The organism is Clostridium akagii DSM 12554 (genome assembly GCF_000686725.1).
In the GTDB taxonomy this organism is placed as follows: Bacteria; Bacillota; Clostridia; order Clostridiales; family Clostridiaceae; genus Clostridium_I; species Clostridium_I akagii.
Genome location: NZ_JMLK01000017.1, coordinates 1 through 103,384, shown reverse-complemented (window position 1 = coordinate 103,384; position 103,384 = coordinate 1). Strand labels below are relative to the sequence as shown.

General features: G+C 29.8%; 94 protein-coding genes, 1 tRNA gene, 1 rRNA gene and 2 riboswitches. Of the genes, 13 read left to right on the top strand and 83 right to left on the bottom strand.

Annotation, left to right across the window (positions count from 1 at the left end; all coding sequences use genetic code 11):
• The 14 genes from BR66_RS0110555 to BR66_RS0110490 all read right to left on the bottom strand — a co-directional run.
• The coding region (locus BR66_RS0110555; RefSeq protein ID WP_026882916.1) for a sigma 54-interacting transcriptional regulator at window positions 1–1,147 on the bottom strand (1,147 nt) is incomplete at its 3' end.
• A gap of 133 nt (window positions 1,148–1,280) precedes the next feature.
• A complete protein-coding gene (locus BR66_RS0110550; protein WP_026882915.1) occupies window positions 1,281–2,126 on the bottom strand; it encodes a Cof-type HAD-IIB family hydrolase in 846 nt (281 codons plus the stop codon).
• A gap of 109 nt (window positions 2,127–2,235) precedes the next feature.
• Complete coding sequence (locus BR66_RS0110545; RefSeq protein ID WP_026882914.1) at window positions 2,236–2,730, bottom strand: TspO/MBR family protein; 495 nt, start codon at window positions 2,728–2,730, stop codon at window positions 2,236–2,238.
• 91 nt (window positions 2,731–2,821) lie between these two features.
• A complete protein-coding gene (locus BR66_RS0110540; protein ID WP_026882913.1) occupies window positions 2,822–4,945 on the bottom strand; it encodes a HelD family protein in 2,124 nt (707 codons plus the stop codon).
• A gap of 94 nt (window positions 4,946–5,039) precedes the next feature.
• On the bottom strand, window positions 5,040–7,268 hold the full coding sequence (locus BR66_RS0110535; RefSeq protein WP_026882912.1) for a HelD family protein: 2,229 nt from the start codon (window positions 7,266–7,268) through the stop codon (window positions 5,040–5,042).
• A gap of 315 nt (window positions 7,269–7,583) precedes the next feature.
• Window positions 7,584–8,132, bottom strand: coding sequence for a carbonic anhydrase (locus tag BR66_RS0110530; RefSeq protein ID WP_026882911.1), 549 nt, complete (start codon window positions 8,130–8,132; stop codon window positions 7,584–7,586).
• Between the two features lie 108 nt (window positions 8,133–8,240).
• Complete coding sequence (locus BR66_RS0110525) at window positions 8,241–9,377, bottom strand: trans-sulfuration enzyme family protein (RefSeq protein ID WP_026882910.1); 1,137 nt, start codon at window positions 9,375–9,377, stop codon at window positions 8,241–8,243.
• Window positions 9,378–9,396: 19 nt separating this feature from the next.
• The gene (locus BR66_RS0110520; protein ID WP_051624189.1) at window positions 9,397–10,515 is read right to left on the bottom strand and encodes a trans-sulfuration enzyme family protein; all 1,119 of its coding nucleotides are present in this window, start codon (window positions 10,513–10,515) and stop codon (window positions 9,397–9,399) included.
• 117 nt (window positions 10,516–10,632) lie between these two features.
• Window positions 10,633–10,748: riboswitch (SAM riboswitch) on the bottom strand.
• Window positions 10,749–10,896: 148 nt separating this feature from the next.
• On the bottom strand, window positions 10,897–11,679 hold the full coding sequence (kduD, locus tag BR66_RS0110515) for a 2-dehydro-3-deoxy-D-gluconate 5-dehydrogenase KduD (protein ID WP_026882908.1): 783 nt from the start codon (window positions 11,677–11,679) through the stop codon (window positions 10,897–10,899).
• Between the two features lie 21 nt (window positions 11,680–11,700).
• Complete coding sequence (gene kduI, locus BR66_RS0110510; protein WP_026882907.1) at window positions 11,701–12,531, bottom strand: 5-dehydro-4-deoxy-D-glucuronate isomerase; 831 nt, start codon at window positions 12,529–12,531, stop codon at window positions 11,701–11,703.
• Window positions 12,532–12,625: 94 nt separating this feature from the next.
• Complete coding sequence (locus BR66_RS0110505; RefSeq protein ID WP_026882906.1) at window positions 12,626–13,615, bottom strand: LacI family DNA-binding transcriptional regulator; 990 nt, start codon at window positions 13,613–13,615, stop codon at window positions 12,626–12,628.
• A 43-nt stretch (window positions 13,616–13,658) separates the two neighbouring features.
• On the bottom strand, window positions 13,659–14,324 hold the full coding sequence (locus tag BR66_RS0110500; RefSeq protein ID WP_035795991.1) for a SanA/YdcF family protein: 666 nt from the start codon (window positions 14,322–14,324) through the stop codon (window positions 13,659–13,661).
• A 44-nt stretch (window positions 14,325–14,368) separates the two neighbouring features.
• Window positions 14,369–14,902 (bottom strand): GNAT family N-acetyltransferase, encoded by a 534-nt coding sequence (locus BR66_RS0110495; RefSeq protein WP_026882904.1) that lies wholly within the window; start codon window positions 14,900–14,902, stop codon window positions 14,369–14,371.
• Window positions 14,903–15,047: 145 nt separating this feature from the next.
• Window positions 15,048–15,416 carry a VOC family protein gene (locus BR66_RS0110490; protein ID WP_026882903.1) on the bottom strand — a complete coding sequence of 123 codons (369 nt, stop codon included), beginning with the start codon at window positions 15,414–15,416 and terminating at the stop codon, window positions 15,048–15,050.
• A 104-nt stretch (window positions 15,417–15,520) separates the two neighbouring features.
• Here BR66_RS0110490 and BR66_RS0110485 point away from each other — a divergent pair, with 104 nt between their 5' ends.
• Window positions 15,521–16,258, top strand: a complete 738-nt coding sequence (locus BR66_RS0110485; RefSeq protein ID WP_026882902.1) for an MBL fold metallo-hydrolase — start codon at window positions 15,521–15,523, stop codon at window positions 16,256–16,258.
• Window positions 16,259–16,431: 173 nt separating this feature from the next.
• Here BR66_RS0110485 and BR66_RS26240 read toward each other — a convergent pair whose 3' ends face one another.
• Both BR66_RS26240 and BR66_RS0110475 read right to left on the bottom strand, forming a co-directional pair.
• Complete coding sequence (locus BR66_RS26240; protein WP_051624184.1) at window positions 16,432–17,376, bottom strand: DUF4062 domain-containing protein; 945 nt, start codon at window positions 17,374–17,376, stop codon at window positions 16,432–16,434.
• Window positions 17,377–17,582: 206 nt separating this feature from the next.
• Window positions 17,583–17,999, bottom strand: coding sequence for a bis(5'-nucleosyl)-tetraphosphatase (locus BR66_RS0110475; protein WP_026882901.1), 417 nt, complete (start codon window positions 17,997–17,999; stop codon window positions 17,583–17,585).
• Window positions 18,000–18,091: 92 nt separating this feature from the next.
• Here BR66_RS0110475 and BR66_RS23595 point away from each other — a divergent pair, with 92 nt between their 5' ends.
• The gene (locus BR66_RS23595; protein WP_035795988.1) at window positions 18,092–18,799 is read left to right on the top strand and encodes a DUF3298 and DUF4163 domain-containing protein; all 708 of its coding nucleotides are present in this window, start codon (window positions 18,092–18,094) and stop codon (window positions 18,797–18,799) included.
• Between the two features lie 70 nt (window positions 18,800–18,869).
• Here BR66_RS23595 and BR66_RS0110465 read toward each other — a convergent pair whose 3' ends face one another.
• The 7 genes from BR66_RS0110465 to BR66_RS0110435 all read right to left on the bottom strand — a co-directional run bounded on the left by BR66_RS0110465 (window position 18,870) and on the right by BR66_RS0110435 (window position 25,307).
• A complete protein-coding gene (locus BR66_RS0110465; RefSeq protein ID WP_026882900.1) occupies window positions 18,870–19,544 on the bottom strand; it encodes an HAD family hydrolase in 675 nt (224 codons plus the stop codon).
• Between the two features lie 85 nt (window positions 19,545–19,629).
• Complete coding sequence (locus BR66_RS0110460; protein WP_026882899.1) at window positions 19,630–21,297, bottom strand: B12-binding domain-containing radical SAM protein; 1,668 nt, start codon at window positions 21,295–21,297, stop codon at window positions 19,630–19,632.
• Entirely contained in the window at window positions 21,272–21,808 is a 537-nt protein-coding gene (locus BR66_RS0110455; protein WP_026882898.1) for a hypothetical protein, read from the bottom strand. Before BR66_RS0110455 ends, BR66_RS0110460 begins: the two co-directional genes overlap by 26 nt.
• Window positions 21,809–21,889: 81 nt before the next feature.
• Window positions 21,890–22,627: a zinc dependent phospholipase C family protein gene (locus BR66_RS0110450; RefSeq protein ID WP_026882897.1), complete on the bottom strand. Its 738-nt coding sequence runs from the start codon at window positions 22,625–22,627 to the stop codon at window positions 21,890–21,892.
• Window positions 22,628–22,644: 17 nt separating this feature from the next.
• Entirely contained in the window at window positions 22,645–23,949 is a 1,305-nt protein-coding gene (locus tag BR66_RS0110445; RefSeq protein WP_026882896.1) for a PQQ-dependent sugar dehydrogenase family protein, read from the bottom strand.
• 66 nt (window positions 23,950–24,015) lie between these two features.
• Window positions 24,016–24,573, bottom strand: coding sequence for a ferritin family protein (locus BR66_RS0110440; protein WP_026882895.1), 558 nt, complete (start codon window positions 24,571–24,573; stop codon window positions 24,016–24,018).
• Between the two features lie 209 nt (window positions 24,574–24,782).
• Window positions 24,783–25,307: a hypothetical protein gene (locus BR66_RS0110435; protein WP_026882894.1), complete on the bottom strand. Its 525-nt coding sequence runs from the start codon at window positions 25,305–25,307 to the stop codon at window positions 24,783–24,785.
• Window positions 25,308–25,545: 238 nt separating this feature from the next.
• Here BR66_RS0110435 and spoVB point away from each other — a divergent pair, with 238 nt between their 5' ends.
• Window positions 25,546–27,051, top strand: coding sequence for a stage V sporulation protein B (gene spoVB, locus BR66_RS0110430; protein ID WP_026882893.1), 1,506 nt, complete (start codon window positions 25,546–25,548; stop codon window positions 27,049–27,051).
• 90 nt (window positions 27,052–27,141) lie between these two features.
• On the opposite strand, the gene BR66_RS0110425 is transcribed toward spoVB, so the two are convergent.
• The 5 genes from BR66_RS0110425 to BR66_RS0110405 all read right to left on the bottom strand — a co-directional run bounded on the left by BR66_RS0110425 (window position 27,142) and on the right by BR66_RS0110405 (window position 34,125).
• Entirely contained in the window at window positions 27,142–28,743 is a 1,602-nt protein-coding gene (locus BR66_RS0110425; protein ID WP_026882892.1) for a putative polysaccharide biosynthesis protein, read from the bottom strand.
• A 26-nt stretch (window positions 28,744–28,769) separates the two neighbouring features.
• Window positions 28,770–29,723 carry an RluA family pseudouridine synthase gene (locus BR66_RS0110420; RefSeq protein WP_026882891.1) on the bottom strand — a complete coding sequence of 318 codons (954 nt, stop codon included), beginning with the start codon at window positions 29,721–29,723 and terminating at the stop codon, window positions 28,770–28,772.
• Window positions 29,724–29,859: 136 nt separating this feature from the next.
• The gene (locus BR66_RS0110415; RefSeq protein WP_026882890.1) at window positions 29,860–31,053 is read right to left on the bottom strand and encodes a M20 metallopeptidase family protein; all 1,194 of its coding nucleotides are present in this window, start codon (window positions 31,051–31,053) and stop codon (window positions 29,860–29,862) included.
• Window positions 31,054–31,086: 33 nt separating this feature from the next.
• Window positions 31,087–33,135, bottom strand: a complete 2,049-nt coding sequence (locus BR66_RS0110410; RefSeq protein WP_026882889.1) for a cell division protein FtsA — start codon at window positions 33,133–33,135, stop codon at window positions 31,087–31,089.
• 96 nt (window positions 33,136–33,231) lie between these two features.
• Entirely contained in the window at window positions 33,232–34,125 is an 894-nt protein-coding gene (locus tag BR66_RS0110405) for a fumarylacetoacetate hydrolase family protein (RefSeq protein ID WP_026882888.1), read from the bottom strand.
• A gap of 172 nt (window positions 34,126–34,297) precedes the next feature.
• Here BR66_RS0110405 and BR66_RS0110400 point away from each other — a divergent pair, with 172 nt between their 5' ends.
• Entirely contained in the window at window positions 34,298–34,732 is a 435-nt protein-coding gene (locus BR66_RS0110400; protein ID WP_026882887.1) for a MarR family winged helix-turn-helix transcriptional regulator, read from the top strand.
• Window positions 34,733–34,798: 66 nt separating this feature from the next.
• Entirely contained in the window at window positions 34,799–36,004 is a 1,206-nt protein-coding gene (locus BR66_RS0110395) for an MFS transporter (RefSeq protein ID WP_026882886.1), read from the top strand.
• A gap of 20 nt (window positions 36,005–36,024) precedes the next feature.
• Here the strand turns inward: BR66_RS0110395 and BR66_RS0110390 are convergent, their stop codons facing one another.
• The 5 genes from BR66_RS0110390 to BR66_RS0110370 form a co-directional block, all read right to left on the bottom strand.
• Window positions 36,025–37,311: a helix-turn-helix domain-containing protein gene (locus BR66_RS0110390; protein ID WP_026882885.1), complete on the bottom strand. Its 1,287-nt coding sequence runs from the start codon at window positions 37,309–37,311 to the stop codon at window positions 36,025–36,027.
• Between the two features lie 245 nt (window positions 37,312–37,556).
• Complete coding sequence (locus BR66_RS0110385; protein ID WP_026882884.1) at window positions 37,557–37,781, bottom strand: hypothetical protein; 225 nt, start codon at window positions 37,779–37,781, stop codon at window positions 37,557–37,559.
• A 193-nt stretch (window positions 37,782–37,974) separates the two neighbouring features.
• Window positions 37,975–38,358, bottom strand: a complete 384-nt coding sequence (locus BR66_RS0110380) for a hypothetical protein (RefSeq protein WP_026882883.1) — start codon at window positions 38,356–38,358, stop codon at window positions 37,975–37,977.
• 52 nt (window positions 38,359–38,410) lie between these two features.
• On the bottom strand, window positions 38,411–40,603 hold the full coding sequence (locus tag BR66_RS0110375) for an ATP-dependent helicase (RefSeq protein WP_026882882.1): 2,193 nt from the start codon (window positions 40,601–40,603) through the stop codon (window positions 38,411–38,413).
• 117 nt (window positions 40,604–40,720) lie between these two features.
• Window positions 40,721–41,644, bottom strand: a complete 924-nt coding sequence (locus tag BR66_RS0110370) for an AEC family transporter (RefSeq protein WP_242841142.1) — start codon at window positions 41,642–41,644, stop codon at window positions 40,721–40,723.
• A gap of 142 nt (window positions 41,645–41,786) precedes the next feature.
• On the opposite strand from BR66_RS0110370, the gene BR66_RS0110365 reads away from it, so the two are divergent.
• Together BR66_RS0110365 and BR66_RS0110360 are read left to right on the top strand one after the other, a co-directional pair.
• Entirely contained in the window at window positions 41,787–43,265 is a 1,479-nt protein-coding gene (locus BR66_RS0110365; protein ID WP_026882880.1) for a nicotinate phosphoribosyltransferase, read from the top strand.
• Between the two features lie 10 nt (window positions 43,266–43,275).
• Complete coding sequence (locus tag BR66_RS0110360; protein ID WP_051624183.1) at window positions 43,276–43,626, top strand: hypothetical protein; 351 nt, start codon at window positions 43,276–43,278, stop codon at window positions 43,624–43,626.
• A gap of 323 nt (window positions 43,627–43,949) precedes the next feature.
• Here BR66_RS0110360 and BR66_RS0110355 read toward each other — a convergent pair whose 3' ends face one another.
• The 12 genes from BR66_RS0110355 to BR66_RS23585 form a co-directional block, all read right to left on the bottom strand.
• Window positions 43,950–44,636, bottom strand: coding sequence for a response regulator transcription factor (locus BR66_RS0110355; RefSeq protein ID WP_026882878.1), 687 nt, complete (start codon window positions 44,634–44,636; stop codon window positions 43,950–43,952).
• On the bottom strand, window positions 44,614–46,095 hold the full coding sequence (locus BR66_RS0110350) for a sensor histidine kinase (protein ID WP_035795985.1): 1,482 nt from the start codon (window positions 46,093–46,095) through the stop codon (window positions 44,614–44,616). The genes BR66_RS0110355 and BR66_RS0110350 overlap by 23 nt, the downstream gene beginning before the upstream one ends.
• A 120-nt stretch (window positions 46,096–46,215) precedes the next feature.
• Window positions 46,216–47,421 (bottom strand): ABC transporter permease, encoded by a 1,206-nt coding sequence (locus tag BR66_RS0110345; RefSeq protein ID WP_026882876.1) that lies wholly within the window; start codon window positions 47,419–47,421, stop codon window positions 46,216–46,218.
• A gap of 44 nt (window positions 47,422–47,465) precedes the next feature.
• Window positions 47,466–48,158 carry an ABC transporter ATP-binding protein gene (locus BR66_RS0110340; protein ID WP_026882875.1) on the bottom strand — a complete coding sequence of 231 codons (693 nt, stop codon included), beginning with the start codon at window positions 48,156–48,158 and terminating at the stop codon, window positions 47,466–47,468.
• A 15-nt stretch (window positions 48,159–48,173) separates the two neighbouring features.
• Complete coding sequence (locus BR66_RS0110335; protein ID WP_026882874.1) at window positions 48,174–49,406, bottom strand: efflux RND transporter periplasmic adaptor subunit; 1,233 nt, start codon at window positions 49,404–49,406, stop codon at window positions 48,174–48,176.
• A gap of 223 nt (window positions 49,407–49,629) precedes the next feature.
• A complete protein-coding gene (locus tag BR66_RS26235) occupies window positions 49,630–50,442 on the bottom strand; it encodes a hypothetical protein (protein WP_026882873.1) in 813 nt (270 codons plus the stop codon).
• 109 nt (window positions 50,443–50,551) lie between these two features.
• Window positions 50,552–51,469: a patatin-like phospholipase family protein gene (locus BR66_RS0110325; protein WP_026882872.1), complete on the bottom strand. Its 918-nt coding sequence runs from the start codon at window positions 51,467–51,469 to the stop codon at window positions 50,552–50,554.
• A gap of 14 nt (window positions 51,470–51,483) precedes the next feature.
• A complete protein-coding gene (locus tag BR66_RS0110320; protein ID WP_026882871.1) occupies window positions 51,484–52,281 on the bottom strand; it encodes an ABC transporter permease in 798 nt (265 codons plus the stop codon).
• A complete protein-coding gene (locus BR66_RS0110315; protein WP_026882870.1) occupies window positions 52,274–53,038 on the bottom strand; it encodes an ABC transporter ATP-binding protein in 765 nt (254 codons plus the stop codon). Before BR66_RS0110315 ends, BR66_RS0110320 begins: the two co-directional genes overlap by 8 nt.
• Window positions 53,039–53,187: 149 nt before the next feature.
• Window positions 53,188–54,201, bottom strand: coding sequence for an ABC transporter substrate-binding protein (locus tag BR66_RS0110305; RefSeq protein ID WP_026882869.1), 1,014 nt, complete (start codon window positions 54,199–54,201; stop codon window positions 53,188–53,190).
• A gap of 122 nt (window positions 54,202–54,323) precedes the next feature.
• Window positions 54,324–54,734 carry a nucleoside-diphosphate kinase gene (gene ndk, locus BR66_RS0110300; protein ID WP_026882868.1) on the bottom strand — a complete coding sequence of 137 codons (411 nt, stop codon included), beginning with the start codon at window positions 54,732–54,734 and terminating at the stop codon, window positions 54,324–54,326.
• Between the two features lie 28 nt (window positions 54,735–54,762).
• A complete protein-coding gene (locus BR66_RS23585) occupies window positions 54,763–55,041 on the bottom strand; it encodes a hypothetical protein (RefSeq protein WP_035795981.1) in 279 nt (92 codons plus the stop codon).
• Between the two features lie 239 nt (window positions 55,042–55,280).
• Between BR66_RS23585 and BR66_RS0110290 the strand changes: the two genes are divergently transcribed.
• Entirely contained in the window at window positions 55,281–55,775 is a 495-nt protein-coding gene (locus BR66_RS0110290) for a hypothetical protein (RefSeq protein WP_026882867.1), read from the top strand.
• Between the two features lie 136 nt (window positions 55,776–55,911).
• On the top strand, window positions 55,912–57,198 hold the full coding sequence (locus BR66_RS0110285) for a D-alanyl-D-alanine carboxypeptidase family protein (protein ID WP_026882866.1): 1,287 nt from the start codon (window positions 55,912–55,914) through the stop codon (window positions 57,196–57,198).
• Between the two features lies 1 nt (window position 57,199).
• On the opposite strand, the gene BR66_RS0110280 is transcribed toward BR66_RS0110285, so the two are convergent.
• The 7 genes from BR66_RS0110280 to BR66_RS0110250 all read right to left on the bottom strand — a co-directional run bounded on the left by BR66_RS0110280 (window position 57,200) and on the right by BR66_RS0110250 (window position 64,381).
• A complete protein-coding gene (locus tag BR66_RS0110280) occupies window positions 57,200–58,015 on the bottom strand; it encodes a CPBP family intramembrane glutamic endopeptidase (protein WP_026882865.1) in 816 nt (271 codons plus the stop codon).
• A complete protein-coding gene (locus BR66_RS0110275) occupies window positions 58,012–60,819 on the bottom strand; it encodes an AAA family ATPase (RefSeq protein ID WP_026882864.1) in 2,808 nt (935 codons plus the stop codon). Before BR66_RS0110275 ends, BR66_RS0110280 begins: the two co-directional genes overlap by 4 nt.
• The gene (locus BR66_RS0110270) at window positions 60,820–62,169 is read right to left on the bottom strand and encodes a metallophosphoesterase family protein (RefSeq protein ID WP_026882863.1); all 1,350 of its coding nucleotides are present in this window, start codon (window positions 62,167–62,169) and stop codon (window positions 60,820–60,822) included.
• A gap of 28 nt (window positions 62,170–62,197) precedes the next feature.
• Window positions 62,198–62,575 carry a hypothetical protein gene (locus BR66_RS0110265; RefSeq protein WP_026882862.1) on the bottom strand — a complete coding sequence of 126 codons (378 nt, stop codon included), beginning with the start codon at window positions 62,573–62,575 and terminating at the stop codon, window positions 62,198–62,200.
• 85 nt (window positions 62,576–62,660) lie between these two features.
• Window positions 62,661–63,152 carry a dienelactone hydrolase family protein gene (locus BR66_RS0110260; protein ID WP_026882861.1) on the bottom strand — a complete coding sequence of 164 codons (492 nt, stop codon included), beginning with the start codon at window positions 63,150–63,152 and terminating at the stop codon, window positions 62,661–62,663.
• 38 nt (window positions 63,153–63,190) lie between these two features.
• A complete protein-coding gene (locus BR66_RS0110255; RefSeq protein ID WP_026882860.1) occupies window positions 63,191–63,802 on the bottom strand; it encodes a hypothetical protein in 612 nt (203 codons plus the stop codon).
• Window positions 63,803–63,838: 36 nt separating this feature from the next.
• Window positions 63,839–64,381, bottom strand: a complete 543-nt coding sequence (locus tag BR66_RS0110250) for a DJ-1/PfpI/YhbO family deglycase/protease (protein WP_026882859.1) — start codon at window positions 64,379–64,381, stop codon at window positions 63,839–63,841.
• Window positions 64,382–65,109: 728 nt separating this feature from the next.
• On the opposite strand from BR66_RS0110250, the gene BR66_RS0110245 reads away from it, so the two are divergent.
• A complete protein-coding gene (locus tag BR66_RS0110245) occupies window positions 65,110–65,757 on the top strand; it encodes a DUF4397 domain-containing protein (RefSeq protein ID WP_026882858.1) in 648 nt (215 codons plus the stop codon).
• Between the two features lie 183 nt (window positions 65,758–65,940).
• On the top strand, window positions 65,941–67,407 hold the full coding sequence (gene gltX, locus BR66_RS0110240) for a glutamate--tRNA ligase (RefSeq protein ID WP_026882857.1): 1,467 nt from the start codon (window positions 65,941–65,943) through the stop codon (window positions 67,405–67,407).
• Between the two features lie 45 nt (window positions 67,408–67,452).
• Here gltX and BR66_RS0110235 read toward each other — a convergent pair whose 3' ends face one another.
• From BR66_RS0110235 to BR66_RS0110145, 19 genes are all read right to left on the bottom strand, one after another.
• On the bottom strand, window positions 67,453–68,217 hold the full coding sequence (locus tag BR66_RS0110235) for a prepilin peptidase (protein WP_026882856.1): 765 nt from the start codon (window positions 68,215–68,217) through the stop codon (window positions 67,453–67,455).
• Window positions 68,218–68,388: 171 nt separating this feature from the next.
• Window positions 68,389–68,817, bottom strand: a complete 429-nt coding sequence (locus BR66_RS0110230) for a type II secretion system protein (protein ID WP_051624182.1) — start codon at window positions 68,815–68,817, stop codon at window positions 68,389–68,391.
• A gap of 75 nt (window positions 68,818–68,892) precedes the next feature.
• Entirely contained in the window at window positions 68,893–69,612 is a 720-nt protein-coding gene (locus BR66_RS23580) for a ribonuclease H-like domain-containing protein (protein ID WP_242841143.1), read from the bottom strand.
• 91 nt (window positions 69,613–69,703) lie between these two features.
• On the bottom strand, window positions 69,704–71,182 hold the full coding sequence (locus tag BR66_RS0110220; RefSeq protein ID WP_026882854.1) for a hypothetical protein: 1,479 nt from the start codon (window positions 71,180–71,182) through the stop codon (window positions 69,704–69,706).
• A gap of 90 nt (window positions 71,183–71,272) precedes the next feature.
• Entirely contained in the window at window positions 71,273–72,871 is a 1,599-nt protein-coding gene (locus BR66_RS0110215; RefSeq protein ID WP_026882853.1) for a hypothetical protein, read from the bottom strand.
• Window positions 72,872–72,980: 109 nt separating this feature from the next.
• Window positions 72,981–75,407, bottom strand: a complete 2,427-nt coding sequence (locus tag BR66_RS23575; protein WP_084156466.1) for a cyclic di-GMP-binding domain-containing protein, MshE-related — start codon at window positions 75,405–75,407, stop codon at window positions 72,981–72,983.
• A 177-nt stretch (window positions 75,408–75,584) separates the two neighbouring features.
• A complete protein-coding gene (locus BR66_RS0110205) occupies window positions 75,585–77,792 on the bottom strand; it encodes a vWA domain-containing protein (RefSeq protein WP_026882852.1) in 2,208 nt (735 codons plus the stop codon).
• A 137-nt stretch (window positions 77,793–77,929) separates the two neighbouring features.
• Window positions 77,930–79,309 carry a hypothetical protein gene (locus BR66_RS0110200; RefSeq protein ID WP_026882851.1) on the bottom strand — a complete coding sequence of 460 codons (1,380 nt, stop codon included), beginning with the start codon at window positions 79,307–79,309 and terminating at the stop codon, window positions 77,930–77,932.
• Complete coding sequence (locus tag BR66_RS0110195) at window positions 79,296–80,213, bottom strand: type II secretion system protein (protein WP_026882850.1); 918 nt, start codon at window positions 80,211–80,213, stop codon at window positions 79,296–79,298. Before BR66_RS0110195 ends, BR66_RS0110200 begins: the two co-directional genes overlap by 14 nt.
• A 7-nt stretch (window positions 80,214–80,220) precedes the next feature.
• Window positions 80,221–80,841 carry a type II secretion system protein gene (locus tag BR66_RS0110190; RefSeq protein ID WP_026882849.1) on the bottom strand — a complete coding sequence of 207 codons (621 nt, stop codon included), beginning with the start codon at window positions 80,839–80,841 and terminating at the stop codon, window positions 80,221–80,223.
• 45 nt (window positions 80,842–80,886) lie between these two features.
• Window positions 80,887–81,513 (bottom strand): hypothetical protein, encoded by a 627-nt coding sequence (locus BR66_RS0110185; protein WP_026882848.1) that lies wholly within the window; start codon window positions 81,511–81,513, stop codon window positions 80,887–80,889.
• Complete coding sequence (gene pilM, locus BR66_RS23570) at window positions 81,510–83,069, bottom strand: pilus assembly protein PilM (protein WP_051624180.1); 1,560 nt, start codon at window positions 83,067–83,069, stop codon at window positions 81,510–81,512. Before pilM ends, BR66_RS0110185 begins: the two co-directional genes overlap by 4 nt.
• 166 nt (window positions 83,070–83,235) lie before the next feature.
• Window positions 83,236–83,670 carry a type II secretion system protein gene (locus BR66_RS26635; RefSeq protein WP_084156450.1) on the bottom strand — a complete coding sequence of 145 codons (435 nt, stop codon included), beginning with the start codon at window positions 83,668–83,670 and terminating at the stop codon, window positions 83,236–83,238.
• A gap of 77 nt (window positions 83,671–83,747) precedes the next feature.
• Complete coding sequence (locus BR66_RS0110170; RefSeq protein WP_026882847.1) at window positions 83,748–84,959, bottom strand: type II secretion system F family protein; 1,212 nt, start codon at window positions 84,957–84,959, stop codon at window positions 83,748–83,750.
• Between the two features lie 35 nt (window positions 84,960–84,994).
• A complete protein-coding gene (locus BR66_RS0110165; RefSeq protein WP_026882846.1) occupies window positions 84,995–86,683 on the bottom strand; it encodes a GspE/PulE family protein in 1,689 nt (562 codons plus the stop codon).
• A 211-nt stretch (window positions 86,684–86,894) separates the two neighbouring features.
• The gene (locus BR66_RS0110160; RefSeq protein ID WP_026882845.1) at window positions 86,895–88,256 is read right to left on the bottom strand and encodes an O-antigen ligase family protein; all 1,362 of its coding nucleotides are present in this window, start codon (window positions 88,254–88,256) and stop codon (window positions 86,895–86,897) included.
• Between the two features lie 284 nt (window positions 88,257–88,540).
• The gene (locus BR66_RS0110155; protein WP_026882844.1) at window positions 88,541–89,350 is read right to left on the bottom strand and encodes a MetQ/NlpA family ABC transporter substrate-binding protein; all 810 of its coding nucleotides are present in this window, start codon (window positions 89,348–89,350) and stop codon (window positions 88,541–88,543) included.
• 124 nt (window positions 89,351–89,474) lie between these two features.
• A riboswitch (SAM riboswitch) is annotated at window positions 89,475–89,584 on the bottom strand.
• Window positions 89,585–89,894: 310 nt separating this feature from the next.
• Window positions 89,895–90,275 (bottom strand): CBS domain-containing protein, encoded by a 381-nt coding sequence (locus tag BR66_RS0110150; RefSeq protein ID WP_026882843.1) that lies wholly within the window; start codon window positions 90,273–90,275, stop codon window positions 89,895–89,897.
• Window positions 90,276–90,339: 64 nt separating this feature from the next.
• Complete coding sequence (locus tag BR66_RS0110145; RefSeq protein WP_026882842.1) at window positions 90,340–91,140, bottom strand: ribonuclease H-like domain-containing protein; 801 nt, start codon at window positions 91,138–91,140, stop codon at window positions 90,340–90,342.
• 276 nt (window positions 91,141–91,416) lie between these two features.
• Between BR66_RS0110145 and BR66_RS0110140 the strand changes: the two genes are divergently transcribed.
• Together BR66_RS0110140 and BR66_RS0110135 are read left to right on the top strand one after the other, a co-directional pair.
• Window positions 91,417–91,881 carry an Lrp/AsnC ligand binding domain-containing protein gene (locus BR66_RS0110140; RefSeq protein WP_026882841.1) on the top strand — a complete coding sequence of 155 codons (465 nt, stop codon included), beginning with the start codon at window positions 91,417–91,419 and terminating at the stop codon, window positions 91,879–91,881.
• Window positions 91,882–91,965: 84 nt separating this feature from the next.
• The gene (locus tag BR66_RS0110135; RefSeq protein WP_026882840.1) at window positions 91,966–92,181 is read left to right on the top strand and encodes a DUF378 domain-containing protein; all 216 of its coding nucleotides are present in this window, start codon (window positions 91,966–91,968) and stop codon (window positions 92,179–92,181) included.
• A gap of 51 nt (window positions 92,182–92,232) precedes the next feature.
• Here BR66_RS0110135 and BR66_RS0110130 read toward each other — a convergent pair whose 3' ends face one another.
• From BR66_RS0110130 to rrf, 12 genes are all read right to left on the bottom strand, one after another.
• Window positions 92,233–93,969, bottom strand: a complete 1,737-nt coding sequence (locus BR66_RS0110130) for a phosphoenolpyruvate carboxykinase (ATP) (protein ID WP_026882839.1) — start codon at window positions 93,967–93,969, stop codon at window positions 92,233–92,235.
• 192 nt (window positions 93,970–94,161) lie between these two features.
• Window positions 94,162–95,478, bottom strand: coding sequence for an argininosuccinate lyase (gene argH, locus BR66_RS0110125; protein ID WP_026882838.1), 1,317 nt, complete (start codon window positions 95,476–95,478; stop codon window positions 94,162–94,164).
• 2 nt (window positions 95,479–95,480) lie between these two features.
• Window positions 95,481–96,689, bottom strand: a complete 1,209-nt coding sequence (locus tag BR66_RS0110120) for an argininosuccinate synthase (protein ID WP_026882837.1) — start codon at window positions 96,687–96,689, stop codon at window positions 95,481–95,483.
• A gap of 252 nt (window positions 96,690–96,941) precedes the next feature.
• Complete coding sequence (locus BR66_RS0110115) at window positions 96,942–97,949, bottom strand: isocitrate dehydrogenase (NAD(+)) (RefSeq protein WP_026882836.1); 1,008 nt, start codon at window positions 97,947–97,949, stop codon at window positions 96,942–96,944.
• A 27-nt stretch (window positions 97,950–97,976) separates the two neighbouring features.
• The gene (locus tag BR66_RS0110110) at window positions 97,977–99,365 is read right to left on the bottom strand and encodes a beta/alpha barrel domain-containing protein (protein WP_035795973.1); all 1,389 of its coding nucleotides are present in this window, start codon (window positions 99,363–99,365) and stop codon (window positions 97,977–97,979) included.
• A 367-nt stretch (window positions 99,366–99,732) separates the two neighbouring features.
• A complete protein-coding gene (locus BR66_RS0110105; protein ID WP_026882834.1) occupies window positions 99,733–100,449 on the bottom strand; it encodes a lysophospholipid acyltransferase family protein in 717 nt (238 codons plus the stop codon).
• 90 nt (window positions 100,450–100,539) lie between these two features.
• Complete coding sequence (locus tag BR66_RS0110100; protein WP_026882833.1) at window positions 100,540–101,007, bottom strand: hypothetical protein; 468 nt, start codon at window positions 101,005–101,007, stop codon at window positions 100,540–100,542.
• The gene (locus BR66_RS0110095) at window positions 101,008–101,340 is read right to left on the bottom strand and encodes a hypothetical protein (RefSeq protein ID WP_051624179.1); all 333 of its coding nucleotides are present in this window, start codon (window positions 101,338–101,340) and stop codon (window positions 101,008–101,010) included.
• Window positions 101,312–101,854 (bottom strand): RNA polymerase sigma factor, encoded by a 543-nt coding sequence (locus BR66_RS0110090; RefSeq protein WP_026882831.1) that lies wholly within the window; start codon window positions 101,852–101,854, stop codon window positions 101,312–101,314. Before BR66_RS0110090 ends, BR66_RS0110095 begins: the two co-directional genes overlap by 29 nt.
• Before the next feature lie 5 nt (window positions 101,855–101,859).
• Complete coding sequence (locus BR66_RS0110085; protein ID WP_026882830.1) at window positions 101,860–102,918, bottom strand: LiaF transmembrane domain-containing protein; 1,059 nt, start codon at window positions 102,916–102,918, stop codon at window positions 101,860–101,862.
• Window positions 102,919–103,061: 143 nt separating this feature from the next.
• A tRNA-Asn gene (locus BR66_RS0110080) sits at window positions 103,062–103,136 on the bottom strand.
• 5 nt (window positions 103,137–103,141) lie between these two features.
• Window positions 103,142–103,258: ribosomal RNA gene (rrf, locus tag BR66_RS0110075) — 5S ribosomal RNA — on the bottom strand.
• Window positions 103,259–103,384 lie beyond the last annotated feature (126 nt).

The following is a 103,384-nucleotide window of genomic DNA, read 5'->3' as shown; positions in this document are numbered from 1 at the left end:
CTTTACGTTTACCACTTAGATAAAACAATCCACTTTTAATATCTGAAGGCAATGATTTAAAATCTATTTCTATAAAATCCTTATTATTAATACTATCCAAAAAACCCTTAGCACAAATAAGTTGAATATTGGATTTCATCTGACCAATATTTCCATAGGATGTGCTTCCAATAATTGCTTTTACCGCCTCATCCTCAATTTTTATTATTTTATTCACTCTATGTGCCTCATTTTCGAGTAAAAATTTGATAAAATCCACCTTATCTTTTGATGTTCTTTTATCAAAATTGGGAATAGTTATAATTATTGGTATTCTTCTTACAAATGTCTTTAAAAGTGATGAATTAGGGTCCTCTGTTGTTGCTCCAATTATTAAAACACAAGATTTCCTGTCTCTCTCTGTCTCTCCTAATCTATTGAATTTTCCTGTATCCATAAAATAGAACAACATTTCCTGTCCTTCTGGTGGTAATCTGTGTATTTCATCTAGAAATAATATACCGTTATCTGCTTTTTCAACAATTCCAGCCTTTTCACTATCAGCACCTGTGTATGCTCCTTTAGTATGTCCAAACAGATGTGAGATTAGAAGTTGGGGATTGTTATAGTAATCAGCACAATTAAATACTATAAATGGTGATTTTTCATCAAGCTTTTTCACATACTTTGCTTGATTGTACATCATATTTGCAAACAAAGTTTTACCAACTCCGGTTTGACCAACAATCAATGTATGTAAACCATTAGGTGGATAAAGTATAGCTGCTTTTGCCTGGTCAATTTGATTTTTAAGACTAGTTTGCGCTCCTATAAGCTTATCAAAAGGACATTTTTCCTGGATAATTTCTTTTTTTCCTATAAATAGCTCATTTAAATTTTTTACTTCTATTGGACCAACTGGCAATTTTTTATTCAAAATTCTTTCTAAACAAGCATTATCAAGGTATAACACAGGTCTAGATTTTATTTTTATTATTCTGTTCTGTCTAAGCAATTCATTTAATTCCATACTTACATTATTTCTTAAAATATTTAAACTCTGAGATATTTCAGCTGCGCTAAACCCGGTCTTTTCTTCTAAGCTTTCACGATTAAATTTTTCTGTTTTTTCAGCAATATAGTCATAGATTTTTTCGCTTCTCTTCAAATTATCACTCCCAAAGATTAATACACTTAATACACTTCCTTCATTATAAACTGTATTGAAATAAATATTCAAGTTTTAAGTATAAAAAAAAAGCTTCTTAGCATCAATTTTTAAATTTCAATGCTAAAAAGTTTCAATTTAAATTATTAAGTATAAATTTGTTTATGGCTTTAGCCACTCCATCATTGTCATTGGTATCAGTAATATAATTTGCTTTACTCTTTACAAGTTCTGTTCCATTTCCCATAGCAATGCCAAGACCTGCGTATTCTATCATTGATAAATCATTTTGGCTATCACCTATAGTTATTATTTCTTCTGCTTTTAAATTATAATACTTTGCAAGTTCTTTAACTGCTTGTCCTTTTGATACACTTTTTGAAGTAATCTCAATATTATTTTTACTTGAACTTACAATCTCTAAATTAACTATTTTCTTAAAATCTTTTTTTGCTATTTCTAGCCTACGTGGGCTTGTATCTAATATTTCACATTTAATTATATCCTTACTATTTTCTTTTATTATTTTAAACAAATTAGGCTTTGATACATAGCTTATGTTTAACTTTCCATTTTCAGAATTCATCATAGATTTAAGAAATAGATATTTTGTAATAACATATATAAGTCTACTGGAGCTAATTATACTGTTATGAGTATTTAAATTTAACTTTAATTTATGTTTATTGCAAACCTCTATAATTTTAGCCAAATTTTCAATACCTAACTCATTTTTATAAATAACTTTGTCTGCTAACTTTTCCTTTATAATAGCACCATTTGATGCTATAACTGGTGACTTTACACCTATTAAATTTGAATAAAAAGCCGCATTGCTATAAACTCTACCAGTAGCAATAACAATTTGTACTCCTAAATCATGTGCTTTTTTAATCGCATTTTTATTAGCATCACTTACTACTCGTTTACTGTTTAAAAGTGTCCCATCCATATCAATACACATTAACTTATATTTCATATATTATCACCTGCATAATTTATTGAACTTTTGTTTTTATCTAATAATTAAGATTATATCATAAAGTAATGTGTTTATCTTTAAGTTTATATTAAATTCCCATTGATTTTTAGCTATTCAAAAACCAAATTGCAAAATTAAGAATCCCAGCAAAAGAAACCCACACAATATAAGGTATCATTAGATATCCTGCTACCTTGTCAATTCTAAAAAATTCGAAAGTTGTGATCAAAATAAAAATTAATAATATCAATAGCTCCACAAAAGCAAGTCCATATAATCTGAATCTAAAAAATATAATGGACCATAAAAAATTCAGAAATAATTGTATAGCATATAGTACAAGTGCTTTTTTCACATTCTCCCCTTGTTTTCCATGTTCCCATATTCTATATGCCGCAATGCCCATTAATATGTAGAGAACTGTCCATACAATTGGAAACACCCACCCTGGAGGTGAAAACACAGGTTTTGTAAATCCCTCATAATCCTTCATATTATCCATGCTTAAAAATCCACTGAGACCGCCAACGCCAAGTGCTATAATAATACTTATAATAGCAGCACCTATTTTAGTTTTATCCCCCACCTTCAAAATATTCAATTTACCACACGCCCCCCCATTATTCAGTGACAAGTTAATGTAACTTTATCTTATACAGTATTATATACTCATTGAAGCTGGACTATACCTATTATAAGAAAGTGGTTTTTTCTCCTGTATAAAGAATTGCTAGCCTGTGAAGTGGTCTTGTACATTCTATATAAAGAAGTTTTTTATCTAGTTCTGTATTATAATTATTTTTTGATGCATCATAAATTATTACAGCATCAAACTCCAAACCTTTAGCCATATATGAAGACACTACAACTGTGCCACCTTTGATTTCTCTTTTATCTTCGCTTAGCATATTTACCTTTATTATATTTTTTAATTTTTTATAAACCTTTATTTTTTGCTTTTCAGTTTTGCATATGATTCCAATAGATTTCAGCCCCTGCATATAGTAATTGTTTGTTATCTTTTTTATCTCCCTATCCATTTCATCCAAATTATCCATATGTGAAATCAGTGGTTCTTCCTCATGCCTTTCAAAAAATTCTATACCTATATTGGCACTAAGAAGTTTCATCGAAAATGAATTTATCTCAAAGGAAGACCTATAACTTTTTTTTAGATCTAATTTAACTGATTTTTTCTTATTTAATATATTATTAATATCATTATATATTTTATCCGTCTTATCTCTTTCAATTATTTGATTATAGTCACCTAACACTGTGAATTTTGCATTTTTAAATAAAATACTAAATATTTTATACTGAATGGGATAATAATCTTGAGCTTCATCTATAACTACTTGCCTTATCTCGTCATAATTTTTACTCTCTTCAACTATTAATTTAATGTACAAAACAGCAGTGTCATCTTCAAAGCTCCTAAATCCACTATTTAAATTTTTAGCAGTAGTTGCTAACAGTTCATCAATGTTTCCAGGCAGTTCAATTCCCTCTGATATTTGTTTTAAAAGCCCTTGTTTATTGAATAGCTGTTTATAGATTTCAAAACAATTCACATGGGTAAAACCAGGTATGTAATTTAAATTACTTTTGGTCTTAAGTAATAACCTTCTTTCAATCCTTGTAAGTCTTGCTGAAATAGACATTTTTATTTTATTATTGAGGAATTCCTTCTTTATATTTTCTTTTGTCTCCACTAGTATTCCATTATAGTACACATCTTGAAACTGTATCATATAATTTTCATAATATTCTATAAATCCATCTAAAATTTCAACAAAATCCAAAGATCCTTTAAATTTAATATTATCCAGTTTGTTTCTACCAATACCTGAATATTGCTTTTCAATTAAATATTCTAGTGCTGAACTTCTACTTTCTCCATGAAATTTATTTCCAAGATATTTTTTTGTTATTTCCTCATATGTAACCTCCTTCACATTTTCTTCTCCAAGTTCTGGCAATACGTCTGAAATATAATCGCTAAATATAGAATTTGGTGAAATTATAATTATGTTATTTGACCGTAATTTTAGTCCTAGTCCAACATAGAGTAAAAATGCAATTCTATGTAATGCTATTGAAGTCTTGCCACTCCCAGCTGAGCCTTGAACAATCAAAAGATCACTATCAATATCTCTTATGATTATGTCTTGTTCCTTTTGAATCGTCTCCACTATATTTTGCATTTTACTTGAAGAATTATTACCTAATGCTTCTTGGAGAATTTCATCATTTATACCAGTGCTACTGTCAAAATAATAATTAAGTTTTGAATTTTCTATTTTATATTGCCTTTTTAATTCTATTTTTCCTTTAATTATACAATTCGGGGCATCATAAGAAGCTTCGCCTCCTACTTCACATCTATAGAACATACTTGAAACAGGAGCCCTCCAATCATGAACATAAATATCATCGGTTTTGTCATCCATTATGCTAAACCGCCCTATGTATATCTGATCTTTATCCTCTTCAAAATCATCCTCCACAAAGTCAAATCTTCCAAAATAGGGAGACTTAATTGCTGTTTCATATTTATTAAGTTCATTTTTATTATTGTGATAATTTCTATCTGCAGTTCTAAATTCCATAAGACTACTAGTCATTTCTGCAATTTTGTCAAAATCATTTGAAGAATGTGAACTATTTTCCCACATTTCTTTTCCTGCGTTCCTAAATTCTGTGAGCCTTTTGTCTGATTTATTTCTTAGCTTAATCAAATTTTGCCCTATGTATTCTATTGTTTTGTCCAAATATTCCTGCTCCAATATTTTATCTTCATTTGTTTCTGACATATTATCACTCTCCAAAAAATTTAAAAAAATCTAAAAATGTTTTACTATAACTTGTATTATACATTATTACATAGTCATCCAAGTTGAACTATGCCTATATAAATCGGCTTTTTTCCCCTGTGTAAAAAATCGCCAACCTGTGAAGTGGTCTTGTACATTCTATATAAAGAAGTTTTTTATCCAGCTCTGTATTATAATTTTCATCTGATACATCATAAATTATCACAGCATCAAATTCCAAACCTTTAGCCATATAGGAAGAAATCAGTACCGTTCCACCTTTATTCTCCTTTTTTTCTTCACTTAGCATATCTACCTTTATAAGATTTTTTAATTTCTTATAAACATTTATTTTTTGTTCCTCTGTTTTGCATATAATTCCAATAGATTGGAGCCCCTGTGCATAGTACTTGCCTGTTAGCTTTTTAATATTCCCATTCATTTCATCTAAATTATTCATATTAGAAAGCATCGGTTCTTCCTCATGCCTTTCAAAAGCTTCTATAATCTCACTAGAACAAAGAAATTGCTTTGCGAATGAACTTATCTCAAAAGAAGACCTGTAACTCTTTTTTAGGGTTAGCTTAATGGCTTTTTCCTTATTTAATATACTGTATATTTCTTTATAAATTTCATCTGTCTTTTCCCTTTCGATTACTTGATTATAATCTCCCAAAACTGTATATCTAGCATTTTTGAATAGAATACTGAATATTTTATATTGAATAGGGTAATAATCTTGAGCCTCATCTATAACTACCTGCCTTATCTCATCATAATTTTCATCGCCTTCAACGATTAATTTAATATACAAAAGGCAAGCCGAGTCTTCAAATGTAATAGCTCCATTATTTAAATTTTTAGCAGTTACTTCTATTATATCATCTATATTATCAGGTAGTTCTATTCCAACTGATAGTTTTTTTAATAAGTTCTTTTTATTGAAAAAACATTTATAAATTTCAAAACAATCTACATTAGTAAAACTTCTTATAGTATTTATTGTACTTTTAGATTTTTTAATTGATATCAGCCTGCTAAATGACTTTATTTGAAATTCATGCCAAGGATGTTGTCTTACTATCTCATAAATTTTAGCAAGTCTTGCTTCTCTCATAGGATGAGTTTTATATAACACCCTTCTTTCTATCCTTTTTAGTCGTTTTGCCATGGGCATTTTGATTTCATTATTGAGAAACTCATTTTTTAATATCTGTTTTGTTACTACCACTGTTCCATCATAATACACATCTTGAAAATGTATCATGTGATGTTCATAATATTCTATGAATCTATCCAAAATTGTTATAAAATCCAAAGATCCTTTAAATTTAATATTATTCAACCTATTTTTACCCTGAGTTACACTTTGATTGCCAATCAAAGATTCAAGAGCGGAACTTCTATTTTCTATACAAAATTCATTGCCTAAATATTTTTTAATTATTTCATCATATGTAATTTCTTTCACATTTTCTTCTCCAAGCTCTGGAAGTACATCTGAGATATAGTTACTGAAAATAGAATTTGGTGAAATTATAATTATATTATTTGACTTTAATTTTAGGCCTAATCCAACATAAAGTAAAAACGCAATTCTGTGCAATGCTATTGACGTTTTACCACTTCCTGCGGAGCCTTGAACAATCAAGAGGTCACTATCTATATCTCTTATTATTATATCTTGCTCTCTTTGAATAGTCTCAACTATGTTTTTCATTTTGCTAGAAGAATTGTGACCTAACACCTCTTGGAGAATTTCATCATTTATACCAGTACTACTGTCAAAATAATAATTAAGCTTTGAATCTTCTATTTTATACTGCCTTTTTAGTTTTACTTCTCCATTAATTGTGGAATTTGGCGCAGCATATGATGCTTTTCCTACTTCACATCTATAAAACATGCTTGAAACAGGTGCTCTCCAATCATAAACATAAATGTCATCAGTTTTCTTATTCATTATATTAAAACGACCTATATATATTTGTTCTTGATCATCATATCCTTCCTCAACAAAATCAAATCTACCAAAGTAAGGTGATTTTATTGCTCGGTTATATTTATTTAGTTCGCTTTTGCTATTGTGAAAATTTCTATCCGCAGTTCTAAATTCCATAAGACTACTATTCATTTCCGGAATCTTATCCTCATCATTTGAAGAATGTGAACTATTTTCCCACATTTCTTTCCCTGAAGCTCTAAACTTACTTAGCCTCTCATCTAAATTATTTTGAAGATTAAACAAACTCTCACCTATGAATTTCAGGGTTTTATCTAGATAGTCCTGTTCCAATATTTTTTCTTTACTTACCTCTGACATCTTATCACTCTCCAAAAAGTTTTAAAAAATCTATTGACATTTCCTGTTGTTTTATGCTAAGATATAATTGTGTTTTTAATAAGATTTTTTAGTAGTATTCAACTATTTATTATAAAGTAAAGTTGAGCTTATGTAAAGCATAAGCTCAACTTTTTTAGTTAAAAGTGGCAAGTGAAGTACCTTCATAACTGTCAAAATAGAATGGGAATAGATTTGTTTACACAAATTTATTCCCATTCTATTCTTATTGTTTTTTTACATTAGTAGAAAATCCTCCTTAACTGTCCATTGTTACCTGTCACCTAACAACTGCTTCTATGCCTGTTCATCATCAATCAAGTATAAAAGATCATCTTCCACATTATAAAGAAGTGGCGCTATTAAAACAGTCGGATAAATCTCTCTAAGCCTTTTAACCTCACTTATTGCAAAAGTCACTTCATTTACAATTTCACATATAGGTGCATAACTTTTAAAATAGTCTTCAGCATAAATTTTTTTCCAACCTGTAACTTTAATTATTCCATTAACTATCTTTTCTTTTCTACCGCCAAGATTAACCATACCACAATCACTATGTACAATTAGAGCTATTGTTTTAACTCCGCTAGCTGAAAGAGCATAAGAAACATAAAAACTACTATTATGCAGATTACTTCCTCCAGTTCTAATTACATATGCAAAGTTTTTAGGAATATTTAGTTGAACTCTGTTATCCATGCATGTCCCTATAATAAGCTCTGCGTCATTTATTCCATCTTTGGTCTCACCAAAATTATGGTACTCCAAAAGTTTACTTATGGGAGTATTTTTATATATATTAAAAATATCATCTTTATTTTTTACTTTTACTAATCTATTCATAATCCCTCCATAATAATCCCTTAATTTTTAATAAATATTATACCATATTATTATGGACAGAAATACTAAAATTCAGTAAATATGTTTTAAGTATTGTAAATTATATATTTAAACTTCTAAGGCTCTTCCAAAATCTTCAATCAAATCATCAATATTTTCTAGTCCTAGAGAAACTCTTATTAGATTATCCTTTATACCAAGTTTTTCTCTTTCTTCCTTTGGTATTTCTGCATGAGACATCTTTACAGGATATGAAACTATGGTCTCAACACCGCCGAGACTTACTGCTACAGCTGCTAGTTTTACACTCTTCATAAAATGTATTGCTATATCCGTATCTTTTGTTTCAAAAGATAGCACTGCACCACCGCCCCTTGCCTGAGAAAAATGAACATAACTTCCTGGATGATCTGCAAGACCGGGGTAATAAACCTTATTTACATTTTTATTTTTATTTAAAAAGCTTGCTAGTTTAGCCGCGCTTTTTTGCTGTTCATCTAATCTTACCTTAAGTGTTTTTAGTCCTCTAAGTAGTAACCAAGAATCTTGAGGTCCGAGTATTGCTCCAAATGCATTTTGTACAAAATAGACTCTATCCGCTAGTTCTTTTCCCTTTACTACTACAAGTCCACCAATAACATCACTGTGACCACCAATAAATTTAGTTGCACTATGTACTACAATATCAGCACCAAGTTTTATTGGATTTTGCAAATATGGTGACATAAATGTATTATCTACAATTACTATAAGATTATGTTGTTTTGCTATTTTAATAACTGCTCTTAAATCTGTTATCTTTAAAAGAGGATTTGATGGAGATTCTAAAAATATGGCCTTTGTATTTGGCCTTATACTTTCCCTTACTTCGTCAAGGCTAGACGTATCTACAAAACTTGTTTCCACATTGAATTTGCTTAAAAATTCAGTAGTTATTCTATAAGTTCCTCCATATACATCCTTACAGGCTATCAAGTGATCTCCTGATGCAAATATTGATAAAACCGATGAAATCCCGGCCATTCCAGAGGAAAATGCAAAACCTTTATCTCCGCCTTCTAATATAGCTATTGTATTTTCAAGTGCTTCTCGAGTTGGATTACCTGATCTTGAATAATCATATTTTCCCATATTTTCTATATCAAATTGATGAAAAGTAGAAGTTTGGTATATTGGTATGCTAATTGCCCCTGTATTTTCATCTACTTCATTTCCGTTGTGAATAAGTTTAGTTCCAAATTTCATGTTTATAGCCCCCTAGTTATTAATAATTCAAACTTTTGTTAAGATCATTTATAATATCATTTACATTTTCTATGCCTACTGAAAGTCTTAAAAGCTTATCAGTAACACCTATTCTATTTCTCATTTCCTCAGGAATAGACGCATGGGTCTGAACATATGGATAAGTTATAAGACTTTCTACACCACCAAGACTTTCAGCAAAAGTTATGATTTCAACTTTTTCAAGTACTTTCTCTACAATATTTTTTTCCTTAACTGTAAATGAAATCATTGATCCAAATCCACTTGTCTGCTTTAATGACACTTCATAACCTTCATGATCCTTAAATCCTGGATAATACACTTTATCCAGGAAATCACAGTTTTTAAGCCATAGTGCTATTTTTTTTGCATTTTCCTGCTGTTTTTCAAGTCTTATAGCAAGAGTTTTTATACCACGAAGTATGAGCCAACTATCAAAAGGCGAAAGACTAGCCCCAATGGAAACCTGGGTAAATCTCAGTTTTTCTATTAACTCATCGTTACTTGCTACCAGTAACCCTGCCATAGTATCATTGTGGCCACCCAAAAATTTTGTTCCGCTATGAACTACTATATCAGCCCCATGATCCAGTGGCCTTTGAAAATATGGCGTAAGGAAAGTATTATCCACTATTGTGATAATACCATTCTGTTTTGCTAAAGCAGATATTTTTCCTATATCACTAACTTTCATCATAGGATTAGAAGGTGTTTCCATGTAAATAGCTTTTGTATTAGCCTTTAACGCTAATCTGATTTTTTCCAAGTTTGTTGTGTCAACATAAGTTGCTTCAATGCCATAAACCTTATAGACATCTTCAAAAATCCTATATGTTCCACCATATAAATCATCTGATATTATTATATGCTCTCCTGGTTTTAATAGTCTGGCAACACTGTCTATTGCTGCCATTCCAGTGGAAAAGGCTATACCTTCTTTTCCACCTTCAAGCTTTGCAATAGTTTTTTCAAGTTCTTCTCTTGTAGGATTTTGAAGCCTTGAATAATCATAACCTGTGCTTTTGTTTAATCCCTTATGTTTAAAAGTTGCACTTTGATATATTGGAACACTTATGCAACCTGTTTGATCTTCCCATTCACCGCTTCCATGAACCATTATTGTCTCTAAATTACTACAGTCTGTTTTCAAAATTAACGCCTCCTAATCTTTTCTAGACAAACAAAAAAGCCGCTCTTCAAAAGAAAAGCAGCGCACAAATAGAATCCGCGTCTTTTCTTATCTTCCAGAAATATATTTCATTTCTGCAGGAATTAACACCGTTACATTCGAATGAGAATGCCGGTTGTTGGGTTTCATAGGGCCAGTCCCTCCACCTCTCTTGATAAGAACAAGATTGTTATTAATATTTAATTAACTTATTTAGATTTTAACCACTAAACATGATTATGTCAATACTTTTTTATCTTTTTAAATAAAATTAAAAATCACTCTGCTAATTTCTACTCCTGCCTAATACAAAATCGCCCTAACTTGTCACTATCTAACCAGCCATCCCCCATCAACAGCAAGTATGTGACCATTTACGTAATCAGATGCTCTTCCTGATAAAAATACAACTGTTCCCATTACATCAATTGGATAACCCCATCTTGCCGCAGGAATCCTTTCTAATATTTCTTCACTTCTATTTTCATCAGATCTAATTTTTGCTGTGTTATTTGTTACTATGTAACCCGGAGCAATTGCATTAACCTGTATATTTTTACATGCAAGTTCATTTGCAAAAGCCTTTGTTATTCCTGCAACTCCATGTTTCGCTGCAGTATATGCAGGAACAAATTTACCACCCTGGAAGGATAACATAGATGCTATGTTAATAATTTTACCACTACCTTGATTTGCCATAATAATAGCAACTTTTTGGCTCAAATAATATACGGCATCCAAATTTACACTTATCACTTGTTTCCAGTCTTCATCCTTGTACTCCAGAATTGGAGCTCTTTTTATCATTCCAGCATTGTTCACCAATATATCAATTTTACCAAAAACCTTGATACATTTATCAATCAAATTTTTTATGTCTTCCTTCTGAGATAAATCTCCTCTAAAAAATTCAACTTTCCTTCCTTCCTTCTCCACTAATTTTCTTGTTTCTTCACCATCATCACCGTGAGTAACTATAAAAATATCTGCACCTGCTTTTGCAAGTGCTACTGCAAAGCCTTGTCCAAGTCCCGTATTGCCACCTGTTACTATGGCAACTTTGTTGTCCAGCCTAAAAAAATCCATTGAAAAATCTGATACTGAATGTTCCATACTTAAAAACACCTCTTTTTTCTATTTTAAATCCTTTGATTTTATATCATCCATATCCGTAAAAGTCTTATTTTCACCAACCATTCCCCAAATGAATGTATAGTTTTTAGTCCCTACTCCAGAGTGAATAGACCAACTTGGAGAAATAACTGCCTGCTCATTTTTCACAACTATATGTCTTGTTTCATCTGGCCTTCCCATAAAATGAAATACAACATTTTCTTCATCCATATCAAAATATAAATACACTTCCATTCTTCTGTCATGAGTGTGACAAGGCATGGTATTCCAAATACTTCCTTGGTCAAGTACAGTCATTCCCATAACTAACTGACAACTCTCGCAAACTGCTGGATGCACATATTGATTTATTGTTCTCTTGTTACATTCCTCATCACTACCAGCCTTAACCTTATTTGCTTTTTCTAAGTCTATCCTTACCGTTGGATATGTTTTATGCGCTGTAGCACTATTTAAATAAAATTTAGCGGGCTTATTTATATCTTTGCTTTCAAAACTTACCGTTTTTACTCCCATTCCAACATAAAGACCATCTTTTGCCTGCATCTCATACTTTTCCCCATCTAGTGTTATTGTACCTATTCCACCTATATTAATAATTCCCAATTCTCTTCTTTCAAGAAAATAATCACAACCAAGTTCTTTACTCCCCTCAAGAATCAATGGTTTAGTAGTTGGAACCACACCTGCCACAATTATCCTATCATAGTGACTATAAACCATAGTTATTTGCCCTGGTTCAAAAACCTTTTCAATAAAAAAGTGATCTCTAAGTTCCTTTGTATCATATTTCTTCACGTCATCATAATGACTCGCATACCTAGTATCCATTTTACATACCTCGCAATTATTATATTTTGTTCCCGTTAACGTTAACAATTTGATTATATTATACACTTTGCTTTTCCTAAGGTCAACAATACCTTTATTTTTCACCACAAGATTTTCTAATTACTAGCTTTGGTTCAAGTATATTAATTTTACTCTTTATAGGGATTCCTCTTATTTCACATAATAATAACTCTGAAGCTAAGTTACCAATTTCTTTATTATTTTGATCTACCGTAGTAAGCGGTATTGTAAGCATTGACGATTGTTCAATATTATCATATCCAGCAAGCCCTAAATCTCTTGGAATTTTTATATTATTTACAAAACAGTATTTAAGCACCCCCATTGCAACAGTATCATTAATAGCAAAAATACTGTCCACGCCTTGGGAAATTAATATTCCAGCTAAATTATATCCATCCTCAAATGTAGAATTACTGTTAACAACAATCTTTGAGTTTAGCTCTATACTATTTTTTATAAGCAAATCTTTATAAGCTCTAAACCTTTCATTAGAAGCAGTAGATTTTTTGTCTCCGAGTATTACGCCTATTTTTTTATAACCTTGCATAATCATATGTTCTATTATTTTTGTACCACCATAATAATTATCATTTCCTACAAAAGTTATATCTAAGCCTTCCACATAATTATCTGCTATAATCACGGGAACGTGTTTAATAAACTCCTCATAATCTTCCGTCTTAGGATTTACGGGTAAAATAATTATCCCATCAACTCTACCTTCAACAAGGAAATTTAGGTACTTATTTTCATTTGTTTTTTTTCTATCGCTATTACATAATATTAAACCATACCCTTGCTTCTCGAGGTATGTACTTACTCCCTTGCTGATATTAGCATAATATTGATTTGCAATATCAGGTATTATTAATCCTACCATCTTTGTTTTTTTAGTTATAAGGCTTATAGCTGCAGAATTAGGCTTGTAATTTAAGTCTTTACATGCTCTCAAAATTCTTTCTCTAGTATCTTTAGATATTTCTTTGCTATCATTTAGTGCTCTTGATACCGTCATAGCGGACACTTTACAGTATTTTGCAACATCTTTTATATTAATCATATGTTCTTTCACCTACCTTTTATGTTTGCTTATCAATTTAATATTAATGTGTCATCATACCATCACTGCTATCTACCGGTATAGCTTTTCCTAGATATTTAGGATCTGGTTTGAAAACATTAACAAAGAAAAAGTCCTTAGTTCTTGCCATATATTCCCTTATCTTATACACTACTATCCCAGGATAAGTATGCTTGTCTGCTGCAACTCCGTAAGCTTCAATTCCAATTTGTCTCGCCATATATACAGCTCTTTTAAGGTGATAGTCTTGAGTGGCAATTATAGCACTTTTTACTTTAAATATAGCCTTCGCACGATACACTGTTTCATAGGTACTAAATCCTGCATGGTCCATAAATATAACGTGAGTATCTACACCTTTTTTCTCTAAATATATTCTCATAGCATCCACTTCGTTATACGCTACTGTTCCATTGTCACCGGAAACTATTATCTTTGCATCTTTATTATTTTTATATATCTCTAGCGCCGTATCAAGACGATCTTGAAGCATTTCACTTACTCGCCCATTTGGATATACATATGCTCCAGGAACTATAATTGCCTCTACCTTAGGTATTTTTGATTTCTTATCCAATTGATATTTATTAGCTTTTTCAACAACTATAATGTTTATTATTACAAATATAAAAATAATAATTACTATAAAGATGATTATATACTTAGCAATATGCTTTATTCTATTCATTTATTTATTTTCTTCTCCTTTTTTTGCTTCATTTGCGTTTAAATCTAATCTATTTCAAGTCCCATAGTCATTGAATCAAAAAAAATACCATTAATACAAAAGTCTCTACTGAGATTACCTTCTTCTTTAAATCCATATTTCCTATATAATTTTATTCCATTAATATTATCTGTCCTAACTCTTAAATTAATTTTGCGTATAATATTTGTACTCTTTGCCCAAGTTATAATTTCTTCTAAAAGTACGCTTCCAACACCTAAATTCCAATAAGATTTTCTAACTGTAATTCCAAGTTCACCTACATGCTGAGTTCGACTTCTACCACCAGCTGAAAATGAAGCTGAGCCTGCAATTTCTCCATTTGCCACAGCTACAAGCATTACTGAATTCTCGGTATTAATATTCTCTATAAAAGTTAATTCATTTTCAAATGAAACATCCCACTCCCCAGCTCCAAATGTTAGGTTGTCCGATTCACCACCAATAACTTTCATGTATTCCATAATTCCATTAATATCTTCACTTAAAACTTTTCTTACCGTAATTATTAATCCTTTTTTTACAGCTACCATTCTCATAAGTATCACTTCCTCAACATTTCATAATAAATATATCCATATTCTTTTATATTTTATAACACAATCAAACCCAATCCAAATCCTCAATTGTTATGCTAGCACGCTTAAAACAACTACATTGCTATAAGTATATCTTGTGCAAAACCTACTTACTAGGTAATATTTCTGTCCAATATCCATCGGGATCACTTATAAAATATAAACCCATTTCTTTGTTTTCATAGCAAATACAGTTTAATTTTTTATGTTTTTCAAATGCAGCATCAAACTCATCGGTTCTAACTGCCATATGAATTTCATTGTCACCTAAATTATAAGCTTCTTTTCTATCGCGAAGCCAAGTTAGCTCAAGTTGATAATTTGTTTCACCATCTTCAAGATATACAAGTATAAATTCCCCATTAACCTGATTATGTCTTTTTACTTCTTTAAACCCTAAAGCTTCCTTGTAAAAAGTTATACTCTTTTCTAAATCAAAAACATTTATATTATTGTGTACAAAATTAAATTTCATTATATTTCCCCCTCTTCTTTCAATTTATATGATTTAGTTATATTATAATGTAAATAGGTTATAAATTCAAAATTAACTTATTTGAAAGAAGGTGAATTTTAATTATGGAAAAAGATGTTAAAATAAATTATTTATATAACAGTGGTTTCTACATTGAGACTGAAAAACATATTTTGATATTTGACTATTATTTGGATTCAGTAACTTTAGGTGATAAGCAAAAAGAGAATGGAGCCATTGGTTTGGATGATTTGAAGACTAATAAAGCATTTTTAGTTTTTGCTACTCATGGACACTTTGACCATTTTAATCCAGTAATTTTCCACTGGCAAAATCAAGTTAAAAATATTAATTATATTCTAAGCAATGATATAAAAACACCTAACACAAATAAAAATATATATTTAGTAGATTCTATTACTGAACTAAATATAGATGAAGCAAAGATTATCACCTTTGGTTCTACGGATTTAGGTGTTTCATTTCTTATAAAAATTGATAACATAACCATATTTCACTCTGGTGATTTAAATTGGTGGAATTGGTTTGATGAAAGTGATGCTTATAATTTGAAAATGGAGCACGACTTCAAGAAAGAAATTTCAAAAATCAAAAAATATAGTGTGGATTTAGCTTTTTTACCTGTTGATCCAAGACTTAATGATAAATTTTATCTAGGTGGTGAGTATTTTATCAATGAAATAAATCCAAAATATTTTATCCCTATGCACTTTGGTGAAAATTACAATATAACAAATACATTTTCCAATAAAATAGCTTCTAAATCAACGGATATAATTGAAATAACCCATAGAGGTGAACAATTTAATTTAAAAATATAATGATAAAATTTTCAAGCTAGAATCTATATTTTAATGATATCCCTAGTTATAAATGAAATAGTAATGCTAAGATTTGGTTTTGTACAAATCATTAGCATCACTATTTCATTGAATATTCACCCTATTTGTTAGTTAGAAAACAAATACCCAACAATAAACTTGTACATTTATTTTTAACAATGCATTATTTGCTTTTTGAATTCTAGATTTTCTTTTTTTATCCTGTTGTAGTCAGCCAAAAATTTACCTTGAACCCATCCTTCAAATTGATAACGTTTTTCAAAATCATGTAACGTATCCAAAATAGCTATTTGAATATCCTTGCCATCTCCATAAAAGCTACTTATGTTTTTTAACACTTGTTTTCTGAAGTTATAATATTTATCCCTATTTTCCATTTCAATTACATTTGTGCCGATTTTCTTTACCTTTTTATTAAGCGCGTCTTCTGTTATAACCAAAGAAAAATATGGTATTTTTTTCTTTACTGCATAATTATATTCAAGATGAGTATAACTAAGTTTTGACTTAGTCTCTATGCTTCCATATCTACCACCTAGTATAAGCAAATACACATCCGATTCATCTATCCATTCCTTTATAGTTTTTAGCTGAGAAATATTGCCCGATTTGAATAATTCCATACCGGATGGTATATTACCAGATTTTAATATTGCCTCCACAGCAGCCTGTCTTTCTTCACATAAATCACTGTAAGTAGATGATATAAAAACCTGTAATTTTTTTCTAATCACAAAATTCTCATTTTTAAACATTGTAGGTCTTCTACCTTGAATTTCATTATTCTTTTTTTCAATATCCTTATTGGATATTTCACTAAAAAATATTTCTTCCTCTTCTTTCATAGTCAAAAATAAATTCATTAATCTCTTTATTCCATTATTCCAACTAGCATAATAATAATATTCGTCAATGGGATAAACCAGTGGATAAAAGTTTACATTTTTTAGATAAGTTATATAATCGCAAGATTCACCAAATATTCTTCTCACGATCATTTCCGCTCTTTCAATTAATGAATCTAATTTTACTTCATCACCATATTTCAAGTTATTTAAATCTTTTATAAGCCCGTCAATTAATTTAGCATCATCCATATACAACACCTCACTTATGAAGTCCCTATGAAATAAACTAAAATAGAATATAATACATACGACAGATAACAGAAACTTACAATTAGCTTAATACACAAAATGACCTTAGATAGAAACAATTACTCATCCTATAATGATGCGGTTCATTTTCTTTAATTACCATATTATACCACATTTTTTTTTAAGTTTAAACTCTTTCTAGTAAATTATATGTCTAATTTTAATAAATATTCATTGGCTTTTTTTAAAACATCTTTATCACTTTCGTAAGTAAGCAGCTGATATATATCTTTATATGTTGATATTTTGAAGTCTTCAACTTCCTCTTCTTGTATCTTTACAGTATAATTCTCTGAATTTCCAATAAAAAATACCACCATTTTATGGATATTTTCATTTGGTGCATATTCTTTTGTAACTCTAAAGCCTTCCAATATATTTACTTTAATATTAGTTTCCTCTAAAACCTCTCTTGTAGCGGTTTCAAGTTCTGTTTCTCCTTGCTCAACATGCCCCTTTGCAAAACCCCAATGACCATCTCTTTTACTTTTTATTGATAAATATAATTGTATTCCATTTTCAATTTTATATACAACAGCTCCACATGATTTTTCATATCTCATAATTTTTCTCCTCTCGCCTTGTATTTCCCTCTTAGTAACGTTTTTATTAGTATAACATATTCTAATTATTAGATTGAGGGAGGTGTTCATCTTTGTATTATTTTTGTGGAATATGCCCACGTATTATGCAAAATTTATATAGACAAAATTTAAATAATTTAAATGTTATTACTGATGAGATTAATAAAGAGGACTCAAACATACATGAATATTTAAGAATTCCTGTATTGCAAGGAAATATCAATTCAGAAATTTTAAATAGCATAAATACAAATATTAGAAATGATATCTTGGAATTTAAGAATCAATTTGAATCTTCTGCTGAAGAAAATTCAAAAGATAAAAAGAATATGGTGATTAATTATAAACCCTGGACAATTTCTAATAATTATATATTAACCTATAATAAGAATGGTATTTTTAGTATATCCTTAATATTTCAAGAACTAATCAATGGAAGGAGCAGTTATATTAGAACTTCTTATAACTATGATTTAACAACTGGTAAACCATTACCTTTGAAATCTCTTTTTAAACCAGGTACAGACTACATTTCTTTTCTTAATAAAGAAAGCTTAAAGCAAATTAAAGCAGATACATTAAAATATCCCTCTAATACAACATCAAATTTCAAAGGAATTACCCCTGATCATCCTTACTACTTAGATAATAACAATCTTAATTTATTTTTTGGTTTCAATGAAATTGCTCCAACGTCTTCTGAAATAGCCGTTATTAAAATACCCTATGAAGAATTAAATAGCATACTGAATTTTCCACTTACACGAAACTATTTTTAGTGACAAGTGACAAGTGACAAGCTTAAAGTCAAATTTTGTTTCACTTGTCACTTATTTTTGTTATTGTTTTTTAAATTATAGTTAATAGCTCCATTAGTGAGCTGATGGTGTAATCACATTTATAGTTTATCTTTTTGTTATTTCTGTTTATAATAACTGATTTAGCTTTCATTTTTTCCGCACTTAATATATCCATATCTGAATTTCCAACCATATATATGGCATTTAGTTCCTTATTAAAGTACTCCAAGGCTTTATTAATTATCTTATCTGCAGGCTTATATGCTCCAATATCTCCTGATATAATAAAATCATCAAAATATTCATATATATCTAATCTCTTTAGCTCACCAATTAGTATGTCTGAATCCGAGTCACTAAATACTATTAATTTTATTCCTCTTCTTTTTAATTCATTAAGTGAATATATTACATCATCATATAGATATGCTTTTTTTGAATAAAATTGCTCATAATAATCATGTGCAAAATCACTTAAATCTTTTAGTCCTTCTTCTTCTGATATTTCTTTTAGTATTAATTCTAGTATTTCTTTAACACTTAAAAACTGTTTTTCATCTTTATTTCCATAAAGGTTTTCATATTTTTTTATTATTAAATCCTTTATTTCCTCTGTGTTATTTTCATTATATTTACTTGCAATAAAATTGAATAGATTAGGAGAACCAATTAAGGTTCCTCCAATATCAAAAAATATCAATTTATTTTTATCCTGATTAATCATATCCCCACCTCATAGATTTGCTGCATAAGTTTAGTTGTTACATAAAGATAGACTCCTTAATGACTTGTTATTTCTTTAATATTTTCTATTCATAATAAAAAATGTTTTCTGGATTCTTTTCATCAAAAATCACATATTTTATTTCATGAATAATTTCTCCATATTTTTCATACTTTAAAATATTTATATCAAATCTTTCTATATGAAAATCCTTGAAATTTTCTTTTTTTATATTATCTCTTATTTCCTTTTGCAGTTTCTTTTCCACAATTCTATTTAGAAATGTGGGCAACCATTTCTTTTTATTAAATTTTAGATAATCAAATTTAATTATTTCCCCTAAAATTTCACTATCTTCTTTTAATACATCTTTAGTAAAATCTATAAATACCTTATAGTATTCTGAGGAAGAGATTTTTCTATCCAAGTATCCTCTATCCTTAAAATAAGTGCCTAGCTTAAAATAAAAGTCAAAGGGGCTCTTAAATTTCGTAGCAAAGTATTTTAGTATATTTCCAAACTTTTGAGAATTATAGTATTTGTCCACCACTTCTTCTATTTTCTTAAGTTTTAAAATCTCATCATAGCTTATACTATTAGTACTTAGTATCTCATAAGGTGGATATGGTGAGTATATCATACCCCATTTTTCAGTTTCGCTTATCATTGAAGAACCCTTAAGAAGTTTTAAAAACCCCATTTGAATCTCTTCAGGAGCTATTGAGTACACATCATTAAAAGATTTTTTAAATTGATAAAAGGTTTCACCTGGAAGCCCTCCAATTAAATCAAGATGTTGCTTCACATTTCTGTTAGTCTCCACCTTTACCACCTTATCTTTAATGTCTTCAAATTTTACGTTTCTATTAATATTCTTTAAAATATCATCGTTAGTCGTCTGGACTCCAACTTCTAGCTGAATTCTACCTTTTGGTGCTGTCTTTAATAATTCTATTTCATCATCAATAAGTATATCTGCGGATATTTCGAAGTGAAAAGTTGCATCAGTACTTGCATGAATTAAAAAATTCCATATATCCATAGAAAACTTATGATTACAATTAAAGGTTCTATCCACAAATTTAATTAATTTCACACCTTTATCAATAAAAAATTGTAACTCTCCTTTTGTTCTTTCCGCATCCATAAATCTTACACCACTAGTTGTTGACGAAAGACAATATTTACATTTAAAAGGACATCCACGGCTACTTTCATAATAAACAATTTTATTTGACAAATCGTCATCTTTTTCATATGGAAAAACAGTTTTATTTAAATCCATAGGCTCTCTTGTTCCACCAAAACTTATTTTTTCTCCATTTTTCGAATATAAACCTTTTATTTCTCCTGCACTAAATGGTTCATTACTAATTTTCCACTGTACAAATTCTCTAAAGGTTTCTTCACCTTCTTCTTTAATGAGATACTCTCCTGGATTTTCTGATAAAAATTTTTCTCCATCATAAGAAACTTCTGGTCCTCCAAAAAGCACTTCTATGTTGTTGTCTAAAGTTTTTATTAGAGTCGCAAGCTTAACTACATATTCTATATTCCAAATATAACAAGAAAATGCTACTATATCTGGCTTGCCCTCCATTATATTTTCAAATATCTTTTCAATTCTATCATTTATAGAAAACTCTTTTATGCTACATTCAAAATCCAAATCCTTTGTAAATGCTTTTAAATACCTTACAGCCAAATTACTATGTATATATTTTGAATTAATGGCCATCAGCAATATCTTCACGTAAAAAACTCCCTTTCTTTTGTGCCTTTATATAGTATATATTATCTGACTGTTTTAAATCAATTATATCGAAATATTGTTTTAATATTTTACAAGTTGTTCTGCATGAAGCATCTGTTAAAGGATTTCTTGCCTTTATTTTAACCTGCTTAAATCCCTGTTTTGGTACCACGACTTTTAGCTTAATAAAAATGCTTTTAAATCGTGGCTTGTCCACATCCCATAGGTAAAGTGTACCTTTATTTTTTAAAAAACTAACTATATCTTTCATTAGATTATTTTTTCCATAGGCACTAACAATTTCAAATAAAGAAAAGAAAATTACACAACTATCAAAATAATTTTTTTCTATTCTTGCTTTATCTTTTTCTCCACTTATATAATCAATTGTTAAATTATCATCCGTTTCCTTACAAAGTTCATACACTATCCCATGATTTTCTATGCCTATATCAAGTACATTGCCTAAAAATGCTTCCTTTTCAAGATTTATAAATATTTCTTTACTCATATATCTCACCTCATACTATATTAATTCTTTAGAAAAGCGACAATCCCTCCAATTATTGGAAAAATTATCGCCTGTATTATTTTATATATTTGTTCTAAATTTTACTAATATCTGTGTGTTTTGTAATATATCTTCGTAAAAATCCAACATAAAACCTGCTGTAGTGCTTTCTGCTTCTTGTATAATAATATTTGATATTTTACTATAATTTATTTCTATATTCTTTATATTTTTAAATTTTACATAGGCATTATTTGACATAATAGCATTTGATTTTATATATTCATCTATAGTTTTATATCTTTTGCTCTCCTCTGCCATTTCAAAAGGATACCCACCAACTAATTTTTTTAAAATCCACTGTTCAAAAGCTCTATGGCTTTTTAAAAGCTTATTGTTTACATGGTGTGGTACTGTAGCATCTTGAATTAAATGACAGGCTGCACCAAAATAAAACACAGATTTTGAGATGTCTCCTGCCTTAGCATAATTTATCGCCATGTTATAATATTTTTTGCATTCCAATAATGCATTTGAAAATCCATATAGTCCCTTTTGTTCTGAATAGTGATAAAAATGATTTGTGCTTTTGAAGTCTTGATCAGCGTATGCTACTCCTCTATTTAACTCAGTAACATATTTCAAAAAAAATCTATATTCTTCTTCATGCCCCTCTTCTTTTATTATTTCCATACCTCTAATATTTATATATTTATGGACAGTGCAGTATGTCTTTATAAGCAATTTTTTTATTGGATTCACCCTCGACATAACGCTCCTAACTGCATTGCCATAATGTTTTTCCACGGTCTTTTCCATATTATCACCCAGTTTTATTATTTTATTTTCTCAAATACAAGTATAAATACTATACATATTGTTACTCCAAAAAACAACACATATATCATTATATTATTTACAGGAAATTTTTTATCTATTCCACTGTTATTTGCAATTGAAACTAAAATACCATCTTCTGAATCTAGTAAGGTTAATTTATTATCGTAAAACTTCATACTTACTATATTAGCTTTGTTCTTAAAACTAGTAAAGACTTTACCTGCTGAATCTTTATTAAAAAAATATATTGAATTTTCTTTTGTATCATAAAAATATATACTATCTTTCATGCCAATAGCTCCAGTTTTATCAACTGCAAGATCGGTAAGAGATGAAACCCATTTACTTTGATATATTGGTGCTGAAGGATTAGTTGTTGGATGTTTATCCAATATAAAATTAACCTTCTGGCCACCTTTTCCACTAAACCTAGGAGAATCAATAGGATCTCCGCCGCTGTAGTCTGGAAACCCATACCACTTACCTTGTTCTACATAAAATATATAATCAGAATCTCCAATTATAGGTCTAAGCCCTCTATTCTCCATTCCACCAACTGTGGCAACAAGCTTTCCTTGGCTATTAAAATCCATTCCTTTAATGTTTCTTATTCCATATGCATAGGTTTCTGCGGCTTTTGTCTTTAAATTATATATAATTATTGATGAATTACCGGGAAAATGTCCTGATACAATTTGTCCTTTTATATTACTGGTATTATAAGGTGTAAAAGCGCCAGTCTTATTAACTCCAAAATTTTTTCCTTTTAGTGTTATTGATTGTGGTGACATATCATAAATAAACGGATTATTTTCAAGCCATAGGTTATCTTTACCAACAACGCCAGAATTTGTGGCTGAACCAATAGAAGCATAAAGCATGTGATTTTTTATTTTTATTTTAACATCTTTATAGTCACCATAATTAGGTATATTGTCAATTAATTTTTCTGTGGTTTTTTGTTTTATATTATATAAATATATACCGTTATTCGATGAATAATAAATATTATTCATATAATATTCAATGCTATAAATATTCAAATTGTTATCATTTATTATATCATAACTCAGTCCATTATTATCAACATATTGAATCCTGTTACTAAAAGCTATGTAAAAACCTCCCATGTCATCCCATGCAAAATCTTTAGAATCTTTAAGTCCCTTTAAAATTATTGAACTTTCTTTTGCCGAAGCTTTAATATCAATCTTATAATCCTTATTATATATGTTTTCAATGTGAAATACTGTGAATATTATACCTAAAGCTATACAAACTATAAAAAAAACTTTTTTCATGTTTTCCTCCAACTATAAATCCTCTTACCTAATTTATATTAAAAAGATAAGAGGATATGCAATGATTTATATAATTGTAAGAATTATGTGTTGCCTCTCCACATTACATAGAGCCTCAAAAATTCTAAAAACGGTATCATTTTTTATTTCATATTTATATTTCTCATAAAAACTTACTGCATGTTTCTCCTTAATATTGGCTAGCTCTAAAAGGGATCTATCATCCTTATATTTATCATAACTTACTTCAGTTAGCCTTGGCATATTTTTAAATCCACCTATTTTAAAATGAATTTTTGCATGCATTATTTCTACTGTACTTAAGGCTGTAAATAATTCTTTTATTTTATCATTGTTAGCCTTTTTTGCGGCTTTAAGATAAAAATCACCATTAAACATTTCTAATTTTACAGCATGATCTAATATTTTTAACGTTTTTTCATCTAAGCTACCTTTTACTATCATTGTTTTATTATCTTTACTTAAAAATTGTTCTGTAACTCCGCAAAACGGACAATTTATAATGTGCTCAAGTACATTATTTTGTTTGAATGTAACACTATTAAAATTAAAGTTTTTTTCATTTATTTCAGCTCCACAAATCATGCATCTATACTTTTCCATAACTCTACACCCCCACCTATTAATAATATCACACTAGTGGGAGTTTAAAAATATAAGTTTAAAGTTTGTATTAGACCATAAATCTTTGTGAACTTATGAAAACGTTTTAGAATGTAATTACACTTATTTACGCAAATTACTTACATTCTGCTAATTTTTCTTGTCTATGAAAAAGCACCTATTTAACTTTCCACTTCTAGCTACTTATCTCAGTATCCGTATTTGTTTATCAAATCATCTATGTATTCAAATACTATTTTAGAATTTACATTTTTCTTATGTACTTTTATATCTTCTCTTGTCACCATAAATACTATGCTAGAATATTTTTTATCCTTTATTTTCTTTATTGCCTTCCCATATATGTAGCTGTCATCTTCTCTAAATTCATACATAAACATATTTTTAGAGAATGCATCTACTGCTATGGTTTTCAATTTGATCTTACCTTCAATAAGTTTAGCCATGTTACCTTCATAGGTGAATTTTTTTAATTCTTTTAGTCTCCCATCTAAATGAGAACCTTTAAACATAAAATATTTTTCTTTTATACTTTTTCCATCCTCTGAGCTTATGAATAAGCTATACCTGTAATCATCCCTAGTTAAATCCGAATTTTTTTTTGCGTAATCTTTTAACTTTTCGCATTCCTTTATGGCAAATCCAAACTTAACTTTAAGCAAATTCCTCGTAAATATAGATTTGCTACTATTGTCAACTACTGAATTAAACATACAACGTCATCCTTCCATTAAATATAATACTATTTTTGAAACTCCCCACATTAAATTTACCAAATTTCAGCAATAATTTCAATACTTTATTAAATTTATGTTAAAAATATATTAATTTCTTCTATATTCTATTCCATATGAAAATTTAATCAATTTTAACATTTGAAATTATTATAGAATATTAAAACAATCCTATTCATAAACATTACCTATGAATACTATTAATTAGGAGCATTAAATGAAATTGGATAAATTTTATAAAGATACACTAATTTTAACCGTCTCCAACCTAGCAACAGGCATTTTAAGATTTGTATTTTCTATAATACTCTCCAATAAGCTTGGCGCAGAGGGTTTAGGCCTATACTCTCTAATAATGCCACTATATGATCTATTTGCCTGTGCTACCTGTGGTGGAATAATAGTTGCCGTATCACGGAGTTCTGCAATACTTGCTGGAAACGACGATTATTCAAACATACATAGACTTATACGCACAACTATATTATTCGAACTCTTTTGGTCAATATTTATATCTATTCCCATATTTTTTAATGCAAATTCAATAGCATTATATTTCATTAAGGATAGTAGAACTGTTTATTCAATAGAAATGATATGTCCTGCACTTATTTTTATAGCATTATCTTCTGTTTTTAAAGGTTACTTTTACGGAATATCGAAGGCGAAGATACCGGCTTATATAGATATAGTAGAAAAAGCAATAAGAATTGCAGTTGTAGTTGGTATAGTTAATATCTTTTTTCTTAATAATATGGTACAAACCATTTCTGCTGTATATGCCGCATTAACCTTTGGAGAACTTATAAGCCTTCTAATGTTGTATGCTGCTTATATTATCTACAAGAGCAAATACACCCAATTTTCATCTGCAAGCGATAGCCAAAGCCAATTACTTTTTAATACACTAACAGTTTCTGTACCACTTTGCATAAATGGTTTTCTTACTTCACTTTTAAATACCGCATCAACTTTAATAGTACCTCGAAGGCTTGTATTTGCTGGATTCACATATACTACTGCACTTTCGCTGATTGGCAAATTTACAGGAATGGCTTTTAATATCACTTTTTTCCCAATGGTTGTGATAATGTCAATGTCAACAGTTTTAGTTCCTGACATATCAAAAAGTCTTAATAAAAAAGATTATTACTCCATGGAACAACGGATTAGTCAAGTTATTAAATTATCTTTTTATATTGGCATTTCTACAAGTATTATAAGTCTATGTATTCCAGAAAATTTGGGCAAGCTATTTTATGGCCGAAATGATCTAGGTATATACATAATTACTAGTTCACTTTGTGCACCTATAACTTATGCAGCTGCCTCAACTTATTCAATACTAAGCGGTTTAGAAAAACAGACCAAAATATTATTGAACTCATTTTTGGTTTCTATAGAAGAAATTATACTCCTATATATTTTGACTGGAATCCCAAGTATAAATATTTATGGTTATACCATAGCTCTTTTAATAACTAGTGCTACATCATATTTTTTGAATATGTATGAGATAAATAAAGTTTGTAGTATACGCTTTTATTTTGACGATATTTTTCTAGATATGATTTTTGCAATATTATTATTTTTATTCCTTGGAATATTAAATAATATACTACCCTCTTCGTTATTTATATTTAAAAGTGTATCTATTATAATTTTAGGTTTTGCATTGTATATGTTATTAGTTGTACCTGTGAAACATTCACTTTTCAAATAAGATTTTTAAAAAGAAGGTTAGCAAAAAATATTTTCAATATTTTTTGCTAACCTTTAGTATATTTGAAAGCTATTATTTTATTTAAAATATTTAGTCTAAATTTGATATTATTCTTTTGGGTATATGCTTTTTTATTCTTTGAGGTACTATTTCTAAATCATCTTTCGTAATTCCCTTAGTTAAAAACAAAGCATAAAAATATGCTAGCATTCCAACAAACATAGCTATCATTGTTGCCACTGCATTATTAATATATCCCTTTATTACTAGTCCCATTGTAAAGCTAACTAAAGAATATACTACGTAAAGTACCGCGCCCATAAATATGGATGCTACTAACGGTTTAAAAGCATGGCGTAATAATCTAATTTTAACACGCAAATACTTCTGCAAACATATTGAATTCATTATTAATGGAATTAAAAATCCTGCTATACTTCCAATAATTGCTCCATAAATATTTATTTTAGGTTTAGCTATAAGAATATAATTTATAGCTATCTTAATAGCAATACCAATTACAGCATAAAAAGTAACAGTATATATTTTGCCAAGTCCTTGTAATATACTTGTCTGAATTTGGACTATAGACATAAATACTAATACTATTGCTCCCCATACAAGAATTTTATATCCTTGTATATGAGATGGGTACAAAAGCATAAAAATTGGTTTACTCAAAACTGAAAGTCCCACAGCTGAAGGAACTGCTATTAAAAAACATAGTCTTAAAGCAAAATTTATCTTTTTTCTTACCATCACTTTATCTTTAAGTGCAACAGATCTTGATATTGCTGGAAGAACATTAACTGCAAGTGAAGAAATTATAGCAATTGGTACACCTATTAGCGTAATAAATATTGCATATCGTCCACTAAGTCCTTCTGCTAAAACATGATTTAAACCCGCTACTTTGAGCCTACCAATAGTATTAGTAGTATCAAAAAGGGTACCCACATTTGTAAGACCAATACTAAGTGTTATAGGGATACTGTACTTTGCAATTTTATGTATTATCTGCTTATTTGTATGTCTTATATGATTTGTTGATGGTTTAGTTTGTCTTTCTTTTTTATATACTATTATTAAAAATAAGGCTGATGCTAATGCCCCAAGTGTTGTACCAACTGTGGCTCCAACAATTCCAGGAATAACTCCACTTTTAATAAATAATGCTGCAAATCCAAGTGAAAATACTGTATTTAATATTTGTTCTAACACTTGAGAAATAGCAGTTGGTTTCATATTACTTCTACCTTGAAAATACCCTCTGTAAGCGGACCCAATTGATGTAAATAAAACTGCAGGTGCCAATGCCATTACGGAGAACTTTGCTTCTGGGAATCCAATAATGTTTGTAATTGGACCTGCTATCACAAACATTAGCGTACCCATTACAACTCCAATAATAGTAAGTATAAATCTTGCCATTTTGAAGGTTTTCAGTGCACTTCTATAATTTCCAACTGCATCATACTCCGACACAATTTTTGCTATTGCACTTGGAACGCCTGCATTTGTAAGCACATATATAAATACATATATCTGATAGGTTGCATTATAAATGCCAAAAGGAGTTTCTCCTCCAAGTATTTTAACAAGAAAAGGATTATAAACAGCAGATAAAACTTTAATAAATAAGGTAGCAATGGATAGTATTGCAAACCCTTTAGTAGTTGACTGTTCCTTCATATAACTTACCTCTTACTATATATTTATTAGAATTTGAATACATCGTTTTTTATTTTTTTAAGTACTGGAGGAAGTGTTTCAGCTATGGTTTTGTTTTCTAAATAAGAGAATTTTTCTGGACAATCTTTAAATATAACCTTATATGCATACAAAAATTGATAGTTCAAACCATATTTATTGTTGAAGAAACTGTTTAACTTCTTGTCTCCATATTTACTATCACCTACTATTGCATTCCCTAAGTGGCTTAGATGAGCTCTTAATTGATGACTTCTACCTGTAATAAGATCGATCTCTATTAGAGAGAAACTTCCACAACTTTGAATATTTTTTACATCCATGGCTATTCTCTTTGTATCTGGCATTTCTTTGTCAAACACCTTAGATATATTTGTGTCTTCATTCTTATATATAAACCCTTCATATAACCCTTCTTTAATTCTACCCTTTACAAGTGCAACATAATATTTTTTTATACTTCTTTTCCTAATCATCTCATTTAATAGTTTTATAGCTTCAAAATTCTTTCCAAATATAACTACTCCTGAAGTATTTCTATCTAGTCTGTTACAAGGTGCCGGTGTAAATGTAACCTCTTTTTCAGGTGCATAATCTCCCTTGTCATAAAGATATGACAAAACATAATCCGTAAGTGTTGGTTCTTCGCTCTCACCATTTGAATGCACTAGAACTCCTGGCCATTTTTCTAGAAGAAGCATATTATCATCTTCATAGGTTACTTTGAAATTATTATCTATTCGCTTAAACACTTTTTTTTCTGGTTTTGATTTAATATCATAGGTTTCTACTAAATCTCCTTCTACAAGAGAATATTTTTCTTTTGTCTTTTTTCCATTTACCTTAATATCTCCCTTTCGAAAGGATCTAAAGATAGCACTCAAGGGAACATCCTTTAGCCATTTCCTTATAAACTTATCAACTCTCTGTCCTGCTTCATTTGGTCCAATTACGATTCTCATATTTTCCTCCATAATTTATATAAAGCCTAAAAGCCGTATATCTCTTAATAATTTATAACAAGCTACCATTATACTACGATACAATTGTTAATTGCAATTAGACATCTTAAATAAAATAGACCATAATATCCATTCATTATTCTTTTGATGATGTATTAAGGCTTTTTAAAATATTAATGGTACTTTCACATTGAATAGCCACCCCAATTGGAATACAGTCTTCGTCAACATCAAACAAACTTCCATGTGCAGGATTTATTATACCTTTACTTTTATTTCTACATCCTAAAAAATAGAAAGCCGATGGTTTTTCAAGTGAAAAATATGCAAAACTTTCCACTCCCATATTGGGACTTTCAAGAATATTTACTTTTTGTTTACCGATTACTTTCTCTGCTGAAGCCTTAACCATTTTTAAAATGCTATCATCATTATAAAGGCATGGATAACTCTCTTCAATTTCTATAGTACATCTTCCTCTCATGGAGCTTACAATGCCTTCTGTTATCTCAGTAAGTCGTTTTTTTACATATTCCCTTTGCTCTGTTTTCATTGTCCTTATAATACCTCCAAGTGTAACCTCTTCTGGTATTATATTTTGAGCTGTACCTCCGTGAATATATCCTATTGTTATAACGCCTGGATCTGTAGGTGAAAGTTCCCTACTTATTATTGTTTGTAAAGTATTAACTAAATTACAGGCGATAACTATTGGGTCTACTGTTGTATCTGGATGAGCTCCATGACCGCCTCTTCCATTTATCTTTATTGTAAATGGATTTGATGCTGCATGAACTACCCCCTCCTTTATACCAATTTGTCCAACATCTATACTTTCATTCACATGTAATCCTATCACTGCATCTACATTTGGATTATTAAGTACTCCATCTTTTATCATAAGTCTTGCACCACCTGTTGTTTCCTCTGCAGGCTCAAATAAAAGTTTAACATTTCCATTAAGTTCACTTTTTATACCACTTAATATTTTTGCAACTCCCATAAGTATTGTTGTATGAACATCATGCCCACAGGCATGCATTTTCCCAATATTTTCCGAAGAATATTCACATTTTTTTTCATCTTTTATTGGAAGTGCATCCATATCAGCTCTTAAAGCTACAGTTTTCCCACTTTTTGCTCCTCGAATAATTGCACATATTCCAGTCTTTGCTGTAATTCTATATTCTATACCTTCTCTTTTTAGAAAATCTGTAATCTTCTCATTTGTTCTAAAAAGTTCGTAATCAAGTTCTGGATGAGAATGAAAGTCTCTCCTCAAATCAATAAGCTGATTCTTTATTTTATTTGCTTCATTTAAAAAATTCAAAAATAGCCACTCCTCATTAAATCATTCTAATTTTCACTGCCACTTAACTTCTATAATATCACTATTTTTTAAACTATTGTTATATCCTGCATTTTCTCCATTAAGCTTTAGTACTATAAGCCCTTTTATCTTTGTAAGGTCAAAATCAATGTAATTAAATATATCCACAAATATATATTGTTTTTTTCCACTAAGTCTTACTATTTTATCATTAACAACAACTTCTATTTCTGAAGTATCTACAACCTTTAAATCTTCATTCACCTTGTTTTTATTAGTTGTATTCACTGATTCATTATCCTTAACATGATTTTCAATACTATCATGAGCTTCTTCGCTTATCCTTACATTTGTATGTATTTGGTCACCTTCACTTATAATATAATTATCCTTAAGCAATTTTTCCTCTATGTAAAATTCTGAGCTTAAATCATTGATTACATATTGTTTATATTCACCTATGGTTTTAGGCAATAAAGTATTTATTTCATCATTCTCCGCTATTTTATAATTTATATCATTCTTTTTATCATTCACTAAAAATATAGGTTCTATATTTTTAACCTGTCCATCTAAATAAAATCCCACAGAATAAACATTTTTAATATAATCCTTTATTAATGGTTCTGCATTCACTCCATTTTCAGCAAATTCTATTTTGATTTTATCATTCTCTTTTATTTCAGAATCCATACTACCTAGGTTTCCATTAATTCTTATTATGGCACTCTTTGAAATTTTACCAAAAGCCACTCGTTTTGACCCATTTAATGTGAATCTGATATTATTTCCATTTTTACCAATAAGTACTTTAGGATTAATGCCTGCTTGCATTATAACATCCATAACTGAATTTTTTTTAGAGTTAAAAAGGCTCACAACACTACTATTTAAAAATACATCTATAAAATCCCCACCAAATTTCTTTATGGCAACTAAAGCTATTCCTAAAACTGTTACCCCAGTACTTCCAAGATTGTTATCAAGACATACACATTCAGTTACTGATTCTCTACCCTTTATAGCTATTCTTTGTGGTAGTATGTTAAGTTTTTCCGCTATACGCTCTTTTAGTTGTGGCGTGTGTGCTCCCCCTCCTACCAAAAAAACTGCATTTGGTGCTTTTCCACCATTTAACTCAATAATTTTAGTAGCAATTTCTTGAGATAATTTTTCTACTACAGGAGTTATCACTTTTATTATTTCATTAACATTGACTTTATTTTCTATACCTAGTACATCCATATAACAAATTTCTTCTTTAATTGTTATTTCCTTTTTAATCTTTTCAGCGGAGTTAAAATCCACAAGACATGACCGTGCTATTGCCTCTGTAACACCATCTCCAGCCATAGCGACCATTCCATATGCACTTATAGTTTCATTACTACTAATAGCAATATCAGAAGTTCCAGCTCCAATATCAACAAGTGCCAAATTTAATAGTCTTAAGTTTTGAGGTATTGCAGCTTCCATTGCAGCTATTGGCTCTAATGTTAAATTTGTAACTGTAAGATCAACTTTTTTTGTAACAGCATATAAACTATCCACAACAGATCTTGGTAGAAATGTAGCAATTACTTCAGAAGAAATATCTTGACCTTTGTGCCCTAGCAAATTAGAAATGGCATATCCATTAAGATAATAATTTTTAACACTATAACCAACACAATAAAGTTTTCCAGTAGTCTGCTTATTTACTTCTTCTTCTGCCAGTTTTACTGCCGTAAGTTCAAGACTTCTAATAAGTTCTTTATCAATTTCTTTATCTGAATCAATAGTTATTTCCGATTTTACTGTAGTTGTTCTTAAAAACCTTCCTGCTGCAGCAATTGCTACTTTTTCTAATTTAAATCCCAGTTCCTCTTCTATTTCACTTTTAACCTTATTTACGGCCTTTGCCACTAAACTGATATCATGTATTTGCCCATCTATCATTGCTCTCTCTTCATGTTCTGTGAATTTTTCAGAGATAACATGAAATCTTTTATCCCTTACTCTTCCAACAGTGCCAATAACTGTACGAGTCCCTATATCTAAAGAAAATACGATTTCCTCTGAATTAATATTTGTACCTACCATACTTTTATACCTCTTTATTTTATTTTATATTCTAAGAGCCCATATTCTTTAAGGAACATGAGCCCAACAAAGTTATATTATAATTATTAATATAACTTATTCCACTACAACTGTATTTGTTAGTTTCCCAATTCTCTCTATATTACATTCCACAATATCACCATTTTTCAACAGTTTTTCTGGTTTAAAACCTATTCCAACACCACTTGGTGTACCTGTAGATATTATATCCCCCGGTTTTATAGTGAAGCCTTTAGATATATCGCTTATTATATAAGCAATATTAAATATTAGATTTTTTGTATTTGAATTTTGTCTTACTTCACCATTTACACTTGAGCCTATATTAAGTTCAACTGGAAAAGGTATTTCACGCTTATGTACAATTGTTGGTCCCATAGGGCAAAAAGTATCTAAACTCTTTCCTTTGAACCATTGACTATGTCTAGCCTGTAGATCTCTTGCAGATACATCATTAATTATTGTATATCCAAAAATATAATCCTCTGCTTCTTCTTGTTTTATATTGATTCCTTCTTTTCCAATAACTACAGCAAGTTCTGCCTCATAATCCACTTTTTTAGTAACAGATTTTGAAAATCTTATTTCATCCATATCACCTGTGCATATATTTATAGCCTTAGTAAAATAGATTGGTGCCTTTGGTATTCCATCACCAGAAGCTCCCATACTATCTACTTCTTTTACATGTTCTACATAGTTTTTACCTAAACAAAATACATTTCTACGAGGTCTTTCAATTGGTGCACTTAATTTTACATCTACCAAAGGTATTGTTTCAAATTCCTTTCCTTTTATACTATTTTCAATATATTGGATTTCATCATTATAAATTCCTATAAACTCACTCATAGAATTCACTCTTGCCTTTCCAAGTGAAACAAGTATCTTATTTAATTCAATAACCTTATCATCTATTAGTACTCCTAAATATTCTCTTTTATTGTATTTATAATTAACAAACCTCATATTTCTATCTCCTTCGCATTTATCACTTGTATTAATAATACTACTAATACTACTAAATTAGAATACTAATCAAATTTTTAACTATAACTATTGAAAAAATTATTAAATAGTGTGTATAATTAGTTGTTGTACTAATTATTATTACACAAATTTATTTAGTGAGGTATATTATATGTTTAAGTCTTATGATGAATCTATCGGCAATTTAACAAGTAGAACTAACAAGAAAATCATACACTATGTTAATAGTAAATTGGAGAAATTTGATCTTACTACTGAACAATGGGTAGTATTGCTTAAATTATCAAAACAGAACAAAATAAGTCAAAAGGTTCTAGCTGAAATTTCAGGTAAGGACCAACCTACCCTAACAAGGATATTGGATATACTTATGCGAAAAGCCTTAATAGAACGACATGCAAATTCTGAGGATAGGCGTTCCTTTTCTATACATATAACAGAAAAAGGCTTAATCCTTGCAGAAAAAGTTGCCCCACTATTAGAAGACATATTTAAAGATATACTTAATGATATATCACCTGAAAAACTGAACATATACATAGAAGTTCTCGTGCACATCAATGAAAACATAACCAAATTACAATAAGCCATATTTTTAATAAATATATTAACATATTTGCATCTTTAGGATGATCTAAAAGGAGAAATATAAATGACAAATACAATAGTTACAACAAAATTATGGACAAGAAGTTACATCTTTATGTTATTAACAAATTTATTTATATATTTAGCTTTTTACATGCTGACACCAACCTTGCCGGCATATGCTAAGGCAACCGGAGGAAGTAATCTTGAGGCAAGCCTTGTAGTAAGTACATTTTCTATTACCTCTTTACTAATAAGACTGTTTACAGGCAGTATTATGGATAAAATTGAAATTAGGCCTCTACTTCTTGTAGGAGCAGTAATTCTTGGTGCAAGTACCTTATCCTACATTTGGCTTCCCTTAGATGCGATAATTGTTGTTCGAGTTGTTCAAGGAATAGGCTGGGGTCTTGCTTCTACTGGAGCTGCTGCAATTTTTTCTGATATTGTACCAGAAAATAAACGTGGAGAAGGCATGGGGTACTATTCTCTGTCAATGATAATATCCATGGCTTTATCACCCGTAGTAGCAATAATAATCATGAATTTATATAGTTTCAAATATATTGCACTTATGTCCATAGTTTTTGTTGTAATTGGCTGTTTGTGTTTTACCGGTGTTAAAATACCGAAAAAGAATCCTATAACTAATAAAGACGCTAAAAAGTTTTCATTAAAAGATTCATTTGAAGAAAAAGCCGCTTTACCTTCTTTATTATGCTTCATGCTTACAGTTACTCTTTGTGGAATCATGAGTTATATAATGCTGTATGGTAAAGAACTTAAAATAACAAATATTTGGGTCTATTTTGTTGGATATGTTGCAATGATCCTAGTAACAAGACCCGTTATTGGTAAAATTTTTGACAAAAGGGGTCATTCCGTTATAATTATACCTGGTTCCATTTCAATGATTATAGGTCTTATAATATTATCCTATGTACATTCAGTTCCTACTTTAATATTATCTTCATTATTCTATGGACTTGGCTATGGTGCAGTTCAGCCTTCTCTGCAAGCCTGGGCAGTTGATCGATCACCTCACAACAGAAAAGGAGCCGCTAATGGCACCTTTTTATCCTCAATGGATTTAGCTTATACGGTTGGTTCTGTGCTTCTAAGTTTTGTTGCTCAGCGTAGCAATTATGCTTTTATGTATAAATTTTCTGCTAGCTTTTTAGTATTGTTATTAATTGTATACTCCTGGAATTTGATCAAAAGTAATAGTAGCGTTGAAACAATTCTTGATCAAGACGAAGAAGTTTCTTAGGATTTTAATAAGTTTTACCCCTAGCATACGTTTTTATATAAAACCTCTGCTAATAATAAATATTCCTTACATTCCTTAAATTTTCCCTGCTCTAAGCATAAAATCGCTAATTTGTTATAAATGGAGTTAAGATTATTATCTCCATTTTCTTTTATCAATAAAACGATTTCAAGATAAATTCTTTCTAAGTTTTTATAATTATGGCTTTTATTATATATATTTGCTAACAGATAATTACCTCGTAGTAAGTATTTCATGTCATTATAATTTTTAGCATATGTTAATCCTAATTCAATGGATTTAATAGCTTCTATGTATTTCTTTTGTTTTATAAAAACATTTGATTTTTCTATAAGTGTAGCTGCTAAATTGGTTTTATCAATATCAAATCTAAATTTTTCTGACATTTCAAAATAAAACATACTTTGTTTCAAATTATTTTTATAAAAATAATCCAAACCTAAATTATTATAAAAATATCCTACTAAAACATCCTTATCATCTGAAATTTTTTCCAGCAAAACATTATATATATCTGCAGCAGTATCATAATCATCTATTGCTTCATAGCAAGTAGCCTTAATGCAATTTACCTCAATATATAATTGCTTGTCATCATTTTCATCACAACCACCTAGGTATTCTTCAATAATTGTCAAAGCCGTATCTATTTTATTTAATTTTTTATAACTATTTGCTAAAGAATACAAACACAATTTCATGGTTTTTGTGTCACCACAAGCTAAACAATAATATTGGCTTGTGTGATAATGTTCAATTGCACTATCATATTTCATAATCTTTACCTTGCACTCTCCTATTTTCCAATGAATATATCCCAATTTTTTGTTTTTATTTATATCTTTATATATTTCTATTGATTTGTTATAACTTAAACAAGCTTCTAGAAAATCTTTTTCGTTTTCAAAAATTTCACCAAGCTTAAAATATCCTATAGCTCTAACCTCTATAAGTTCAAACTGCTTTGATATTTTAAAAACTCTATCAATAATATTTCTATTAACTTTCGCATTTTTAAGTTTTTTCAAACAATATATTTCAGCATCTTCCTTTGGAGAACGCAACAAATAGTCTTCATTTATATTAATAACAATATTAAGTTTTTCAGCCTTCTCATTAAACTTGTCAGCAATTTTGGAAGCTGCTTTAGGTGATAAATCCCTTTTATCTGTTTCAATCATACTTATAAGCCCTCTAGTAACCTTTTCATCCTTCAAGTCTTCCTGTTTCAAGAATAACTGATTTCTTAATTTTTTTATTTTTTCACTAGTAGTCAAAAAATGCATTAAATCACCTCAATTTAGTCTAACTTATGTGTATTATATAAAACATTTCTAGTTTCAGCAATCCAACTTATGTATTTAATTTTATTATTATAATTAAACTTTCCTTAAGAAGTTTAATCTAACTAACCTTACCACTAACTTCCATAAGGTTAGTTAAAATCATATACAAGCTACATTTATATATATATAAATAAAAAAACTGCTGATAAAAATTTATTATCAGTAGTTTTAAAATCTATTTTTAGTTAACACAATGTATCTATAAAATGAATATCATCATCGTTATCACTATTATTAAGTTTTTCTTCTTTAATAACTTCTTTTGGTTTCACTTTTTTATCATAGGCTCTAGAAAGTATGTCCTTAAAAAATAAATCTTTGAAATTTTTAGGATTATGTAGCTTATATTTTACTTTTCTTACTTTAGAAGCTTTTCTCACCCTTGAAATTGGTTTTATTTTATCAACCATATAGTAGCCACCTCCACTGTAACTTAGTGTCTTATATTATATAAATGTAGTATATAGCTTCCGATGAGGATTTACAACATATATAAAAAAGTCACAACTGAAATTGGCTCATACCATAAAAATATATTAGTACATCTAAGTGTACCTTACATCATTTCATCAGTAATTTAAGTGACACTAATCTACACCATATTTATTTTAAAATTTTTGCTCCCTCTACAATATCTAAATCATCTGTTATTAATATCCCCAATTTATTAGCTCTAATCCATTTTTTAGATATATTTATAATTTGCCCTAGCCCAATAACAATAAATATTCCAGCTATAATGTATAATAATAATACGCTCTTAAATGAAATATAATCTATAAATCCTATAAAGCAGAATAAAATGAAACATGTTTTAAATGCCTTTTTAATTTCTGCTTTTCCTGTTTTATAGTTATATCTTCTTACACTTTCTTTATCAGCTTGAGTTCTAGCTTCCCTCTTATTTTGTGTGATTTTTGTTTCCTTTGCTGCCGAAGCTGTTGTTTTTTTACCCGTTTTTATTTTTTTACCAAATGGTAATCCCATTATTTCACCCTCTTTATTTATAATTATAATATGATATTTTTTAGAATTACCTTCATTTAACTGCCGCTTTGGCTTTTTCTATAAGCTTATTATTCCCTAGTACCACGGGATCAAACTTTCTTTTAACACCAGCATCAAATTCAATTTCAACAACCGTGCAATCAATTTTAGTTATCTTTCCCTTGCCAAAAGATTCATGTTTTACAATCTCTCCAACCTTATACTGCCCAGTATAAGGGTTGTTAAACTCAAGTCCACATTCAGCCACAAACCTTGAAGGTTCCTTTGCTTTTCCACGAATATCCCGACTTATCCCTAGCCATAAATTATCGATTGCACGAGTTATGCCCACATAAAAAAGTCTTCTCTCTTCTTCTAAGTTTTTTTCAATGCCACTTTTATGTGGTATAGTTTCTTCGCAGCAATTGATAATAAAAACATTTTTAAATTCCATTCCTTTTACCCCGTGAATAGTACTCAGTATTACTGCATCCTTAGTTGAATCTTTTTTAATATTCTTAAGTTCTTCACTAACCTCTTCTACGTGAGATAAAAACGAAACTATATTTTTGTATTCTTCTGCTGATTTCTTAAACTCCTCAATAATTTGAAGCAATTCATTTATATCATTTTTAAACTTTTGTGAATATTCATTTATATAATCATTATATCCAAGTTCAGTGATTATAGTTTGAATCGCCCACCCTAAAGACTTCTTATTTAAACCCTGAATATCCTTTTTTAACTTATCCACGGATTTCATTTGAAAGATAGGCAGATCATCCACATTTTTTAAGACTTCAAACAAGTCCTCCTTAAATTCATTAGATCTGACTTTTTCTAGACTAAGCTTTCCAATATACCTAAAGGGCTTGTTTATTATTCTTAAAAAACTGGCCTTATCTGTATTATCAATGGATAGCCTTAGATAAGCTAGTATATCCTTACAAATAAAATGTTCAAAAAAATTATATTCTTTATCCAAAAGTTTAAATGGTACTTTTCTTCTTATAAAGTTATCTATTAAACTTCTACTTTCCACATTAGTCCTATAAAGAATTACAAAATCGCTATAATTAATTTGATTTATCTCTTTCATTTTAACAATGTTTATATATATCTCTTCTGCTTGTGTGTTTTCATTAGCATTATTTAATACATGAATATTTCCTTTTTCAACTTTATTCCCAACTATTTTCTTTTCATTTCTCAAAACATTGTTCCTTATAAGATTTTTAGAAATATTCACAATATCTGACTTACTCCTATAGTTCTTACTTAGATATATTTTTTTCCCTCCATTAAAGATTTCCGGAAAATCCACCATACATTCTGGTCTTGAGCCTCTAAAACCATAAATACATTGATCTTCATCACCCACTGCATATAAGCTATTTGCACCATTCAACATTTTCAAAAGGTCTATTTGCAATGAATCTGAATCTTGAAATTCGTCCACAAGCATATACTTAAAAAGTCTTCTATAACCTTCTAATAAATTGGCGTTATTTGTAAATAGCTCAAGGCATTGAAGCTGTAAATCATCAAAATCCATTAAATTTTTTTCTTCCTTATAATCTTCATAAGCATCTAAACATTTTTTGAATATCCCGTCTTCAATTGAAGGCTTAAATTCTTCTAAAGATAATCTAGATGTCTTGAATTTTGATATATCCCCTATTACTTCTCTTAATTTGTCTTTATTTACTTCGTCCATATACATTAGCAATACATTTTTAACAACCTTATTAGTTTCATAACCCTGAATAATATTAATAAAGTTTTTGTGTCTTTTTAGTATTTTATAAAATAATCCATGAAAAGTTCCAAAAAACGGTTCTTTGCCTCCTGGAAATAATTTTTTATACCTATTTTTCATATTAGTTGCCGCAGCCTTAGTAAAAGTTATTATAATTATATTTTCCCTCTTAACTGCGAAACTTTTTATTTTTTCTGGTAGCTCACTAGATTCTTCAGTTAAATATGACTTAAGTTCATCAATATGTTTTTGCTCAATACAATCATCAACACATTTAGTTCCATATACCTCCCCAAAAGTACAAAGATAATCTACTCTATTTATTATAACTTGAGTTTTACCTGCACCAGGACATGCAATTACTATACAGTTTCTGTCACTTTTAATAACTGCATTTATTTGAGAATTATCAAGTCTCTCATATCGTTTCTCAATTATTTTATCTCTTAAACTACAAAATTCATCAATTAATTTTTCTTTAATCATTTTGACCCCTATCTGAGTATTATTTAAACCACAAAAAATATATTATCCCTAGCTAGCTTGTATAATAAGTAATGTATTGATAATATGTTTTTCATTAAATATTATTGACAAATTTATCTATAATAATAATTTTGTAATTAGTGGAATAGTAACTATGGAAAATACCGTGCTTACAAATATTGTTTTAACCGCTAGAATATTATCTCCTCCATATTGAAAACTTAAAACTGCAGTATTAGATGCTGCTGGTAATGCTTCTAATAAAACTATTATATTTATAATTAAAACTGGTGCTCCTAAAATCTTTAGTACGAAGATAATGATAATTGGTACCACTAAAAGCCTTATAAAAGTTAATATATATACAAGTTTACCACTAAAAGCTGTCTTGATATTGGTTTCTCCAAGCATTACTCCAACTATTATCATTGACAAAGGTGAAGTCATTGAACCCACTGAATTTATTGTTGATCCTATAACATTGGGTATTTTTATTCCTAAGATAAATATGAAAATTCCTATTATCGTTGCTATTATTGCTGGGTTAAATATTATTTTTTTAAGTTCACCAAATGTTCCTGTACCTTCTTCCTTAAGAACCATTATTCCATAGCTGAACATAAACAAATTTATAACAACCCCCAAAATAGAACAGTAAAATACTCCCACACTTCCATAGATACCTTTTAAAACTGGGTATCCCATAAATCCTGAATTTGCAAACAATGTTACAAACTTTGCAATGCCTTTTTTGCTCTGTGGTAATTTAAAATACACTATTTTAGAAAAAATTATTATGACTATATGTATTATTAAGCCATATATTACGATTTTTTCAGCGTTAACCATCATGTCCTTAGAAAAATTTGTATTGAATGAACTTATTATAAGCAATGGCAAAGTTATGTTTAAAAGTATTTTACTAAGTCCATCATTTATTTCTTTATTGATATAATTGTTTTTTTTTGCATAGATCCCTATGAACATGGTCAAAAATAAAATCAACACTTGATTTATTACGTTTGAGTTCAAAAAAGCCACTCCTTCTTTTTGTCTATTGTAATCTATTTTACAACTTTTTTACTGCCAATGTCTAATGTATTTTCCTTCACTGAAAAAGTATTGTATAATATATAATTATAAAAAGAATATATATTGAATCAAAATGATAGGGGAGTTTTATATGGAATTCAATAAAAATTATTATGTGCGAAATGAAAGAAATCTTACCATGCTGGTAGACTTTTATGAACTAACCATGGGAAATGGATACCTTGAAAATGGAGTAGGCGATAAAATAGCTTATTTTGATATGTTTTTCAGAAGGATACCTGATGAAGGTGGTTACTGCATTATGGCTGGTGTTACACAACTAATAGAGTATTTATCAAGTCTTAAATTCACTGATGAAGATATTGAATACTTAAAATATAAAGGTGGCTTTTCTGAAAAGTTTCTAGATTACTTACGAACATTTAAGTTCAGCTGTGATGTTTTTGCCGTACCAGAAGGAAATCCTGTTTTTCCAAATGAACCTCTAGTTACTGTAAAAGGACCTGTGATTCAAGCCCAATTTGTAGAAACTATGATACTTTTAACTGTTAACCATCAAACCTTAATAGCAACAAAGGCAAATAGGATATGTAGAGCCGCCAGTGGAAGACCTGTTATGGAATTTGGTTCTAGACGTGCACAAGGTTATGATGGAGCAATCTATGGTTCAAGAGCTGCTGTTATTGGTGGTTGTAGTGCTACTGCTTGCACAATTTCCGAAGAAATGTTTGGTATTCTTGCCATTGGAACAATGGCTCACTCTTGGGTGCAACTATTTGATACTGAATACGAATCTTTCAAGGCTTGGGCAACTACATACCCTGATAATTGCCTTTTATTAATAGATACTTATAATGTTCTAAAATCTGGTTTGCCAAATGCTATAAAAGTATTTGATGAAATATTAAAACCTAAAGGCATTAGACCAGTGGGAATTAGAATTGACAGCGGTGATATAACCTATCTCACTAAAAAATGTAGAATAATATTAGATGCTGCTGGATATACTGATGCTAAAATAACAATTTCTAATTCACTTGATGAACACATTATTACTGATGTACTAGCTCAAGGTGCTAAAATAGACAGCTTTGGTGTTGGTGAACGCCTTATTACTGCTAGAAGTGAGCCTGTATTTGGTGGGGTGTATAAATTAGTTGCTGTTGAAGAAAATGGCGCTATTATTCCTAGAATAAAAATAAGCGAAAATGAAGAAAAAATAACAAATCCAGGGTTTAAAAAGATATATAGAATATTTGATAAAGCTACTGATAAGGCCATTGCGGATCTTATTACTCTTAATGATGAAATAATTGATGAAACAAAAAAGCTAGAAGTATTTGATCCCATTTATACTTGGAAAAAGAAAAGAATAAAAAATTTTTACGTTAGAGCTTTGCAAGTTCCAATATTTAAAAATGGAGAACCCGTATATGAGAGTCCTAGCGTAAATGAGATTAAAATTTTTGCTGAAAAAGAAACAAATAAACTTTGGCAAGAAGTCTTAAGGCTTGAAAACCCCCATAATTATTACGTGGATCTTTCCACTAACCTTTGGAATTTAAAACAGAATTTATTGCATCGTTATTCTGACATATATGAAGAATAAGGAGAACATTATGAATATACAAATATCAAATGAGGCACATTTAAATTTATATAATCTTTTAAAAGAGCACAATGAATACAATTGTGTTCGTTTTTCCTTTATAAGTTCCTGCTGTAGCCGTGCTACAGTGGATGTTATTTTAGATGAAATAAAAAAAGATGATGTACTAAAAACTATAGACGGATTAACCTTTGTTTATGCAAATACCTTAGAAGAAAAAATTAAATCTATAGATCTAAATTTTGCAGATTCAGGCTTTATGATAAAATGTGAGCCAAATGCACAAAACAAAGATTGTACCAGTTGTAGCAATTCAAATAACTCAAGTGGCTGCGGCAGTTGCAGTAGTCACAACAAGTAAAACCAGTTGCAAACACCAGTTTAAGGCGCACTTAACTGATATTTGATATCTAACATTTGATTATTGATTTTGGTTTATTTACCCTAATGAATTATGAGAAGAAGCATGGCAGTACACGTGAAAGAGGCTATTCGAGCTCACTTTAGAAATACTTAGGTTACCGTTTGTTAAATGCCGTTAAGAAACCTTTATTGTCTGAGCGCAGCGAGTTTAAAGGTTTTAGGCATTTAACAATAAGGTAACCTTAGTATTTCTTAAGTGTAGCGAGTAGCCTCTGAACATGTACTGCCATGTTTCTCCCATTTTCATTTAGAGTATAACTATCACGCTTCAAACCTATATCCCACTCCCCATATGGTCTGAATATACTGAGGATTTGATGGATCAACCTCTATTTTTTCTCTTATTTTCCTTATGTGTACAGTAACTGTTGCTAAATCACCTTGTGAGTCCATTGCCCAAATACTATTAAATAATTGATCTTTAGTAAATACTCTATTTGTGTTTGATGCTAAAAACGTTAACAAATCAAATTCCTTTGTGGTAAATATACATTCCTTATCATTAACAAATACACGCCTTGATACCTTATCAATTACTAGCCCTCTTATTTTAATTTCCTCTTTTTTATCTTCTTTGGAGCTCAATCTATCGTACCTAGATAGATGTGCTTTTACCCTTGCAACCAATTCCCCAGGACTAAATGGTTTTGTTACATAATCATCAGCACCAAGTCCCAGTCCACGTATTTTATCAACATCTTCTTTTTTAGCAGAAATCATAATTATTGGTATGTCTTTCAGCTTTCTTATTTCTCTACATATTTCAAAACCATTTATTTCTGGTAACATGATATCCAATATTATAAGATCATAATCCGTATTTTCTGCCTTCAATAAACCCAGTTTGCCACTACATTCTATATCTACTGTGTACCCATTAATTTCAAGATAATCTCTTTCAAGTTCTGCTATACTTCTCTCATCCTCAATTATCAGTATCCTTTTCAATATAATCATCACTCCAATTTTTTAAGGTAAATATTATATTTGTTCCAGCATCTTCACTGCTTTCAGCCCATATTTTCCCACCATGTTCTTCAACAATTCTTTTGGAAATTGCAAGTCCAAGCCCGCTACCACCAGTATTTGAATTTCTTGAAAGGTCTGCCCTGTAAAATCTATCAAATATATATGGTAAAGCCTGTTTTGAAATTCCGATTCCGTTGTCCTTAAAGCTTAAACTCAAATATTCTTTACCTTTTTCAATTTTTACATATATTTCTCCTGGTCTTTCTCCTATATATTTAACGGAATTTTCCACTATATTCATTATCACTCGCTTCAATTTCTCCCTATCCGCTACCACATAAACTTTTGTATTTATTTGATCCTTAAGCATTATATTAATATCTTTTTTTTCTAAATCAAATTTCAGTTCCTCTAAGCAATCATTTAAATAATCTAAAAGATCAACTTTTTCAAAGTTAAATGAAGCATTTTTTAAATCGAGTTTTGAAAATAGAAACAATTCATCTATCAGTTTATCCATATCTATAGCCTTTTTATATACTGTATTAATGTATTTCCCCATTTTTTCTGGTGTATCAGCTACACCGTCTTTAATTCCTTCAACATAACCTTTTATAGCAGTTATAGGAGTTTTTAAATCATGCGATATATTGGAAATTAGTTCTTTTCTATTATTTTCATATTGAAACTGGATTTCCAAGGATTCCTTTAGTCGTTGCCGCATTTCTTCAAATGCCATACTAAGTTCTCCGATCTCGTCTTTAGAACTTATATCTAGCTGAAAATCCATGTTGCCATTTTTTATAAGTACTGCTCCGTCCTTAAGCTTTTCCAAAGGTTTTACTATACTTCTAGATACTAAGAACGTCAAAATACCATTTGTAATAATCAATATTGCTATTAGAATTAAAATTTCTATAGCAAAAAATTTATATACAATATTTTCTGCTGAAACAGTATTTAAAACTAAAAATATAGATACCTTACTTCCATCATCCATAGAAAAATCATATTGTTTTAGCAGTAAAGATTTACTTTCAAATTGAGAATGCCTTCTACTTATATCATCGTACTCACCAAATTTGGGTAATATGCTACTAGTAACACTGTTTTTTAAGAATGGTGACATATAAAGAAAATTGTTGTTTTTTCTTATTACAATACCAGTTTGTTCCTTTAAATAACTTTCTTGTTTTTTAAAGAAATCATTATTTTTCCCACTATTTTTATTTGAAATCATAAAACTTTTTATATTATTTATTGCTATTGAATCCTTTTGAATAATATCTTCTAAAGGTCCTCCATAACCTATATTGTATGAAGATTTTAAAGTATCTTTAAATATATTAGCTACAAATAATGTAATGAATAAAAACAATATTATTGGTATTAATAGCATAGCAATATATGATAATGTGAGTTTCTTTTTAATAAACATATATCCTCCAAATTTTGAAAACAAAAGGTCAGCAATGTTTATTTAGCCGACCTTTTGACTTATTTGTACACCTTTTTTAAATAGTGAGACCATATGCTAGCCTATTATCTTTCATATGTCTTACTCGTATCGTAAAGCTTCGATTGGATCTAATGCAGCAGCTTTTTTAGCAGGATATAATCCAAAGAATATTCCTACTGCTGATGAAAATAGTATTGCTGCAATAACTACTGCTGGTGAAATTACCGGTGTTACATTTACAGCATTTCCAACAATCTCTGCACCACCAATTCCTATTGCCATTCCAATCACTCCACCTATGAGAGAAATTATAACGGATTCAGTCAAAAATTGTAGCATAATATTTTGTGTTGTAGCTCCAATTGCTTTTCTAATACCAATTTCCCTGGTTCTCTCAGTAACTGATACAAGCATTATATTCATAACACCAATACCACCAACCAGTAGGGAAATTCCTGCAACGGCTCCAACAAAGTCTGTAAATATTCCTAATATACTATTTATTTGATCCATTTGTTTAAAAAGGTTAGAAGCTATATAAATACTTTTTCCCCTGTTGTTATGTCTACTTTCCAATATGCTTACAGCACTATTTCCTGAATCTTCAACATCATCTTTTGAGTCTGCTGCTATTGTTAAATTACTGATAGTAAAATTAGTTGAATACATCGTTTGTACAAATGAAATTGGTACATCTACAGATATTGCGGCATTAGGACCGCCACCCCCAAAACTACCTGCAGAACTTTTTATTCCAACAATAGTAACTTTTTTACTTGCACCAGTAGGACCAATATCCATAGTTTTACCAACTGCATCGGCACTACCAAATAAAGTTGTAGCTGAAGTTTCATCAATCACTGCTACCGCTTTTCCCTCGTTTTGCTCAAGCTCATTAAAATATCTACCATAAGATATATCGTAATTCTCTATATCTGCATAATCAGTAGTTACCCCCATAATATTTGCATTTTTTGATGTAATGTTTGATACTACGGTTCCTTTTTCAGCTACCGTTGGACTTACATATTTTATCGTACTTACTTCTTGTTTAATCTGTGCTGCATCTTTTAAAGTAAAGTAATCACTTTGTTGTGCTTTAGATGAATCTAAACCTATAGTTACTGTAGTTGCACCTATTTTACTAAATGCATCTGTAATATAATTTTGAGCACCTTGACCTAGAGATACAATTGCTATTACCGCACTTATTCCTATAATTATTCCTAGCATAGTTAGAAAGGATCGCATTTTATTTGCCAATATACTTCCTATTGCTATTCTAAAACTCTCTAAAAAATTCATATTACTCTCCTTTACAAAACATTCTCATAAAATGGTTATAAATTCTATAACCTAATTCTATCTTTTACTGCTTCGTCTGCAACTATTTCGCCATCCTTAAATCTTACAATCCTCCTAGTATAAACAGCAACATCTGGCTCGTGAGTTACCATAACCACTGTTGATCCTTCGTCATTTAGATCTTGAAAAATTTTCATTATGTCAAAGGTTGATTTAGAATCAAGGTTTCCAGTTGGTTCATCAGCCATAATTACATTGGGTCTGTTTACTATTGCCCTAGCAATGGCAACTCTCTGTTTTTGTCCACCTGAGATTTCATTTGGTCTATGTTTAACCCTATCGCCTAATGATACCCTTTCTAATGCTTCTAGCGCTCTTTCACGTCTTTCCTTTGCAGGAACACCTGAGTATACCATTGGCAGTTCCACATTTTCCAGTACTGATAACCTTGGCAATAGATTAAATGCCTGAAATACAAAACCTATTTCTTTGTTTCTAACAAAAGCTAGCTCATTACCAGTAAGGTTTGAAACATCTTGACCATTAAGCATATATTTTCCCGCATCCATTTTATCAAGACAACCTAATATATTCATAAAAGTAGACTTTCCTGATCCAGAAGGACCCATTATGGAAGTAAACTCTCCTTTTTCTATACTTAGATTTACAGATTTAAGTGCTGTAAAATCTATATCTCCAGTTAAATATCTTTTAGTTATGTTAGTAACCTCAATCATGTTTTATACACCACCTTAATTAGCTTTTACTGAAGTTCCATTACTTATTGTGGCACTGGGATTTAGTATGACTTTATCCCCTACGTTAAGTCCACTTTTAACCTCTGCATCAATATCAGATTGCAAGCCCAATTGAATTTCTTTTTTAACAGCTTTATTATTTGATATAACAAACACATAGTTATTTCCTGACTTATCCGTTTTTATGCTTTCAGCTGGTACACTTAATACCTTGTCACTCTCTCCAGTTAGTATATTAACATCTGAATCAAATCCTTCTATTAACCCATCTTGTGGTGTATTTATATCTATATCTGCATCAAGTGTGGTGCTTGAAGTCGTTGTTGACGTTGATGTTGATGCTGATGGTGCTACATATGATACCTTACCAGTATAATTTTTGTTTGCAAAATTCAAAGTTACAGTTTGACCAACCTTCACTTCGCTAGCACTATATTTATCTAAGTTTACTTCTGCTTCCAAGCTAGTTTCATCGTCTATTGTTACAGCCGCGGAACTTCCACCATTTGCTGAACTTCCAGATCCAGTTCCACCAACCTTTGCATTTAATGATGTAACTACTCCATCGAAATCTGCCACATTGCTATTCACACTTTTTGCTAAATTTTCATTAGCCGTATCTAAATTGACCTGAGCTAGACTTATTGAATTATCAGCTTGTTTTAACTTTTCTGTTTCATCTGGTATCTGACTTTTTGTGCTATTTAAGCTAGTTACTGTTGAATTTAATGTCTGCAGTTGTTTGTCTCCTCCTGCTGCTTGATATGCAACTGGATTGGATTTTTGAAGTGCGGTCAAATTATTTATCTGATTTGTAGCATCAGTAATTTGATTATTTGTATCCGCAATTTTTTGATTATTTGTAGTAACTGTATTTAATAAATCCTGTTTTTGACTATTAGCACTGCTTAAATTTATTTGTGCCTGCTTTACTGTTCCAGATAAATCCGTAACTTGATATGTTACTAAGACCTCACCTTTTTTTACTTTATCCCCTATTTTAACATTTACAGTTTTAACTTTTGCTTGATCTGGTGCATAATAATCCTTGCTATTTTTGGACTTTATAATTGCTGTTGTTGAAAAATAAGCTTTTATGTCCCCTTTAGTTACAGTTGCAACTTTAACTGTTGTAAACTTACCTCTATTTCTACTTGCTCTGCTTATTCCTATTACACTAGCAACAATTACTACAATTATTATACCTATAATAACTTTTTTCTTCATAACTACATGACCCCTCCTTAAAATTCTTACCCTTTAATGTCTTGTAATTACATTTTACATTATATTTATAAATTAACAATAAAGTAATTATTAAAATTTTCTAAAATACAATAAAAATGAAGGCATAGACTCCCATTTTATCTTTTCTCTAGATAAAATGGATTTCTATGCCTTATAACTCTTGTGTAATTTTTAACCTAATATACTATTTTTAGCAATAATTTTAATGTTTATGTTTAAACTTTTTCCTAACCTTTTCCAAATTGTTAAAATTATTTTTTGGTGATTTTATTGTTTTAATTAAATATATTAAAGCAACAACCACTACTACGAAAATCAAACCAAATCCAATTATTTTTCTTTTTAATACTGTACTATTTGTATTATCTGATGCCAAAATTTTAACTGATTTGTCGTCTGCTGTATTAGCATTCACAGCATTCATTGTATTATTTGATTGTACTGAAGTTCCATTTGAATTTGTTAAATTCCCCTGTTCAGTACTTACCATATTCGTTCCATCTGAAGTTGTTACTCCTTTACTAACATTATTAGTTGCATTAGTAGATGCATTTTGCCCTGTACTATTACTCTTGGTAGTTGTATTTGTTGTATTTGTTGCCTTTGTTGTTTTGGTTGTATTCGTACTACTTGTTGAGCTTTTAGTAGTATTCGTTTTAACCGTTGTTGGTGTTGGTGTCTTTGTTGGCGTCGGTGTCGGTGTCGGTGTCGGTGTTGGTGTTGGCGTCGGCGTTGGTGTTGGTGTTGGTGTTGGTGTCGGCGTTGGTGTCGGTTCAGTTGCTTGTCCACCATCAGGTTGTGTTGAATTATCACTTCCAGTACTATTCCCTGTACCACTATGTATTGTGGAATTGTAATTTGAATCCAATAGCTGAACATATTTTGCCACAGAAACATTTATCTTTTTGTTATTTAAATAATTTAAAGATCCATGATTGTAGAAATTATAACCTGATATATAAGTGTAAAAAAATAATGCTAAAAGCACTAAAAACATTTTGATTTTTTTCTTCATAATTATTACCCACTTTACAAAAACTATATTTATATTTTACATTTGTTGATTTTCTATGTCAATAACTATTATATATTATAATATTTCGCCTTAGTTTCTATATTTTCACTTACCTCCTGTATTTTGCAATATAATTATAAAAGCTCCAACTATTTAAGAATTCATTTGTTATATCAAATCCTGATTTATAAAGTTTATCGCATTTCTTCCGTGATATATTAAACTCTGTGGTTCTAACACCCCCTGTGCTTATTTCAATAGTCCTAACTGCATTTCTATCCGGCAAATATTCTTCCTCATTTCTATCTAAGCTAGTCTCTACCACATCAATAAAATATGAAAATAGATCTTTCCTAGCAGGAGTAACATGTTTATTTGTATTATTTTTCAATTTAAATCCAAAAGTAGGCCACCGTGGAGTATCCCTTACATCAAAAAGCCAAATTGGAAAATTACTTATAATGCCACCATCTACAATATAACTTACATTATTATTATACTTAAGCTTAACAGGTTTAAAAAAAAATGGAATACTTGTGCTCATTCTAACAGCCTTTGCTATTTCAAATTCAGATGGTTCAATACCATAGTTTTTTAAATCATCAGGAATTATTAGTATATTTCTACGAGTTACATCTGCAGCAATTATTTTAAGAGTTCTACCTCCATATGTTTCTAAGTCTTTAAATTTCACTATTCCTTTTTTCTTTAAGAGTTTGTGAATCCATTGTTCAATTGGACGGCCATCATAGAAACCTTTTTTTCTTATAAGTTCTATAGCGTTACCCATTAAAGGTATACCTCCATATGCACCTGTACCTACAATCCTTGTATAATCCATATTAAGCATTATTTCTTTCAGTTCCTTCCCTGTATAGCCTGCTGAGAGTAAAGCTGCTGTAATAGCTCCTGCTGACGTACCTGCAAGTTTGTTAAATGTATAACCATTTTTTTCCAGAGCCTCAATTGCACCTACAAAAGCTATTCCCTTTACGCCTCCTCCCTGAAATACCACATCAACTTTCATATGTTGCCTCCTAACTAAAATCTTGATCTTATCTTTTTTTCAAATATAAGAACTATTTCATACATTATATATGCAAGAATTGCAAGAATTACTATACTCATCATTACCATATCAAGCTGAGATATCTGGCCTCCATATACTATTAAGAATCCTAATCCTTCCTTGGCCACTAAAAATTCTCCCATTATTACACCTACCCATGAAAGTCCAACACTAATTCGAAGTGCAGATATTATATTTGGAACAGATGATGGTATTACGAGCATTACAAGAATTTGGAATTTATTTGCACCTAATGTTTTTAAAAGTTTTATTTTATCAGTATCTACTCTGTTAAAACCATCTAAAATACTTATTATTGTGGTCACAATAGATATCAAAATTGCAATTGTAACTATTGCTTTAGTCCCATTCCCTATCCAAAATATTATTATTGGAGCCAAAGCAACTTTAGGTAATGCGTTCAGCACTATAATGTATGTGTCTAACAATTTAGCCAGAAAATCGAACCACCAAAGTAATATTGCTATAGCTATGCCAATAAGCATTCCTAGTGTAAATCCTAAAACTGTTTCATAACATGTTACCCCAATATGTGTAAAAAGTGTTCCTTCTTTATATATATTAACAAGACTAGTAAATACTCTACTTGGAGTACTTATAAAAAATGGATCTATCCACTTTAAGTCTCCTGCCACTTCCCATAGCGCAAAAAAAACAATTAGGATAATCCATCTTATAATTGTTATCATCCTAGCTTTCCTTTTGATGTCTTTAACAAATTTCATATGTTCGTTACTAACACTATTCATCTATTTCAAGCTCCTTCCATACGGAATCAAAATATTCTCTAAACCTAGGGTCTGCTCTCTTTTGTAAGGGCGTAAGTGAATTGTCCTTAAAATCAATAGATATCTCTTTTTTTATCTTTGCGGGTCTCTTTGAAAATATTATTATTCTTTGTGACATAGATATTGCTTCTGATATATCATGAGTAACCATTATAACCGTTTTACCTTCCTGCTTTATTATCTTATAAATTTCATCACTAGCACGAAGCCTGCTTTGATAGTCAAGAGCTGAAAATGGCTCATCTAAAATTAAAATTTCAGGGTTTAATGCTAAAGTTCTTATCAATGACGCTCTTTGCCTCATTCCACCTGACAATTCACTGGGATAATGGTTTTTAAATTCCAAAAGTTTATATTCTTTTAGCATTTCTTCTATTTTCTTAATATTTGATGGGGTTTCTCTATGCTTAACTTTTAATCCAATTAGTACATTTTTATAAATATTTAGCCATTCGAAAAGTTCATCTTTTTGAAACATGTATCCAAACTGCCCACTGAAATTTTCTAGGTTTTGTCCATCCACTAAAATTTTCCCCTTTGAAGGTTTTATAAGTCCAGCAATTATATTTAATAAGGTGGACTTACCTGAGCCTGATGGTCCAACAATACTTACAAAATCGCCTTTGTTTACAATTAAGCTAACATCCTTTATAGCCTCCGTTTCACCCGCCATGGAATGATAATTCATAAATATATGTTTAATTTCTAATTTATTCATTTAAAACTCTCCAAAACCAATTTCTCATATATATTATTATATGAACCACAACCAACTTCGGTGTAGCCTAAAAAAAGAGAGAGAGCATAAATTTCAGATTGAAACATATACTCTCTCTCTTTTTTTTAGTGACAAACATTTGTCGCTTTTTATTTAACCGCTTCTTTGGCAATGTCCGTATTAACAAGTTTATTAAACGCCGGTCTTGTTTTAATGAGATCTTTTTGGTATCCTTCTATAATATCCATTAGCCTATTTATATCACTTTTATTTATTTCAGGACTATAAGCAAATGCATTTACCTTCCTATAATTTTTTACGTTTTGTGCTAAGAGATTAACATCTGTACCTGGAAAAAAAGTTTTTATCTTCTCTGCAACTTTAATATCACTATTATTTTCTATCCATTTTTGACCCTTGTAAATAGCTTTAGTGAACTTAACCAAGGTGTCCTTATTTTTATCTAAATATGACTTTGTTGTAAAATAGCAAGTATAGGGTAGCATTCCAGTCTCACTTCCTATGGAAGATTCAATATATCCGGAACTAGTTTGCCTCAAAATACTTGCTGTAGGTTCAAAAAGTGCAACATAATCTCCTGTCCCTGCTTTGAAAGCTTCTGCCGTTGCATTAAACTGTATATTAGTTATAATTTTTACGTCCTTTTTAGGATTTAGTCCATGCTTTTTAAGCACATATTCCAAGGTCATTTCTGGAACTCCACCTGGACGTGCACCAATAATTGTCTTTCCCTTAAGTTCTTCCCATTTGAAATTTTTTTCCTCTTTTCTACCAACAAGAAAAGAACCATCCTTTTGTGTAAGCTGAGCAAATACAACTGGATAATCCTCTTTATTTTGATTTTGGATATAAATTGATTGTTCTGGACCGCAAAAACCTATATCCACATTTTTACTAAGAACTTCCTGCATAGTCTTATCAGCACCTTGACCAATTGAAAGATCAATATCAAGACCTTGTTCTTTAAAATATCCATTATTCACTGCAGCATAAAAAGGAGCGTAAAACACTGAACGTACAACCTCATTAAGTCTTATTTTTTTAGCGGACACATTACTGCTAGTACCGCAGCCCCAAAAAACAGATGTGCATATACATAACAAAATTAGTAAACATGTTGGATAAAATAATTTTTTATTCATAAATACCCACCAATACAAATATTCTAATCATTATTATATGCACATCTCAATTACTTGTTCATAACCTGTTATACATGTCAATAATTATAATTTAAATTATTTTTCAAACATCTACTTTTTAATTATAACTTGATCTCTGGAAACCAAAGTTCTATTTCCCTTTTAGCATTTTCTTCATTATCCGATGCGTGAACTAAATTTCTTGTTCTATCATCAGCATATATTCCTCTTATGCTACCCATCTCTGCAAGTTTAGGATTTTTATCTCCATTTATTTTTCTAACAATTTCTATGGCATCTTCACCTCCAACTATCATTGCACAAATTCTTCCCTCAGTTATATAATCAATTAAATCACCAAAATACTCTTTTCCTTCATGTTCATTATAATGCATTTGAGCTATTGTTTTGTCTGCCCTAAGCATTTTCAATGCTATTATATAAAGACTCTTTTTCTCGTAAAAGCTAATAATACTACCGATTAACCCCCGCTGAACCCCATCTGGTTTTATTAATACTAATGTTTTTTCCATTGGGTAAATCACCTACCTTACGTAATATTTAAACTTTACAACTATTGCTTTCAACTTTTATTCCTAGTTCTATCTCTATACTAGGTTTTACTTCTATTTCAGATTCTACTTCAACTTCCTCATCAAAATTGAGAATATGATCCTCTGAGAAATAGTATTGGTATAATCTCTTAATATTATGCCTACTTTTTCCTGTAATCGATTTAAATGGACATGTTGAATCAGTTTCTTCATCACAATAAAATGGACATTCATTAAAACAACTTACCTCTTCATCATAGGTACTCAGAAATGAACATTTTTCCATAACTACACCTCGCATTCATAATTAATGGTAATTTTTACAAATCTTTTGCTTACATTATAAACTATTATATTAAAAAAATGAATACCCATTTTATAAAATAAAATGAAAAATATTTGCTCAGTTACGTATAATATGAAATTTTTATCAATAATTAATATTTACCCTTTTAAAATATCTTAATATGGAATATAATTTTAAATAACAAATAACTTAAAACTTTTTTAAAGGGAGATGATACTTTGAAAAAGAAATTATTGGATTATGTCATCATTTTATTACTTTGCTTTTTAGTGGCGCCAGTCGCACTTTATTTTATTTTAAGCTCTTCCGAATTTGACATATACAATCTTTATTACGCTAAGACTGCATATATAGAAATGTACTTGAAGATAGCACTGGTTGGCTTACTTTTATTTATACTAGTAAAACTTCTTAATAAAATATTATTTAGAGTATTAACTAGTAGACCCACTGAAAAAGCCAAACTAATATCTATTGAAAAAATAGATATTAGTAGCTTAGGCTCAAGCCTTCCAGGTGTTTCAAATGAATTAGAAGAGATATATACTATAAAGTTTAAGCATAATAATGAGATAATTGATATAACTATTTCAAAAGAAAATGTGAAAAATGATCTTAGTAAGGAAGATTCTCCTTATGTAGAATATCAACATATTAATCTTATTAAAATATTCAACAAATTTCTTAATATTAAAGTTCACACAAAGAAATAGTCACACTATGTAAGCACTTATGCATCTCTGGGTGCTTACATTTTTACTTTAAAGATGATATAATCTACGTGTTTTGAAAAATAAAATGACTTTATTATCAAATTGATTAAAATAGCCTATAAATGGAGAGATGAAATTGAAACGTAAAATTATTTATATAATGCTAACCATAGCAATGTCACTATCAATTACTTCAACCGCTTTCGCTGATGAAAAAGGTTCTGCACCAGACATAACTGCTAAAGCAGCTGTTGCAATAGATGCTAGTACAGGTGAAATCATATATTCTAAGAATCTAGATGCCAGGGAGTATCCTGCTAGCACAACAAAGCTTTTAACTGCACTAATACTTACTGAAACAAAAAAGCCCAGTGACATACTTACATATACGACTAGTGCTAAAAATCAACCTTCTGCATCCCTAAATGTTGATAAAAAGCCCATAAATGTTGGTGAAAAGATAACAGCCAAGAATGCTCTTAGCGGCATGCTTATTTATTCAGCAAATGATATCGCCTATATGATTGCTGACAATATTGTGGGCAAACCCAATGATAATATAAAAGATACAAATACTGATTTTTCTTTACTAATGAATAAAGAAGTAACTAAGCTAGGTCTTAAAAACACACATTTTGTAACCCCAAACGGTTTGCACGATCCAGACCACTACTCCACTGCATATGATATGAGCATAATAGGCAAAAATGCCTTTGAAAACAAAACAATCTTGGATACGGTAGAGCAAAAAAATTATGTTTTTCAAACTGAAGATGGACTTAAAATCCCCATTGTAAGCAGTAATAAACTTATTTTAAATAACCTTTCACTTTATGACAGTACATGCATTGGAGGAAAAACCGGATTTACGAACCAAGCAGGAAGATGTCTAGTTGCAATTTTTAATAGAGATGGTAGAAAAATCATTGGTGTTGTTATGAATTCAAAGAATGAACCCTCAGACACCCAAGCCTCAAAAGACATGGAAGCTTTAATAAATTACAGTTATTCTATAAAAGATACAAATCTTTATTCTGCTAATGATGCGCTTAGTACTAAGAGCCTCACTTATAAACCATTTATATTTCTCGGCCCCACTAAAACTATAGAAATTCCCCTTAAAGTAAGTAAAAATGTTCAATATTATGCTAATGACGTTAATAATAAAGAGAAAACTATTTCTACTACACTAAATACAACAAATCCATGGAAAATTAAATCAAATACTTCTATAGGAACGCTTACCCTAAAAGAAAGAGGTGTAACTAAAAATTATGATATTTATACAACTGTTACTACCAGTGATTTGCTAAGCCAAAATAAGCTTTTATATACAATTACTTCAATTATAGTACTTCTAGTTATTATGCTTGCCATACGAATTAGAAATGTAAAGAAGAGAAGGCTTAGGAGAAGAGAATAGGCTAGCATACTTGATTGTTAGTTTTTTCAATACTCCTAATTTCATTTTTAGTAGAACGATTAAAATTAAACATTAATAGGCAAAAGAGTATGGTTCCAGCTACTATATACGCAATTGAAAATTGAGGAACATAATATACTAGAATTGGAAATACAAATGATCCACATACATTAAATGTTATATGCGCTATTATAGAACTCAGAATAGTCATAGTTCTAACACATACATAACCTAAAATCAAACCCAAAACAGCTGTATAAATTCCTTGGAATATATTCATATGATATATTCCAAATATAACTGCTTGAATAATAACCGCAGGAATTACTCTTAAATTTTCTCTTATTTCACTTAGGATGATCCCTCGAAAAAGTATTTCCTCAAAAATAGGAGCCAAAATAAGTACTGCAACTATTCCTAAAACTGAACTCATGGTACCACTTATACTGTTTTGAGTTTCATTATATGATGGAAAATATTTTATAGTGTATTGGGATATGGTTATTAATACCAATGCATATGTAGCTGTGATTCCAATTATAAAAAATACGCTTTTCGTTTTGATTTTATTAATTTTACAAATTTTTAATATACTCTTTTGCCTAGCTTTTAAAATCACAAAATAAATCAAAAATGATATAATCATTGCAGGAATCATTACTGTAGCGGAATTATCATTCAAATATTTAGTTAAATCCGCTCCTTTAATTCCTTTAAAAGCCGCCTGTACCCCTATAAACAGAAAATCCACAAGTTGAAATCCATAGTATATAACCAAGTACACTAATATAATGGCTGCTACTTTAATATGTTTCATACTATCCCACCTTCTAAATAATCTACAAGACCCTCTTTGCTTGAAGAAGAGAACTTACCTTCATCAACCTTAAAGAACTGTACTTTTTTATTTATTTTGCTAATCGCCTTCACAACATCAGAATGACATGTAAGAAAAAATATTTGATTAGTTTTAGAAAGTTCACTAATTAATCTAATTGAATTATTTAAGTGTTTTGCATCAAAGTTCACCAATGAATCGTCAATTATCACAGGCAATTTAGATTTAATTTCAGCAATTCTACTAAGTCTTACAGACAAAAATAATTGTTCTTTTGTGCCACGGCTTAAGCTTTTCATACTTTCATTTAATGCTCCATTCTTATCCATTGTCATAAAATCTGTTTTTATAAGATTGTCTACAGGGCGTACTTCGGAGAACTGTCCATCTGTTATATCGCTTAAAATTTTACTAGTTCCGTTAAAAATAGTGTCTTTTGCTCCTTGGATAAAATCATTTTGAAGCAATTGCAGAATAAATGCTGCAGCGTTATTAACAGCATAATCCTCGGCAACTTTTTTAAACCTTCTTCTTCCATTTTCAATTTTTTTATGGGCCAATATTATATCCTCACTACTGCAAAGTCTACTTACTTCATCCTTTAAACTTGTCCTTTCATCCTTTAAATGGGTTAAATCATTTATTTTAGTTTCATATTTTATTTTCAGCTCACTCTCATCTCTTTTTATATCTTCAATATTAATATAAGTATTTATAATTTTTTCAAACCTTTGGAACAATTCTACATTTTCATTATCTTTAGTTAATGTTTTTTTTACTCTTTCTATTTCTAAGGAATGAATAAGCTGATTTTTTAAATTTTTATACTCGTTTTGATTTGTTTTATAATCATTAAATATTTTACACTTATCTATGTTTACATTAATACTTTCTAAAATATTAACATTTTCTTTAAGTCCTAAGGTTTCCATGATTTTTTCTTCCATTATCTCCTTTGCTACATTGGCTACACTAAGTTTTTCGTATTTATCCGCTAATAAACCTAGTTTCTTTACATTTTGAAATATATATTGGCTATTTTCTATAAGATTTTTTCTCACCTTTAGTTCATCTATAAATAAAAAATCATTGAATTTAATAAGTAGCTCCAATAATCTACCTAGTTCCAAATCGATGTTTTTTTCTAATTTAGTCATGTTATTTAAATCATATTTCAGATGCAAAACTTTTTTCTTTATTTCTCTAACTAAACCAAAATATATTTTGATACTAGACGTAGGTACTTCCTGTTTAAGCTTAAGTAAATCCTTATACTTACGAATCAAAGCTTCTAAACTATCTTTCTTGTCATTTAATTCTATCAACTCTTTTTTTCTCTTTGATATATCCAAATTTATAGTATTAATATTAGTATTTGCTCCGCTATTTACCATTGTCTTTGCTAGAAAAATCATGTTTAGTGCTGCTATTACTATCCCCCCCATACTTATTAAAACTCCAAAAATCTTATTAAAATTATATACAGCAAAACCAATAATTATAAATAGACATACAATGATAATATTTTTAATAAACATATTATTTGTGGCAGATGCGCCACTTATATTTGACTCTAAAAGTTTTTCTTCAAATTGTTTTATATTATAATTTATAGCCTCAATCTTACTTATCACAAGCTTTAATTCATCAATATTTTCGCTAAGCTGAATAAAAGGTATCTCTTCTGTATTTATGTTGAGTATCTTTGTAAAATCCTCCTTCCATTCTTCATTTATATCAGTAGCATCAACTATAATTTCATGTTTTGCTGTTCTACACTCATCAAGCATTATTTTGTAATTTTCTATTTTTTGCGTAATTCCTGAAATCATAAGTTGTCCATCTAATATTTCTTTTCCATTCTCCTTAAAACACTTCAATATATAATCAGAAGCACCAGTTTCTTTTGAAAAAATGAGCTTTAATTCTTCATATCTATTAGTAACTAAATCATATTGATCCCGTAGACTCTGACAAGTATCTAAAGCTAAATTACTAGACTCAATCTGTTTAAAAATCAACTTATCTTCATAATTATTAAGTATTAGTTTAAGTTCATCAGTTTTTCTATACAACTCATAATTCACTTTTAAGATTTCGGTGATAAATATATTATCCTCTATTGTCTTTATTTCCATTTCTAATTCATCTATACTATTTTCAATAAAACTAATCCTATTTATATCATTATTATACTTTTCAACTTGAGTTAGAACCTTATCTTGTAAATTTAGTCCCTGAGATATTTCATTATAACTATCTTTAAATAATTTTATCCTAGGGTTTCCATTTTTTCCGCCAATCTTTTCTGCTTGTGCTTTAAAATCCGAAATCATTCTAGGCACTGAAATAACCTCTTTTAACCCTGCGCCTAAAAGCACTGACTGCAATTTTTCATCTTCTTTATCTGTGTATTTAAGTTCATCCAAAGATATTGTGAATATTTCTTTATAGGTGAATATATCTACATCGCTATATACATTTTCTACACTTTCTATGCCTAACCCCTTAAAAATATGAGGTTTTGAATAACCATTTACCCTAGCTATAAATTCCTCATCATTATCATCTACAAATTTTCCCTCCACTTCATATTCTATTCTAGCTGGAGGAATGTTCATGGATTTCGAAAACCCATAGGGAAAATATCTTAATATATCTAATAATGTAGATTTTCCTGCTCTATTGTTCCCGCCAATAACTACAATTTCCTGGGAAATATCATCTAAAGTTACGTTATTATAAATTCCAAAGTCTCTAATGTATAAACTCTTGATGTGCATCTATCTATTCTCCTTTATAAACTTCATCACAATAAGTTCTTTTGCTTCATTTAAAATTTTATGAAAATCATCATCGTCCAGCTGCATTTTTAGGCTATTTAGATTCTCCCTATCATAATTTTTTTCCCATGCTTGTCCAAAGCTTTCTATTAATAAACCTTTTATAGGTTCTTCTTCACTTAATCTATGGCATAATTCATATAATTTTTTTATAGTAACATTATTATCTAAAAATTCCCTATAATCTGCTACTGAATTTTCAATTCTCACATCTATTGAATCTGTAAAAACGAACAAATCATTTTTCATGAATTCTGAATTTAACTCATCACATATTATTTCATTTATATCATCTGAACCTTCTGCAAAAATATTTTTAATATTTCCTATTCCAGTTATAATCCATCTAATTGCATAACCTTTTACTATTTTTGATAAATCCTCATTACATTTTATATCTTTAGGTATTAGTGGCAAGGTTTGTTTTATAAGTTTTGCCTTATTTGAGATTAGATTTATAAGTTCTGTTAGATTTTCAGGTGTTTCGCCTTTATTTTCATTTATGTTAATTTCAACTTTATCCCATATAACCTGGGAAGTTGGTAAGAAGTTTAGTTCAACTTTTTTAGCCTCATCTACTTTTACATAAATACAGCCACCTATTCCAGCCTCACCCATGTCCCTACCTTGAGGAATTCCAGAAAAAATCACAGTAGGTTTTTCATCATTCACTATGTCACATTTATGTATATGCCCTAATGCCCAATAATTAATATTGTCATTGGACTTTAAATTAGCTAATGTACAAGGAACATAATTCAGGCTATTTCCATTTAATTCGGTGTGTAGCATTCCTATATTAAATACGCCATCTTGTAATGGTTTATAAGACGTATACATCTTTCTACTATCGGCTTTTCCTCTATATGATTCACCACATATCCTAACTATTATGTTTGAATTTTCATCCAAAACCTCAAACTGACTTAAATTTTCACTTTCGCAAATAAATACATTTTCGGGCATTTTAAATAATTCTCTCTTGATTATAAATGCATCATGATTTCCACCAATTATAAAAACCTTTATATTTTTTTCCAGTAGTCTTTGGCATTGATTGTAAAAAAAATTATTTGCTTTTATAGATATTTCATCTTTATCGTATAAATCTCCACTTATCAATAAAAAATTCACGCTATAAAAAATAGCGTAATCAATTATTTTCTGGAATGCATTATAAACAGCCTCTTTAAATATGGTGTTTTTTTCAAATACAGCCTCATTACTAATATTTAGCATGCTTCCTAAATGGATATCAGCTGTATGTATAAACTTTATTGGTAATGCCAAAGGAATCACAACCTCTATTTTGAATTTTTTAAATATGCATCAACCATTTATCTAACCACTGATATGCTTTTGCCTTTATATCATTTGGTAAAAACATAGAGCTAGCATAAATTATACTTATAAATTCATTTGGTATTCTCATATCCAGATAATTTGCTTTAGCTTCTTTGCATATTTCATCAACTTCAGGCTTAATCATATTTTTTTCATTTTCTAGCCAAATAAATGGTTTAGGTGCAATTTCTTTTAAAAGACTACTTATGTTATATCTACAGGCTATCTCCGGTATTGCCAAAAACATGTCATATGCGTTTCTCTTTCGCCTACTTGCTTCTTTTAAATTGTTTTTTAACATATATGCTAAGTTTATAGAACATCCTGCCTTAATCCTTGGATCTACTATCATAGCTATAATTGCTAAAAACGCACCCTCAGATATACCAATTACACCTATCTTTTCACTATTAACCTGGTCAAAAGTTAATAGTACGTCAACTGCAATAATTAATTAATTCATTTATTTCCTTTCCAAGTTCTGTTATCCCCTCATAAAGCAGCTTATTACCTGCCTCTATTCTTTCATATTCATTTTGTAATTCATCGCAGGAAATACGCCTACTTTCATAAGGAAATCGATCTGGACAAATTACCACATTTCCTTTTTTACATAGTTCAGCAGCAACAGCTAAATAATTATCATCTCTTTCCACTGCCAAATTACTTTTACCTGATTCATATGAATTATTATTTCCTTCCCCATGAATAGCAAGTACAGATGGCATAGGTGTACTAATCCCTTTAGGTATTAGTACATAAGCTTCTACCTTTTCATCCTTAAAAACATTATAACTTACTAATTTTCTTGTATAAAGATCACATTCTTCTTCAGAAATAACCTGCAAATTCAAGGTATCGTCACGTGGAAATTCACTAATTCTCTTTAACATATCTTTAGCATTAACCCTGTTTTTTTCACAATTCATAAACATGCCCCCATTAATATATAAAAACTATCCTTATTTTATTTTATTTCATCATATTTCATTTTATAAGCCTCTTCAATCATTTCCATTTTAAAGTCATCTTCACTCATGTCTAAGTCTACATTTTTCATTATGTTCTTAATTGATAATTCTGCTACCTTCTTAATAAGTTTAACTTTATATACCTGTAATAGAGTTTCTTCTATATCTTGTTGAGTTTTTTGATTTTCTCCATCAATAATATGTTCCATTGATATATTCTTTTTTTTAAGTCCATAACCTATGATAACTGGCATTTTTGAATTCTCTAAAACATCTTCACCATAGATTAACGCTATTTTAAAACCCTTATCTATACCTGCAATAACTCTTTGAATTCCCATATTATAATTTACACTACTTATCATATCCTGAAAATTTATTTCTTGCTGGTTTAAGCCAAACTCCATTCCCATATTTATGTAGTATATTCGAAGTTTATTTAGGTTTCTTTTTATATTGTCTAGGTTAAATTCATCACAAATTTTCTCCTCATCAATGCTTTCTTGCCGTGCATCAATAATGCAGTTGATGCCATATTGATTTAATAAATCAATGATTTCTATAAAACTTCTGTTTAAATAATTGATGCTATAACATAATTTTTCCATAAATTTAAAAGCTCTTCTTTCACTAATTTTTTTAAACTATTTTGTCAATTCATTAGAATCATTTTTTAATAATTCAAATATATTGATCATAAATTGCGGAAGGTTACCTGGTATTTTTGCACTGACTAAATTTCTGTCTATGCAGTTCCCAGTATTTGTATAATCCCCTCCTGCATTTATTATATCATCAATTATTTCTTCTGGGCAAGTTATCTGGTATCCATCTATTGCTTTAGAAGATATTAAAACTACTGCTCCAAGTCCCGTACAACCAATAAGTTTGTTTTTGTCACTAATTTTAGATACAATATCCTTTATATATATATTATTTCTAAGTTTATATGAAGAAAGACCACCTGAAATAATGATTCCATCATATTCATTTGGATCAATACTACTTGGATAATCATCCACATCTAAAGTATATCCATGTAATCCCATATAACTATCCTTATTTCCTGTCCCAATTACAGTTACTCTAATACCTTCTTCTCTTAATCTAAAAATTGGATACAGTGCCTCCATATCTTCAAAACCATCTTCTGCAAGAACTATAATGTTCTTTTCACTTAACTCCATTTTAACTCTCCTCATCATAATAGATTATTGACAACTATTCCGGATATTAGCGAAATATTCATACTATATATTCTATCCGTAATATACGCTATATATCAACATTTTTTTTAATCACTATATACATTATAAAATACTTTTTGCATTTAGCGAATATTATTTTTCACATTGGGTATTATAATTAAGGTAATGAGGATTTAAAATTGTCGAGCAAAGAGTATTTTATGATTTATATATTATAGGTTGTAAAATATTCGACATAAGATGTATATGAGGTATTAACCGTGCTTTATATATGTCGGAGGAAGATTATTATATGTAGTGTAAAGCTGTTTATGTGCCTATTATTGGGTGTATATATGGTTTGTAATTATGTATATTAGTCGAGCTGAGACTGCATGGAGTGCTTATTCCTTTAATTAATTCTAATTTAAAGATTAAGGTTATATAAGGTCGAAAGATTTTATATAGTTTTTATAGTATTTTATGCAATCGAGCCAAGATTTATATATGTTTTGAGATGCTCATTAATAGTCGAAAGATTATTAATGGGTGTGTAGATATGTATATGGGTTGTAACGAAGATAATTTTAGGTTCCCTTACACCTAAAGAGATCAGTAAAATGATCTCTTTTGTTTTTGTATATAAAATAAAGACCTTAATTTATTATCACTTGGAAAACATAATCATATAATACTAAGGAATAAAATGTTTGAAAGGTGATTTTTTTATGTTTTTTGATCCATATGATACTTATAATTCTAGATTAGCTGTAGCTGTTTCCTATGCAAGAATATTTCATGCGGTTCCTAATGCTCCTGCCGTTGATGTTTATTTAAATAACAAAATAATTACTAGAAATCTTGGTTTTGGAAATTTCACAGAATATCTTTCAGTACAGCCTGGTTATTATGAAACTGAACTGTATAGAGCCGGGAGTCGCAACGATTTATTAGTAAAGGAGAACATATTTATAAATCCTTCTTCAATTTATACAATTGCTGCTACTAACTATCCAGCCAAAATTAATCTACTCCAAATACTTGAGCCTAAGGGACCATTCATACCAGGAAAATTTTTTATCAGATTTGGTCATCTTTCTCCAAACTCTCCAAATGTTGACCTAACTCTTGCTAATGGAAAAAAGCTTTTTACAAATGTGCCTTATAAAAAAATTACTGGCTATATACCTCTAATCTCAGGTACTTATAATTTCAGGATTAACTCATCTGAAACGGGGGAACTAGTTCTAAACGTACCTAATATAAATTTAAGAGGCGATAGATTTTACACTATATATGCCATAGGTCTTTTAGGTGATAGGCCTCCTCTTCATGTTGTTATTCCCTTAGATGGTAACTCCTATTTAAATTTATAATTTATGTTGTCTACTATATTATTCCCTTGACACTATTTTTCTGTTATATTATTATGTAATAGTATGATATTGTGTATTTGTTTAGTTACGTTACACTAATATGGTTTTATCAGTATTTGTATAATTGCCTTTCATCTTAATGTGGTGGGAGGCATTAATTTTATTTTTATAGGAGTGAGTTAAATGTCTTCAAAAGAAATAAGAACAAGATTTGCACCAAGCCCAACCGGCTATATGCATATAGGTAACCTTAGAACAGCTCTATACACCTACCTTATAGCAAAACATGAAGGTGGTAAGTTTATATTAAGAATAGAAGATACCGACCAAGAACGTCTTGTGGAGGGTTCTGTAGATATTATTTATAATACCCTAAAAGAAACTGGTCTTATCCATGATGAAGGTCCAGATATAGGCGGTCCTGTTGGACCATATGTACAAAGTGAAAGAAAAGGTATGTACCTAGATTACGCAAAACAGTTAGTTGAAAATGGCGAAGCATATTATTGTTTTTGCTCAAAAGAAAGATTAGATATATTAAAAGCAAATTCAGAAGCTCTAAAAAGACCTTTCAAATACGACAAACATTGCAAAAATCTTCCTAAAGAAGAAATTCAGCAAAAGCTAGCACAAGGTGCACCTTACGTTATAAGACAAAATAATCCAATAACAGGATTTACTACTTTTAATGATGTTATTTATGGAAACATTTCCGTAGACAATTCTGAGCTTGATGATATGATACTTATAAAATCTGATGGCTTCCCTACATATAATTTTGCAAATGTAGTAGACGACCATCTTATGGGCATAACTCATGTAGTACGTGGAAATGAATACCTTTCATCTGCCCCTAAATATAACAGACTTTATGAGGCTTTTGGCTGGGAAGTTCCAATTTATGTTCATTGTCCACCAATCATGAAGGATGTTCATAATAAGTTAAGCAAAAGAAACGGTGATGCCTCTTTTCAAGATCTTGTTGAAAAAGGATATATAAAAGAAGCTGTTCTTAACTTTATATCTTTACTTGGTTGGAATCCTGAAGGTGAGAATGAAATATTCACTCTTGAAGAGTTAGTTAAGATATTTGACTACACAACAATAACTAAATCTCCTGCAATATTTGATCCAGTTAAACTAAGATGGATGAACGGAGAATATATTAAAAGAATGCCCCTAGAAAAATTCCATGAAATGGCATTACCTTATTACCAAGGGGTTATAACAAACAGTAATATTGACCTTTTAAAAATCACTGAGCTTTTACAGACTAGAGTTGAAGTATTAGGTGAAATACCTGAAGTCATTGATTTCTTTAATAGTCTTCCTGAATATGATATTGCAATATATACTCATAAGAAGATGAAAACAAATAATGAGAACTCTCTAGTGAGTTTAAAAAAGGCACTTCCAATACTAGAAAGTCTAACTGATTGGAATATGGATACTTTACATAATTCAATGATGGCTCTTGCTAAAGATATGGAAGTTAAAAATGGTATAGTATTATGGCCACTTAGAACTGCTCTATCTGGAAAACAATTCACACCAGGTGGTGCCTTTGAAATAGGCGATATTATTGGAAAAGATGAATCCATAAGTAGAATTAAAATTGGAATAGACAAATTAGAAAAGGCTTTAGCTTAGATAAAAAAAATCAGCAAAATGATTTATCCATTTTGCTGATTTTTTTTATCTAATTATCATGGAAATATAGTAATCTATCATATTTTGTCCAAAAAACACAGCAATCATGGCAGCCAAGGTTATGAATGGACCAAAGGGTATATAATCCTTCCTACTCTTTATTCTAAGAGCTATAAGTGCTACCCCTATTATTCCACCTAAAAGAAATGAAAGCATTAACATGACCACTGTAAGCTTCCATCCAAGGAACAATCCACATAGAAGACATATTTCTGCATCTCCCCAACCCATACCACCAGTTATTAATATTATGATTGCTATTATACCTCCACCAAGTAATCCTCCAATAATAAATGGTATTGGAACATTGGTTTTAAAATACATACCAATTAAAATAAAAATTACTCCTGCTACCATTCCTGTAATTGTGGTACTAGAATACACATCTGTAGTATCAAAATCAATCATTCCAATTACTATTAGAAGTGATATAAGCACTATGAATTTTATTGTTAAAATATTAATTCCATACTTTAGATAAATAAAATAAAATAATACCCCTGTTATTAATTCTACTGCAGGATACCTAAGTGAAATCTTCTCTTTGCAGTATCTACACTTACCTTTCAAAACCACATAACTTAAAACTGGCACAAGATCATACCATTTTAATTCATTATTACAGCTTGTACAATGCGAAGGAGGATACACAATAGACTCACCCTTTTGAATTCTAAAAATGCACACATTAAAAAAGCTTCCAAATATTAACCCACATACAAAAACAAATATACTCATAATCAAATTCATAAAATCACCACTTCTAAATTTTTATTTTAGATTAACAATTTAAAAAAGTTTTAGTTAAATTTTTTTTAATTACCTTAACCAATTCAATGCTACTGGTAAGAATTAAAATACAACTTACTCATTGCACTAATTTCTAAGTAGCATCGTCTTGGCTGTATGGCCTTTACAATACTATTCTTCTGCAGAATCCACAGCAATAGTTGATTCTGTTCCATTAATAGCTGTTACTGAAAAATCGCCATTTGCAACTTTTTGCAAATCAGCGACAGAAGTTATTCCATCTGTTCCATCAAGGCATTTAGGAATTTTGCTCTGATCAAGCATTTTAGCCGAAACTAAATCACTAATTCCATCTGCATACCCTATTGCGCCAGAAGCGTCACTTATTTCATCAGTACTTTTATCTTTGTCAGCGTTATATGTCTCAATGGAACTAACTATAGTCTTAGCACTAGTTTGAATGTTTGACTTTTCTGCCTTTTGCCTATATCCAAGAACGTTAGGTACAAGAATGGCACCAAGTATTGCAAGAATTGCAATAACAACTATTACTTCAATGAGTGTAAATCCACTCTTTTTTTTGTTTTTTATATCATACATTATGATATATCACCTCCTTGTAACAATTTTACACAGGACTGTGTATATCATAATATTTGACTAAAATCACATAATTTAATCACATATTTTTAAATTTATTTTTTCCTCTTTCTTTTCTTCTTTTTCTTCTTTTTCCTCTTCTTTTTCTTCTTTCATATACTTTTTCCAGTTAGTAACCATATGAAACAAACTAACTACGTCTTGCTCATTATAAAGAAGAATTTTATTTTTCTTTTCCTCCGGCATTCTTTCGAAATAACTCTCACTATTCATTATTTTGTTTATTGTTTTTGCAAGGTTAGAACCACTGATAAGCTCACTTTCACGATCAATATCAAAAATTTTCTCTAAATTTTTAAGACCTATGCCTACCTTCTTCACCTTTTCATACTCTTTTTGTAAATCAATTTGTCCAAATGCTTCTTCAATATTGTATTCCATACCAATTTTATTATATAAATATCTTAAAACTGTAAAATCATTGTTCCCAGAAAAAGTAACAATGTATTTTTTATGAAATTTTTTCCTTTGTTCCTGAAAATAATCTTCAACCATGTACATAATTTCCCCAGCATCTTTTTTATTTTCTATCATGTACTGGGTTACATGAATAGATGCATCAATTTTATCGTAATAACAACATCCAAATACACCTATACATATAGGCTTTTTATACACATAATGCTCTAAATCAAAAAATAGTGCATCCTCATATAATAAATTATTATCATCTTTGATTAAAACATAATCCAAATCAATACTGGTAGCAGGTATAATATTATTCCTAATTATCACTAACATCACTCTTCCTTTTAAGTAAGCAAACTTGTTACTCTATAATGCCTAAACATATAATTTATAATAATATTATACCCTAATATTAAGGTTATTGAAAATAATCTACTTTATATATACAATAATTTTCATCTTCATAAACTACAGACAGATTTTTATAAGTATTTAGAATATCATATATGCTATAAGATTTATTAACTAATATATATTCTATTTTATATTTGCTGATTAACTCTTGGGGTTCATAGTGGTCCACAAATCCTCTCATAAAATCATAGAAGGCATTGGTGTTTTTATTGTAGCTTGGTAAAAACAGATCCGCCCTGCTATCCACAAAGGTTGGAATTCCTCTAAATATAAGATATGGACTATCATTATAATGGCTAAGTAGTCTGCTTGATTTAACCTTAGGGTGACTATTTATATAATTTGCAGCATAAATTGGATAATCAGCACTATCTACGGTGAATAAAGTCATCTTATTTGAAACAAAATTATAAGTGTAAAAAATATTAGGAAAAATCAAAACTGCCTGAATGAATATGAAAATCACTACCTTTACTGATTGTTTTGTTACCACATCTCTTAAAGGCTTTAACACGTATATATCTTTTGGGAAATTATCAATTAATTTTTCTATTCCACCTAAAATATATGGTGATACCATTGGTAATGCTATAATAGACAAAAATATTATCTGTCTATTTGAGGAAAATGCTAAAAGTATAATACTTCCGGAAAATAATATATCTTTTAATTTGACTCTATTATAGGCATAGATAAACACCATAAAAATAACAATAACCAATGATGCCTTATAATCATATAAAGCTGTAACCTTCCACTCATTAATATAGGTTTTTTCAACTGACATTTCTTTCATGGCATTTATTGTGTACATGTATATATTATAAGTATAGGGGTTTATTAAAATACAAAATAGAGATGCTATAAAAAACTTATAATTCTTAAAAAGAGTATAATAAGCAAATATAATTAGATATATTGGGTATATTCCTCCGTGGACATTTACCCCTATAATTAATACAATAAGTCCAATTAAATATTTTTTCCTCTCCAGTAAAATACATAGGGTAAGGATTATTACCATTGAAACAGTTATTGGCCTAAACGCCAGTCCCACATCATTATATAAAGTTACTAAGTACAAACTTATACAAATTAAAGAAACCCAACTACTTTTACTTCTCATCTTTATTAAAAGATAAAGCAAAACGCAGGTTAAAGTATTTACTATTCCAATAAATATTGCCACAGATGTAAAACCATGAATTGAATAAACTAAATAAGCCACAACTCCGAATAGCCACTCATGGCTTATCCATTTTAAGTTCATACTCTTTCCATACCAAGAAAAAATATCATTGTATGGGATTGTTAAATTTTTTATAATGTATTCCCCTACTTTAATATGCCAAAATCCATCATTAACTATTTTGAAAGTGAGTCCATAGAAGAAGGCAAAAAATAAGCAAACAAAAAATATTATGTAGAATAGACCTTTTATAATTTTATTATGTTTAGAGTTATTATTGATATCTGAATTCATAAAATTTCCTTTCACATGAAAAATTTATTTCTTATTTACTATTTTACATAATAATTTACTTTAAATATACAATAATATAAATTTAGTTTATTAATTAACCTCATATATTTTAAAATTATTATCAATTTCAACCTTTAATTTGCACCAAGTAGCTCCATTTTTATAAAGATTCGGATATTTTTTATTTATAGCATCTAAAGATGAAAGATTTCCTCCTCCATTTTTTGAAGTTGGGTTAGGTATAACTATATATTTGATTTTATTTTTTGCTGGGGCATTAATAGCATCATGGAATATATAGCTACTACTAGTTACAACATTCGCTTGCTTATCAATGTTTACCACAATTTTAAATGTCATAAAAGTATCTAAAAGTATTTTACCATCATTACAATTTTTATTAATATAATTACTTGTATTAATGTCTGCAACACTAATTCCACCATTTGAACCCATATCACTGCTATTGAGAGGTTTAATCATAAGATATTCATCATGTGCTATTGACTTGATTCCCATAACATAATATGTAGAAAACGCTGTGAAAATGAAAAATATCATTGTTATAATTGTAGCCAAAGTTTTTTTAACCTTAGTAGTCATCTTTCTGATTTCATATGGATACCAGGCAGCACCAACAGGTAAAACATAGGCATAATATCTAATCCAGCTGGCCGATACTCCTCTAAATATCATGACGGCCTGAAGTCCTGCAATACTTACTACAAAAATCAAAAAATAAATAGTGTCTTTTTTTAAAATATTCTTATTTATTATTTTCAGAACAAATACCCCTATAGTTATAGGCAAAAAATAAATTATCTTTTGCCCCACGGCAACTATTACCCCCTTCACATTATGAACTGCATTTATTAAACTCGGGTCATTAATATTGGACGATTGGCCTTCATTTGAATAAGATGAATTCAGAAAATATAAAGGGTTGCCCATTATTATCCAGTTTATTAATATCCAAATCAATATTGTATATAATAAAGGTGTAAATAAAACCGTACATGTTGCTTCAAATTTAGGCCATCTCTTTAAGAAGGATCCCTTCTGGGAAGTGAAAGCCCACAATGCTATGGAAACAAAAATAGCTGCTGCTAAAGGTATTGCTTCATATCTTGTTAAAAATGCCAATGCTAAAAATATACTCATTTTTATTAAATTATTTACTTTTCTTGGATCATCTTCCCAATCAGTAAAACTTATAGCAATACATAAAATAAAATAGAAAAAAATTGCTTCGCTCATACCATTTAATCCATATATAAATACATATGGGTTAAAGCCAAATAAGAGGGTAATTATTATTGCACCAAAAGTTCCTACTCCCGACTTTCTATAACTCTTATATATAGCGGAACATGCTAAAGATGAAAATATAGCAGTTACTATAGTCCCAGAATATCCATTTGCCACCATACCTTTGAATATAGGATAAAATATAACTAATGGCAATTGCAAAAGGCTTGGCAAAGGGTTCCAAATAAATCCTATAGAGCCCAAATGTGGTGGCTGACTAAAAATAACATAAAAGGCGTTAGCTGTTCTGCTTAGTGCATCTCCAGGGAATGTTTTTTTAGTAAATGCAAAGTAGTATCCAAATACAAGTTCAGTTATGAGAACTAACATAAACAACATACAGGATATAATTTTATCTCTTTTCCCAAAATAATCTTTCATACGCTTCACCATCCTAAATCCCATTCCTACTTAAACAACATACAGGATATAATTTTATCTCTTTTCCCAAAATAATCTTTCATACGCTTCACCATCCTAAATCCCATTCCTACTTAGAAAAGGAATCATATTTTTTATCAGTCATCCCATGTACAGTTTTTTCCCAATGGAATGGATTTACTACTAACTGTTTTAACGCTTTGAACGCTGCAATACTGTGTAGCACCCAATAAACAGGGGTAAGCAAAGAGTATTTTACCATGCTGTAAGAGAATACCTCTTCATCTTTGTGTGTTCTTTCCATTTCACAGATTACCCAGTATATCCCTGCCATATGCATAAATGTAAAAAAGAAATTTCCCACTATAAATAAAATTAATGCTAAGTATGCTATTATCCCAGGAAATAAAATAGGCACCCAATACGCATGGTTAACATACCAAATTATCATAAGTACCCATAAGAATGGATTAATAAGAGGTAGGAGCGAGGAACTTAAAAGCATAGCCTGAAATCCAAAAAATCCTCTGAATCCTATTTCTTTGAATAATTTAATAGGTGATCTCATATGGACAAGCCATGTTTGCATATAACCTTTTATCCATCTAGATCTTTGTCTAATCCAGTTTCCTGGACTACTTGTTGCTTCCTCCCAGGTTATTGAATCAAGAACTACTGTGGTATTTGAAGTTTTATAAAGTCTTACCCCTAAATCAGCATCCTCAGTAACGTTATATGGATCCCACGCTCCAACTTGCTTTAATTTTGAAAGTTTAAAATGGTTTGAAGTTCCACCCAGTGGCACTGGTATTTTTAGTTGTACTACTCCAGGCAATAATAATTCAAACCACATACTATACTCTTCCGTGAACCAGTTAGTTAATATATTCTGACTGCTATTAAAATAATTAAGTTTACATTGAACGCAGATACATTCTTCAGATTCTTTTGCAAAAGTTAAATATACTTTTTTTAATTGATCCGGGGATGGTCTGTCTTCAGCATCATAAATAACCACATATTCACCCCTGGCTCTTATGAGTCCATAATTACATGCCTTAGGCTTAGTTTTAGGTATACTTGTAGGAACAACTAATGTAGTAAAACATGATGGAAGTTTCATTGCTCTAGCGGCCTTAATTGTCTCCTTATCATCTTCCTCAAGTAAAAGCCTCACATCTAATTTTGCCTTTGGATAATCCATGCTATCAATATTTTTAACTATATCCTTTAGTATCTCCTTTTCTTTGTATAAAGGAATTAAAATAGTATAGATAGGCAAGTCTCTTTCATCTATAGCCTCCAACTCTTCATTTGTTATTCGAATTTGTGAATCTTTATTTATGCCCTTCATTAAAATCATTGTTTTATAAAAGGACAAAATAAAATAAAGTAACTGTATTAAAACACTTATGGTTATAAAAACCATTAATGGTTTGAGAACTGCTCCCAATATTAGGATTATAGTTATAACTAAAATTATTACTTTTTGTTTTTTAGTAAACGTAACAGAAGCTGAATTTTCTGGTTGATCAAGTTTTAGTTTATTTATGCTTTCATAAGCTAATTCTGCCCCATAAATTTTTGTCCAATATTGATCTATAGAGAATTGGCTGGTTAAAACCTGCTCTATGTTCATATCCAAGTGTTTTTCAATATTACCAATAGCTACATTGTCTAAAATTTCAGCTGTAGCAACTATATAACGATCCTCTAGCCTTTTAATTAATGCTACATTATATTTTTTTGCAATTTCAAAAGAGATGCTATTTAAACCTTGAATTTCTATATTTTCCCCAGCACTACCCATCTGGAATTGCTTTGCAATATATTTATATAAAACATCCCTTGAAACTATTTCTAAAGACAACATGATGTCGCCAAGTTTTCCACCACTTCTTTTCTGGAAAGAAATTGCTTTATCCAATTGCTCTCTAGTTATTTCTCTGTTTAATATAAGTAGTTCTCCCAGTGGAAGTTTGGATTGTTCGCTTACTTCATAAGCTATTTCGTCAACTTGTTCCTGACTTAAAAGCTTTTTAGCAACTAAAATGTTGCCTATTCTTCCACCATTGTATTGTTGAAAGTCTAATACCTCTTTTAATTGTTTTACGGATATAAGCTTCCTATCTAATAAAACATCTCCAAATTTTGATGATGCAATATAACTACTATGATTTTCGGAAGTTAACTCATTGGAAATGTAGTTAAGCAAAGTATCATAGGTTATTATATCTAAAGATACCAATATCTCCCCAATGAGCCCACCGTTATTTTTTTTATACTCTAATGCTATATTTAGTTGTTCCTGAGTTATTTCTTTACTAGACAATAACGATTCTAATAGCGAGGTACTAGAAACATCCGTTTTATTGAATTTATACAAAGCAATTATAAGTTGCCTGTAAGTAATATATCCTAATGAAACTAGTGCTTCTCCTATTTGCCCGCCATTGATTTTCTGATATTCTGTTGCCTCTTCTATGTCTTTATTTGAAACGTAGCCTTCCTGTAATAGATATTCTCCTAGTCTCATTTTCCCTCCTAAAAGTAGCTACCAAGTTAAAAATAATGTTGAAATCTAAATATAGGTCTCAACATTATTTTTAACTGTTTATATTAAATAATACTTAAATTTCATCAAAATTATATAAGTAGTTGCCTGTTTACATTTCCTCGAAATCTATTAGACTCTAATAAAATAAATTTCCAACTAATGTAAAATCATATTCACAACATGAACAGTTATTGTCCTAGTCCCAATTACATTTGGTGAGGATACTTTCAAATAATAAGTGTTTCCTAAAGAACTGATAGGTGCAGTAATATTTATTTGAGTACCATTACCATCTGAACCATAGCCTGAAACACTACTTAAACTTAAACTACCATTTAATTTTATTGGCGATGACGAAAGAATATTTCCATTAATATCAGTAATGGCAACATTACCGTTTGAGCCCTGCAATCCACCAGTACCTACAAGAATATTAAAATTAAAATGCGCTGAGCCACCTGCTTGGACAATTATTGAATCAGGTACTTTAAAATTAGCTGAAGTTGCTGTTTGTTGTGATGAACTAACATTTCCTGCATTATCTGTTGATTGCGCATAAACAACATCTCCTGCATTGACATTCGCAATTGTCTGACCAAGGATATATGTTTGCCATGGTCCATCATTAATTTTATATTCATTTACCTTAGTTCCAGAGCATGTATTGTCTGTTGCACTACTTGAATCATTGGAGAATGATATCTGTGGCGTAAGCCCACTACCTAAAAAGGTAATTACTGGTGCTTGTGCAGCTGTTGTATCTATTTGTGCTAATGCTGTCGCCAGTTGGCTATAGTTTCCAGCTATATCTTTAGTTCTAGCTTCTATTCTAATTTGACCCTCTCTACTTGTATCTATGTCGAAGGGGGCAGTATATGTTGTCCAATCCTTTATTAAAATGTCTGTGCCATCACTTGCCTTTACATTATCTACAAGTCTATATTGTAATGTTCCAGGTTTCATGCCAGAATCGGAACCACTTCCAGAGGCAATTGTTATATTCTTTACTGGTACATTTGTCCAATTAGTATTCGATGTAATTATTGGCGTTGAATCTAAATTCTTTTCTCCTATAGAAAAACTTTTAATAGGTAATATTTCTACTGGTAATGTCTGAGTTGATGTTGTTATTTGAATAGTTGATGAATTGTTTGCACCTAAAATTTCAGTACCATATTTGTTTCCTAAAAACGCTATTGCAAAATTTAAAGGTTGGGCCACATAATTTGTTTTATCAGTGCTTAATGTATAAGTTGTATATAAACTTCCTGAAATAGTATAACCAATGTTGTCATTACCTGACAGAGTTAATCCAGCTGGTAATGGTGCATTGGGGTCTATATGTGCATATTTGTTAAATGTTTCTGTAAATGCAACAGTTCCGTGAATAGTATCTTGTATCTGTGTCTGTATTCCACTGTAAATAGTGGATACAGCATTTGAATCCTGTGCATTAAAATAAGTTCCCTTTGCTGAAGTTGCAATTAGTTGATTGCTTGAACTGGCATCTACTCCAAATCCAATTATATCCGTGTTGATTCCAGAAGTTGCAATTTCCTGACTTGCTATTTGATTGGCATAATTTAATGAGAGATTATTTGGATCAGTACTCCCGTTTCCACCCCTATTGATGATATTACCAGCACTCATCTGATAGTCTGGTGGACTTTTCACACCTGTAATATTACCATACCAACCATAATTATATTGTACATCATATTTATCATATGAATAATAAGTAGCCATACCATCAGTCATTAAAACTATGTATTTATTTTTACTAGTCGTAGTTGTGTCTCGACTAAGTAAGTAATATGCTTGTCTTAATCCATCACCAATATTGGTTCCTCCGCCAGCAGTTAATGCGTTAATACTATTATCTATACTTGTTGTACTTGTTCCAACATTATAAAGTGTACCTGGGTTATTCGCATTTGTATTAAAAGCAACAATTCCAATATTTACATTAGTACTAATATTAGGAGAACCAGCGGTTGGATTTTTAAAGCTGTTAACAAAGCTTGTTGCAACTCTCTTTATTATTGAAATTTTTGAATTTGTACTATTTGAATTTACATCATTTGAATTTGGATCCTGAGCCATACTACCAGACGTATCCATTACCAAAATTATGTCTTTTTTTGTATTATCCTGTTGTGCAGGTATATTAGTTGGTTGGATATTATATGTAACAGTAAAAGGATCACCAACCTTTATTTCTGAAGAACTAACCACCCTTGTTGTTGTGGCTGAATCGTCTCCAAACACATATTTAGGAGCCATTACAACAATAACTGATATAACAAGAAATATACTCAATATTCGCATTCTCATTTTAATATTATTTTTAACTGATCCCATCATATAATCTCCTCCCGATTTTTTAATAATCCTATAAATTCAGCGGAATATACTCAATTGTACCATTTCCTATATTATACATTATTTCATGACATTTATATACATAAATTAATTTACTTTATGTTTTGTTTTTTGTATATTCAATTAAATTTTATATCAACGTATCTAAGTTTTAATCCATAGGCATATCCGTCTAAGTAGGAGTAAAAATTTGTGTCAGCTTGGACTCTATTTGCTTCTGTAAATTTTCCAGCCAGATTGGTGTTTGAAAATATAGATTCCGGCTCATTTTTAGGAATTTGATTTTCGTACTCTGATTTTAATGCATTATATGGATTATTTGGATTATTGGGATCCGTAGCATCATAAGCTAATAAATGCTGCAGAATCTTCTGTTTTGCATTTGTTGAACCAATACCTTCAATATCAAACTGTGATGAAACATCATTACCTGTTGTTGTGTCTATAACATTAGTTACATCTGTAGCATTTTCTGCATAAGAAATTTTTGTTGGATGTCCATTGTATGTTATCCCATTAGCATAAATATTACAATTCCACAATTTTAAGTTAGAACCATTTGTTACATTAATTTTTCCATCACAATATATAATATAATTAACTAAAGGTTCACTCATTGTCCCTACATTTAGAGAAACTGTAGCTCTATCTTCTTTCGGAATATGAACAAAAATAACTTTATAGAATGTTGAAAATTTTAACATGTCCTGCACATAGTTAGAACCATTATTAGTTATGCTCCCCAAATAATCACTAACAGAAGCATTATTTTCTAAAGTTCTCATCTCAGCTGAAACATCTATAGTATTAAAACTTGGATCAGTAGTTATGTAATTGTACATTGTATCAGTTAATGATTTTAATGTTATACCTGGTTCTAAACTAATATCTCTCTTCATTGTAACCATATACGGATTAGTTGTACCGCTACCACCGGTGTATTTTTCAAATCCAGCTGTATTACCAGCATCATCATTATCAGTAGGCTTGATATCAATGGATGGTATATTGGCATCTTGGGTAACTGGATGAGTAAACATTTTGTCATAATATATATTTGAAATGTCATTTTCAGCAATATATGCAGTAATAGTCTTTGTTATATTTTGAAAGGTTCCAGTTGATAATATTTCAATGCAATTAACCCTTTTTCCTGATGTATTATCTAGATGATTAAGTGCCTGAGCAAAACTGTAAGAATAACCATCAGTATTATTTGGAATTACTGGTGATTGGTTTGGTAATGTAAATAAAGTACCACTTTCCTGTGCATTAATATATTCAGTAAAATTTACTGCTACGTTTGTTTTCAGAACATTAACAGCACTTTCCATCCCTTCTTCTGCAAGAAGCCTTGCCTTATTGCTTTTTTGATAATAAGCAGTGGTTGTTCTATTTGAAAGTGAAAGAGATAAAATAGCTAGCATCAATGCACCTATTATCATAACTGCACAAATTGCATATATCAGTGCATATCCTTTTTTCTTAGTTGCCAGCATTTTCATCGCCTCCATCATATCTGAGCCTTGTAGCATTAGCATTAAAACTTTCACTAAGTAGCGTGGTTCTGCCATTTAGATTTATATTTTTACTAAGAGAAATACTTATATTGAATGAGTTATTCAATGAATTAGCTTGGCCTAAATCTGTAGAATTTACTTGTACAGGACTTGGCATCACTGGATTAACATCACTAACAATGACTTTTTCACTAACACTTCCAAGTGCGCCAATATTATTTACTACTGAAGATTCTTGCTTCAAATTATATTGTTCAACCTCTGATCCACTAACCTCATGAACAAGATAGTAATTACCCTGCTCTTCATATATAAACGAATAGCCATTACTTAAAACAGGAACAATTGTTATAAAGCTAGGTAATATATTAGCTACAATTGATTGGTCAAAAGTAGTACAACTGTTTGTATTATAATTACCCCTACTGTAACTATTTGTACCATATATATTTTCATCTGCTATATTTATGTGATTTGTATCCAAAGTAAATTCATTTGACCTTAAAAATATTTTAACAAGTTCCTTGGTGCCATTTGCTAATTGTTTTACTGCATAAATGCAGCTGTTGTAGTTTGTGTCATGAGCATCAGTATTTAAAAAATCAATATATACTATAGGCGTATAATTTGATCCAAGCAGCCCATGAAATTTAGCATCAGAAAAATCAGTTTCAACAGAGTAAGGTGTAAGTCTTGATTTTTTAATATCAAATGTGATTTGCTCCACAGCATTCTTCGCATCACCTTGGAGTGTTGTCTGAACCGATAGCTTTCTATACACATTCAATTCACCACTTTGATAGTTATATACCGCTAAAGAAAAAATTGCGAATATTGCCATAACAATAATTAATTCAATTAACGTCATTCCCTTATGTTTCATACATCCATCACCTACTTATAGCTGTACTCTCCTGCGCTTCAGAGCTTACATCTTTATTTAAGTCCCAAACTTTAACGTCTATTGTATAGTTGTTGTAATAATAGTCAATATTATAATTTCTTGTAATAGCATCGGTTTTTGTTCCATTATTTCTGCTAATATGAACTACTGCAACGAATTCATATTCTTTTGATATACCATTTGAATCTATGTATGTTCTACTCGTAGATGTACTACATGATTGAAAATTTTGTAAATCAGTTTCTGAGTAATGTGTATCCTCTTTGTAACTCCCTTGCAGAAGAGTTAATGATGACAAATCAGTATAATCTAAAAAAATATATTTATATTTATCTATATCTTCAGAGTTTCGAAAAAAATAATTAAGACCAGTTATCGGTGCCCTATCATCCGCTGTTATAGCATCTTTTTCTACAATTCCTCTTGATTTTAGCTGATTTAAAATAGAATCGGCCACTGATATAGTTTGAAATTTTGTATTTTCAGTTTTATACATATTAGTGGATGTACTAATAACAAAGGTTATGCCTACAGTTGCTATGGTAAAAAATGCAATGGCCACTATCATTTCAATAATGGTAAACCCTCTTAGCTTTTTTATTTTCATATACTCACCTCAAATTTCAACAGAGTCACAATCAAAATGAACTATTTATTTAGTACTGCTAGTTGAATCAGATGCACTGCCTGTATCCTCACCAGAAATATAAAAATAATTTGCTACAATACTAGCTTTATTTGTGTTATCACTATTGTTTATTGACACATTATTTATGACATCTATTCGTTTTGTGTGTTCTAAATCATCTATGAATTTTATGACGTCAGAAATACTACCAGTTATTGTAATAGTAGTCCCCATTTCCATTAGATTTCCATTAGGCACTGATTTATTAGGATTTGCTACATTTTTACCTGTAACATTTTGTGAGTATACTACACCTTCTTGAAAAACTAAACTTGTAAGTTTCACATTATGATTGCTACATAACCTGCTTATGTCAGTAGTAATATTGCCATCTTTTCTGCTAATTGTAATCTGATTTTTAGCATCATCATATTTGGGTTGCAAATTTTTTATATTTCTCTTGATAATTGTATTTTGATCTTTTTTATAATCAAGTGTTACAATTTGTGCTTCATTGCTACTTATTTGTGAATTAATATTTGATATTTTATCTGTACTTGGAATTATTAAAAGCTTTGCATATAAAAATAAAACTGCAAGCACTGCAAGAATAATCAATAAAATTTTATCTCTTCGATTTAAATTTATCATTTCACCACTTCCCCTACAGTTATTGCAAATTTATACCCCGATGCATCACCTTGATTTATACTAATAATTTTAATATCTTTATAAAGTCCGCTGTTTTTAAGATTATTTGCAAAGGTTGTTACTGAATTAATATTTTGTGTTCCACCTGTTATACTTATATTATCTTGCTTACTATCTTTTACAATTGAATCCGTAGTTACATCAGATGGTAGCTGTTTTACGATTCCTTCTATCCATTTTAGTACATAAACTTTGCTCTTTTGCATGGCACTAGCCGTCGTTATTTGTTTATTGTATTGGCTTAGATTACTGTTTAATTTCGTATTTTGGATACTAATCCATGCTTCTTTATTTATTTGATTTTTCAAATCATTATTATCACTATTTAACTTCATAATATATAATTTAAGAATTATGGCTATAACAAGCATACAAACTACTATAATCCCAGTAATTATCATTACTTTTTTCCCTTTTAAAATATCCCCTCTTTTATCCTCTAAATCATAGGGTATCAAATTAAGCTCATCATTTGAACCTTTTCTAATTAATGCACCAAATACTGTTATGTATTCTTTGAACTGAAGCTCATCTGGAAATTTACAAAATATATCTTCAGGACTATTTACGATACTAGTATCAATGTCTAAATAACCTTGTATATAAGTATCTATGTTTATTATGTCTGCTCCGCTATCAATCACATAGATTTTATCTATCTTCTTTTTTGATCTTCCTGTACCAAAAAACTGTATTACCTTTTGGAATGAAGAAAAAACATTATCAAATAACCTTTTAAGCCTTACTTCATTCTCATTATTCTCATCTATTTTAGTTAATTCAATTTTTTCTTTTAGAAAATCAGTTGCCTCTTCTTGATTTATACCGTAATTCGCCATGATTTGCTTTTTAATATTATCAATTCCAAAAGGCAATTCTCTTTCAACAAACAACCTTCCTTTTTCTAAAATCACTATATTACTTTCTTTATTTCCAAGCTTAATTATTGCTATATTTTCCTTTGTTTTATCATTTTCATAAATACTAGAAAAAACTCTTGCAACGCAATTCGCAGCTACATCAATGGCTAATAATTTTATGCCTAACTTTTTTGCTAGCTCAACATATTTATCAATTTTTTCTCTTGGCGCCGCTGCTACAATAAGCTTGTATATATTTTCATCTGCATTTTTTATCCTATCGATTATTTGAAAATTTACATAATGTTCATCTCCGTGCTGCGGAAGATATTGATTGATTTCCCATTTAGCAGAATCTCCAATTTGATTGTATTCCATTATTGGTACATCAGTGTGTCTTATAATTACATCTTGTCCCTTTATTACAAAAACAACATTACTAACTTTTAAATTATTTTGTCTTATTACATCTTCAATGGCTCTAATTAGAACCTCTATATCCTCTATGTTATTATTTACTACTGCATCTTCTGGGGTTCTTATCTTATCTACAAATGATACTTTTTTATTATTGCCTACAATTATTTTTATGTCTATATCACCTATATCTAAAATCATAGTATTTTGGTTTAACAATTTTTTCATCCCCTTTTGTTTATGTTTGTTACTTTACAATGAATATTACGTTTTACACATATATTATTCTGGATGCACATTAATAATAATGTACATCCAGAATAATATATAAATATTGATATTTATATATTATATATAAATATCAATATTTATTACATTACTACTATCAATTAGCTACAAAAGATATAGTAGCCCCATCGGCACTACTTGTAAAATCTCCATCAACTAATGCTTGTAACTGATGAATAGTAGTAGTCCCATCAACTGAAGTACATTGCTTAATTACAGTTGGTACTTTTGACACATCTACTGTTTTATCAGCACTTGCACTGGTGCTGGAACTATCTAATAGATTCAATCCCACTGTTGTACTGCTTGGATCAGTTATTGGTGCTCCTGAATGATCTGCATTATATGCCTGTATCGCGCTCATTACCGTTTTAGCCGAAGCTTGGATATTGGATTTTTCTGCTTTTTCACGATATGTACCTATCATTGGTACCAATATCATTGCTAATATTGCAAGTATTGCAATAACTATAATAAGTTCAATCAGCGTAAATCCTTTTTTCTTCTTGTTTTTGTTTGTAATTTTGTTCATTGTTTTCCCCCCTGTATTTTATTATATTAAAATATCAAATGTAGATTTTTCTACCTATGACATTTTTATAACGTGGATTAATTTATTGAATTGTACATCTGATACATAGGTGTAATTATTGCTATAATTATAAAACCAACTACCACACCTAGTACTGCTATAATAAGAGGTTCAATCATAGTTGTTAATTGAACCGTTGTTGTTTCAACCTCACCATCATAAAACTCTGCTGTCTTACCTAATACAGAATCCATAGTACCGGACTCTTCCCCAATCTTTATCATTTGTATTAACATTACTGGGAAAATGTCTCTTGATTCTAATGTTTCTCCAAGGCTTGCGCCCTTCTCTATTTCTCCTTTTGTACTTAGCAAAATATCCCTAATAAATGTATTTCCCACAATTTCAGAACATATCTCCATGCTTTGAATAATAGGAATACCATAACTTGTTAACATTCCAAATGTTCTTGCAAACCTTGCTGTTATAATTTTTTTATATAATTTTCCCAGAAGTGGAAACTTTAATTTAAATTTATCTAAGTTTACATTTTTTTTATTTTTTCCATACAATTTAGCTAAAACATAAGCAAATATTATTAAAATCAACGCCACATACCAGTATCCAGTTAATATATCACTAAACCCCATAACTATTCTAGTTGGAAGTGGTAACTGATCCTTAGTTATTCCATTTTCCAGTGACATGTTAATAAATGTAGGAAGTACCTTTATAACAAGTACATTTACAATTACTACTGCCATAACGGCTACCAGTATAGGATATGTTAATGCCTGTTTTATTTTTTGTCGTTGCTTATATTCTTTGTCATAATACGTTGCCATTCTAAGCATCATTTCGTCCAGGGTACCACTGGCTTCTCCAACTTCAATCATATTCACCAGCATATCTGGAAACTCACTATAATTTTTCATGGAACTAGAAAGACTTTCTCCCTTTTGAACTCTATCTGTTACAAATGAAATCACCTTTTTTAGTCTTGGATTTTCAGTTTGCTCCTGCAATATATCCAATGCTCTAACTATTCCCATGCCTGCTGCAATTATGTATGAAAATTCTCTAGAGAAAATATATATGTCTTTTAAAGTTACTTTTCTATATTGAAAAATATCTATGTTAAAAGCATTTTCTTCGTATAGTTTAATGCTTGTAGGATACACGCCAATTTCTCTTAACGCAGCGGTTACAGCTTCTTCATCTGCAGCATCCATTTTTCCCTTTCTTACTGCTCCCTGTTTTGTGCTTGCTTCATAACTATATTGTGGCAAACTAATTTCCCCTTTCTTCTGTAATTAATCATGGACTACTCTTTTACTAATGCTATTTTAAGTAATTCTTCCACAGTAGTTTTTCCAGATAAAACAAGATTTTCACAGGAACTTCTTATGGTCTTCATTCCATTTTCAGTGCTTAAGCTTTTCAAATCTTCAGTACTTCCGCTATTCATTATCAATTCTTTATGTTTTTGAGTTATTTCCATAATCTCATAAACACCCATTCTTCCCAAATAGCCTGTCCCATTACATCTTGGACACCCTTTCCCCTTTTTAAGTTTTAAGCCTTCAATTTCTTTTATACCTAATATTTCTTTTTCATAATTGCTTGCTTGGTACTCTTGTTCACAATATGGGCATATTTTTCTCACTAGTCTTTGTGCTATTATACCTGTTACCGCGCTGGCAACTAAATATGGTTCAACCCCCATGTCCACAAGTCTAACTATTGATGAGGCTGCATCATTAGTATGAATTGTACTTAAAACTAGATGTCCTGTTATAGCTGCTCTTACAGATATTTCCGCTGTTTCAGCATCTCTCATTTCACCTATCATAACTATATCTGGATCCTGTCTTAATATGGATCTAAGTCCCGCTGCAAATGTTAGTCCTGCTTTTATATTAACATTTACCTGATTTACACCCTCAAGTACATACTCTACTGGATCTTCAACTGTTATTATATTTCTATCATTGGAGTTTAACTCGCTTAGAATAGCATACAGAGTTGTGGATTTTCCACTACCTGTTGGTCCAGTAACAAGTATTATCCCATAAGGAGATTTGATTATTTTTTCAAGCTTTTCTATATTATCCTTATCCATTCCTAAATTTTCTTTGCTAATATTTGCACTGTTACTTCTAAGTATTCTGATTACTATTTTCTCTCCATGGATAGTTGGAAGAGTAGATATTCTTAAATCAATATCTTCATCCCCAACTTTTACTTTCATTCTTCCATCTTGAGGCATCCTTTTTTCTGCAATATCTAAATTTGACAATATCTTAATACGGGTAGTTAAAGGTGCTAGTGATTCTATGGGCAATTTCTTTTTTTCTATAAGCATTCCATCTATTCTATATCTTATTTTTATGTAATGATCAAATGGTTCAATATGTATATCACTACTGCTTGAATTTATTGCATCACTTAAAACTAAGTCCACAATCTTAACTATGGGAGCCCTGTTAATATCAGTATCTTCAAGATGCTGATTATCCTCTTTTTCAATTTTAAGGTTATGTTCTTTAGTAAACTCTTGTGCTGCTTTCTCGACTTTTTCTCCTGAATAAATTTTATCTATAAATTTTATTATCTCATCATTAGTTGCAATTAAAGGTTTTACTTCATATCCAGAAGAAATCCTAACGTCATCCTGGGCAAATATGTTCAGTGGATCAGCCATAGCTATTTCGATTTTATCTCCGCTAAGAGCTACTGGTACTAATATATATTTTCTAGCTAAATTTTCTGGTACAAGTTTTGTTAATTTATAATTTATATTTATAAAATCTAAGTATACCCTTTGAATTCCTAGTTGAATCTCAAGAATATCTATTATATCCTCTTCACTTATGTATCCTTCATCTATTAATATTTCCCCAAGCCTTTTTTCTGTAACTTTTTGTTTTTTTAAGGCTTCTTCCAATTCTTTTTCTGTTATTTTTCCTGATTCTACTAATAAATCCCCTAATCTTTTAATTTCTCTTGGCATTATAACTCTCCCCATGTAGGAAATATTCTTTCTAATTTCATTATACTATGGCATTTTATATGATTCAACATATTTTCTATATTTTTCTATATTTTTTATAACTTGAATTAAAAATCGAGTTATATTTTAATTTTTAATATATAAAAGGGTCTTATTTACTTATATTTAAATGAATTTATACTTTTAATACTTAATGTGTGATTTTATTGGTTTATATACCATCATATGAAAATTTAAGCATTACTCCGAGTATTATCCAGTACATTGGTGCAAATGCAACTACACTATTGTTAAAAAATGCTTGGACTAAATACGCAACTACGGAACATATTAAAGCAATTAACATCCTGTTGCTTTTTATTTTGCTAAATGCTTTTTTTAGTAAGATTATTATAAATATTATATATATTATTAAAGCAGGTATTCCTAAAGTAGCCGCAATGTGCAAATACTCATTATGCGCCTGAGTAACAATGGAACCTTTTGTAGACCCATCTGCACCTCCATCATAAACAAAATATCCATAAATTTTTTTGAATTCCAGGTCCAGCGTATCAGGCCCACTACCTAAAATAGGATTATATTTAATTGTACCTAATGTCTTTTTCCATATATAAATTCTATCCGAGCCAGCAGTCTCGTATTTATCAGAATGAATAATCAGTGAGTTTGCATCATTCCCTATTGAAGTAGCTCTATTAAACATGCTGTTATGTGATGACACATTAAATACAATTGTAACTACCAGTAATATGCTCAATATAGTTGCAAATTTTTTTATCAAGTTTTTTTGATATCTTAATATCAAGCAAAACCCTAATAAAATCATTATTATAAAGCCAACCCATGATCCTCTAGTAAACGAACATAACAAACAAATATATGTTATAACAGAAACAATTAGGAAAATATATTTATAAATTTTTTCTGAATAAACATAGGCAAAAATAAATATCGGCAAAACCATAACAGTATATGCACCAACCCAATTGTGCTGACCCAGTGTTGAATAAACTTCATTGATGTTTTTCCCAATCAAATTATGCCCGTAGAATTGGGATATTCCAATTATTGAAACTATGGAGGATGTCACTCCTAACATAATTAAATGTATTCTAGAAAATTTGTAGTAAACTGATGTGATTTTGAATAATATTATATAGGAAAAAAGTGTTAGAGTTCCCGCATACCAGAATATTTTACCCATTATTGATCTAGTGACAGAAATAGAATTAATGGTGGAAAGTAAAATTAATATAAAATATGCAAAAATAATATAATCTTCTAATTTGATTTTATTCTTTTGAATTTTTTTAGTTTTTATAAGTAAAATAAATATTATTATAGCTATAAATGTATACATATAAATTATCTTAGGGCTTAGCATTCCGTCAAATCCGTGAGTTTTTATTATAATAGGAAGAAATACAGCAATTACTGCTATATAAAAGTTTATTATATCTTTGTAGTTAACTTGTTTGGATATTAAATAAATTAATAGCGTCATACAAATAAAATAAATACCATAAAAGCATATTTTAATACCACTTTGAAAATAATCCGCATTATCCATAACTACTACAGGTAGTATGCATGTTAATATAAGTGCAACAAAAATTTGTTTGTTTTTATAAATTTCCTTTTCTATTCTCCTTACCTCCCCTTTAATTCCGCATCAATAAACAGATTATATCATTTTTCACCGCTTATATAAACATGTTTTACCAATATTTTTGTTATGTGAATTAAACTTAACATAAAATCCGAACAAAATAAAAAGGATATAAATACATTTGTCCTAGCAAATCTACTTACATCCTTTTTATTTTAATTTTTCATTAGTTATTTTCTCTGCTATTAAAATGCAGGAACTATACTTCCCTTGTATTTATCTTCAATAAATTTCTTGATTTCTGGAGAATTAATAGCTTTATCTAAAGCTTTAATATAAGGTTTGTTTTCATTTCCTTTTTTAACTGCAATTATATTTGCATAAGGTGAATCCTTAGCTTCTAAAAATAATGCATCTTTTGTTGGGTTTAAATTTGCTTGAAGTGCATAGTTTGCATTTATAACTGATATATCAACATCATCAAGTGTCCTTGGAAGTTGTGCTGCATCAAGTTCTGTGATTTTAAAATTCTTTTTGTTTTCAGTAATATCACTTACCGTTGGTAAATCAACTTTTTTAACTTTAATAAGTCCTGCTTTTTGTAGCAGTTGTAATGCTCTAGCCTCATTTGAAGCATCGTTTGGTATAGCAATTTTTGAACCATCTTTAAGTTCTTTTAAACTCTTTATTTTTTTTGAATATATGCCCATTGGTTCAATGTGTACTTTAACAGTAGAAACTAAATCTGTTTTATGTTCCTTGTTATAAGTATTTAAGTATGGTATATGTTGAAAAAAATTCGCATCAATTTCTCCATCATTTAATGCTACATTGGGTTGAATATAGTCGGTAAACACCTGTATCTTAAGTGTATATCCTTCTTTTGCAAGTATTGGTTTTACTTTTTCCAATATCTCAGCATGAGGAATTGGAGATGCACCCACTATTATAGTTTTCTTGTCTGTACTAGAAGTGCTAGCTTTACTTGCTCCACAGCCTGTTATGGCGAATATTGTTACTAGTCCTAATAGTATTACTCCTAAATGTTTTTTCATTGAAAGAACCCCCTTAAATTATGCTTATTTTATATTTTGTCTAAATGATCTGTAATATGCATTTATATGTCTTCAAAAAAAAATAAATGTCCGAGAATAAAACCGGGCATTTATACCACCATTATTCTTATCTCTCAGCTTAAGCTGCAGGAATTAGCACCATTATGCTGAACAATATTCAGCACTGGTTGTTGGGCTTCAAAGGGCCAGTCCCTCCACCTCTCTTGATAAAGTGAAAATTCATTTAAATGAATATTTTTCAGTAGTTATCTTTTAATTTCACTGCACATATTAGTTACATTTATAATTCTTATTTAAATTATAGGTTTAGTTGGTTTTAAAGTCAATGCACTTTAGTAATTTTCATATAATTAACATTTATTAACTGCCTTTATTATCATATTGATAATAATTTTATAATATTTTGTAAATTATAAAATATTAAATTAACATGTTCAATGAGTTTCCCAAGATAAAGTAGATAAAAGTAGCTTTATAGAAATAATCTACTTTTATCACTTTTATTGATTTTCCCACTGCTTACTTAACTCTTAGCTTTAAGAAAGTAGTCCACAACGTCTTCAAGTTCAAAAATACCTAAAACTTTTTTATTTTCAATCACAGGCAAAGCCAATATATCGTTTTCTCTTAGTCTGATAGCAGCTTCTTCAACTTCTTCATCTCCACTAGCACTAATAACTTTATCAGACATAACTGACTTTACTGAATAAGTATCATAGTGACCTTCTTCAACTAAAAACCTGTATATATCCGCCTTTACTACCATTCCAACTAAATTCAAATTATCATTTACAACAGGTACACCATTTATCCCATTAGTATTCATAAGTTCAAGCGCACTTTTTAAAGTTTTATCCTCATTTACATAAAAATATTTTGTGTTCATAAGCTCTTTAACTTTCATAAGATCACTTCCTCTATATTATTATAACATCCCTGTGGCATAATAAATCGAAATATATTATGATTTAGTAGTTTGTAGCAATCATTTGTAATAAATTTTTTTCATCACAACTTCCCTTAATTAAACTATCAATAATTTTACTTGCTATTTTTTTAGAAACCTTGTTATAATCTATTTCCAAAGTTATATTATTTTTATCAAGTAAATATTTTAGATAACTTAATTGTTTTTCAGTTATACCATCTTCCCTAGCAAAATCAGATCCAGTTTCTATTTTAAACACGACTTTAAATATTTTAGGGAGATTTAGCACATCTTCATAATTATGAAGCATTATTACATCCCTTAATTTTTCTGACTTTGACCTTAGATAATCCATGTATAATTCTACACTTTTCCCACCATCAATTTTGTCCAGTCTATTTATACCAATATATTGCTCTACAGTTTTAAGATTACATCTAGCTAGTCCAAGTTGTTTATAGTATGGCTTTATCATTCTATAAAGATCAACATGTTCTGATGGTGCTATAAAGTTTTCTATACCGTTTATGATCATTCTATTATTTATAAAAGGTTCATCGAATGCTTTTCCATTATATGAACACCATCTATCATATCCTTTTAAGTCTTCCATAAATGCTTCTAACACATATTTTTCGTCGGATTTTTCTTCTGCATAATACTGTTTTATTCTAAAATTATTTTCATCTGTAAATGAACCTAATGAGATTAACATTATTATATTTTCATGTTTATCAAAACCCGTGGTTTCAATGTCAAAATATGCAATGCTTCCCATTTCATATTTATTTATCATATCTTTATTTAAAATTAATTCTGAATCTCTTTCAATTACTACCATTAAAAATCCCCCAAATTATTTTTTTTCACACTAAAAAGTATACAACATTTTTAATTTTTTTGAAACTAGGACAATTATTTTAAAATTCGCTGTATATTTTTTATGTGAAAAGTGTAATAATAGTAATATATCCTGTAATTATTATCAATATATCAATATATAGCTTAGATATTTGCAAATTGTGAAACTCGTATATTTTTTTTCAAATTTGCTTTGATAAACTGGCAATAAATTTGGTATAATATTATTGATTGGCATACATAGGAGTTGATTTGAATGAATATTAATATTAGTGGTTTAGATGAACTAGATATTCAGATTTTGGATATCTTGGTTAAAAATTCTAGAACGCCTTATCTTGAAATAGCCCGGATGTGTCACGTAAGTGGTGGTACAATCCATGTAAGAATGAAAAAGATGGAAGATTTAGGGATTATCAAAGGTACTAAGTTGATCATAGATAATTCTAAGCTTGGTTATGATGTTTGTTGCTTCATCGGCATATTTTTAGACAAGGCTATTTCCTACAATGGAGTTCTTGAAAAACTGAAAACCATAAATGAAATAGTTGAGCTTCATTACACTACAGGTGATTATTCACTTTTCGCAAAAGTGATTTGTAAAAGCATTGCAGATTTACAAGAGTTACTTATGAATAAAATACAGGTCATTGAAGGCGTTCAAAGGACTAGTACTTTTATATCACTATCTCAACCAATTGATCGAAATATACAATTTTAATTAAAACTTTTAATAGTCTTGTTATAATTTATTGAAAACTACACATAATAGAGTTGTAAATTTCAATAAAGGAGATGGGCTTTTATGAAAAGCTTGGATATCATTACACTTGTTTTAATTATTATTGGTGCTATAAACTGGGGTTTAATTGGTTTTTTCCAATTTGATTTAGTTGCTGCAATATTTGGTACTATGTCAACTTTTACTAGAATCATATATGCATTAGTTGGTATAGCCGGTTTATATGGTATTTCTTTTTTCGGAAGAGACAGGGATCACACAGTAGAAAGAGAAAGATAATTTACAAAAATAAAGCCCAACAATGTTGGACTTTATTTTTGCTACAATAGATTATATGGATTTTACAACCTCGAGTAACTTTTTAGCAGCCTCCATCGGCCCGTTTTTTTCTTTTCCCTTTAGTCCAAGACAGGTTCTTAATTGTCCTATTTTAACCCCAGTGCTCTCAAATTTACTGAAATATTCTACTAAAAGTTTATCTGTTTCTTCTTTTTTTTGTACAGGTCCAAAGGGATTTGCAAAATAGGTGTTAACTAGCCCCTTCTCCGTAGTTGTTCCCTTTGCAATTCTGGCCCCATTTCTAAACGTTGGTAAAGCCTGCGCTTGACTGGAAAAAAATTCTAGCTTTTCTCCGTCATCATAATTATTTGCATACAAAAATAAATCTATTGGATATCCCTTTCTTATATCATTATATGTTGCCACAGGCATAACCAATCTTGCATTAATTTTATCTGGATTCATAAATATACTTCTATCAATTTCTCTAAAAGCATATCCAGGATCCAAATCATCCAGTCTTACAAAGGCACCTATCTCTGTTCCAAAGCCTAAAGGTTTATCATCCCCATTAAGTTTAACCACACCCATATCATCAAATATTATAGTCATATCGCTTATATAATCTTCACTTAATTCTCTAAAAGCTTCAAGGCTCTCAGATTTTCCTGCCCCACTATCACCCATTATAATTATATTGGACTCTTTACCATTTTTAGTTATAATATTCACCATAGCACCATGGATTGGTAAATATCCTCTCTTTATCATTATCAGATTATGGAGAGTTAATGTCATCTTTTTCATGTATCCAAAATAATCAATTTCCTCACCATAACTAATATAACCTAGCATTATGTCATTTTTAGTATCATCATAAAAAACTGTTTTCACTTTATCATCATTGTCTTTTGCTCCAAATACATAAACTATATCAGGTTTTTTATTTTCATATTCCTCTCCTCTTGCCATTTCAAACAAATTGCATAAGGCTATACCATGGCCCATAAAGTCCCTATGAAAATATATAAATGCCAAAAGTTCTCCCACCTTAACTGGCATACAATACCAATGTTCTTTTTCTATGGAACATCCCTTTAATGGATTGCTATAAACTTCACTAAATAATCCATCTCTTGTATTCTTTTTAGGGTATATTATAAAGGGTGGATCGATTAAAACAGAATCAATAAAATGAATTCCTTTAAGACAAATATATTCATCAAAAAGATTCCATTTTATATTATTGACTATTACTCCTACATTTCCACCAGCAGGTAATTGCCTATATACATTAGGTTTGCGCCCTTCTATATTTTCTTCAATTTTTCTGTATGTAGATAATACAAGGTTTGAAAATCTGTTGCTAGCATCTAAAAAACTTAGATTTCCAATCCCTTCATTTACACCTCTATTTTCTATGAGAGTATACCTTTCAAGTTTTCTCCAAAATCCGTACATACCTTCAACAAAATTCATAAGAATATCTTTATCTTGAAATATACTTTTGTATTTATAATTCACATTAATAATAGATTTTTCATCCATAATGGTGAGAAGTTTTAAAAAATTAATTATATTTTCAGTTATCTCTTTATTGTCACTGCTTGCCTTAAGCTCACTGATATATTTGTATATATTAGACCTTCTTTTCTCAAGAGTCTTTAAATATGCCAAAGTAACCTTTTTAAATCCATTACTTGTGAGTAACTCTTCATGTGTAGTACAATATTTTACTGTAAAATTAATCATTGCATTATCATTACTAAGTGAAAAATCTTTTACCATGTTTATTATCCCCCTTTGAATTTTATGAAAATCATAATAATATTTCGCATATTCTCTAGCTACTATAAATCTATTTTACATCACTTGTTGTTAATTTATAAAGTAGATTTTATATTTTTATTATAATTCTCTGTTCATTATGTTATTTTTTAATGCAAAAAGAGAGCGGGATAATAAAACTCCCGCTCTCTTCTATTTCATTTCTTTTTTTATTCCGCGACTCAATGTGTTTTCATAATCAATGAACTCATATATATCCTCACCAAAAAGTTTGCTAAATCCTTTAAGGTCATCTATTGTAAGTTCTTCTATTGATTTATTATCACTTTCACACTTCAATACAATTTCGCCAATAACTCCATGTGCATCTCTAAATGCCATGCCCTTATTAACTAAATAGTCTGCTGCTTCAGTGGCATTTAGAAATCCATGTTTTACAGCTTTAAGCATAGATTCTTTTTTAACTTTTATTGTTCCAAGCATGCCATTCATTACTTTAATGCAACTAAGGGAAGTATTTAGTGCATTAAAGAAGCATTCCTTATCTTCCTGCATGTCTTTGTTGTATGCAAGGGGTATTCCCTTCATAGTTGTTAAAAGCGACATAAGGCTACCATATACTCGTCCTGTCTTGCCTCTTATAAGTTCAGCCGCATCTGGGTTTTTCTTCTGAGGCATAATACTGCTTCCAGTTGAAAACTCATCGCTTATTTGTATAAAATCAAACTCTTTAGTACTCCAAATTATTAATTCTTCACTTAGCCTGCTTAGATGCATCATAATCATTGAGAAATCAGACATAAGCTCTATCAAATAATCTCTATCACTTACTCCATCTAGAAAGTTATCAGCTACTCCACTAAATCCAAGCTCACTAGCCGTATATTTTCTATCTGTTTTATAAGTAGTACCAGCAAGTGCGCAGCAACCAAGTGGACTAAAATCCATAATTTCCATAGCATTTTCTATTCGTGCTACATCTCTTGTGAACATACTAAAATAAGCCATCATATGATGTTTAAAAGTAACTACTTGAGCTCTTTGCATGTGAGTGTAACCTGGCATAATATAGTTATTTTCTTCACCTATTTTTTTTATTGTTTTTAGTAGCTCGTGTAAATTTTCTACTACCTCTTTCGCCATATTCTTAGAATATAATCTCATGTCCAATGCAACTTGATCATTTCTACTTCTAGCAGTATGCATTTTTTTCCCTGCATCGCCTATTCTGTCAATTAAGTTAACTTCCACAAAGCTGTGGATATCCTCATAATCTCCATTGATTTCAAGTTTTCCATTTTCTATATCAATAAGTATTGCATTTAGTCCTTCAATTATTTTATTTACATCATCTTTATCTAATATATGGCATTTTTCTAGCATCTTTACGTGTGCTATACTACCTATAATATCTTCATGATATAAGGTTTTGTCAAAGCTTAAAGAACTATTAAAATCCTCCATAAGCTTACTTTCTGAATTTTCGAATCTTCCGCCCCAAAGCTTCATAATTATTTACCTGCCTTTTTTATATCCTTAAGTGCTTTGATTTTGATCGGCAAACTGAATAATTTTATAAAACCTTCTGCATCTTTATGATCATATAGGTCACTTGCTCCAAAAGAAGATATACCTTCATCATATAGTGCCTCCTCTGAATCAATACCTGCCACCATGATATTACCTTTATAAAGTTTAAGTTTAACTGTACCAGTTACATTTTCTTGAGTTTTATCTATAAATGCATCCAGTGCTTCTTTTAAATTAGTAAACCAAAGTCCATCATATACAAGTTCTGCATATCTTTGAGCAATAAGTTGTTTGTAATGGAAAGTATTTTTATCCATAGTAAGACTTTCTAGTTCTCCATGAGCTGCATATAAAATTGTTCCACCTGGAGTTTCATATACTCCTCTTGATTTCATTCCTACTAGTCTGTTTTCTACTAAATCAATTACTCCAATACCATTTTCTCCACCAATCTTATTTAATAATTGAACAAGTTCTACAGGAGCTAATTCTTTACCATCTACAAGTTTTGGAATTCCTGCTTCAAAATAGATGCTTACATAACTGGCTTCATCTTTTGCCTTTTCTGGTGGAACTACCATTTTGTACATTTCAGTTTTATGTTCATTACTCGGATCTTCAAGATCTCCGCCTTCATGACTTATATGCCATATATTCATATCCTCTGAATATATTTTTTCCTTTGTAACAGGAACTTCAACCCCAACTTTTGCAGCATAATCTATGGCATCTTCTCTTGATTTTATATCCCATATTCTCCAAGGTGCTATGATTTTTATAGAAGGATCAAGAGCAGCAATGCTTGCTTCAAATCTTACTTGATCATTCCCCTTACCAGTACAACCATGGCAAATATATTTTGCTCCTTCTTTTTGTGCAATTTCAACAAGTTTTTTTGCTATAAGTGGTCTTGCAAAAGCTGTTCCTAAAAGATACTTTCCCTCATAAACTGCACCTGATTTTATTGCTTTATATAAATATTCTTTTACGAATTCTTCTTTGACATCTTCAATATAAATTTTATAGCAACCTGAACTAATTGCTTTTTTTTCTACAGCCTTCATATCGTCATCTTGTCCTACATTTACACATACGGCAATAACATCTATATCATAATTTTCCTTAAGCCATGGAATTGTAATTGATGTATCAAGGCCTCCTGAATACGCTAAAACAACTTTATCTTTCATAATGAAATCATCCTTTCTTTAATAAATATACATATTTATTTATATTTTATTTATATTTTTATTGAATTTGCTTGTTTATCTATAACTATTATATATCTTTTATTATAATTATACAATATTAATTTATATTTATACATAACTTTTTTAAATAAAATCACTAAAAAGGATGCAAGCGAATTTATTTAAATAAATCCACTTGCATCCTCAATGCTTTAACACGTCAATAATACATTACCTTATTTAGGCATTTGATTATTTAAGGTATTTAATTATTTCAGCTGTAAATTCTTTTGTAGTAGCATTGCCACCTAAATCTCCAGTTAACTTCTTTCCTTCTTCAAGTACCCTTGAAACAGCATTATGAATTCTGCTTGCAGCTTCAGTCTCGCCAATATACTTTAACATCATCACTGAAGATAAAATGGTTGCAACAGGATTGGCAATACCTTTTCCTGCAATATCTGGTGCTGATCCATGCACTGATTCAAATATAGCTATATCTTTACCTATATTCGCCCCTGGCACCACTCCTAAGCCTCCTACAAGACCTGCTCCCATGTCAGACAATATATCTCCATAAAGATTAGGCATAACTAGTACATCATATTTTTCTGGATTTTGTACTAGTTTCATGCTCATTGCATCTACAATCATATCTTCAAAACCAATATCCGGATAATTTTTTGCAACATTTCGTGTGGTATTTAAAAATAACCCATCTGAAAATTTCATTATATTTGCTTTATGCACTACTGTTACTTTTTTTCTTCCTTCATTTCTAGCATACTCAAAAGCGAATTTAGCTATTTTTTCAGTAGCTTCCTTTGTAATAAGCTTAATAGTTTCAGCAGCATAATCACCTATCATATGCTCAATTCCACCGTACAAATCTTCTGTATTTTCACGTACTATTACAAGATCAACATTATCATATCTTGATTTTATACCTTTATAAGTTTTAATAGGCCTTACATTGGCATATAAATTAAATTTTTGTCTAAGTGCTACATTTACGCTTCTAAAACCTTTTCCAACAGGCGTTGTTATTGGGCCTTTAAGTCCGATTTTATTTTTTTCTATGCTCTCTATAACATACTCTGGCAGTGGTGTGTTATACTCTTCCATTACCTTTGCGCCAGCTTCTACAACATCCCATTTTATATTTACTCCAGCTTCTTTTATTATCTGTGTTGCAGCTTCTGTGACTTCTGGTCCTATTCCGTCACCTGGTATAAGTGTTATATTATATTCTTTACTCACAATTAAAACCTCATTTCTCTAAAATATTTAACCTGCATAACTACCTTCTACACATATAAGTTCTTGAAACACACTCTTTACTATTAATTCAAATTCTTTATTACTTATGGCAGAATTTCTACCACCTTCATACTCAGAGTCAACCCAATTTTTGACTTGCAAAATTCTTTCATCTCGCTTACTTATTTTATCATCATTACTCAATTTAAAATAGGTATTTATCCAAGCGGCTATTCCTGCCTGACCTGAATATTCGTTAACTGCAATTAAAATTGGTCTATTTAGAATTTTGCTGGTATCAAAAATATTATATATTTCTTCGTCTTTAAGCATACCATCAGCATGGATTCCAGCCCTAGTAAGATTAAAATCACTTCCTACGAAGGGAGTTCTTGCTGGAATTTCATATCCCATATTAGTAGTAAAATAATGTGCCAATTCTGTAATAATCCTAAGATCCATATTTTTAGTATTACCTTTTATTTGACTATATTCCATAACCATGGCTTCTAAAGGACAATTTCCAGTTCGTTCTCCTATTCCAAATAGCGTAGTGTTTACACCAGATGAACCGTACAACCAAGCAGTTACTGACCCAGGTACTACATGATAGAAATCATTGTGTCCATGCCATTCTAAAGCGCTAGATGGTACATTACCATACTTTACTAGCCCACTTATAATCTTAGGAATACTTCTTGGCAATATCGCTGATGGGTATGAAACACCTAGCCCCAAAGTATCACAAGCTCTTATCTTAACTTGTATCTTCGCTTCCCTGGACATTTCCATTAGTTTATTTACAAGTGGAATTACAAATCCAAAAAAATCCGCTCTTGTAATGTCCTCAAGGTGTACCCTTGGAACTATACCATATTCTAAGGCTTTTGCAACTATGGCTATATATTTATTGAAAATTTCTTTCCTTGTAGACTTAAATTTTTTAAAAATATGGTAGTCAGAACAGGACATAAGTATACCTGTTTCTCTAATTCCAAGATTTTTTACTCGCTTTAATTCGTCAATATTAGCTCTAATCCAAGTTGTTATTTCTGGGAACTTATAACCTAATGCTTGACAATCCTCTATAGCCTTAATATCCCTATTTGTATAAATAAAAAACTCTGTTTGTCTTATGATTCCGGAATTATTATCAAGTTTATTTAGATATTTAAATATTTCTACTATTTGTTTTTCTTTAAATGGGGTCATAGATTGTTGACCATCTCGAAATGTAGTATCCGTAATACAAATATCATTAGGTAAGTCCATGGTCACAAGTTCTTCATCAAATTTAACTTTAGGTACATCTGAATATGAAAAAATATCCCTGTATAGATTGGGTTGTTTAACATCTTCTATTTCATAACTGATTTTGTTGCCTTTTTCATCAACGTTGAAATCAAAATCCATCATAACATCACTCCTTTATAAATACCAATTTGCAAGTTTAATAGAACATAAATTCAATTAATAGTCCATTTACCTATATGATGTATTTTCCAATTTAATAATTATACCAATATGTTCAACATATCTTCTAAACAATATTGAATAAAATTAATAATAATACATTTATTTATTGATTAATACAGTTATTTTATCATAGATATTTGCAACTTGCAAATCTGTAAATTCATTTTTTTGAATGATTTAACATTTGATTTTTCATTTACATGTTATGTAATCACACCAGTAAACTAAAAAATAAAAAAACTAGAAACAGATTTAGTTTCTAGTTTTCAATTCTATTTTATGGAATTTATTATGTATCTTTGTAAGATTAACCTAAGATTTTAAGTTCTTCTGCAATTTTTTCTTTTACTATCTCTGCTAAGTTTGCACTTTCTTCTTTTGTTAATTCAGATACATTTATAGGCTTCAGTATTGACATATTTATAGTTGCTGGCTTAAGTTTTCCCTTACTACCCTCAAAAACTTCAAATGAGTTATCTAATACAATTGGTACTAAGGGTGCTTTAGCCTTTAATGCAATCCTCATACTACCTTTTTTAAATTCGCCTAATTTATGACTTTTACTCCTTGTTCCTTCTGGGAAGATAAGCATACTATAACCATTGTTAACATTAGTAATTGCTTGATTTATTGCCTTCAATGATTCTCTAATATTTTCTCTATCAATAAACACACAATGCATATCTTTCATCCATGTACGAACAATAGGTATTTTTAATATTTCTTTTTTAGCAACAAAGCCGAGATTTGTATTAAGTCTTGACATTAACACTAAAAAATCTGCATTCCCTTGATGATTTGAAACGAATATACAATTTCCTTCAGGTAAATTTTCCAAACCTTTTATATTTACCTTCACTCCTAAGACCTTTAACATATGGCTAGACCATAAATTCACCATTTTATACACACAATAATCATATTTCTCAGATGATTTTGCTTTTCTAGCTACAAACATATAAAATCTAAAAAACAGTGTTAATATTAACAATAAAACAAAATAAATATACTTTAGAATATACATTCCTTTACCTCTTTTCAAAGTCTACACATACTCTCATTATAACTGCCTATATGTTATTTTTCAAGTAATTTAGTCATTGGACAATAAAATTCAATTAAATTTATCCTTACCTCTTACTAAAAGATAAATTCCAATCAATATAAAAAATCCAGGTAAAAAATATTGTTTTATAGTATAAAAAATATCAAATGCTACAAAAATCTTATTTACTAAAGCAAGTATTCCAATTATAATTAGTAGCCATGCAAAAGCAATCCATCCACCATTTGATATGTTTATATTTTTCACCTCATTCTTTGAAAATAAACTTTTATCTTGAATTATTTCTCCCCTATTATATTTACCAGATATTTTATAAGTATCAAAAAAAGTATATAACCAGAATGGAATGGAAAATATATATGAAATAAATCCTAACCCAATATAATCAAATACCTGTGGCACTACAAAAAATAATACCATAGACTCTATTCCATACCGTAGCATTCCAAAATACATATAACCTGCTCCTGGTAATAATGCCACTAGAAATGTAACCGCTCCACTTTTTTTCTCCATTTAGAACCACTCCTCTATTTCACTTTTCACACCATCAAGCTTATATCTACACTCATATTGATAGACATTACTCTGAAATGTTATTTTTCCCTCTATATTTAAAACCGAATATTGAATATTACTAATTCCTAAAACACTCATAATAATTCCACTTAAAATAAAACTCGCAGCCACTGGTCTATTAATAAACTCTAATAACCAATTCTTATGTTTTTTTTGTTTTTTTGCATTTAATTTTTTTAGCAGAGTTTCGTTATAATCACTGGATATATTAATTTTATGTGAAGAGGATTTTATAATACAATCAATGTAATCCCAGCTTTTTTTCATCATAAATACCGTCCTCCTTAATAAACATAGCTCTTAATTTTTGTTTTCCTCTATATATTCTTCCTTCAACAGCCTTTTGTGATATATTTAATATTTTACCTATCTCCTTTTGATCTAAACCCACATAATAAAATAAAACAATTGGAATTTTTATATCCTTTGGTAACTTATTTATACACTGCCTTACATATATTTTTTGATCTAAATCCTCAGCTTTTACACTTACATTAACAATGCCTGTAAGCATTGATTTAATACTTAGTTTTCTCTTAAAATCTATACATCTAGAAACTGCAATTTTATACAAATAAGTGGATATAGAACTTTGCTCCCTAAATTTATTTGCATTTTTATAAAAAGTTATAAACACATCTTGGGATAAATCCTCTGCCTCATGACTATCTTGTGTATAAGAATAACATAATGCTAAAATTTTCTTTTTATAATTATCAACTAAATATATAAATGATTTTTGATCTCCTAATCTAATTTTAGCCATCAGTTCTTCATCATTCAACCTGCTCACTCCTGACTGCTGATTTTTATAGATCCAAGGTTTAAACTGATATCAGCAATATTGCTTCCATCTCCCGTACTCTTATCTAAATCTCCATTATTTACTTTTTCATCATTAAATTTGATACTCCCCATTTTACAGCTTAATGATGCCTTTATATTCTGTTCTTTAGTATTTATTTTTACTACTCCGTTATTTGCATTAATTTTAATACTTTTAAAATTATAGTTATTAATATCAGTAGTTCCATTCTTCATATCAATATCCACATTGGAAACATTACCATCTATATTGTTTTTAATATTATTACCTTTTACTTTTATATTGCTTACATCTTTTATATTCACATCTGCATTATTAGTATCTAAATTTACACCAGCTAAACTTTGTACTTCTAGTTTTGAATTTTGAGATTGAATATCCATTGTAGAATTTGACAGATTATCATAAGCATCAATTTTAGAATTATCTATTGCAAGATTTAAATCGAATCCATCTGGAATGAATATAGTTCCTTCTACTCCTTCAACAAAATTTTCATCTATAGCCACTGAATGAGACCCCTCTTGATTTATATCATTAATCTCATATTTATTAACGTTACTATTGTTATCAACCTTAACAGTAAGTTGAAGTTTTACATTACCGTCTTCTGATTTTTTAATATTTACATCTCCGTTTTTTGTTTCGAATCTAAACTTCTTATCTTTCGTATTTATAATTTTAGTCACAGCTATGTTTCTTGTATTTCCATCAAAATTTATATTCCATATATTATTACCCCATTCTGAATATCCCTTGCTAATAATTCCATATGTTCCATTATAAACATTAGTTAAAACAAAAATAATTATAATAAATATAACTCCCATATTAAAATTATGTTTTACAGTTTTTGTAGAATTCCTAGAATTTATCAGAATTTCTATACCCAATATTATAAATATAATTGGCCACCATCTAAATATCTGATTAGCCATTTGTGGATTTATATTTCTTAATGCTAACCAGACGCCATAATAAACGAGACCTAGAGCAAAAGATACTGTTCCCATTTTTTTCATTTAAATTCACCCCTATTAAATTTACTCTTCATATATATAGACGTATATAAACCCAATAATCCCATTAATTATAAATAAAAAAAATAGAAAATAAAAAAAACCTAGATTTAATTAAAAATCTAAGTTTATTATATCAAATAAAATGGCTCTGCGAAAAGGATTTGAACCTTCAACCTATCGGTTAACAGCCGAGTGCTCCACCGTTGAGCTATCGCAGAACATTTACCAGCGACGACTTACTCTCCCACCGGGCTACCCCTGCAGTACCATCAGCGCTTTAGAGCTTAACCTTCGTGTTCGGAATGGGAACGGGTGTTGCCTCTAAGCCATTATCACTGGATGCTAGTTTTCTCAAAATCTCCGATTTTGTTAGAAAACTGTACTCCTCAGCACAGCTGAGCGAGTATCCTTTAAAAATAGACCCTCAACCTAAGGAACCTTTCAACCCTCAAATCCAAGAATTTGC

Excerpts from the sequence above, each read along its gene's own strand:
- BR66_RS0110550 (WP_026882915.1), bottom strand. The coding sequence starts at position 2,126 with ATGAAATATAAGTTAATGTGTATTGATATGGATGGGACACTTTTAAAC.
- BR66_RS0110540 (WP_026882913.1), bottom strand. The coding sequence starts at position 4,945 with ATGTCAGAAACAAATGAAGATAAAATATTGGAGCAGGAATATTTGGAC.
- BR66_RS0110535 (WP_026882912.1), bottom strand. The coding sequence starts at position 7,268 with ATGTCAGAGGTAAGTAAAGAAAAAATATTGGAACAGGACTATCTAGAT.
- BR66_RS0110530 (WP_026882911.1), bottom strand. The coding sequence starts at position 8,132 with ATGAATAGATTAGTAAAAGTAAAAAATAAAGATGATATTTTTAATATA.
- BR66_RS0110525 (WP_026882910.1), bottom strand. The coding sequence starts at position 9,377 with ATGAAATTTGGAACTAAACTTATTCACAACGGAAATGAAGTAGATGAA.
- BR66_RS0110520 (WP_051624189.1), bottom strand. The coding sequence starts at position 10,515 with ATGGTTCATGGAAGCGGTGAATGGGAAGATCAAACAGGTTGCATAAGT.
- kduD (WP_026882908.1), bottom strand. The coding sequence starts at position 11,679 with ATGGAACATTCAGTATCAGATTTTTCAATGGATTTTTTTAGGCTGGAC.
- kduI (WP_026882907.1), bottom strand. The coding sequence starts at position 12,531 with ATGGATACTAGGTATGCGAGTCATTATGATGACGTGAAGAAATATGAT.
- BR66_RS0110505 (WP_026882906.1), bottom strand. The coding sequence starts at position 13,615 with ATGATTAATATAAAAGATGTTGCAAAATACTGTAAAGTGTCCGCTATG.
- BR66_RS0110500 (WP_035795991.1), bottom strand. The coding sequence starts at position 14,324 with ATGAATAGAATAAAGCATATTGCTAAGTATATAATCATCTTTATAGTA.
- BR66_RS0110495 (WP_026882904.1), bottom strand. The coding sequence starts at position 14,902 with ATGAGAATGGTAGCTGTAAAAAAAGGATTAATAATTACGGTAAGAAAA.
- BR66_RS0110490 (WP_026882903.1), bottom strand. The coding sequence starts at position 15,416 with ATGAAATTTAATTTTGTACACAATAATATAAATGTTTTTGATTTAGAA.
- BR66_RS0110485 (WP_026882902.1), top strand. The coding sequence starts at position 15,521 with ATGGAAAAAGATGTTAAAATAAATTATTTATATAACAGTGGTTTCTAC.
- BR66_RS26240 (WP_051624184.1), bottom strand. The coding sequence starts at position 17,376 with ATGGATGATGCTAAATTAATTGACGGGCTTATAAAAGATTTAAATAAC.
- BR66_RS0110475 (WP_026882901.1), bottom strand. The coding sequence starts at position 17,999 with ATGAGATATGAAAAATCATGTGGAGCTGTTGTATATAAAATTGAAAAT.
- BR66_RS0110465 (WP_026882900.1), bottom strand. The coding sequence starts at position 19,544 with ATGATTAATCAGGATAAAAATAAATTGATATTTTTTGATATTGGAGGA.
- BR66_RS0110455 (WP_026882898.1), bottom strand. The coding sequence starts at position 21,808 with ATGAGTAAAGAAATATTTATAAATCTTGAAAAGGAAGCATTTTTAGGC.
- BR66_RS0110450 (WP_026882897.1), bottom strand. The coding sequence starts at position 22,627 with ATGGAAAAGACCGTGGAAAAACATTATGGCAATGCAGTTAGGAGCGTT.
- BR66_RS0110445 (WP_026882896.1), bottom strand. The coding sequence starts at position 23,949 with ATGAAAAAAGTTTTTTTTATAGTTTGTATAGCTTTAGGTATAATATTC.
- BR66_RS0110440 (WP_026882895.1), bottom strand. The coding sequence starts at position 24,573 with ATGGAAAAGTATAGATGCATGATTTGTGGAGCTGAAATAAATGAAAAA.
- BR66_RS0110435 (WP_026882894.1), bottom strand. The coding sequence starts at position 25,307 with ATGTTTAATTCAGTAGTTGACAATAGTAGCAAATCTATATTTACGAGG.
- spoVB (WP_026882893.1), top strand. The coding sequence starts at position 25,546 with ATGAAATTGGATAAATTTTATAAAGATACACTAATTTTAACCGTCTCC.
- BR66_RS0110425 (WP_026882892.1), bottom strand. The coding sequence starts at position 28,743 with ATGAAGGAACAGTCAACTACTAAAGGGTTTGCAATACTATCCATTGCT.
- BR66_RS0110420 (WP_026882891.1), bottom strand. The coding sequence starts at position 29,723 with ATGAGAATCGTAATTGGACCAAATGAAGCAGGACAGAGAGTTGATAAG.
- BR66_RS0110410 (WP_026882889.1), bottom strand. The coding sequence starts at position 33,135 with ATGGTAGGTACAAATATTAATTCAGAGGAAATCGTATTTTCTTTAGAT.
- BR66_RS0110405 (WP_026882888.1), bottom strand. The coding sequence starts at position 34,125 with ATGAGGTTTGTTAATTATAAATACAATAAAAGAGAATATTTAGGAGTA.
- BR66_RS0110400 (WP_026882887.1), top strand. The coding sequence starts at position 34,298 with ATGTTTAAGTCTTATGATGAATCTATCGGCAATTTAACAAGTAGAACT.
- BR66_RS0110395 (WP_026882886.1), top strand. The coding sequence starts at position 34,799 with ATGACAAATACAATAGTTACAACAAAATTATGGACAAGAAGTTACATC.
- BR66_RS0110390 (WP_026882885.1), bottom strand. The coding sequence starts at position 37,311 with ATGCATTTTTTGACTACTAGTGAAAAAATAAAAAAATTAAGAAATCAG.
- BR66_RS0110385 (WP_026882884.1), bottom strand. The coding sequence starts at position 37,781 with ATGGTTGATAAAATAAAACCAATTTCAAGGGTGAGAAAAGCTTCTAAA.
- BR66_RS0110380 (WP_026882883.1), bottom strand. The coding sequence starts at position 38,358 with ATGGGATTACCATTTGGTAAAAAAATAAAAACGGGTAAAAAAACAACA.
- BR66_RS0110375 (WP_026882882.1), bottom strand. The coding sequence starts at position 40,603 with ATGATTAAAGAAAAATTAATTGATGAATTTTGTAGTTTAAGAGATAAA.
- BR66_RS0110365 (WP_026882880.1), top strand. The coding sequence starts at position 41,787 with ATGGAATTCAATAAAAATTATTATGTGCGAAATGAAAGAAATCTTACC.
- BR66_RS0110360 (WP_051624183.1), top strand. The coding sequence starts at position 43,276 with ATGAATATACAAATATCAAATGAGGCACATTTAAATTTATATAATCTT.
- BR66_RS0110350 (WP_035795985.1), bottom strand. The coding sequence starts at position 46,095 with ATGTTTATTAAAAAGAAACTCACATTATCATATATTGCTATGCTATTA.
- BR66_RS0110345 (WP_026882876.1), bottom strand. The coding sequence starts at position 47,421 with ATGAATTTTTTAGAGAGTTTTAGAATAGCAATAGGAAGTATATTGGCA.
- BR66_RS0110340 (WP_026882875.1), bottom strand. The coding sequence starts at position 48,158 with ATGATTGAGGTTACTAACATAACTAAAAGATATTTAACTGGAGATATA.
- BR66_RS0110335 (WP_026882874.1), bottom strand. The coding sequence starts at position 49,406 with ATGAAGAAAAAAGTTATTATAGGTATAATAATTGTAGTAATTGTTGCT.
- BR66_RS26235 (WP_026882873.1), bottom strand. The coding sequence starts at position 50,442 with ATGAAGAAAAAAATCAAAATGTTTTTAGTGCTTTTAGCATTATTTTTT.
- BR66_RS0110325 (WP_026882872.1), bottom strand. The coding sequence starts at position 51,469 with ATGAAAGTTGATGTGGTATTTCAGGGAGGAGGCGTAAAGGGAATAGCT.
- BR66_RS0110320 (WP_026882871.1), bottom strand. The coding sequence starts at position 52,281 with ATGAATAGTGTTAGTAACGAACATATGAAATTTGTTAAAGACATCAAA.
- BR66_RS0110315 (WP_026882870.1), bottom strand. The coding sequence starts at position 53,038 with ATGAATAAATTAGAAATTAAACATATATTTATGAATTATCATTCCATG.
- BR66_RS0110305 (WP_026882869.1), bottom strand. The coding sequence starts at position 54,201 with ATGAATAAAAAATTATTTTATCCAACATGTTTACTAATTTTGTTATGT.
- ndk (WP_026882868.1), bottom strand. The coding sequence starts at position 54,734 with ATGGAAAAAACATTAGTATTAATAAAACCAGATGGGGTTCAGCGGGGG.
- BR66_RS23585 (WP_035795981.1), bottom strand. The coding sequence starts at position 55,041 with ATGGAAAAATGTTCATTTCTGAGTACCTATGATGAAGAGGTAAGTTGT.
- BR66_RS0110280 (WP_026882865.1), bottom strand. The coding sequence starts at position 58,015 with ATGAAACATATTAAAGTAGCAGCCATTATATTAGTGTACTTGGTTATA.
- BR66_RS0110275 (WP_026882864.1), bottom strand. The coding sequence starts at position 60,819 with ATGCACATCAAGAGTTTATACATTAGAGACTTTGGAATTTATAATAAC.
- BR66_RS0110265 (WP_026882862.1), bottom strand. The coding sequence starts at position 62,575 with ATGATAGTAGATCCAAGGATTAAGGCAGGATGTTCTATAAACTTAGCA.
- BR66_RS0110260 (WP_026882861.1), bottom strand. The coding sequence starts at position 63,152 with ATGAATTGTGAAAAAAACAGGGTTAATGCTAAAGATATGTTAAAGAGA.
- BR66_RS0110255 (WP_026882860.1), bottom strand. The coding sequence starts at position 63,802 with ATGGAAAAATTATGTTATAGCATCAATTATTTAAACAGAAGTTTTATA.
- BR66_RS0110250 (WP_026882859.1), bottom strand. The coding sequence starts at position 64,381 with ATGGAGTTAAGTGAAAAGAACATTATAGTTCTTGCAGAAGATGGTTTT.
- BR66_RS0110245 (WP_026882858.1), top strand. The coding sequence starts at position 65,110 with ATGTTTTTTGATCCATATGATACTTATAATTCTAGATTAGCTGTAGCT.
- gltX (WP_026882857.1), top strand. The coding sequence starts at position 65,941 with ATGTCTTCAAAAGAAATAAGAACAAGATTTGCACCAAGCCCAACCGGC.
- BR66_RS0110235 (WP_026882856.1), bottom strand. The coding sequence starts at position 68,217 with ATGAATTTGATTATGAGTATATTTGTTTTTGTATGTGGGTTAATATTT.
- BR66_RS0110230 (WP_051624182.1), bottom strand. The coding sequence starts at position 68,817 with ATGTATGATATAAAAAACAAAAAAAAGAGTGGATTTACACTCATTGAA.
- BR66_RS0110220 (WP_026882854.1), bottom strand. The coding sequence starts at position 71,182 with ATGAATTCAGATATCAATAATAACTCTAAACATAATAAAATTATAAAA.
- BR66_RS0110215 (WP_026882853.1), bottom strand. The coding sequence starts at position 72,871 with ATGAAAGATTATTTTGGGAAAAGAGATAAAATTATATCCTGTATGTTG.
- BR66_RS23575 (WP_084156466.1), bottom strand. The coding sequence starts at position 75,407 with ATGAGACTAGGAGAATATCTATTACAGGAAGGCTACGTTTCAAATAAA.
- BR66_RS0110205 (WP_026882852.1), bottom strand. The coding sequence starts at position 77,792 with ATGATGGGATCAGTTAAAAATAATATTAAAATGAGAATGCGAATATTG.
- BR66_RS0110200 (WP_026882851.1), bottom strand. The coding sequence starts at position 79,309 with ATGCTGGCAACTAAGAAAAAAGGATATGCACTGATATATGCAATTTGT.
- BR66_RS0110195 (WP_026882850.1), bottom strand. The coding sequence starts at position 80,213 with ATGAAACATAAGGGAATGACGTTAATTGAATTAATTATTGTTATGGCA.
- BR66_RS0110190 (WP_026882849.1), bottom strand. The coding sequence starts at position 80,841 with ATGAAAATAAAAAAGCTAAGAGGGTTTACCATTATTGAAATGATAGTG.
- BR66_RS0110185 (WP_026882848.1), bottom strand. The coding sequence starts at position 81,513 with ATGATAAATTTAAATCGAAGAGATAAAATTTTATTGATTATTCTTGCA.
- BR66_RS26635 (WP_084156450.1), bottom strand. The coding sequence starts at position 83,670 with ATGAACAAAATTACAAACAAAAACAAGAAGAAAAAAGGATTTACGCTG.
- BR66_RS0110165 (WP_026882846.1), bottom strand. The coding sequence starts at position 86,683 with ATGCCAAGAGAAATTAAAAGATTAGGGGATTTATTAGTAGAATCAGGA.
- BR66_RS0110160 (WP_026882845.1), bottom strand. The coding sequence starts at position 88,256 with ATGGATAATGCGGATTATTTTCAAAGTGGTATTAAAATATGCTTTTAT.
- BR66_RS0110155 (WP_026882844.1), bottom strand. The coding sequence starts at position 89,350 with ATGAAAAAACATTTAGGAGTAATACTATTAGGACTAGTAACAATATTC.
- BR66_RS0110150 (WP_026882843.1), bottom strand. The coding sequence starts at position 90,275 with ATGAAAGTTAAAGAGCTTATGAACACAAAATATTTTTATGTAAATGAG.
- BR66_RS0110145 (WP_026882842.1), bottom strand. The coding sequence starts at position 91,140 with ATGGTAGTAATTGAAAGAGATTCAGAATTAATTTTAAATAAAGATATG.
- BR66_RS0110140 (WP_026882841.1), top strand. The coding sequence starts at position 91,417 with ATGAATATTAATATTAGTGGTTTAGATGAACTAGATATTCAGATTTTG.
- BR66_RS0110135 (WP_026882840.1), top strand. The coding sequence starts at position 91,966 with ATGAAAAGCTTGGATATCATTACACTTGTTTTAATTATTATTGGTGCT.
- BR66_RS0110130 (WP_026882839.1), bottom strand. The coding sequence starts at position 93,969 with ATGGTAAAAGATTTTTCACTTAGTAATGATAATGCAATGATTAATTTT.
- argH (WP_026882838.1), bottom strand. The coding sequence starts at position 95,478 with ATGAAGCTTTGGGGCGGAAGATTCGAAAATTCAGAAAGTAAGCTTATG.
- BR66_RS0110120 (WP_026882837.1), bottom strand. The coding sequence starts at position 96,689 with ATGAAAGATAAAGTTGTTTTAGCGTATTCAGGAGGCCTTGATACATCA.
- BR66_RS0110110 (WP_035795973.1), bottom strand. The coding sequence starts at position 99,365 with ATGATGGATTTTGATTTCAACGTTGATGAAAAAGGCAACAAAATCAGT.
- BR66_RS0110105 (WP_026882834.1), bottom strand. The coding sequence starts at position 100,449 with ATGTATATTCTAAAGTATATTTATTTTGTTTTATTGTTAATATTAACA.
- BR66_RS0110100 (WP_026882833.1), bottom strand. The coding sequence starts at position 101,007 with ATGGAGAAAAAAAGTGGAGCGGTTACATTTCTAGTGGCATTATTACCA.
- BR66_RS0110095 (WP_051624179.1), bottom strand. The coding sequence starts at position 101,340 with ATGATGAAAAAAAGCTGGGATTACATTGATTGTATTATAAAATCCTCT.
- BR66_RS0110085 (WP_026882830.1), bottom strand. The coding sequence starts at position 102,918 with ATGAAAAAAATGGGAACAGTATCTTTTGCTCTAGGTCTCGTTTATTAT.